The sequence below is a fragment of the Bacteroides sp. OM08-11 genome (assembly GCF_003438665.1).
Lineage (GTDB): Bacteria > Bacteroidota > Bacteroidia > Bacteroidales > Bacteroidaceae > Bacteroides > Bacteroides cutis.
The window spans coordinates 634,816-750,158 of record NZ_QSTJ01000001.1 but is presented as its reverse complement, the minus strand read 5'-3'; the positions used below and the strand labels follow the sequence as shown (position 1 = coordinate 750,158).

Below are 115,343 nucleotides of genomic sequence, written 5' to 3'. Positions count from 1 at the left end.
AATGTCATTTTAGAACATTATCACACTATCGCATTAACACAATTATTAATATGAGTAGAATTGTAGTATTAGGAGCAGGTGAAAGCGGCGCAGGTGCTGCTGTACTCGCCAAAGTGAAAGGTTTCGACACGTTCGTCTCCGACATGTCTGCCATTAAAGACAAATACAAGGAACTGCTGAACAAGTATGACATTACTTGGGAAGAAGGGAAACACACCGAAGAGATGATACTCAATGCCGATGAAGTGGTGAAAAGTCCCGGTATCCCCAACGATGCTCCACTTATTCTTAAACTGAAAGAAAAAGGTACACCTATTATCTCCGAAATAGAGTTTGCCGGACGCTATACAGATGCCAAGATGATTTGTATAACGGGATCGAACGGTAAGACCACTACTACCTCGCTCATTTACCACATCTTTAAGAGTGCGGGACTGAACGTAGGCTTGGCAGGAAATATCGGGAACAGTCTTGCCCTGCAAGTGGCAATAGAGAAACACGATTACTATGTCATCGAGCTGAGTTCCTTCCAACTCGACAATATGTATAATTTCCGTGCCAATATCGCCGTATTGATGAACATCACTCCCGACCATCTGGACCGTTACGACCACTGCATGCAAAAATATGTGGATGCCAAGTTCCGTATCACACAAAATCAGACGTCTGAAGATGCCTTCATCTATTGGAACGACGACCCCATCATCCGCCGGGAGCTTGCCAAACATGGCTTGAAAGCGCACCCCTATCCTTTCTCTGCCGTAAAAGAAGATGGTGTTATAGCCTACGTGGAAGACGGAGAAGTGGAAATCAACGAACCGATTGCTTTTAACATGGAACAAGAGGAGTTGGCGTTGCATGGCACACACAACTTATATAACTCTCTGGCCGCTGGAATATCCGCCAACCTTGCCGGTATCCGTAAAGAAGATATCCGCAAGGCCTTGTCAGATTTCAAAGGCGTGGAGCATCGTCTTGAAAAGGTTGCTACCGTACGTGGCATTCACTTCATCAACGACTCTAAAGCAACAAATGTAAACTCTTGCTGGTATGCCTTACAAAGCATGACTACCCGAACAGTGCTTATCCTCGGCGGTAAAGACAAAGGTAACGATTATACCGAAATAGAAGATCTTGTACGCGAAAAGTGTTCTGCTTTGGTGTACTTGGGATTACACAATGAAAAGCTGCACGAGTTCTTCGACCGCATGGATCTGCCCGTAGCAGATGTGCGGACAGGAATGAAAGATGCAGTAGACGCAGCCTATAAGTTGGCAAAAAAAGGAGAGACAGTATTACTCAGCCCTTGTTGCGCCAGTTTCGACCTTTTCAAAAGCTATGAAGACAGAGGTGACCAGTTCAAGAAATATGTAAGAGAGTTATAAAAGTGATAAAGTGATAAAATAATAAAATGATAGAGTAATATCACATCACCACATTATTTATGGATTTATTAAAGAGCATATTCAAAGGGGACAAAGTAATCTGGATTATCTTTCTTGTCCTTTGTCTCATCTCCATAACGGAGGTGTTCAGTGCTGCCAGTACGCTTACTTATAAGAGTGGTGACCACTGGGGACCGATTACACAACACAGCATCATCCTAATGGTGGGTGCCGTAGTTGTAGTCCTAATGCACAACATACCTTACAAATGGTTCCAGGTATTTCCCGTTTTCTTGCTACCGGCATCAGTAATACTGTTGGCACTTGTTATGATGATGGAGCGCATAAACGGTGCTGCCCGTTGGATGACGTTCATGGGCATACAGTTTCAACCGTCGGAGGTGGCAAAAATGGCGGTCATCATCGTCACGGCATTTATTCTCTCCAAAGGACAGGACGAAAACGGCGCCAGTCCCAAAGCTTTCAAACGTATCATGATAATCACCGGTATCATATGTCTACTCATTGCGCCCGAAAACTTATCTACTGCCGCTCTACTGTTCGGAGTCGTCTTTCTGATGATGTTCATCGGTCGTGTGGCTATAAAAAAACTCCTGATACTGGCAGGCAGTCTGGCGGGAGTAGCCATTATTGCCGTAGCCTTTCTGGTGGTAACCAAGAACAGCGATCTGCCTTTCCTACACCGTTTTGATACCTGGCGTGCCCGTATTGAGAAATTTACCAGCAATGAAGAAGTGCCTGCCGCCAAATTCGATATAGATAAAGATGCACAAATAGCTCATGCCCGTATTGCCGTTGCTACCAGCAATGTAGTAGGCAAAGGTCCCGGGAACTCCGTTCAACGTGACTTCCTGAGCCAGGCTTTCTCCGATTTCATCTTTGCCATTATCGTCGAGGAACTCGGATTGGTTGGCGGAATTGTCGTGGTTTTCCTCTATATCTGCCTGTTGATACGTGTAGGGCGTATTGCCAAAAAGTGCGACCGCACCTTTCCCGCTTTCCTCATCATAGGTATCGCCTTGTTGTTGGTGTCACAGGCCATTTTCAACATGATGGTAGCCGTAGGCCTTGCCCCCGTAACGGGACAACCACTTCCGCTCATCAGCAAGGGAGGTACATCTACGTTAATAAACTGTGCCTATATTGGTATGATACTAAGCGTGAGCCGATATACAGCCAAACTGGAAGAGCAAAGAGCACATGACGCCCAAATCACCATGCAGATAGAAACCGGCAATACAGATGAAACCGCCAACAGTGATGCGCAAACTGCCGCCGAACCTACTGCCAAAGTGCTGAACAGTGATGCCGAGTTCGAATAAGCGGAGTTTGGAATAACAGATAGACGAATATATGGATATAATGTATTGAATATTGATAGAGTATGCCAAGTATTCATACGAATTCTAATAAAACAAGATATGGAAACAATTAATAATAAGCCACGCATCATCGTCAGTGGAGGAGGTACGGGAGGACATATCTTCCCTGCTGTATCCATTGCCAACGCCATAAAAGAGTTGTGCCCCGACGCGGAAATTCTTTTCGTAGGAGCAGAAGGGCGTATGGAAATGCAGCGTGTCCCCGATGCCGGATATAAAATTATCGGATTGCCTGTAGCCGGTTTCGACCGTAAACGACTGTGGAAGAACTTCGCCGTATTGATAAAGTTGGTACGTAGTCAATGGAAAGCCCGCAAAATAATCAAGGAATTCCGCCCACAGGTAGCCGTAGGTGTAGGTGGTTATGCCAGCGGTCCCACCTTGAAAACAGCAGGCATGATGGGCGTTCCTACCCTGATACAAGAGCAAAACTCCTACGCAGGCGTCACCAATAAGTTACTTGCTAAGAAAGCCTGTAAGATATGTGTAGCTTACGAGGGCATGGAAAAGTTCTTCCCTGTGGAGAAAATCATCATGACCGGTAACCCGGTGCGCCAAAACCTGTTGGAACATTCCATTTCTCATAAAAAAGCTGCAGACTATTTCGGTTTAAATCCCGCTAAGAAAACCATTCTCATACTGGGTGGCAGTCTTGGTGCACGTACCATCAATCAAACATTGACGGAAGGATTGGAAATCATCCGTAACAATCCTGACATACAATTCATCTGGCAAACCGGAAAGATATACATCGAACAGGTGAGAGACGCTATCACCACAGTAACGGGAGAAACCGTACATCATCCTCATATCAACGCCATTCCCAACCTATACGTGACAGATTTCATCAAAGACATGGCAAGTGCATACTCCGTAGCCGACCTTGTCATTTCACGTGCCGGTGCAGGTTCCATCTCGGAATTCTGCCTGTTACGCAAACCGGTCATTTTGGTACCCTCGCCCAATGTGGCAGAAGACCATCAGACCAAGAATGCCCTGGCGCTCGTCAATAAGGATGCAGCCATCTACGTGAAAGATTCCGAAGCCAAAAACAGATTGCTACCCGTAGCGCTGGAAACCATAGCCAATGCTGAGAAGCTGGAAAGCCTGAGCGATCATATCGCCAAATTGGCATTGCCCGACTCAGCGATTATTATAGCGAAAGAGGTACTGAAACTCATAAAATAAACAATAGCATTGAAAGCAACTTAATAAAACAATGAAAGATATAGATATAATCAAATCCGTTTATTTCGTCGGTGCCGGTGGCATTGGCATGAGTGCCCTGATACGCTACTTCCTCTCCAAAGGTAAGTTTGTTGCAGGTTACGACCGTACTCCGAGCGAGCTGACCGGACACCTGATAGCCGAAGGCGCCCAGATACATTATAAAGAAGACGCCAGCCTCATCCCCGAAAGCTGCAAAGATCCGGTAACGACTTTAGTAGTCTATACCCCCGCCGTACCGCAAGAGCATGCCGAACTGGCCTATTTCCGCGAGAACGGTTTCGAGATACTGAAACGCTCTCAAGTATTGGGTATCATTACCCGCAGTAGCAAAGGACTTTGTGTAGCCGGTACGCATGGAAAGACCACTACCAGTACAATGGCCGCCCATCTGTTACATCAGTCCCACGTAGGCTGTACCGCCTTCCTTGGTGGTATCTCCAAGAATTACGGTACTAATCTTCTGCTGTCACAAACCAGTCCCTATACTGTCATCGAAGCTGATGAGTTCGACCGTTCTTTCCATTGGCTTTCCCCCTATATGAGTGTTATCACCGCTACCGATCCCGATCATCTGGATATCTATGGAACAGCAGAAGCCTATCTCGAAAGCTTCCGCCACTACACTACCCTTATCCAACCGGGAGGTGCCCTGATTCTTCACAAAGGCCTGACCGTTAAACCAGAGGTACAACCGAGTGTCAAGACCTATACCTATTCCCGTAACGAAGGCGATTTTCATGCCGAGAACATCCGTATCGGAAATGGTGAAATATTCATTGATTTTGTTGCCCCGGACACCCGTATCAATGATATCCAATTAGGTGTACCCGTCAGTATCAACATCGAAAATGGTGTAGCCGCCATGGCACTTGCTCACCTGAATGGAGTTACCGACGAAGAAATAAAACAAGGTATGGCCAACTTCCATGGTGTAGATCGCCGTTTCGACTTCAAATTGAAGAACAATCAAATCGTATTCCTCAGTGACTATGCCCACCACCCTGCCGAAATAGCTCAAAGCGTGAAGTCCATCCGTGAGTTGTATCAAGACAAGAAGATAACCGCCATCTTCCAACCCCATCTCTATACCCGCACCCGCGATTTCTACAAAGACTTTGCCGACAGCTTGTCTTTGTTGGATGAGGTAATCCTGACGGAAATTTATCCGGCACGCGAACAACCCATCCCCGGTGTCACCAGCCGTCTGATATACGACAATCTGCGCCCGGGCATCGAGAAATGTATTTGCAAGAAAGAAGAAGTACTGAACCTGCTATCTCAGAAACCTATCGAGGTATTGATAGTACTGGGAGCAGGTGATCTTGATAATTATGTACCCGAAATAGCCGAACTGCTCAAGCAGAGAATGAAGATATGATAAAACGGATTTTACTTTCTATCGTCCTGTTGCTTGTCATTGCCTATCTGGTAGTGGCTATCACCGCTTTCAACCGAAAACCTGCCGGTCTGGTGTGCCGTGATGTAGAGCTGGTTGTCAAAGACTCGGTGTATGCCGGCTTCATCACGAAAAAGGAAGTAGCCGCCATACTGGAAAAGAAAGGTATCAGCCCCATCGGTAAAGACCTGGACCGCATCCGCACCAAGACTTTGGAACAGATATTATCCAAACATCCGCTTATCGACCGCGTGGAATGTTACAAGACTCCCAGTGGCAAGCTCTGTATCGAAGTAACCCAGCGTATTCCCATTTTGAGGATCATGAGTTCCAACGGCGAAAATTACTATCTGGACAACAAAGGTACCGTGATGCCACCCGATGCAAAGTGTGTGGCGCACCTCGCAGTTGTAACCGGAAATGTAGAAAAGTCGTTTGCCATGAGGGATTTATATAAGTTTGGTGTATTTTTGCAAAGGAATTTGTTTTGGGATGCACAGATTGAACAAATTCACGTACTGCCGGGTAGAAATATCGAATTGGTGCCGCGTGTCGGTGATCACATCATCTACCTCGGTAAGCTGGACGGCTTTGAACAGAAATTGAAGCGGGTCAAGGCTTTTTACGAAAAAGGATTAAACCAGGTGGGCTGGAACAAATACTCCCGTATCAGCGTTGAGTTTGGTAACCAGATTATCTGCACAAAAAGAAAATAAGAGGATTGGCTATTTACGATTTAATAGTCTAAATTTTTGATAGTTGAATAACTCCTTCTTGAGTAATGCAGTAAATAGTAAATAGTAAATAGTAAATCGTTAAACAGTAAATAAATAGATATGGCAACAACAGATTTTATCGCCGCTATTGAGTTGAGTTCTTCCAAGATTTCCGGCATCGCCGGAAAGAAGAACAGTGACGGAAGTATCCAGGTGTTGGCTTATGCTCGTGAAGATGCCTCTTCGTTTATACGCAAAGGTATCATCTACAACATCGATAAAACCGCACAAGCCCTGACTTCCATCATCAACAAACTGGAAAGCCAGTTAAACAACTCTATCGCTAAAGTATATGTAGGCATCGGCGGGCAGTCACTGCGCACAATCAAAAATGCGGTAAGCCGTACACTGGAAGAAGAAGGCATCATCTCGCAGGAACTGGTGGACTCCATCTGTGATGAAAATCTTGAAGTTCCTCTGGCAGACATGAGTGTACTGGATGTAGCCCCTCAGGAATATAAGATAGACAACAACCTGCAAGTAGATCCGGTAGGGGTAGCAGGTCAACATATCACCGGTCAGTTCCTCAATATTGTTGCCCGTGCTTCGCTCAGAAAAAACCTGGAATACAGCTTTGAGTCGGCCAAAGTGGAGATTGCGGATTTACTCATTGCCCCCACCGCCTTAGCTAATGCCGTATTGACGGAAAATGAAATGCGGTCGGGTTGTGCTTTGGTAGATTTCGGTGCCGATACCACTACCATCTCCGTATATAAAAATAACATCCTCCGCTACCTGAGTGTATTGCCGCTGGGTGGAAACAATATCACCCGTGACATCACCTCCCTTCAAATGGAAGAAGAAGATGCCGAAAAGCTGAAACTGCAGTACGGCAACGCTCTTTACGAAGAAGAGGAAGAAACGGAAACACCCGTTGTATGCACGCTGGAAGACGGACGTACCATCGAACTGGCTATTCTGAATAGTATCGTAGAAGCCCGCACGGAAGAAATCCTCGCCAATGTGTGGAACCAGTTACAGTTGTCCGGTTACGAAGACAAGCTGTTTTCCGGCGTAATCTTTACCGGTGGCAGCGCCAACCTTAAAAACACCGAAGAAGCGTTCCGCAAACTGAGCAAGATAGACAAGGTCAAAACCGTGAAGTTTGTGCATAACACCATCCACGGTTATAGCGACGTGCTTCGCAAAGACGGTATGCAGAATACGCTGCTGGGACTCCTTGCCGCCGGTAACGAAAACTGCTGCATGCAAGAGACCAAGTCCGCACAATCGAGCAGCAACGTACCCCCCAAACCTGTTGACATGTTTGGTGATGATGAAACCCTGAAAGAACAGGAAGCCGCTGCCCGCGCAGCCAAAGCACAACGTGAGAAGGAAGAGAAAGAACGCAGAGAGAAAGAACGTAAAGAGCGCGAGAAAAAGGAGAAAGAGAAGAAGAAAGGTCCAAGCTGGTTTGAAAAGACTTTCAACAAACTCTCCAACGAGATTTTCTCAGACGAGGACATGAAGTAATAAAGTGGATTAGAAAATTAAATTATTATGGACGATATAGTACAATTCGATTTCCCGACTGACTCACCGAAAATCATCAAAGTCATTGGTGTGGGTGGAGGTGGCGGCAATGCCGTAAACCACATGTACCGGGAAGGTATACATGATGTGACGTTCGTGCTGTGTAACACAGATAACCAGGCATTGAAGGACTCCCCTGTACCGGTCAAGTTACAACTGGGTAAGGAAGGACTGGGTGCCGGCAATCGTCCCGCACGTGCCCGCAAGGCTGCGGAAGAAAGTATCGAAGACATTAAAAACATGCTGAACGACGGTACTAAAATGGTATTCATCACTGCCGGTATGGGCGGTGGTACGGGTACAGGTGCCGCCCCCATCATCGCGCAGACTGCCAAGGAAATGGATATACTGACCATCGGTATCGTCACCATCCCGTTCCGTTGGGAAGGCGACAAGAAGATAGACCAGGCACTGGACGGTGTAGAGGAAATCAGTAAGCACGTAGATGCATTGCTGGTTATCAACAACGAAAAGCTGAGCGAAATATACAGTGAACTCTCCGTAGACGATGCCTTCGACAAGGCAGACGATACGCTCTCGGTAGCCGCCAAAAGCATTGCTGAGATCATCACCCTGCACGGAAAGGTCAATCTCGACTTCAACGACGTCAAGACCGTACTGAAAGACGGCGGTGTAGCCATCATGAGTACCGGATATGGTGAAGGAGACAACCGTGTAAGCATGGCTATCCAGAACGCCCAACATTCTCCATTGCTGAACAACAATGATATTTTCAACTCCAAGAAGGTATTGCTCAATATCTCCTACAGTTCACAACATAAACTGATGATGAGTGAAATGGACGAGGTTAAAGAATTCATGAACCGATTCAGCCGCGACTTCGAGACCAAATTCGGTATGGCTATCGATGACAAACTGGAACAAAAAGTGAAGATTACCTTGCTTGCCACCGGTTTCGGTATCCAGGATATCCACATGAAGGAAATGGACGACCGCATCACACAGCGTACCGCCGAAGAACAAAAGCGCCTTGCCGAACTGGAGGAGGAAGAAGAACAGAAACGTAGCCGCCGCGAAGTGTATTACGGCAAGGATGCCAACATCAAATACCAACGTACCCGACGTCGCCACATCTATCTCTTCAATCCCGAAGACTTGGATAATGCCGACATCATCAGCATGGTAGAAAATTCCCCCACTTATACACGCGACAAGAGTACACTCGCCGCCATCAAGACCAAAGCCGAAGAAGAGGGGCAACTTGCTACTAAAGAGGCACAAGAGACGGAAGCAGGAACCGGTGAAGGGGGAATTATCACTTTCTAAATGATAACTATAAAACAACTTTAAAACAATATATCTTATGGACTTATTTGAGAAAGTCAGCGAAGACATTAAAACCGCAATGAAAGCCAAAGACAAAGTAGCTCTCGACGCCTTGAGAAATGTAAAGAAAGTGTTCCTTGAAGCTAAAACCGCTCCGGGAGCAAACGATACTCTTAGCGATGCAGATGCTTTGAAGATTATCCAAAAACTAGTAAAGCAAGGTAAAGACTCCGCCGGAATGTATATAGAACAAGGCCGTACGGATTTGGCAGATGCCGAGATGGCGCAAGTAAAAGTGATGGAAGCCTATCTGCCCAAGCAAATGACCCCTGAAGAACTGGAAATTGCCTTGAAAGAAATCATTGCCGAAACAGGTGCCACAAGTGGCAAAGACATGGGTAAAGTAATGGGCGTAGCCAGCAAAAAGCTCGCCGGACTTGCCGAAGGTCGTGCCATCTCAGCCAAAGTAAAGGAACTGCTGGGATAAAAAAAACGCTGAAACAAAAGTCGTTTATACCATAACTTGCCGCCATCCTTTTGCGATAAATTCCTAAAAATTATCGTTAAGGATGGCGGCAAGTTTTTTCTGCCTCCTCTTCCCCAAAACTTATCCTTATCCTGCGTGAGGGCTGCCATTACTCTATATTAAGCTCATTTATCCACTAAATCCTCTCGCTTTTCTCACTCCAAACACTACACCTATTGCACTGGTAAAGAATGCCATGAAGTTTCCTGCCCATAGGGAACGAGCGTTTCCTTTCATGGGAACAAGAATTTCCGTTAATGGAAACGACAGTTTCCTACAATGGGAACCGCAGTTTCCTACAATGGGAACGGGCGTTTCTCTTTATAGAAACGGAAGTAACCCTTCATGGGAACGGGAATAGATGAACACAGACTAATCGAATAACTCCTTCAGTACTTCCAAAGACTTCAATATGGGGAAATCCGGCAGATGCAAACGGTAATACTCATTCATTATCATCAGACAACGCGCACGCTCTGTACGGTTCATCGTGAAAAGGTGCATGGTTTCATAATTCATGCGCATCAGCATCGTCAGGCGGGAAGATTCTTCGGGACCGATATAGTGAGAATGAAGTTGCGGACGCAATGAAGTGAAGCACGCATTCTGCAAATCAAAATAATCGCCGTTGGAATAATTTTCCAGATTGGGGTACAAACCGAGAAACCGGGACAAACGCATCAGAAAGACCAAATGAAAATTGGTAAATCCCGCACGGCATTCGTCCAACCAGATGATGGAATGTTGCAGATAAGCAAAGAGGGGACGGTTCTCCGTCTCCTCACGAACAGCCCGGTACAGAAATTCCGAGAGAAAAAGGGCAATGGCAGATTTATAAGGATCGTAAGGGAGCGTGGAAAACGGATAAAAAGACTTTGCCTCCTTTATCTTATATATAGAGGTATTGGAACGGAAATCGGCTTCCAACTCCACTAAAGCCAATGGCTGGAAAAGTACCGGCCTCACTGCCGCCTTGCGCGAACGGGGTACAGACACCATAAAAGACGCCCTTCCGACTACCTCCGTATATATATCTACAATCATAGAGGTATCTTTGTATTTAAGGGTATGCAACACAATACCCAGCGTTTTCTGTAACATTTCCGGTTTCTTATCTGATTTCAATCCGATAACAAAGCTATAAAAAAAGAACGAAACAATGCAGAAGAAACAGGAAGAAATAAAAAAACGATAGGAAAAGGATAAAAAAATGAAAGCACATATCGCACTGATAATCAAATAATAAAACGAAGAAAACACAAAAATAGAGAAGAATAGTATTATTTTTTCTTAGGAATGTTTTGGTAATTCAAAAATAGTTTCTACCTTTGCAACCGCAAACGAAAGAAATGCCGGATGCAAGAGCGGAAACGCTCACTACAGGATGGCCCGTTCGTCTATCGGTTAGGACGCAAGATTTTCATTCTTGAAAGGGGGGTTCGATTCCCCCACGGGCTACAATTAAAAAAATAAACGAATTAAAAAAGATTAGTCGAGATGGCAAATCACAAATCATCACTGAAGAGAATCAGACAAGAAGAAACCAGAAGACTTCACAACAGATATTATGGCAAAACCATGAGAAATGCTGTTCGTAAGCTTCGTGCGACTACAGATAAAGCTGAAGCTACAGCTATGTTTCCCGCACTTACAAAAATGTTGGATAAATTGGCAAAGACTAATGTTATTCACAAAAACAAAGCAAACAACTTAAAATCTAAGTTGGCGCTTTACATCAATAAGTTGGGTTAAGCAAACCGATTACACAAAAGATATAAGAAGCTGGACTTTTCAGTCCGGCTTTCTTTGCGTTCTAACCATCCATCCGGCATATCCCCCTACCATTTTCCACGGTGCAAAAAAGCCGTAAACGACCCAAATTTCTCTATTCGTTTAGCATCCTATCTCAAGAAATTTCACTATATTTGCTCTGTTATTACATTAAGTAAAATTAGATTATGACTGAAGAAGAAAAGATAAACGGCGAAAACAATTATTCGGCCAGCAACATCCAAGTATTGGAAGGTTTAGAGGCTGTACGTAAACGTCCCGCCATGTATATCGGCGACATCAGCGAAAACGGCTTGCACCATCTGGTGTATGAAGTAGTAGATAACTCCATTGACGAAGCAATGGCTGGTTACTGCGACCACATTGAGGTCACCATCAACGAAGACAACTCCATCACCGTACAAGACAACGGGCGCGGTATTCCCGTAGACTTCCACGAAAAAGAACAAAAATCCGCATTAGAAGTTGTAATGACCGTACTACATGCCGGTGGTAAATTCGACAAAGGTTCCTATAAGGTTTCCGGCGGTCTTCACGGTGTGGGTGTATCGTGCGTAAACGCGCTTTCCAAACACATGACTACCCAGGTGTTCCGTAACGGCAAGATTTACCAGCAAGAATACGAATTCGGCAAGCCGTTGTATTCCGTTAAGGAAGTAGGGACTTGCGATCTATCTCTCACAGGTACCAAGCAGGTCTTTTGGCCGGATGATAGTATCTTCACTGTTACCGAATACAAATACAGCACTCTTCAGTCACGCCTACGCGAACTTGCTTATCTGAACAAGGGTATCAGCATTACGCTGACCGACCTCCGTACAAAAGATGAAGAAGGCAATCCGCAAACCGAACTATTCCATTCCGAAGAAGGTGTGAAAGAATTTGTGCGTTACCTGAACAGTAATAACACACCACTCTTTGATGATGTAATTTATCTGAATACAGAAAAAGCAGGTGTACCCATCGAGTGTGCCATCATGTACAATACTGGTTACCGCGAAAATCTGCACTCTTACGTTAACAACATCAATACCAAAGAAGGCGGTACGCACGAAGGCGGTTTCCGTGCCGCACTGACACGTGTATTGAAGAAATATGGCGAAGACACCTGCGCTAAACAATTGGAGAAAGCCAAAGTGGAAATATCAGGTGAAGACTTCCGTGAAGGTCTGATAGCCGTTATCTCCGTAAAAGTAGCTGAACCCCAATTTGAAGGGCAGACCAAAACGAAGCTGGGTAACAGCGAAGTAAGTGGTGCTGTCAATCAAGCAGTGGGTGAGGCCTTGAATTATTATCTGGAGGAACATCCTAAAGAAGCCAAACTGATTGTAGAAAAAGTAATTCTTGCCGCCACCGCCCGTGTTGCTGCCCGTAAAGCCCGCGAATCGGTACAACGCAAGTCACCGATGTCAGGCGGTGGTATGCCGGGTAAGTTGGCCGACTGTTCCAGCAAGGATCCGGATGAATGTGAATTGTTCTTGGTCGAGGGTGACTCGGCAGGCGGTTCTGCCAAGCAAGGACGTAACCGCACGTTCCAAGCCATTCTGCCGCTTCGCGGTAAAATCCTGAATGTAGAGAAAGCCATGTGGCATAAAGCATTCGAAAGCGACGAAGTAAATAACATCATCCAAGCATTGGGTATACGTTTCGGTGTAGACAGCGAAGACAGCAAAGAGGCGAATATAGATAAGTTGCGCTACAAAAAAGTGATTATTATGACCGATGCCGATGTCGATGGTTCTCACATCGACACGTTGATTATGACGCTTTTCTTCCGTTACTTCCCACAAGTTATCCAACAAGGGTATCTGTATATTGCTACTCCTCCGCTCTATCTTTGCACAAAGGGCAAGGTAAAAGAATATTGTTGGACAGACCAACAGCGTCAGAAGTTTATCGACACTTACGGTGGCGGTTCGGAAAATGCAATTCATACCCAACGTTACAAAGGTTTGGGTGAGATGAATCCGGAACAGTTATGGGAAACAACCATGAATCCGGAAAACCGTATGCTGAAGCAGGTACATCTTGAAAGTGCCGCCGAAGCAGATTATGTCTTCTCCATGCTGATGGGTGAAGATGTTAGCCCGCGCCGCGATTTCATTGAAGCTAATGCAACCTATGCAAATATAGACGCTTAACAAGGGGAAATGCCGGAAGGCAAATTCCTAAATACGTTTTTATTAACTAACCTCACATCTTACAACGAAGAAGCTCCGGACGGACAGGAAATCCCTGTTGACCGGAGCTTTTCTTTATTGTGATAAAAGGGAATCCAAAAAGATACCGCGGGAAATCATCATTTATCACAATATATTCTGTTTCTTCATTTCTTCTGCTACCAACTCCAGTTCCGCATACCAATCTTCACCGAACTTACGTATCAACGGTTCTTTCAAAAACTTAAAAACGGGCAGGTCTTCTTTTTTACCCAACAATACAGCCGCTTTGCAAACATCCCACCGATTGTAGTTCACAGCCTTATAAGAACCATAATCTCCTACCCTGATAGGATATAAATGACAGGAAACGGGTTTATAGAAATCCGTCTTTCCCGCTCTATACGCCTTTTCTATGGCACAATAACAACAACCTTTATCATCATAGCAAGTAAACACACAGTCTTTACCATTTACAATGGAGGTAACCAGGTCTCCTTCCTGATCAGTATAAACTACCCCTTGCTTCTCTATTATAGCACGTGCTTCGGGAGCAAGTTCTTCCCAAATCACCGGTAATATCTCTTCCAACTTTTCTACTTCTTCCAACTCAACGGGCGCTCCGGCATCACCTTCTATGCAACAGGCACCTTTACATGCATCTAAATTGCAAAGAAACTTTTCACGCAGCACATCGAAAGAGACTACAACATCGCCTATTTGTATCATAAGTCCAGATATTTCCAAAATTGACTGCAAAAGTACAATAACCTATCATTACCCACAAACAAAACAGATATAACCTTCTTTCTTTTCTCGAATTTTTACTTATCTCCGGCAAAAAACAAACTACTAATATCATGAAAGCAATCCATCCATCACTATCAACATCTCTTTTTGCAATTATGCTGTATGTATCCTCATGCCCCATGAAACTTCCTTGCCTGACACTCTGTCCCAAAAGAACAAGAAGGAACGCAAAAGAACAATCCCCACAGGAACAAAAGTAAAAGTACTGGCTATAAGCTTTGATCGTAAATTCGACTTGTCTCACGAAGAATGGTTCACAGCCAGTGTGCCGTGCGTCATCGAATTAGCAGACAGTACCCGCCTTTTGTGCCCTCTCCCGGAAATTATCATCAGTAGACGTTTAGCATTGAAGGACAACAAAAAGGACAGTGTAACGATTGAGAAAATAGGGGTTAAAGGAAAAGAAAAAAAGTTAGTACTATATGGCAGGACTTCACAAAACGAACTTAAGGAATATTCCTACAAAGAACTGGATATGAAAATCTTACCTAAGTTGCCAATGACCGAAACCTTCGCAGGAAGATATCTTTCGTTGAACTATCTTAAGAAAGAACTTACAGGAAAGAGTTTTCAGGAAGTAGAACAAATTTTGAAGCCAGCACAGAGCGTAATCAAAACAGGCAATGACCGGATTGCCTGCTATCAGCATATAGGTACGACCAGCTCTCATGAGAGTTCATTTTATCGCCATATCCAAATGGAAGCCATTCATGATTACTGCCGGGAACGACTATTACATCTTCCCACGCTTCAGCTTCTTCAATCTATATCAATTGGGGGGTAGGCAGGTAAGAGAAATCGTAAGCGGCATTCTTCTCATACTATTCTTCGGCTTCCTCGCATTCCTGCCGTCATGGATCAATCGGTGGGTATTCTTCTACATAAAGCCGTTACCTAACTTTATTGTCAGCTGGATCGGCAAACTCATGGTTATATTTACATTTTACGTCATGACCATCGGGCTCTGTTACGATGAAGACTGGATTATCGTTATCCTCCAAACAGCCTTTTTCGCCGGATTCATGATAGGAGGTTTCATTTTTGTAACCAGCGGGGTGGAAAGTAGCCGTTGCCCTCGATGTCATAGTGTCCGTTCATTAATAGACCGCGGCAATAGCCACCAAAACAGTACCATCTTTCAGTCGGACACTCAGACACGCGATAAGTATAGCCATTCCGAACAATCGGGAAACACAAGAACCGACTATTATAATCGTGAAAAATACAAAACACGTAGCCACGTTACCAACTGGAAAGAGAACTACACCTGTAAGAAGTGTGGCTATGAATTTTATTATAAAAAATCAAGAAGGAATACTTACGAAGTAGATGCATCCAGATAGCCGGGATACAAAAAGAGGGTGCACTTCAACGAGATACACCCTCCTATTTCATAACTCTGATAATATTATTTTATCAAGTCTTTTCCTGTCATCTCCGTCGGTTGCTTCATTCCCAAAATATGAAGAATAGATGGAGCAACATCAGCCAATACACCGTTTTCTACTTTAGCATCCTTATTGGCTGTTACGTAAACAAACGGTACGGGATTCAAGGAGTGAGCGGTGTTCGGAGTACCGTCTTCGTTCAACGCATGGTCGGCGTTACCGTGGTCGGCAATGATGATAACTTCGTAATCATTAGCTTTAGCAGCTTCTACGGTATCTTTCACACATTCGTCGATAGCCTTTACAGCTTTCTCGATAGCTTCGTAAATACCGGTATGACCTACCATATCACCGTTCGCATAGTTTACAACGATGAAATCGAATTTCTTGGTATTGATAGCCTCAACCAGTTTGTCTTTCACTTCGTAAGCGCTCATTTCCGGTTTCAAGTCATAAGTAGCAACTTTCGGGGAAGGAACGAGGATACGTTCTTCGGCTTCATACGGAGTTTCACGACCACCATTGAAGAAGAATGTCACGTGAGCGTATTTCTCTGTTTCGGCAATGTGAAGCTGAGTCTTACCATTGGCCGCCAAATACTCACCAAGTGTATTCTGAACATTTTCCTTATCGAAAAGGATGTGAACACCCTTGAACGATGCATCATAGGGAGTCATACAGTAGTACTGTAATCCCGGAATGGTATGCATACCCTGTTCCGGCATATCTTGTTGAGTCAAGACAATGGTCAGCTCCTTAGCGCGGTCGTTACGGTAGTTGAAGAAGATCACAACATCGCCTTCCTTGATTGTTCCGTCCACATTGGCATTGACAATCGGTTTGATGAATTCATCAGTCACACCTTCATCATACGATTCCTGCATGGCTTGAACCATATCGGAAGCGACCTTTCCTTCACCGTTTACCAGCAAGTCGTATGCTACTTTTACACGTTCCCAACGTTTATCACGATCCATTGCATAGAAACGGCCTACGATAGAAGCAATCTTACCGGCTGACTTTTCGCAATGCGCAGTAAGTTGCTCAATGAAACCTTTACCACTCTTCGGGTCAGTATCACGGCCATCCATAAAGCAATGGATGAAAGTATTTTCGATGCCATATTCTTTCGATATATCACAGAGTTTGAACAGATGGTCAAAAGAGCTGTGTACACCACCATTGGAAGTCAATCCCATGAAGTGGATATTTTTACCATTTTCTTTGGCATAAGAGAAAGCAGAAACGATTTCCGAATTCTTCATAATGCTGTTGTCGGTACAAGCTCGGTTGATTTTCACCAAATCCTGATAAACAATACGTCCGGCACCGATATTGAGATGACCTACTTCCGAGTTGCCCATCTGTCCGTCGGGCAAACCTACATTCTCACCACTAGCCTGCAACTGTGAGTGCGGATAAGTAGCTAAAAGAGAATCCCAATAGGGAGTAGGTGTGTTGAAAATCACATCATCTTTACCTTGATCGCCTACACCCCAGCCATCAAGAATCATTAAAAGGGCTTTCTTACTCATACTATTTTTGTTTAAATTATCATTCTGTTTTCCGGTTGCAAAGGTACAAAAAAAGATGATTACTTAAACGTTTATAGAGCCTGTTAAAAAAATGGTTGGAACAAAAAATAAGGAATCATAAAAAGAACATTCGCATGAATAGAGCAAATTTCAATACTTATTCATAAATTTACTCAAAATTCAAAAATACCATTTTGCTTTATGAAACATCTGAAAAACATCATTTTGGTTTGTGCCCTTTTTGTGGCAGGCAGCCTATCCGCCCAGCAACCGGAATATAAACTGGTATGGCAAGAGAACTTTCGAGGGAAACAGATCAACGAGGACTATTGGAGCAAAATTCCCCGGGGTAACTCCGATTGGAACAGGAAAATGTCTTCTCACCCCAGTTTGTATAAGGTTAAAAAAGGGAAAATGATTCTTTACGGAAGGGAAAACAAAGGTATTATTCCCGAAGATCCTTCCTCATATATCACAGGTGGTATATATACCAAAGACAAAAAAACAATCACATACGGGAAAGTAGCAGTCAAAGCACGCCTCCAAGGAGCCAAAGGCGCATGGCCGGCTATCTGGATGTTACCCAACCAAGGCAAATGGCCCGATGGAGGGGAAATAGATATCATGGAACGATTGAATCACGATTCCATTGCCTATCAAACGGTGCACTCTTACTATACCTATGTACTGAAGGAAATAACGAATCCCAAACAAGGGGCGACAGGACCGATCGATCCGGATAAATTCAATGTATATGCCGTAGAAATACTCCCCGACAGCCTGATATTCTCCATCAATGACCGGCAAACATTCACATACCCACGCATAGAAACCAACAAAAAAGGACAGTATCCGTTCGGAACCCCCTTCTACCTTTTGATAGATATGCAAATCGAAGGGACATGGGTCGGGAAAGCCGATCCCAAAGAATATCCGGTAAAAATGGAAATAGATTGGGTCAAAATGTATGAATTAAACTGATATCTAATCTATGTAAAGATATAAGAGACATTGTTCTCTCCTTGTAGAAACACAATAAAAACATATAAAACCTATAATATTATGAGAATCATAACACTGTGCATCTTGTTTATGCTATCCGGCATGCTTGCCGCACAAACCATCGACAATCCAACATTCAAAGCCCGCTCTGGCAGTATCCGTAACATCAGCCGCATTGAACGTACCCCCGAAAGCACACGCGTATATATACATGTCATCTTTCGCCCCCACTGGTGGATTATGGTGCAAGAGAGCTCTTACCTGGAAGATGCCGATACCGGGGAAAAGTATAAATTCAAAGGTACGGAAGGCATTGAAACTAATAAAAAAGTTTATATGCCCGAATCGGGGGAAATGGATTATGTTATCCTATACGAACCATTACCCAAAGAAACCCGGACAATCCATCTTCTGGATCCGGACGGAATAGAAAGCAATACGTATGACATTTCACTCGTACCACAAAAAGTAGGAAAAGTAAATCCCCTGGAAAGCATCAAAGGCAATTGGTTCAGTACAGAACAACCCAATAAATGGGAATTTGGCATTTACGACTCCATATCCATCATGCAGAACCGGATATATAGAAACGAAAACATCCGTAAAAAGGGGAAACGTATTGAACTGACCATGAAAGATAAACAGGACGGAACTATAGTCTCTCTCCTGTTTACTCCCCAGAAAAACGGAGACTGTAAAATATCAGTCAATCATGCTGCCAAAGCTGTATATACACAAAAAAGGAGTTTAACCTCTCTCGTTACGGCAGATAAGGGTTATCAAGACTTTTTCCATACAGACAGTGCACTTCTGCAAGGTTATATCAACAACTACGACCCCCGTTTGGGATTTGAGACAGGCATGATTTATCTATCCGATGAAATGACACGCAATGACTACCCTACCGTTATACAAATTAACCCTGACGGTAGTTTCCATTGTAAATTCTTCATAAAACACCCTGTCTGCCAATTCGCAACAATCGGTAACAGTTGGATTCCATTCTACATTGAACCGGGAGAAACTCTCACCATGTGCATTCACTGGGAAGACATACTTGCACAAAGACGTGCACGTGACTCTAATTTCCCCCTTAAAAACACAGCTTACATGGGAAAATGCGCTTCATTATCCTATTTGGCCAATAATCTCAAAAAGCTGATTACATACAACTATAATGATTTATCAAAGTCTCAAAAGACATTGACCCCTAACCAGTTTAAAGAACATTTCCGGCCTTTTACTATTCAATGGAAACAAATCGGTGATTCATTGGAGCATATCTATGGAGTTTCAGAAAAAGCCACAAGTCTTATCCGAAATACCATATCACAAGAAATTGGAGAAACAATGCTCAATTTCCTTATGAGCAGACCTTATTACGCCCGACAAGACTCTACAAACAAAGTTTTGAAAGTACAGGAAGATAATTCCTACTATGACTTCTTAAAAGAAATACCGGCCAATGACAAAACAATGCTCGTCGGTCCCAATGTGAATATATTCATTAACAGATTTGAATATATGAACCCGTTAACAAAAGCCTACCAGCTGATAAGAATGCAGAATATAAACAACATTAGTACACAAACTGAAATTGACAAGTACACGGCAGACCTGAATAAAAGCATGAGACTTTGTAAAGACTCTATTATTAATGTGTTGTGCGATAAAGCCAATCCCTTGCTCTGGCAGATATCCAAAGTGCGCAAACTTAAATACGAACTGCAGAGTATAAAGACAGACAAAGTGGCCCGCGAGTACGTTGAAGGTCTTAAGAAAGAAATGACTGAACCGGTTTTAATAACAGCAGCCGAAGAATTACTAAGGGAGTCACATCCCGAAGAAGGGAAAATGTCCTATCAGTTACCAGAGGGCAAAGCTACCGATATTTTCCGTAATATCATCCGGAATCATCCGGGTAAAGTGTTGTTTGTGGACTTCTGGGCTACCACCTGTGCACCATGTCGTGGAGGCATAGAAGCAACGGCAGAGTTACGAAAAAAATACAAAAATCACCCGGAATTTCAATTTATCTATATCAGTGGAGAAAAAGAGTCTCCTAAAACTGCTTACGATCAGTATGTAGAAAAGCATTTAAAGGGAGAGGCTTGCTACTATGTCACGGGAACTGAATTTAATTACTTACGGCAATTGTTCCAATTCAATGGTATCCCTCATTATGAATTAGTGGAAAAAGACGGAAGTATTTCCAAAGAGAATTTAGATTCTTATAATATAAAACAATATCTAGAGAAACGATTCAATAACACGAAATAAAAAAAGTGAAACTCTGTTTATATACAATTTAGCGGCATCATTCAAAGAAATCCTAAAAAAAGCGCCGTAAAAGCACGTATACTAATCTGATTTGCGTACTTTTACGGCGCTTTTAATAAAATTATAGAAAAACATGGACGATTCAAACCCACGAACGTACAATAGTGTTACTAATTAAAGCGGACGGAGACGTTGATCGCAATGCCTCTGTTCGGATCTAAAGAAAGGAGGCAATAACGATGAGAAAGTATCTCTATAGTGAAAACGGCTTTGTAGAAAAAGCCGAATGGAAACCAAACTGCTGGGTAAATGTAGAATGCCCGGATGACAATGATTTCCAATTTCTTACCCAAGAACTGAAAGTTCCCGAATCATTTCTGGAAGACATAGCCGATACGGATGAGCGCCCGCGTACGGAGAAAGAAGGTAACTGGCTGTTGACTATCTTACGTATACCGATGCAAAGTAATCAACATGGTATCCCGTTTATTACCGTGCCTATCGGCATTATTACAAATGAAGGAACGATTGTTTCCGTTTGCTATCATCACACCGAACTGATACCGGATTTTATCCAACATACCCAACGAAAAGCGATTATTGTAAGGAATAAACTGGATTTAATCTTGCGGTTAATCTACTCTTCCGCCGTCTGGTATCTGAAATATCTGAAACAAATAAACAACGATGTAGCTACCGCAGAAAAAGAACTGGAAAAAAGTATCCGTAACGAAGACCTCCTGCAACTGATGAAGTTACAAAAGACGCTGGTCTACTTCAATACTTCTATCCGTGGTAATGAAGTAATGATAGGCCGACTGAAGAATATATTCCAAGATACGAATTTTCTGGATCTGGAATTACTGGAGGATGTAGTTATTGAACTGAAACAGGCCTATAATACAGTGAATATTTATAGTGATATCCTTACAGGTACAATGGATGCTTTTGCCTCCATTATCTCCAACAATGTAAATGCCATCATGAAACGTATGACCAGCCTTTCCATCACACTGATGATTCCCACGTTGATAGCCAGTTTCTATGGGATGAACGTCAATATCCATCTGGAAAACTTTCCACATGCCTTCATGCTTATCATCCTACTGTCGGCGGTACTGTCAGCCCTGACATTTATATGGTTCAGAAAAATAAAATGGTTTTGATTGAATGAATTTATTATTAGATATCAGGTGTAAGTTCCTGATATCTAATAATCACTTAATATTTCAGCACTTTAGCCGCCACTGTTTTAAACTGAGGCATCGTCATTCCGATGGAAGCTCCTATATACGTAGGATCGCAAACAATGTATTTCTGTCCTCCTACCATGACATAATCGCCACCTACATTCCCTTTGAAACGAACTGCAGTGGCTATGTGGTCAGGATAGTCTAAAAGTACAACATCAAGCCCCAACAGTTTTCTTACCAAGTAAGAGTATAGCATGGCACGATCTTCACAATCAGAATACGGATAATAGAAAAGTTCCTCTACAAAAAAAGGCTTCTCATAGCCAAATTGCTGTTCATCTCTCTGATACTGAAAGGCAGTCTGGACAAAGTTTATCAAAATATTGGCGGCATCAGCTTCATTCTTCCCTTGTACCAAAGGAGCCAAAGAGGAGAGGATTGTCTTTTCCATGCCTTTATTGACGGCCGCATTGAAGTAAACTTTATAATCACATTGAGGATAATTCTTGTAAAAATCCATCAAAGGTTTGGGTACATCCACCGTCACTTTTGCAACACTTCCTTTCGCTTGATGAGTAGAGGTTGAAACAGCACCCGGAAAGTTGGGAGCAGATTGCAGAAGCATACCGACCCTATTCTTCGCTTTGGGAGAGTCTTTCTGACACATATAGAATTGACATTGTTCATTAACCCCATTCAGATTATAATAGTTTTGTCCGTTCAACGTGATATAAGGACGTGCATAAATCATACAATCCGTAGCAACAAACAACATCATTTTATTACCGGTTGCTTTTCTTGCCATACGAGCTTTGTAACCCATCTCGTTCAGCATGAACTGCTGCATCACAATACTTTCGTTCTCCGTACTACAATAAGTATCGGATATTTGTTTGATAAGGGTAAAGACTCCCCAATCATTCAATTGCAGATCTTTCTTTATCTGCGCACAATCTTCTAATAAAGATTTATAATCGGCACTGCATAAAGCCTCATAAGCATCTGCTATCGCATTTTCGTTTAATGTACCCAATTTACATTTACCTGCTAAAGCATTACTTAAATAAAAAGATTGTCCGGCATAGATTATCTTGTTACGATTACTTCCACCTTCATACAACGGTGTAGTCTTGACAGGAGTAGCCACCGGTTTCTCAGGTTTTACCACCGGTACTACAACCGGTACAACCTCAACGGCAGGTTTTTCTTCAACTACTTCTATAACAGGTTTCTTTTTGGGTTTAACAACCGGCTTGTCCACTACCTTTTCTTCGACCACAATTACCGTCGGTTCCTTTTTCTTCTTAACAATTACTTCAGGTTTATCAAAGGTGATCTTATCAACCTCCTCAACCTGTATCACAGGTTTCTGCTTACCGGCTTCAGTCGTCATATCAAGTATTTCTTCTATACTCAAGCAAACCGGCTTATCATGTTTAGGCGCAGTCTTCTTATCATAAATCACGGGTTTCTCGGGTTCTGGTTTTACCCTTTTTATCACAGGCTTTTCCGACTCAAACTCTTTCCAAGGTTCGCGCATGAAGTTGATGAAGTCTTTATTGGCATCATCTATAAATTTGTCGAAGTCTTTCATCTCTTCCTTCATAAAGTTGGAAAAGTCATCTTTATTTTCCTGAGCCATCCCCATAAAAGAGAAAAAAAGCCCTACAACAAAACATACTGTCTTCTTCATGATCGCATATATTTTAATAATAAAAAAGAGGTTGATACCTGTAACCTTAGCCACAAGACACAACCTCTATCCATATATTCAGATTACTCCATAAGTTCTACCGGTTCGCCTATAAATTCTTCTACCTGCTGAGACAACTCGCCCAATGCGGCCTTCTTTCTGGCTTCACGGGCAGCATCTTCACGAGCTTTCTTGGCTTTAGCCTCATCAATAGACATGTAAACATTGAATTCTTTGTTTCCGTCTCCAGTTTCTTTCACCAAAACGAGATGTTGTTTGACAAGACCGGCAATTTTCGTATTTACACCTGATTCATAAGCAGCACCAAACTTATCGATTTCTTCTTCCGAAGTATCAGATGCAGAAGATGACATCAACGATTTCATTTTGCCAATAACTTGTGCCTTCGCTCTGGAAGCATAGCTGGTGATACCGTTCATTATAGCATTTTCCCTACCAATCTTCACATTCTTTCCGATAGCGATACCTACCAGTTCAATACGGTTCTCAGGATCTTCTTCCAAATAAGTACGATACTTTGTGAAAGCATATTCCAAAGTAGAAGAACTAGCCAAAGGCTTCCAACCTTCCTTATTCAGTTCTTTCACTCTTTTTTTGACATCTTTTTTTAATGCCTTAGACTGTGCACCGGCAGTTGCCACTCCACCGAACAAAACGGCAAAGATAAGCATGAAATACATAAAACTCTTTTTCATAATCATTTCAATTTAACAATTAATATTATACCTTTTTTATTCCCAGTTAGTTACATAAGGTAAAGAAAGCCTTGCGCGTTCTACTGCTCCCGTCACCGGATTGACAAAAGTAATAGAACCCTGCACAAACGAGAATGCGGAAGCTTTCTTTTCCTTAGCAGTGAACTCTCCTTCGGCTAACGCCTTAATCTGTACAATTCCTTTTGTCTTGTATACACCGTCTATATCGTCAAAGATGATAGGAGTGGAAATCTCCGGCACATGAAGTTCCAATGCTTTCAGTCCGAAGGGTGTACCTCCACGATTATTTAGCGTCAAACGGATATTGATATTAAACAATTTTCTATTTACAGCAACTACAGAATCAGCCATCAATATAATCTTTCCTTCGGGAACCACGGAAAAAGAACCACTACCTACCCCACCACCCGCTTCACTCAAGAAAGCTTGATGTTGGTAACGTTTTCCGTTGATGATAAAGGTAATATCCAATAAATTCTCTTCTTCGGGCAGGCAGTCTTGGGCATTATAAGAAATAATGAACATACCGTCTTGAGGACGGGTACTGATTTGACTCGCACAGTTGGATTTCACTTTCGGGGTAGAAGATACCTTTACCGGATTACCTTCCAGCAATACCTGGCATTGGTACTTACCGCCTTCAATGAAAGTACCCGTCACTGAAATAGACTTATATAAATCATTGTACTGTCCTATCAATCCTTTCACCTGACTCAAACGTACTTCATCAAAGAAATACTCAGAGAGTGTGTTCAGTTCGGCAATGGCCTGCTTAATCTCATCCACCGATTCTATCTCGTGCAACTTTTGCTCTAAAGTTTCGTATTTCGCGACTTTCTCCGCATCCAACGTTTCAAACTCAGCAATCAACTTCCGCTGTTCAGCACTTGAAAACGGATATTTCACATTATAATTATAATGTTCCTTCTTGGTAGCCTTGTCCTGTACCTTTTCCCAATAAATTTCTTCCACATTAGAAAGGGAAATGCCTTTCAAAAAAGGCAGATTAGCAGATTTCATTTTAGAAACCTGTATAAAGGCATCCGATGACTCAATATTCCCGTTCGTGTTCACTTCGGACATCACATTCTTTTTAGAGACAGACACATTGTTTGCCACTGCCTGGATAATCCGTTCCGTTATTTCATTCAGCGCTTTTGATTGTCCGTCTGCCAGCGAATTGGCAGTAACAGAAACTATCAGATAATCGTCCACAGCCGTGTTCAACCATCCCGGAACTTTTTTGGCACTCTTTTCTATGACTTTAGTCTGAGCGTTTGCACCTACTGTCAGCAATAAAGCGCAAACTATCCACATCAATCGTTTCATACTCATACTTTTTATTGCCATTGAATAGGCAAGTTACGGATATATACGTTTGTATCTGCAATTCTCAACTCCATATAAGAGAAACTGGAGAATTTGTCGAACACTTTAGTTACATAAAACTCACGGCGAAGCGCTATACGTGGTGGCATCTTCATCCATTGACCATTCTGTATCTCGAAGTTTTTACACTCTAATCCACCATCGGTCACAGCTGAGATCATCTTCAAAAACTCTTCTCCATTACGATTGGTGTCCAAATTGGTGATTTCCGCCAAAACAGTGACACGTTGCTGTGAAGGGTTTCCGATGCACTTCAATATCTTAAATTGCAAACGAGTTGTGGAATACGTAATCTCACAGTTTATTTCCGGGGTTTCTTGAACTACCGGTTTCTCTATGACCTTTTCTACAATCACCGGCTTCTCAACCACTTTTTCCACAACAACCGGCTTTTCCACGATCTTTTCCACTTCTACGATTTTCTCTACTTCAACCGGTTTTTCCACTACTTTCTCCACCACTTTCTGTATAATCACCGTATCGGGACCGGCGGGCATGTAGTCCGAAAGTTCTTTGAGTAATACAGAAGCCTGTTCATAACAAGGAATAGCATCAGACACGGCAGAAAGGTAACTTGCCGCTTCCTGATATTTCTTTTGGTCATACAAGCTCTGTGCACGTTGAAGGATAGTAGCGCAATTGGCAGCATAATAGTCCTCTATCTTTTGACGGGCAATGCGGATGAAACGGGTAAACACTGGATCGGTGGTACGGATATTGGTAATCATCGCCTTGTAAGGGTCCGCTTTCTCAGTGACCTGGCCAGATATATTTAGCACCATACTATGATACAAACTACCGTCCACTTTATTCTTGGCAACCAGTGTCAATTCACCTTTCACAAGAGTCACATTGTTCATCAGTCCCGATGTGGCCTGCTTATCTACCACCACGATTTCCGGTTCAATGATAAAAACATTATATTCATTGGATGCACCCGCACTATTACGAGTGATAATCTGTTTCAGTTTATTCTGAAGCATGTCTCTAGACGCTTCCGTCAATTCGCCCCCGTCCGGCAAAGGCAAGACAGAGAAATTAATGGTCTGTGCCCAAAGCTGAACCGTACAAAAGCCGGCAATCAATAAAAACAGAAATTTCTTCATATATCTCGTTATTAAAAATCAAATGTCCGGTTATGCGCTGTTACTTCAACACATATACCGGACATCAAACTCTTGTATTATTCTTCCTTCGCGTTTTGAATTAAAAGCTGTATATATTGTCCTGAAGCAGCCTTCTCACTGGCCGTATAACCTTTGCCTTTCAATAAACCGGAGATGAACCGTCTCAACTTACCGGTTTCAGATTTGATGGATCGTGGTCTGCCTGTATCAGGATCATATACAGGGACACGCATATAGACATTCAAGCCATTACCCCCCCCACGTACTTCACCATTACCTTTGAAAGCGTTGGCCAATACCCATTCGTCCAGTTCTTCACTCAACATCATGTCATTGGTACCTACTACATCATTTTCCATATCGAAATCGCAATTGCTGTCTACATTGACCGTGATGTTCACCTCACGTCCATTGTTCACCATATCGCGGAATGCCTGCTTCAACTGATTAAAGAAATTCTCTGAAATTCCTTCCAAAGCATATTCAGTCAATTCTTTCTTGGATGCACGAAAACGATCGCTCACAATACTCGCATTCGCCAAAGAAAATCCGGTCTCCCTCTCCTTAGCTTCTAATAACAGCGTAACACTGGACGCTCCTGATGAAAAATCCTCTTTCGAGATTTTCACCGTCACATAAATATCAGCTCTCGCTCCATCTACATAAGATTGCAGTCCGGTATTCTTCGCGTTCAGAGTCGATGCCGCATAAGCACGGTTCTGAACCCGTTGAAACTCCGTCATGAAATCAATGGTTTTGAAGTTACGCAAGTTAAACTGCTCTTTAATCTTGGACAGAGCCAACGGCACAGCCTCATCGTTAAGCACCGCATCTTTGATTTTGTCGTTCTCATCAGGACCCGGATCTACAAACGGAACCACTATCACGTTGGGTTGCCTTGCCTGCCCGGCACCTTGTGCCCAAACATAAACAGGCAATAATATACCTAACAAAAGAAATAGCTTCTTCATCATATTCAATCTATATTAGTGCATTAAAATCCAAAAGAGTCAAAGTTCATATTCCCTATTTTATTCTTCAGGACATAATAGTTCACTGTGATGTCAAAAGGTTTTTTCTTCACCTTTTCACCTTTCACTTTGTCTAATTTGCCCATTGGTTTCACAGAACTGATACAGTCCTTATATTCCTTATTTTCAAAGAAAGCAAGTAACTTACCTTCACTCTTCGCCTCCGCTTCTGTTTCACTCATGGAAATTACAGCGGGGAAATCCTTAGAAAAACCAGAATACAACAAAGCTCTTATCACGCGTATCTCAGCGTCTTCTTGAGCCAAAGCATCGTTTTTGCCATATCCTAGTGTACGAAGTACTACTACAGCATCACTACCACGCCCTTTCACTTCCATCAGATTCACCGAACCTCCATAATTCACCGGTTTCACTTTCTGAGCGTAAGATACCGTCGTAAAAAATAAAGAACAAAATAAAGAGAATACTAATACTTTTTTCATATCACATATACATTAATAAGATTTCAAGAGTAACAACCTACACTGCAGGAAACTGTTGGCATCCAATGTCGGTATCAGTTCAATAATACGGTCTTTACCTTCGGAATAAGATACGGCAGAAGTTGAAGCACGCAAATCCTGCACTTTAACAATACCCACTACTTCACTATGGCGTTCACTACCATTATATTTCACCAATGAAACCTGGAACTGATCTCCCTTTCTGATACGAAGATTAGCACCGCAAGTAACGATATATTCATCATTCTCATATCCCAGAAGACCATATACAGGAATATTATTCAAAAAGAAATCAGTCAGAGGTTCCGTCAAGGTAGCCAATGCTTCCTGACAAGCAGCGTCACGACTGGGACGAATAGCGGTCTTCTTGATATCACTCATAAACTCACGTGAGATAAGCGCTACGCCTTGAGGATCGCGCGCATCATTAATACTCACCTTTAAGCGTAATACACAGGAATAACCTGCTCCCCCAGCCTTACGAGTGAATTGACAACTGTTGATGTCACAAGACAACGCATAGTCGTTTTGTTTGGCGGATACATATTCTATCTTCTCTGCTTTAGACATCTTCATGAACAACTGTGCTTCCGCATCGCGTGAAAGGGCATCCAGCGTTGTAGCGTCCGATATCTCAAAACGTCCACTCGCTTTCGCCACTTCGTCCAGTTTCGCACGGACATTATTCTCATAGATTTCTATCATCTGGGCAGGCTTATCATTTCCTTTGGCCGACTGCTCCTTAGCAATATTTACCAAAGTACCGTCTGTCACTTTTATGTCTACCAGACGCAAAGTCATAGCATTTTTACCTTTACTTTGAGCAACAACATCCAGCGCCAGAACAACAAGTGCGAGTAATATAAATATCTTCTTCATGATAATCTTCATATCTATTCCGATTAATTATTCCTTGGTTTCCTGACCCTCGTTGGCTTTTTTATACTTCAACTTCTCAGTATTCTCCTTGATGTTACGTTGGATAAGAGGAATTACGCTGACAGACATTTTGATGGCTTTTGTAGCCTGCTTCACCTTCTTGCCGATAGAAAGCGCTTTCAGTGGGTCGGAAGTCAGAGACAATAAAGCAGAAGCACTCTCAGCTGTAAGTGAAACGCCACGGGCGGCGGCTTCTGTCAGGTTCAATCCGGCAATAGTATAAACTTTCAAAGCATCATTCTTGGCAATAGGTTCACCTGTTTTGGCATTCTTGGCATTCCAAATGGTATCAGTAACTCCCATTTCCTCATCCAAATAAGGTTCGGGTACCATTTCAATGAAACCCGTATTTTCTTCGACCGTAGCCAACAAAGCAAACAATTCATTGGTATGTACAAAAAAAGTATCTACTTCAGCGATACCTACATTGGCTTCAATAGGTTCCCATTCTTTCAGAAACTCAGTATACTCCACGCGCAAATCGGCTATTTTAGCATCTTTTTTGGCAGCTTTTTTCAGTTTAGCTTCTTTTTTGGCGTTTTCCTTGGCTTGTTTGGCAGCTTCTTTTTCTTGTTTAGCTTTTTCTTTCGCAGTCAGTTCTTGTGCACAAACCGTAGTAGTACTTAAAAGAAATGCACCCAACATCATAAATAATAACTTTTTCATAATAGTGTAAATTGTTAATGTGAAGCAGGATTTTTATCCCATTCCGCTTGTTTGTAATTATTAAAAATAAATTCTCGTTCTATTTTCTATTAACTTCTTTTCGTATGATATCGCATCACATTAACTGGTCTGATATGAGTGTTTTTCTTTGTTGACAAAGATAAGTGTGTTTTAACATTGATTATATACACCTTTTTTGTTATATTTGTCCAATAAACAGATAGTACTACCCAAAAACATACGACATGGGAAGCAATTTAAAGAAAGTTGTAGGCCAACAGCTTCAACTGTTACGTTTAGAAAAGAATTTAACTCAAGAACAGATGGGTGAAAAACTAAATCTATCCACCAGCGCTTATTGTAAAATAGAATATGGGGAAACAGATTTAACATTGACTCGTCTGAGCAAAATAGCGGAAATATTGGGTATTCCGGAAGTGGAACTATTCCATAAAATAAAAGGAAAGAAAAACATCGACAAAACAACACAATTATCAAATGATGATAACCTCCGTGAACTTGTCAAAGCCAACAGCCGCTTGATAGATATATTATACAAGAAAGTTGAAGAGCTGGAAAACAAACTCTAAATGGATCAACCCGAAAATCCGGTTGATATTTCAATTCATTTTGATGTGAGAACGGGCACAGTGATATTCCGACAATTTATCGTCATTTATCAACAATATATCAATAATGTATAACTTGCTGGACATCAGCTTTGACGTAACTCATCCTTTGTTTTACAAATAACAAATCAATGCAGATTAAAAATCCAATGAAAGTTGCCTGTGGCTTAGTAAGTTGAATGTCATACGGTGATAAGGAGTAGTGCCCCGTTCAGCAATAGCCATACGATGTTTCTTGGTAGGATAACCTTTATTCTTATTCCAATCATAATAAGGAAATTCCTCGTGTAAGCGGTTCATATAATCGTCACGATAGGTTTTGGCAAGAATGGAAGCGGCAGCAATAGAAAGATATTTGCCATCTCCTTTTATAATGGTGGTATGTGGCAAATCTTGATATTTCTTGAAGCGATTACCGTCGATCAACAAATGTTGCGGACGGAATTGAAGGCTGTCCACGGCACGGTGCATAGCTAGAAAAGAGGCATTCAAGATATTTATCTTATCTATTTCTTCCGGAGAAACAATACCTACAGCCCATGCAAGAGCTTCCTTCTCAACAATTTCACGCAAGGCATAACGTTGCTTTTCGGTCAATTGTTTGGAGTCGTTCAGCAGTTCGTTCTTGAAATCTTTGGGCAAAATAACAGCAGCAGCATAAACAGCACCTGCTAAACAACCACGTCCCGCTTCATCACATCCGGCTTCAATCAGATTTTCATTTAAGTAAGGCAGCAACATACAGTTCACTCATTTGTTGTGTACAAAGATAAGCTTTTTATTCGTATCTTTGCACTCAAAAACAAGATAGAAATGTTCATTGTTATCGGACTCATGTTCACTGGTGGACTGTTGGGCTATGCTTTACGGCAAAGGGCTCGTTTCAAAAAGATGCATCAAACCATTACAATACTCATTTGGTTGTTACTCTTCATCCTCGGAGTAGAGGTGGGAGGTAACAAGGAAATCATCAACGGACTCCATACTATCGGTTTGGAAGCAATCGTACTCACATTGGGCGGAACTTTGGGAAGTGTCATTGCCGCCTGGGCTTTATGGAAAGTATTGTATAAAAAGAAAGGGGAATGTGTATGAAGGGGAGTCTCATCATAGTTACATTCTTCATATTAGGAACAATTTTTGGCATTTACGATCTGGTACCTTTCGACATCGTAAACTCTAAAATCGGGTTCTACGCACTTTGCGCATTGATGTTCTGTGTAGGAATAAGTGTGGGTAACAACCCACAAACTTTAAAGAATTTCCGTATGCTCAATCCACGGTTGATCTTTCTGCCCGTCATGACTATATTAGGCACATTGGCGGGTTCAGCAGTCATCAGCCTGTTATTACCTCATCGTTCTGTGACAGATTGCCTGGCAATCGGTTCCGGTTTCGGATATTATTCACTGTCCAGTATTTTCATTACTGAATATAAAGGTGCCGAACTGGGAACAATCGCCCTACTGGCAAACATCAGTCGTGAAATCCTGACTTTATTGGCTGCCCCCCTACTGGTACGCTGGTTTGGTAATCTCGCTCCCATCTCGGCAGGCGGTGCTACCACAATGGACACCACTTTACCTATTATTACGCAAACTGCCGGACAACAATTTGTCGTAGTATCCATTTTTCATGGTTTCGTAATAGATTTCAGCGTGCCTTTTTTAGTCACATTGTTTTGTTCGTTGTAACTGTGTATAGTAAAAAACACAGATTGGCGCTAATTAGCGCAAAGATTAATCTACATAAAAATCTGCGCTAATTTGCGTCAATCCACATTTCCTTTTTAGAATAAGCTCCAGGCAACAGTCAATCCCGCCATTACAATGGCAACCATACTCATCAGCTTAATGAGAATATTCAAACTCGGACCAGAAGTGTCTTTAAACGGATCGCCTACCGTATCGCCTACTACCGTTGCCTTATGAACTTCGCTACCCTTTCCACCGAAATTACCTTCTTCTACATACTTCTTCGCATTATCCCATGCACCGCCAGCATTTGCCATAAAGATGGCAAGTACAAAACCGCTACTTAAACCGCCAATCAACAATCCCAATACGCCGGGAACGCCAAAAACCAGACCTGTAATGATCGGAGCTACAATTGCAATTAGGGACGGAAGTACCATTTCTCGTTGCGCTCCTTTCGTGGAAATGGCGACGCAACGCTCATAATCGGGTTCCGCCTGTCCGGTAAGGATACCTTTGATTTCACGGAACTGGCGACGTACTTCATCTACCATATGGGCAGCAGCACGACCTACTGCATTCATTGTCAATCCACAGAACAAGAAAGCCATCATACTGCCAAGAAACATTCCGGAAAGAACTTTAGGGTTCATTAAAGTTACATCATAGTGGTGCATGAAGTCAAAGAAAGTGGCATCCTGCACAGAAATAGTTTCACCGCCTACAAAGAGGTCAGTAGTGCCCAAACGGGTAAGCCCGATACGGATTTCTTCAATATAGGAAGCAAGTAAAGCAAGACCAGTCAGTGCAGCCGAGCCGATGGCAAACCCCTTACCGGTAGCAGCTGTAGTATTTCCCAAAGAATCGAGGGCATCGGTACGTTTGCGTACTTCCTCACCCAAAGCAGACATTTCGGCGTTGCCACCGGCATTGTCGGCAATAGGCCCATAAGCATCCGTAGCAAGCGTAATACCCAAAGTAGAAAGCATACCCACAGCGGCAATACCAATACCGTAAAGCCCCAGACCTACATTAGAGAAATCGAAACCGGAAGCAAAAAGATAGGAAGCTATGATACCCACTACTACGGCAATCACCGGAATTGCAGTAGAAAGCATACCCAGGCCAATACCGGAAATAATAACGGTAGCCGGTCCGGTCTTTCCGCTTTCACTCAGTTTCCGCGTAGGACGATAGGACTGAGAAGTATAGTATTCGGTAGAACGACCTATAATGATACCCACGATCAATCCTACTACTACGGAACAGGATATCCACATCCAATTATCCAGTCTCAACAGCCAAAGAATAAAGAAAGTAGCGGCAACAATCAAAACCGAACTCAGATTGGTTCCGAATGCAAGTGAACCTAGTAAGTCTTTCATTGTCGCATTTTCCTTGGTACGAACAGAAAATATACCGATGATAGAAAGAATAATTCCAACTGCCGCAATCAGCATCGGCGCAATAACAGCCTTGAATTGCATCATGGTATCTCCCGAATGAATAAAAGCGGCAGCCCCCAAAGCAGCCGTAGCCAGAATAGAGCCGCAATAGCTTTCGTACAAGTCAGCTCCCATACCGGCAACATCACCTACATTATCTCCTACATTATCAGCAATAGTTGCAGGATTTCGCGGATCATCTTCGGGAATACCTGCTTCTACCTTACCTACAAGATCAGCGCCGACATCTGCAGCTTTGGTATAGATACCTCCACCCACACGGGCAAACAGTGCTTGTGTACTGGCTCCCATTCCAAAAGTCAGCATGGTAGTAGTTATGATACAGAGTTTATGAGTAGGTGTCATCACGTCTACGGGAATTACCGCATTCAGTAACAGATACCAAAAAGAAATATCAAGTAATCCCAGACCTACAACTACCAATCCCATCACTGCACCACTACGGAAAGCGATACGCAAACCGGCATTCAGTGAGTTACGTGCAGCATTCGCCGTACGCGCCGATGCGTATGTTGCCGTCTTCATACCCAAAAAACCGGCAAGTCCGGAAAAGAAGCCACCCGTCAAGAAAGCGATAGGTACCCAGGAGTTCTGAACTCCAAAACCATAGGCCATGACAGAGAAAAGAATTACCAATCCCAGAAATACCCAGCCCACAATCTTATATTGTTGCTTGAGGTAAGACATAGCACCCTTGCGCACCGCAGCAGCAATTTTAATCATTTGAGGAGTCCCCTCACTCTCTTTCATCATTTGACGGTGGAAATACCAGGCAAAACAGAGTGCCAAAACAGAAGCGGCTGGAACCAGCCAGAAAAGCATTTGGTCCATAGCATTTTCTTATTAAAGGTTGAATGAAAATTTAAAAATATTGATTTGAAATGAAATAAGCAAATGATTGGCAGATTTTTATATCGAAAGAAATGAAGATGTATCTTTCTTAAATAAAATGGGGGGTACTGATTAAACTATTCCGGCTATCAATCATCATATATAGAACACTTAATGATAAAACACACAAACTTATGAAAAGATATGCCTGGTTTCTTCTCATTTTCTTCATTTACTCCGGTACAGTATTTGCCCAGAATAATGAAGAGGTCGACTCCGTCTCCTTACGTTTTTTGGAACAATTAAGCCTCTTCCCGCAAGAAAAAATTTATGTACATACCGACAAACCGAACTATATGGTAGGAGATACTATCTGGCTTCGTGCACATCTTGTAGATGCAGCGACACATATTCCTTCTCCCGTCAGCCGTTATGTATACGTGGAACTGGCAAACAGTTCGGACTCGGTTTTCAGTCGGATCAAAATAAGAGTGAATGACTCCATTTATCGGGGATATATACCACTGGACTATCTGATACCCCAAGGTTACTATACCCTGAGAGCTTATACCGGATTTATGAAAAACTTACCTGAAGACTACCTGTTCAAGAGTACACTTTCCATCATAAACCCGGTATCAGGATCTCGGGAAAGCGAAGAACCAGAAAAGGGAAAGAAGAAAGGAAAAGAGAAAGAAAAAGAGGAAAAGTTGCCACAGGAAGCAGAGCCATTTGATGTCAAGTTCTTCCCTGAGGGAGGATACCTACCAGCAGGCATTCCATGGCGCGTAGCGTTCAAGGCCATCGGAAAGGATGGATGGCATGAAGAGATACATGGTGCGATTAAAGACAAAGATAATGGAGAAGTGGTAGCTACTTTACCTGCTACTTATTTGGGGATGGGGTTTGTTACTTTCGTACCGGAAGCAGGAAGACAATATGTGGCGGAGTGTACTAATTCACAAAACCGTTTTCTAGAATTTGAGTTACCGCAGGTAACGCCGCAAGCACAGGTTATTACTACTACTTGGCGTAAAAACATGTTGATGATAGCCTTGTCACAGCCTGTCACCACTCCGCTCCGTTTAGTAGCGCAAAGCAGAGGAATTGTTTTTTATTCCGAGTTGTGGCAACCGAAACAGAAGATATTGACATTCAACGCCCGAGAACTACCCGCAGGAGTAATCCAGATATTGCTGCTCGATGAAAAAGGCCATCCCCTCAGCGAAAGATTAGTATTCAACAAATATTTTGAGGAGATATCAATGAACTTCACTACAGACAAGCCATCTTACGGAATTCGGGAAGCGGTAAAAGCAGAAGTCACTTTGACAGACAGTGAAGGAAAACCATTGGAAGGAGACTTTTCTGTATCGGTCACGGACGATACATCCGTCAATACCCATAATTGTTCTTCCATTCTCTCCTACCTGTTACTGGCTTCAGAGTTAAAAGGGACCATTGAGTTTCCTGAAGCCTATTTCGACGTTTCCCGCAAAGAAGCCGACCGGGAATTGGATGTATTGATGATGACACAAGGATGGAGAAGATACAATATCCCCAATCTCCTCAAAGGACAGTACGAGCGCCCGTCCATATTCTTGGAAAGATGCCAGGAGATTTCGGGCAAAGTACTCAATGAATTCAATTCAAAGCCACGAGCTAACGCTCCAATATCAATATTAGCCTTAGAACATCTTTTTTCTGACGAAACGATATCGGACTCTACCGGAGTTTTCCGGTTTACCCACTTTGAATTTCCGGATAGTACCAATTTCATCGTCAAAGGAGTGAATAAAAGAGGAGGTGCCTACAATGTAATGTTGGAGCTGGACCAGGAAAAGTTCTACCCTTTCGGCAAGCAATTGTCCATAGAGGATTTATACAATAAAAGATCTGTCATTGAAGAATATGATATAGACACACTGGACAATAGTGGCATTCAAACAATCCGCCTGGACGAAGTAGTCATTAAAGCCAAGCCGAAAGAAAAGCAAGGTAAATCTATGTATCATTCCATCAACGGTTCGGTCTATGACACGGAAAAATTGATGTACCCTCGTCCCAATACGATGGCAGATATGTTGTCGCGCCTGCCGGGTATCTTGGCAAGGGGTAATTCAATCACCTTACGAGGTAACACACCATTGATATTGGTGGACGATGTAGAAATGGAATATGAACTAGTCATGGATATGCAACCCGACGATATAGCTGAAATAGAACTGATGAAAGATGCATCTGCTGCCATATTCGGTTCAAGGGGAGCAGGTGGAGCAATTCTGATCACCACCAAAACGGGAGATGGGAACTTTAAAATACCCAGAAAGCTCAACGTCACTTCTATCCGGCCGTTGGGATATCAGATCCCTGTAGAGTTTTATTCTCCTAAATATTCCCCTACACAAGGTTCTTTGCCCACCAACCAAGATAACCGGAAAACACTCTACTGGAGTCCGTGTATCAAGCTTTCGGATACGGGAAAAGGGCAATTTGAATTCTGCACAGCCGATAAACGTACAAGTTACACGGTCATCATGCAGGGAGTCACTCATGATGGGAAAATCATATTCAAGAAAGAACAGATTAATAAAAATTGAGGATGTGTCAAAACAGTAAACGAATTTTTGTTTTGACACACCCTCAGAAGAGTTCAAAAAACTTGTTCTTATTCTATCGTCACTGCCGTACCACAGGCAGTAACCATCAGCATACTACCGCTACTGCCCACAGTCTCGTAATCAAGGTCGACACCAATCACGGCATTGGCACCCAGAAGACGGGCCTGTTCTTGCATTTCACGCAATGCCGTATCTTTAGCTTCACGCAACACTTCCTCGTATGAGCCACTACGTCCACCCACCACATCGCGGATACTGGCAAAGAAATCACGGAATACATTGGCACCGATAATTGTTTCACCGGATACGATACCATAATAACGGGTGATACGGCCACCCTCAATCACAGAAGTTGTTGTTACTAACATAATTCTATTTCTTTAAGTTATTACCAACTATTGGACGCATCTATACATCACAAAGTCACATCAGGAAGTTAAAACATTTTGCTGACCCGTTCAATACCTGCCACCAAAACGTCTATTTCTTCCTTGGTATTATACAAACCGAATGAGGCACGTACCGTCCCTTCTATGCCGAGACGTTGCATCAACGGTTGCGCACAATGATGTCCTGTGCGGACGGCGATACCGAGGCGGTCGAGCAAAGTTCCCATATCAAAATGATGGATGTCACCCACCAAAAAAGAAATAACGCTTCCTTTCCCTTTTGCTTCGCCAAAGATACGCATACCGGGAATTTCACCCAAACGGGCCATACCGTACTTAGTAAGCTCGTGCTCATGGGCGGCAATATTCTCCATACCGATGGCTGAAACATAGTCCAAAGCTTTGGCAAGCCCTGTGGTACCGATATAATCGGGCGTTCCCGCTTCAAACTTAAATGGCAGTTCGTTGAAAGTAGTACGCTCAAAAGAGACATGTTGTATCATTTCGCCGCCACCTTGATAAGGGGGGATTTTGTCAAGCCATTCTTCTTTACCATAGAGCACACCTATACCGGTAGGACCGTATACCTTATGTCCGGAAAAAACATAAAAATCCGCATCCAAATCCTGTACGTCTACCGGCATGTGAGGAATGGACTGGGCACCGTCTACAAGTACTGGTACTCCCTGTTCGTGGGCAAACTGAATCATCTCCTTTACAGGATTTACTGTACCCAACACATTGGAGACATGGGCTACGCTGATAATCTTCGTACGTTCCGAAAACAATCGCTTATATTCGTCTATCAGAAGTTCGCCCCTGTCGTTCATCGGAATAACCTTAATGGCAATACCTCTTTTGGCAGCCAACAATTGCCAGGGAACGATATTACTGTGATGTTCCATAACGGAGAGGATCACTTCGTCACCTTCCTGCATAAACTCTTCACCAAAACAGGATACAAGCAGATTGATACTCTCCGTCGTTCCACGGGTGAAGATAATTTCGTTCGTACTGGCGGCATTGATAAACTTCCGCACTGTTTCACGGGAAGCTTCATGCAATTCCGTAGCCTGCTGCGAAAGAAAATGTACACCACGATGCACGTTGGCGTTGACCGAATAATATTCATCTGTAATGGAATCTACTACACAACGGGGTTTCTGGGTAGTGGCCCCATTATCCAGATAAACCAAAGGCTTGCCATATACCTCACGGGAAAGTATCGGGAAATCAGCTCTTATCTTTTGAAGATTATACATATACTATATATTTTATTCAATGCCTCAACTTCTTATTTACAGATCGTACATCCCTGGCACTTATTAAGCTCACCACGAAAACGCTTTTCAACCAACAGATGCAAACGATCTTTCAAAGCATCCAAACGAATAGTATCGATTACTTCGTTGACAAAGGCAAACATCAATAGCAAACGGGCTTCACGTGCGGAAATACCACGCTGCTGCATATAGAACAGAGCATTTTCATTGAGTTGTCCCACTGTAGCACCATGGCTACATTTCACATCATCGGCATAAATCTCTAGTTGTGGCTGTGTATACATATGCGCCTCACGTGTGGCGCAGAGGTTACGATTAGTTTGTTGAGAATTGGTATGTTGCGCATCGGGACGTACCAATACTAATCCTGCGAAAGCACCGACCGACTGGTCATCCAGAACATATTTAAAAAGTTCATTACTGGTACAGTTGGGGACAGCATGGTCGATCGTCGTATTATTATCGACATGTTGATTTTTATCTTCAACAGCCATACCACAAAGGTTTAGTTCGGCACCTTCACCGGCAAGCAGGACTTCTGTTGTATTACGGGTAGTACCGTTATACAACGTCATTCCGTTCAACAAAACATTACTGTTGGCTTCTTGCTTGACGTACAAATTACTGATACGCACCGTACTGGTGTGTGTTTCCTCGAGCTCATAGAAGTCAAAGGTAGCATTCTCGCCTACAAACACCTCTATCACCTGTGTAGCCAGAAAGTTTACCGCATCCATAGCATGGTCACACGCCAGAAAACGGGCTTGCGCTCCCTCTTCCAACACAATCAGTACCCGCCGGTTTACCATAAAATTAACGTCACCACGCAGGATATTCACCAACTGGATTGTCTTCTCTACTACTACATTTTTAGGTACATACAGCAACACACCATCCTGTACAAAAGCAGTATTGAATGCCGTTATCCCATCCTTGGAAGTGTCTGCCAACTTACCATAATATTTCTTCACCAACTCCGGATATTGTTCCGCTATCTCTTTCAGACTGCCGAAGATAACACCTTCCGGCAGATGCGATTTCGGCAGTGCTTTGCCATAGAAAGCATCGTTCACCACGAAATAAAGAGCGGTACTCATATTAGGCACATCGCACTTAAAGACTTCGTAAGGATTTACAGGAATTTCCAACCGGTTCAAGTTCAACCCATAATCCGGTTCAAAGAACTTGCCGACATCAGTATATTTGTATTTCTCCTGCTTACGTGTAGGGAAACCAAGCCGCTCAAAATCGGCAAATGCAGCTACACGGGGAGCATTCAGTGCCTCGGCGCTATGGCGGCATATCATTGCTTCCGTCTGGGAGAAAAGGTCTATGTATTGTTGTTCTGGTTTCATAATATTTTTCTTTTTTAGGCACGGATTATGCTCTCACAAATAAATCCGCGCCTAACTTTAATATCTCACAAATATCATTCTCCCGTTTCTTTCTTTATCCAATCAAAGCCACGAGCTTCAATCTCCTTCGCCAGTTCAGGACCACCCGTCTTTACGATACGACCGCCAAGTAATACATGAACAGTATCGGGTTTCAGATAATCCAACAGACGTTGATAGTGGGTGATGACCATTGCACTGGTTTGAAGGGTCTTTAGTTTATTGAAGCCATCAGCTACAATACGCAAAGCATCTACGTCAAGACCAGAGTCTGTTTCATCCAGAATGGCAAAACTGGGTTCGAGCATAGCCATCTGGAAGATTTCATTACGTTTTTTCTCACCACCGCTAAAACCTTCGTTCACACTACGGTTGGCAAGTTTATTATCCAATTCCACGATGGCACGTTTTTCACGCATCAGCTTCAGGAACTCGCTGGCAGACAAAGCGGGAAGATGGCGATACTTACGTTGCTCATTCACTGCAGCACGCATAAAATTCACCATTGAAACACCCGGAATTTCCACCGGTGCCTGGAATGAAAGGAAAATTCCCTCGTGGGCACGGTCCTCGGGACTCATGGCAAGCAAGTCCTTGCCATTAAAAGTAACCGTACCACGCGTCACTTCGTATGCAGGATGTCCCACCAAGACATTACTTAATGTACTCTTTCCGGCACCATTCTGTCCCATCAATGCATGTACCTCGCCATCGCGAATAGTCAGATCGATACCTTTTAATATTTCTTTACCATTGATACTGGCATGCAAGTCTTTTATCTCTAACATCTTTCTATTTACTATTTGACTATTAACAATTCACTATTTAATACTACTTCTCATATTACTATCCGCCGACCTTTTACCTATCTACTATTTATCTGTGACTGCGCTACTAAATAGTAGATAGCAAATTGTCAAATAGTAAATCACCCCACGCTTCCTTCCAGCGAAATAGCCAGCAGTTTCTGCGCCTCAACGGCAAACTCCATCGGAAGTTTGTTCAACACTTCCTTTGCATAACCATTGACAATCAAACCTACAGCATCTTCCGTAGAAATGCCACGCTGATTACAATAGAATATCTGGTCTTCACTAATCTTACTGGTAGTAGCTTCATGTTCCACAATAGCTGTTTCGTTACGAATATCCATATAGGGGAAAGTATGTGCACCACACTTATCACCCAACAACAAGGAGTCACACTGGCTATAATTACGGGCATTATCCGCTTTCTGGGCTACACGTACCAAACCGCGATATGAGTTTTCACTTCTTCCTGCCGAAATACCTTTACTTACAATGGTACTACGGGTATTCTTACCAAGATGTATCATCTTCGTACCAGTATCAGCCTGCTGATAATTGTTGGTTACCGCTACACTATAGAACTCTGCCGTCGAATTGTCACCGGTAAGGATACAAGACGGATATTTCCAAGTGATAGCAGAACCGGTTTCCACCTGTGTCCAAGAGAGTTTACTGTCCACACCTTTGCAATGACCGCGTTTCGTCACAAAGTTATAAACGCCTCCCTTCCCCTCGGCATCACCCGGATACCAATTCTGAACGGTACTGTACTTCACTTCGGCACGATCATGTACCACAATCTCTACAATAGCGGCATGTAACTGGTTTTCATCACGCATCGGAGCCGTACATCCCTCCAGATAAGAAACGTACGAATCATCATCCGCTACAATCAACGTTCTTTCAAACTGTCCCGTATTACGGGCATTGATACGGAAATAAGTGGACAACTCCATCGGACAACGTACCCCCTTCGGGATATAAACAAAAGAGCCATCAGAGAATACGGCCGAGTTCAGTGCAGCAAAGAAATTATCACGATAACCTACCACCGAACCGAGATATTTCTGTATCAGATCAGGATGTTCACGTACAGCTTCGCTGAATGAACAGAAAATAATTCCCTTCTCCATCAATGTCTCCTTGAAAGTTGTCTTCACCGACACAGAGTCCATAACCGCATCCACAGCCATACCGCTCAACGCCATCTGTTCTTCCAAAGGAATACCCAGCTTATTGAAAGTTTTCACCAACTCCGGATCCACCTCATCCATACTCTTCGGTCCGTCTTTCTTCTTCGTTGGGTCAGCATAATAGGATATCGCCTGATAATCAATCTCAGGAATACGAAGATGTGCCCATGTAGGCATTTCCAGCGTCAGCCAATGACGATACGCTTTCAGGCGGAACTCCAGCAACCATTCCGGTTCATTCTTCTTCTCAGAAATAAGCCGTATCACATCTTCATTCAGCCCACGCTCAATGATATCAGTGTGTACATCGGTGGTAAAGCCGTACTTGTACTTCTCCTGAGTAAGTTCCTTTACATATTTATTGGGTTCTTCTTGTTGCATTATTTTTATAATTACAAATTATACGAGTTACGAATTCAATCCACATTTCCATTTACAATCTGTTCCGTAACAGCCTTCGCCGCAGGAAAGAATATCCCGGCAAATGATTTCATAGGATAATATAACACTGACTCCTTCTTTTTTGTTTCACTAATCATCTTGTTGTCGGAGTCAACAAACTCAATGACACCTATCAGCAGACTTACTAACAAAAGGTATTTCAACGTTCCGAGTCCTGCCCCCAACATACGGTTCAACCAACCCAGAGAGATTGCCTCCATTGCTTTCGTCAACAGTGCAGCTACTAACGCAAACGTAAGCGGCACAGCTATCCAAATAGCGATAAATGCCAGTATCTGTGCCAGTGTCATAGAATCCGTGATCTTAGAAAACACCTTCTCAGCAACAGATGCATACAATGCCTTTGCTGCCAACAAGCCGACAATCAGCCCCAACAAGGAAGCCAACTGCTTAACAAAGCCTTTCATAAAGCCAAACACTGCCCCTACACCGATTGCAACAAATATGATGAGATCTATGATTGCCATAATGATTAATGCGCTAATGTACAAATATGCCAATGTGCCAATTGCCCTGCGGCATCTTTTGTATGCGCAGCCAATTGGCACATTGGCACATTGACACATTAATTAATTATAATGTTTGTTTCACTTCCACTTCTTCGTAAGACTCGATGATATCGCCTACCTTGATGTCGTTGCAGTTTGTCAAGCTGATACCACACTCAAAATTGGTACCCACTTCCTTGACGTCATCTTTGAAACGTTTCAAAGCATTGATATTACCGGTAAAGATTACAATACCGTCGCGAATCAAACGGGCCTTGTCGCTGCGTTTTACCTTTCCAGTCTTCACCATGGCACCCGCCACAAGACCAACTTTAGTAATATTGAATACCTCACGCACTTCGATAGTAGCTGTTACCTGTTCCTTCAAAGTCGGTGCCAACATACCTTCCATAGCAGCCTTCACCTCTTCTATAGCATCATAGATAACGGAGTACTTGCGAATATCCACACCTTCCTGTTCCGCCAACTTGGCAGCAGCACCCGAAGGACGAACCTGGAAACCTACGATAATCGCATCCGAAGCGGCAGCCAAAGATACATCCGATTCAGAAATAGCTCCCACACCCTTGTGAATAACATTCACCTGTACCTGCTCGGTGGACAACTTAATCAACGAGTCGCTCAACGCTTCCACAGAACCGTCTACGTCACCCTTCACGATGATGTTCAATTCATGGAAATCACCCAATGCCAGGCGGCGGCCTACTTCGTCAAGCGTCAACATCTTCTGCGTACGCAAACCTTGTTCACGTTGCAACTGCTCGCGCTTATTGGCAATTTCACGAGCTTCCTGTTCGGTCTCGATAACGTGGAACGTATCACCGGCAGCCGGAGCACCGTTCAAGCCCAAGATCAAAGCCGGTTCTGAAGGACCCGCCTCTTTCATGCGCTGATTACGTTCGTTGAACATGGCCTTTACCTTACCGTAACTGGTACCTGCCAGTACAATATCACCCATCTTCAATGTACCGTTGGACACCAATACCGTAGCTACATAACCACGACCCTTGTCCAAAGAAGACTCGATGACGGAACCGGTTGCACGACGATTAGGATTTGCCTTCAAATCCAACATTTCAGCTTCCAGCAATACTTTCTCCATCAAGTCGCCTACGCCAATACCTTTCTTGGCAGAAATATCCTGAGACTGGTACTTGCCACCCCATTCCTCAACGAGGAAATTCATGGCAGCCAATTCTTCTTTAATCTTATCCGGATTAGCAGTCGGTTTATCAATCTTATTGATGGCAAACACAATAGGAACACCGGCAGCCATAGCATGGTTGATAGCTTCCTTGGTTTGCGGCATCACATTGTCATCAGCAGCTACAATGATGATAGCAATATCCGTTGCTTTCGCGCCACGGGCACGCATAGCAGTAAACGCCTCATGCCCCGGAGTATCGAGGAACGTAATCTTACGTCCGTCTTCCAAAGTCACGTGATAAGCACCGATGTGCTGCGTGATACCACCGGCCTCACCGGCAATCACATTCGCCTTACGGATATAATCAAGCAAAGAAGTCTTACCGTGGTCTACGTGACCCATCACCGTTACAATCGGAGCACGATGTTGCAAATCTTCTTCAGCATCCTCTTCTTCAACGATAGCCTGGGCAACTTCCGCACTCACATATTCCGTCTTGAAACCGAACTCTTCAGCTACCAGATTGATAGTTTCAGCATCCAGACGCTGATTGATAGAGACCATCATACCGATGCTCATACAAGTCGCGATTACCTGCGTAACGGAGATATCCATCATACTTGCCAATTCGTTGGCAGTCACAAATTCCGTAAGTTTCAATACCTTACTTTCTGCCATCTCCTGGTCTTCCAACTCCTGCATGCGGCTTGAAGCCAGATCACGCTTGTCCTTACGATACTTGGCACCTTTGTTCTTACCCTTGGAAGTGAGACGTGCAAGGGTTTCTTTTACCTGCTTTGCTACATCTTCCTCACTTACCTCCTGCTTGATGACGGGTTTCTTAAAGCGATCTTTATTTCTGTTATTGTTCTTACCGCCACCTTGCTGGCTATTATTACCACCACCTTGTTGGTTACCGCCATTGCTATTTTTCGGACGGTCGTTACCACCACGCTGGAAGTTTGAAACATTGTTGATATCCACCTTCTCTTTATTGATACGTACACGTTTCTTCTTGGCGTTAGGGTCATTGCCTTCCTTGGTGTCTTTCGACTTACTGTCATCGCGACGAATTTCTTTAATAATAGCTTCCTTCATCAGTTTCTTCTGATCCTGACGCTGTTTTTCCTTCTCTTCGCGTTCTTTCCGTTTCTCTTCTTTCGATTTTTTCTTGGGACGTGTAGACTGGTTCAGTGCAGCGAGATCTATTTGTCCGATGACATTGATCTTCGAAACAAACTCAGGCTGATGTATCTTGAATATTTCATCACCTTCTTTCACTTCTTTTTCTGTTTCTACCTGGGCTTTTACGGTTTCTGCCGGAGCAGACCCTTTCTCTTCCGCCTCTTCCTCTTTCTCAGCAAATACAGGAACGACCGGTTCTTCCTTAATAACCGGTTCTGCCGATACAGGCACGGGAGTCGGTTCCGGCTGAGGTTCAGATACAGGTGCAGACATTGCTTCAGCCTGCAAAACAGGCTCAGGTTGTTGAACAGGTTCCGGTTTCAGAGCCTCAACAACTACCGGTGCAGGTTCTTCCACCTTCTTTTCTTCTACCACCACTTTTTCCGGTTCAGTATCTTTCTCCTTCTCTACAGAAGGCTTGCGATTTAGCTTATCCAAATCAATCTTGCCGACAGGCTTAAACTTCGGACGTACATCCTCGGGAATAACCACCTTCACAACCTCCTCGGTTTTCGGTTTCTCCTGTGTTTCCTTATAACCGTCAATAGACACGGACGCTTTATTACGATCCTTACTCTGACGTTCTTGAATAAAGCGCTCTGTCTTCAACTTCAAGTCTTTATCCGTACTGAACTCCTTCACAAGTAGTTCATACTGTTCATCGGTAATTTTCGTATTGGGGTTTGCCTCTACAACAAAGCCCTTCTTCTGCAAGAACTCGACTACCGTCGTGATTCCCACATTCAAATCTCTCGTAATTTTATTTAACCTTATCGACATACTTTAATTTTAATGAATAATAGAGAAAGAAGCGGAAAAGAATGTTTAATGATTAATGTTGGCCATTAATCATTAGCTTCGTTCTCTTCTTCAAACTCCGATTTCAAAATGCGTAATACTTCGTCCACCGTCTCTTCTTCCAGGTCCGTTTTCTCAATCAACATCTCACGGGGAGCATTTAACACAGCCTTAGCAGTATCGATACCGATAGCTTTGATCGCGTCGATTACCCAACCGTCTATTTCATCACGGAATTCATCGAGGTAGATATCTTCGTCTTCTACCGCTTGATCCAATTCACGGAACACATCAATGGTGTACTCAGTCAACATACTGGCAAGTTTGATATTCAAACCTCCTTTACCGATAGCCAACGATACCTCTTCCGGTTTCAGGAAAACTTCAGCCTTGTGTTCTTCTTCGTTGAGACGAATAGAAGATATCTTGGCCGGACTGAGGGCGCGCTGTATAAACAACTGGATATTCGACGTGTAATTGATAACGTCTATATTCTCGTTGCGAAGCTCGCGGACAATACCATGAATACGGCTACCCTTTACACCGACACAGGCGCCTACCGGATCGATACGGTCATCGTAAGACTCTACGGCAATCTTGGCACGTTCACCGGGGATACGGGCAATTTTCTTGATGGTAATCAATCCGTCATTGATTTCGGGTACTTCCATTTCGAACAGCCGCTGCAAGAACACGGGTGACGTACGGCTCAGAATAATCTTCGGATTATTGTTCTTGTTATCCACGCGAGCCACTACGGCACGGGCAGTCTCCCCTTTACGGTAGAAATCACTCGGAATCTGTTCGGTCTTGGGCAACAATAGTTCATTACCTTCGTCATCAAGCAGCAGCATTTCCTTTTTCCAAATCTGGTAAACTTCCGCATTGATGATAGTACCCACCTTATCAATATACTTATTATAAATACTATCTTTCTCCAGTTCCAAAATCTTAGAAGCCAACGTCTGGCGCAAGTTTAAAATGGCGCGACGACCAAAGTTTGCGAAGATTACCTCATCCGTCACTTCTTCACCAACTTCATACGAAGCGTCAATCTTCTGTGCTTCAGACAATGCAATCTGCAAATTCGGGTTTTCCAAATCCGCATCCTCTACTACTTCACGGTTACGCCATATCTCGAAATCACCCTTGTCCGGGTTCACGATGACGTCGTAATTCTCATCGGTGCCAAACATCTTCGCAATCACACTACGGAATGACTCTTCGAGCACACTCACCATAGTGGTTCTATCGATATTCTTCAGTTCTTTAAATTCCGAAAAGGTATCTATCAGGCTGATAGTTTCTTCTTTCTTGGCCATAGTCTTATTTAAAACTGATTAAGTATTTAGTATATTTTATATTTTCATAAGTAAATTCCAGATCCTCGTCCACCAATTTAGGACGCTTGGCACCTTCTTCTTTCACTTTTTTCTGAATAGTAACCACAAAGCGTCGCTCATCGGCTTCTTTCAGCACTCCTGCAAGTTTACGTCCGTCTTTCGTCAGCACTTCCACTTCCTTACCCACATGATTAATGTATTGTTGCAAGACCTTGAACGGCTGTCCAATACCGGCAGACCCCACTTCCAGTTCATAATCTTCATCCTCACGACTCAACTTGGACTCGACGAAGCGGCTCAGTTCCACGCAATCCTCAATCCAAACGCCGTCTTTGTGATCTATTTCAACCACGATTTTGTCATCCGGGCTGATTGCCACCTCCACCAGGAAGTAGTCTTTACCTTCCAGCCACTCGTCTACAATTTGACAAACTGTTTTCTTTTCTATCATAGAATAACTATTAAGAACAAAAAAGAGGAGCTTAATCGCCCCTCCTCCTTCATCCGTTTCCGTTTGCAAAGATATAAATAATCTGTTCGACTACAAAATATTAGAAGAAAAACTTACTGAAAAAGGGTATTCCCTACAAGTTTCAAAGCTTTTTGTTCTTTCTGAGATGATCTTCAGGGACTTTAATAAAGAGTTTCATTTTAAGTATCCCCAATTTCGGTCTCTACGATACTAAGGCTTATTTCTCCATATCTTAAGACTCAACAGAATATTTCCTAAGACTTAGCACCTATTACACCCGGATGTTTTACCCTATTACATCCGGATGTTTTAAGGTATAACATCCGGGTGTTTTCCCCTAAAAGATGGGGATGTTTTGACCCTTCAACAAATAACTCAAAGCAGATAGATATAAGCTCCAAATACGACAAGTATTCTACTTAAACATTTGGGGAATATAGTTCCCATATTACAAAAAATCTTGTTTAAACAAAAAGAGCCATTATCTGAAAGCTTTTTCAACCTTTACTATCTTTCATCCTAAAGTTTTTCATACATTTGCAAGCATCACCTATCCCAATATAATGAAAAACTTCCTATATACCTATATAATATGTATTACAACTGTACTATACACCAACTGTAACGGTAACAACAATAACAGTGAAACTTTAAAACAAGCCGTTTCAATCTTGCAAAGCCATCCCGACAGCGCCTTGAAGATGGATTTATACGCTACTGGTCCAACGGAAAGAATTACACCCATACATATAACAGCTTCTTTTATAACCTGCAAATGATGCTTAATTATAAAAAGTTTGCCCTGTTGGGACAGTTCACCAAGAACAAGCATACGTTATTTGGCGAAACGATTACCAAGGGCGAAAACATAACGGCTATCCTCGTGAATTATACCCACAAACGTTTTCAGTTGGACGCCGGTATGATGTTCCCGTTTACCAACAATTACAAAACCGGCAAAGAACGGGTGAACAAGGTTGCTCCCTACTCTTCCTGGACATATAGCAAGGAGACAGGGCAGATGGCAATCATCAAATTAAGCTATGACTTCGAGTTCGGCAAAAAGTATAATGCAGCCAAGAGACGCACAAACAATGGCGACCGAGAGTCGGGTATATTGAATGTGGACAAATAGATTATTTGATGAATGATTGAAAAAAGAGGATGTACCCAAATACTATTAAGAAATCTGGTACACCCTCTTCTACATGCAAGAGGTTCGGAAAACTTTTATTTATTCGGAGTCGCCCACTTCTTGGTATCAATACAAACCACATTCAAGGTCTGGTCGCCCGTCTGGATACGGAAATCACCTTGCTCCAATATCCATTTGCCGTCATAACCCACGAAGGCAAGGTCGGAACCTTTCACTTTCAGGGTAACAGTCTTCGTTTCACCGGGCTTTAGTTCCACCTTCTCGAAAGCACGCAAGCGGCGGGTATCGGGAGTGAGGGAAGCCACAAGGTCACTACTGAACAACAGAACGCTCTCTTTGCCTACACGGTTGCCGATGTTCTTCACATCGACGGTGAAAGTCAGCACATCATCGGCAGTAAAGTCCGGTTTATCGACTTTGAAGTTGCTGTATGCAAAAGTGGTATAGCTCAAGCCATAGCCGAAAGCCCATTGTACGGAAACCTGCGCGTCGTAGTTGTAAGCGCCTTCCATCTGCTTGCCGATATGTTCGCAAGGTTTGTAGTCATAGGTAATCAAAGAGTTAATTTCTTTGGGATAGGTGTAAGGCATCTTACCACTGAAATTAGTATCGCCTGCCATGAGGTTTGCCAAAGCGTCGCCACCATAGTTACCGGGGAGCATAATGTTGACAACGGCTTTTGCCAACGGCTCGATATCGGCTATCAGGCGGGGACGGCCTTCATTCAAAATCAAAATGACGGGCTTGCCGGTTTTGGCAAGGGCTTTCACTAAATCGAGTTGGTTTTGAGAAAGAAAGAGGTTTGTCAGATTACCCGGAGTTTCACAGTAGGAGTTCTCACCAATGCAAGCTACAATATAATCGGCATGGGCTGCGGCAGCTACTGCTTTCTCTATTTGAGGAACATTTTCTTCCTGCCAATTGCCTTTATCATTGTAAGTGACACCGGGTTCATAAATGATAGCACCGGTACCGAATTTGTTGGTAAAGGCTTCAAGAATGGTGTTGTAAGCCTCAGCGCATGCTTCCGCTTTACTGCCTTGCCAGGTATAAGACCAACCGCCGTTCAAGCAGCGCATGGAGTTAGCGTTCGGCCCTGTCAACAAGATTTTCTTGCCTTTTGCCAAGGGTAAGATACCATCTGTGTTTTTCAGCAACACCAAAGACTCTTCGGCAGCACGAAGGGCGGCAGCGGCATGTTCCTTACCTCCGAACAAAGGATAGTCTTTCCAATCATAATAGGGTTTATCAAACAAGTTCAGTCGATACTTCAGGCGCAATACACGACGAACGGCATCGTCAATGCGGCTCATAGGCACTTCACCCTCCTGTACCAGTTCCTTCAACAGTGTACAGAACTTCCAGTCATACGGGTCCATAGACATATCTATACCCGCATTGATGGCGAGTTTGATGGCTTCTTTCTTATCTTTGGCAATATGGTCGCGTTTCCAAAGATTATCTATATCTGCCCAGTCCGTCACAATCATACCATCCCAGTTGAGGTCTTCCTTCAACCATTGAGTCAATAGCTCATAATTGGCATGGAAAGGCAGTCCGTTGTTCATCGCGGAGTTTACCATGACAGAGAGCGCACCGTTTCTCACCATTTCAAGATAGGGAGCAAAATGCTTCTCGCGCATATCCTGCTCGGTGATGGAAGAAGGGGTACGGTCTTTACCGGAAACGGGAACACCATAACCCATATAGTGCTTCATGCAAGCGGCTACATTATTCACTCCGATGTGATTGGGATCATCACCCTGAAAACCGAGAACGGCCTCGCGTCCCATTTCGGCATTGACATAGCAATCTTCACCATAATTTTCCCACATGCGGGGCCAGCGGGGATCACGTCCAAGGTCGGTTACCGGAGCATACGTCCAAGGGATGCTTCCCGCTTTGGTTTCATATGCGGAGATTTCAGCACCACGACGGGTCAGTTCACGATTGAACGTAGCTCCCATGTTGATACCTTGCGGAAAGAACGTACCGTCCAACGTATAGGTAGTACCGTGAATTTGGTCTACACCGTAAACACATGGAATACCGATTTCTTTCATGGATTTTTCTTGAATACGTTTGATGATTTCCTGCCATTTTTCAATACTTTGAGCTATCCCATTAGGAACATTGAGAATGGAACCGACTTTATATTTTCCGATTACACTGTCGAGCATTGCCTCACTCAACTGAAAACCTTTGGCAGGATCGGCTTTCCGGTCTTGCAGCAAGTCAATGGTGAGTTCACACATCTGACCGACTTTCTCGTCAAGCGTCATCTTCTTCAGTAAGGTTTCAATCTTTCTTTCTATTTTCTCGTCTCTTGGAATAGCAGGGGTAATTGCAGTCTGTGCCGTAACAACCGATACCAACCCAAACAGGGTTAATGATAGGATAATTTTTTTATTCATGATTTTATTTTGGGGTTATTTAAATAATAAAGGTACAAATTCTGTCAGGTATATACGCCAGTTCTTCCAGATATGGCCATCATCTGTTTCATAATAAGTATATTTATATCCCTTCTCATCCAGCAGTTTACGATAATCTTCATTCGCTTTATATAGAAAATCCTTGTTCCCGATTCCTATCCAATAAAGTGCCGGTTTCTTGGAAAACTGGACTTTCAATTTTCCTTCAAGGTCATCATAAATAGGGGATTTGACCTCTTTATCCGGCAGAATGGCAGCTGAAAAGAGACCTATATAATTGAACATATCAGGGAACTGTTTGGAAATATGCAAAGAATGAAAACCACCCATTGATAATCCTGCAATGGCTCGACCAGGTTTACTTTTTATAGTACGATAGTTCTTATCGACAAACTTCACAACATCTGGAAATGCCATTTCAAAAGAACCTTCCATTGTTTTAGGTAGCTGCATGGTAGGAGAAACCCATCCTAAAGAAGATTCACCGGGAGCCGCCTCTTGAGATGCATTTCCATTAGTCATCACTACAATCATCGGCTTTGCTTTACCTTGGGCAATAAGATTATCCAGTATTTGCGCCGTACGTCCAAGAGCTATCCACGCTTCCTCGTCACCACCCATACCATGGAGTAAATAAAATACGGGGTAAGACTTATTACTGGTTTCATAACCCGCTGGAGTATAAACGGTAAGCCGACGATTCATCCCCAAAGTAGGACTATCATACCATACACGGGAAACGGTTCCGTGAGGTACTTTATTTACTTTGTATAAATCAGCACGCCCGCCATCAATCATAAACACATTGGTTACGGTAGCTACATCGCGTATCATATAAACATTACCCGGATCCATCATCTTTAAATCGTCTACAATGAACGAGTAACTATAAAGTTCGGGTTTCAGGGGTTCGGAAGTAGTATATTCCCATATACCGTCTTTCCCTTCTTTCAATTCGACTACACCCGATCTGTCAAATTCTCCGTATGGCGTCTTGATTTTCTGTGTTGGCAGGAAGTCTCCTGTTACTTGCACTTTCACTGCTTTTGGAGCTTTCAGACGGAAAGTAACGGTGTTGTTGTCATGAATTTCCGGTGAAACGACCGGAGTACCTCCCCAAAGCGCCTGTTGTGCAAAAGTAAAAATACACATCAATAAAGCTACAGCAAAACTTGATATTCTTTTCATAATACGATGTTTTAAGGCAAAAATATCTATATCTATTTTAAATACAAAGAAAACAAGATTTTAAATACAAGTATTTGTTGAAAAGTTTGTCAGCCAGTTCAAATATAATTGTTAAATTTGCAGGGTTCTTTAAATTTTTAACCATCATGACACACCGTCTAAATACCAACAAACAGTTTATGATAGGTAATGGTATTCTTGCCTTTGCCATTATCTTTGTAGTCGTAATCTTTGTATACATGAGTATGAGACTACAGCAGAAAAAGGACGGAGAGCGTTATTTTACCGAAACCTACACCATCATGCTAAACAAGGGATTTGCGGGAGATTCAGTGTCTATACTGATTAATGATAGCCTACTGATAAACAAAAAGATTACAGAGGAGCCTTTTTCTTTTGAGGTGAAGCGTTTTGCAGAACAAAGTGCCCTGATGATAGTAAACAATGACACCGAGAAACTCTCACTATTTGAACTGAGCGAAAGAGGAGGTGACTATCGGTTTGAAAAAGAAGGCGAAGAAGTGAAATTGTTGGCACAATAATACCTGCGTTTTATTTAATTACCGGATCGTTTTAAAATTCCGTACGATATTGCTTCAATTCATTGCGCAACGCCAACGCTTTACCATCTGTAAACCGGTCTAATAAAACCCAGAAACGTTCACCATGATTCATTTCACGGGTATGCGCCAATTCGTGAAGTAACACATAATCTATCAGATGCTGAGGTAACAATACCAAATAATAGGAAAGATTGATGTTTCCCCGTGCAGAGCAACTCCCCCATCGTCCACTGCTGGAATTTATTTTTACACTTTTATAAGTAAGTCCATGCTGAAGTGAAAGAGCATAAAGTCGAGGAGGAAGAAGTATTTTAGCATTACGCCGCAAAGCCTCTTCTATCACTTTACGTAACCATTCTTGTAATTTATGATCGGAAAAATCGGCATCAGGTGGACAGATGATCTGCATTTCTCCCAATTCCGAACGAGACAGAAACCTTTCCCGCCGTCCACTGACAAGACTCAGTTTAAAGAATTCCGTATCGATACGATAATTCAAATCAATCAAAGGACGGATATATTTTTGACGTGCCGACCTTAAACGAGGTCGTAATTGTTCTATTGCATTCTTAATTTCAGACAAAACAGTACCTGGAGGGACAGTTACATGGATGGCATCTTCACGGGTACGAAAAGTCAGACGCCGTGCACGCATGTTAACCCTAACAAGTAGCTTTCCCAATTCGTCATCATCTAAAATATGCTCTGTCATCATCTGCTTATCCTTATTAAACAGACAAAAGAACAAAGAATTACCCTAAAAAACGAAAGTTTTCAAAAAAAAGGCACTATACCATGCAACTTTTTAGGAGCATGTTACGTCTAATGATTAAACGATTAACTCAAATAAGATGAATATGAGAACACTAACAGTAATTATTGCACTAACAGTTTTGGCATTCAGCACCATAGCTTGTTCACAAAAATCTAATTACAATACTTCCGGTTTTTTCAATGGGAAAACCGTTAAAGCCAGTAAGAATTATGTTACTAAAGACATTAGAGTAGATAATTTCACTAAAATAAATCTTGCCGGAAGTCCCGATGTCATATACACTCAAAAAAACGGTAAACCTCAGGTAAAGATCTATACCTCGGATAATATCATAAATCTACTGGATGTGAATGTAAAAAACGGTGTACTCAATATCGGTTTTAAGAAAGGAACGAGTGTCTCCTATAATAAACTTGAAATACGTATTTCTTCAGAAACACTAAATGGAGTTTCTATTGCAGGCTCAGGAGATATCGCCCTGACAAATGGTTTAAAAACTGATTTTTTTAAAATGGCCATTGCAGGTTCGGGAGATATAAAAGCAAATAACATTTCCTGTACAAATAATCTTGAAATTTCTGTAGCAGGGTCAGGAGACATTCTTTGTAGTGATATCGCTTGTACTAATCTTAAAGCGTCTGTGGCAGGTTCGGGAGATATAAAATTGAAAAATATTGTTGCAATTAATACTCAGGCATCTGTGGCAGGTTCGGGTACAGCCGAATTAACCGGTACCACTCAAGAAGCGACCTACAGTGTAGCAGGTTCAGGTGACTTGTATGCATCCGATTTTCAAGCAAAACGTGCTTCTGCCAACGTGACGGGATCAGGTGATATCAAATGTCATGTAACCGATTTCCTGAAAGTACGTACTAGTGGTAGTGGAAGTGTAGGCTATAAAGGTAATCCTGAGCTAGATTATCCAAAGAAAGGACTGTATAAACTCTAATGTAAGTTGCATAATCTATAAGATTGATGGCAAACCGAAACAAAATTCTCTCTTTAAAAGCAAATCTATAAATTTTCTAACGTAATTATGAAAGGCTTCCGCGAGGAAGCCTTTTGTTTTCTATACCGATTTAAACAAGAATAACACCCTATGATCAAACGACACTATCACAATTGGAAAAATAAAAGGGACACTGCATCACGCGGCGTCCCATCTATCTTAGTTAGTTTTTTATAAGATTTTGAGAGAATTGAAACTTCACAGCCTCAGTTTGTTTTAATAAAGCACACTAACTATATTTATGTTTAAAGCAAATGAAAATGTTATTTTAAAAAGTAAATGAAAACATCTATTTTTTGATTCCTTTCTCCTTTTCTACACGTTTTAGACTATCCATTATCTGCTTTTCGTGCGTCACGTTGATATCTCCCGAAAGGGCAACCGACGGAGCAGAAATCTGTTTACCGATAGTATCAACTGCAGCGACCTCTTTCACATCCGAAAAAAATGAATGTTGCATCACATTTCCCAATGAAAGTACTACTGCCACTACTGCAGCAGCTTTGAACAATGGCATGAAACGTGCAATCAATGTCATACGTCTTGCCTTGACTACCGGTACCTCAATCTCAGCAAGTACCCGTGCATCAAAATCTTCACTCAATTGTTCTTCTTGCTGAAGTTGTTGATATACAAACAAATCTTTGTAACGAAGCAAATGCTCAGGCACATCGTTTTCCTTAAAAAAAGCACGCAACTGCGCTTCCTCCTCCAAAGAGGTTTCACACTGCCAATAGCGCTCCAAAAGTTGTTCTATATATTTAAAGTCCATAACTTTCTATATTAATAAACTGTTGCTTTACTTTTTGCCGTGCCCTAAAAAGATTCACCTTTACTTGTTCCTCTGTCAAATTCAGGACTACTGCAATCTCTTTATAACTCTTACCTTCAATATCCCGGAGATGAATTACCAACCTTTGTTTCTCAGGAAGTCCATTTATCAACCGATGTATCAATGTCATCCGTTCTTTAGTTACCAACCGTTCGTAAGGGCTCGATGCATCAGCAGCTTGTTCCATATCAGGTGTCAACTCTACGTTCTGGGCATCTTTCTTTTCGCTACGGTCTATCGCCAAATTTCTTGTCACTGTCAAGCAATAGGCTTCTACAGAACCGAACTGCGACCACTCATCACGCTTATTCCACACCCTGACCAACGTTTCTTGTACAACGTCTTCCGCTTCTGCCCTATCAAATGTAATTCTTAGGGCTAACCGAAAGAGTTTATCCTTCAGTGGGAGAATGTCATTACGAAAGCTGATTTCTTGCATCTCTAATTAGTTGACGGTTATGTATACAGAAAGTTACAGGCAAATGCCATTTTTTTAAATTATTTTTAGGAAAGAAATAAAGGGGAAATGATAAAAAAGAGAAATGATGAACGAAGAATTTAGTTACGTTATGCAAACATACCGCAAGGTAATTCTTCATTCTTAGTCCTTCATTAAATTGTCATTTATCACACTATATGCGTTCCTCCTTCTTGTCCGATGGCTGAAGCTAAAGTTATTACGACCTCAGACACTCCGGCATTTATTGCTTCAAATGAGTTTTCCAATTTTGGGATCATCCCGCCTTGGATTACTCCCTCCGCCACATATCGTTTGAACTCCTCGGATGTAATGTGAGGAATAACACTATCATCATCATTTTCATCACGCAGCACACCCTTCTTTTCAAAGCAAAACACCAACGTAACGTCAAATAGTCCGGCCAACGCTTTAGCGGTTTCTCCTGCAATAGTGTCAGCATTCGTATTCAGCATATTTCCATGACCGTCATGTGTCAATGGAGCCATCACAGGCACAATTCCTTTATGTATAAGATCACCCAGAAAAGCACCATTCACTTCTTTGACGTCTCCGACAAAACCATAATCTACTTCTTTGACAGGACGCTTCATCGAACGAATGACATTCATATCGGCACCAGTCAGTCCAAGGGCATTGACCCCCCGTGCCTGTAAACCTGCCACAATATTTTTATTTACTAACCCGCCATATACCATCGTCACCACTTTCAATGTTTCGGCATCGGTGATACGACGGCCATTTACCATTTTACTTTCAATACCCAACTGAGTAGCCAACTTTGTTGCTGAACGTCCCCCACCGTGTACCAAGACTTTATAACCGTCAATAGTGGCAAAATCATCCAGTAACTTAAGCAGGGTTACTTCTTCTTCTACAATTTTACCCCCTACTTTTATTACAGTAAGTTTCTCTCTCATTATCAATTGCCTATTAAATAAATTATTCCAAATAAGTGTATCCGTACAACCCTGAGCGGTAATTAGATAAAAATTCCTTTCCTTCTTCCAATGAAATACGTCCTTCTTTTACAGACTGTGTCACCCAAGTTTCCAATGTCCGCACAAGTTTTTTAGGACTATATTGTACATAATCAAGTACCTCAGCTACCGTTTCGCCATCAATCACCTGCTCAATGGCATATCCTTTTTCACTCACTGACACGTGTACGGCATTCGTATCACCAAACAGATTATGCATATCGCCCAAGATTTCCTGATATGCACCGACTAAAAATACACCTACATAGTAAGGCTCTTTACTCTTCAAGGAATGTACCGGCAAATAATGCGATACATTCTTAGTTGATATGAAATTAGCAATCTTACCATCCGAATCGCAAGTAATATCCTGCAAAGTAGCTGTCCTTTCAGGTTTCTCATCCAGACGTTGAATAGGCAGAATTGGGAATATTTGGTCTATCGCCCAAGAATCAGGCAAAGACTGAAAAAGTGAAAAGTTACAAAAGTATTTATCTGCCAACAGTTTTGGAAGACCACGAAACTCATCCGGCGCATGTTTCAATCCACCGGCTATCTGGTTCACTTCACGCATAATGGACCAATACAGCCGTTCAATCTTTGCCCGCGTCTGTAAATCCACAATACCATGACTGAAAAGATCAAGTGCCTCTTCACGGATTTGCTGTGCATCATGCCAAGCTTCTAACATTCTATTCTGATTCAACGTATCCCAAATGCCATACAACTCTTGCAAAAGTTCATGGTCGTTTTTCGTCACTTCTTCATCATCGTCCCATTCGGGCAAAGTCGCCGTTTCCAGTACCTCAAAAATTAATACAGAGTGATGTGCCGTCAACGCACGTCCACTTTCCGTAATGATATTTGGATGAGGAATACCGTTTTTATCACTAGCATCGACTAAAGTAGAAATGGAATCATTGACATATTCCTGAATAGAGTAATTCACACTGCCTTCGCTATTGGAAGAACGGGTTCCATCATAATCTACACCTAGACCACCCCCGATATCTACAAATTCCACTTTAAATCCCATGGCATGCAACTGCACATAGAATTGTGAAGCTTCACGCAACGCCGTCTTGATACGACGTATCTTCGTCACCTGACTTCCGATATGGAAATGTATCAGTTTCAGACAATCTTGCATACCTTTATCTGCCAGAAAATCGAGTGCTTCGAGTAACTCACTGGAAGACAAGCCAAATTTACTTGCATCACCTCCAGAGTCCTCCCATTTACCACTTCCTGATGAGGCCAACTTAATGCGAATGCCAATATTAGGTTTTACATTTAATTGCTTCGCCATTTTGGCTATCAACTTCAACTCGTTCAATTTTTCTACTACGAGAAAAATACGTTTACCCATTTTCTGGGCAAGCAAAGCAAGTTCTATATAACTTTCATCCTTATATCCATTACAGATAATCAATGAATCAGAATCCATGTTGATGGCAATCACTGCATGTAACTCAGGTTTAGAACCAGCCTCCAATCCGAGATTAAATTTCTTTCCGTGGCTGATAATTTCTTCGACCACAGGACGCATCTGGTTTACTTTAATAGGATAGATTATAAAATTCTCCGCTTTATAACCATACTCTTCGGCAGCCTGCTTGAAACAACAGGAAATTTTCTCAATCCGGTTATCGAGGATATCAGGAAAACGTATCAACATGGGAGCAGTTACATCACGCAATTGTAACTCGTCTACCAATTCTTTTAAATCGACGGCAACTCCATCCTTACGAGGTGTCACCACTACATGACCTTTGTCATTGATACCAAAGTACGAAGTGCCCCAACCTGTTATGTTGTACAGCTCTTCTGAATCTTCAATACGCCATTTTCTCATTTTTCGTTACTCTGCTATTTAGTAGTTTCTATTATAAAAGGGGATAAAAATACATATAAATCTAATATATCATGCTTTTTTTATTGAAAAACGCACATCTACAATGGATTAAAGGCATAATAATGTACGCAACCGTTGTACGGATTCTTCTATCTGCCGATGACTTTCCAGACGTCCGGCATCAAAACGATAATGGGCTTGCGAATAAAAAGGAGAGCGCTTCTCCAAAGCCTCTACAATGAATATACGTAATTCTTCATCTGTCTTTCCTCGCAGGATAGGACGTTGTTGAGTCCCCACTCGCAAACGGTTGAACAACACATCGGGATGTACATCCAGAAAAACCGTATATCCATGCTTATTCATGAATTCCATATTATCAAAGAAACAGGGAGTCCCCCCCCCTGTAGAAATAATAACATCTTCAAATTCTGCCACCTCATGCAGCATATTTCGCTCCAATTCACGGAAAGAGGCCTCTCCCCGCTCAATGAACAATTCACGAATAGATTTGTGAAAACGTTCCTCGATGTACCAGTCCAGATCAATGAATGACACATTCAGTTCGCGGGCAAAAGCCTTTCCTAAAGTTGTTTTACCGGCACCCATATAACCGGTCAAAAAAATACGTATCATAATTGCTTACCGTTTGCAGCCAATTTCATTTTGAGGGCAAAGATAGGCAATTCTATGCTGAGAACACTATCCGATCAGAGGAAAATTTTTATACGTTTACTCAAGTCCTGAAATTCTTTTTCATCTGGTTCGGCCGTTGGTGTACCAAATGGCATTTCAGCAATCAACATCCAACTGTTCGGTAAATTCCACGTACGACGTACCTCCTCGTCAATCAGAGGATTATAATGCTGCAAAGAAGCACCTAAACCGGCATCTTCGAGCATAGTCCAAATGGCAAACTGGTGCATGGCAGAAGTGTGTTGTGACCATGTGGGGAAATTAGTGCTATATGTAGGAAATACATCCTGCAATTTCTTAACTACATCTGTATCCTCAAAATACAGAATAGTACCGTGCCCACAAGCAAAGCAACCATTAATTTTCTCTTCCGTCTTTACAAATGCCTCAGGAGAAATACGTTTCTTCAGAGTCTCTTTCACAATATCCCACATTTTTTTGTGTTCATCTCCCAATAATAATACTATTCGCGTGGATTGTGAATTGAAAGCAGACGGTACAAATTTGACAGCCGTACGAATAATATGTACTACTTCTTCATCCAATACTGGAGAATCACTGCCAATAGAATAATAACTGCGCCGATGTTGCAACGCTTCTGCAAATGTTCTTCTCATATATTCTTCTTTCTATTTCATTATCATAAACTTATCTTTATATAGGAACAAACATACCGGCAGAATTGTTCTTCTCCTCCCAATGTTTAGATAAAAGGACAAAATTCAACGTTCTTATTCCTGAAGTTCTTATAAACAATTAAACTATCTAATAACCCTATAAAATGCTATAACAGGATTGTCAGTAGCAGTATTATATTTACGGAATAATTCAGGATAATCTTTAGGTTCTTTACATAAGGCGTAGTCAATCGTTTCCGGAGTTATAATTCCCCAAAATTTCCCTTTATAAACTCCGTCAATTAATCGGAAAAGCGGGACTGATTTACCTGCTTTATCCGTCAATCTTTTACCACAATATATTTGTTTCTTCTGAACCAAATCATACAATACAGATTGTAGAAAACCACTTTTAGAAAATTGGAAATAAAGAAGACTATCACACTGATATATACATCCCAACCCTATAGAATAATTAGACTTTACCAATTCCCACTAAATTAGAATTCTGTCTCAGTAGCAAGTGTACAAACACAGCCATAAAACAAACTGTAACTCCAATAATAATTTTCTTTTTCACGACACAATTTTTAAATAAAATATTTAGATTGTAGAATCTGATAATATTCAATAGTAAATTGGGAAATTTCTTGTTAGTAATAACATTGGTTCATCATATATAAAAAAGATTCCAATTCATACCGCTAACCAATTAAACCCAATGATACAAAATAAACGAATAATCAATCTTTAACCAAAACTTAAGGCTGACAAAGTCTGACAATGGATATTTTCCAACCTTCAACAAATCTTTTTATTACAGTAAATTCATACCTTTTTCCGATGAAATGGGGTAAAATCAAACAAGACGAAAAGTTGTTCTGTTTTGCAAAATTTATTTGTAACTTTGAGGCTAATTATGAAGAAAGAGAAATATTACGTCGTTTGGGCAGGCTTTTCACCCGGTATTTATGATACTTGGACCGCATGCCAACTGCAAACCAAAGGGTACAATGGTGCGAAATACAAATCATTTGACACTCTTGAGGAAGCACAAAACGCATTTGTCTGTTCTCCTTATGCATATTTAGGGAAAAACACCACCTCAAGCACCAAAGCATCCAGTTCCAATGGAACAAGAATTTCTTCCGTCAATGTCGTAGAAAATAGCTTGGCGGTAGACGCCGCTTGTAGCGGAAATCCGGGAGCGATGGAATATCAGGGCGTACACGTAGCAAGTCGTCAACAGATTTTCCATTTTGGTCCTATGTATGGCACCAATAATATCGGTGAATTCTTAGCCATCGTACACGGTCTTGCCTTGTTAAAGCAGAAAGGATTTGATATGCCCATATACAGTGACAGCGTGAACGCCATCAATTGGGTTAAACAGAAAAAGTGCAAAACCAAACTGCCACGTGATGCCAAAACCGAAGCACTTTTTCAGTTGATAGAACGTGCTGAAAAGTGGTTACGAGAAAACTCCTACAGCACACCTGTCTTAAAATGGGAAACCAAACAATGGGGTGAAATTCCAGCTGACTTCGGACGAAAATAAATCCGATGAGGACATCCTTTTCTCCCGACTTACCTTCATCAACCCAACGATTGCATATCATTCAATCTTTTGTAATAGCCATTCTTCTCCAAGAGTTCTTCATGTTTGCCACGCTCCACAATTTTACCCTCATACAACACACATATTTCATCAGCATTCTTGATCGTAGAAAGACGATGGGCAATAGCAATCGTGGTACGCGTTCTCATCAAACGTTCCAAAGCCTCCTGTACCAAGCGTTCCGATTCCGTATCGAGTGCCGATGTAGCCTCATCCAGAATTAATATCGGCGGATTTTTCAAGATGGCCCGTGCAATACTGACCCGTTGACGCTGACCTCCGGACAACTTACCACCACGGTCACCGATTGTCGTGTCATAACCTTGTTCCGTCTCCATAATAAAATCATGCGCATTAGCAATCTTAGCCGCTTCAATCACCTGTTCCATGGTAGCATTCTCCACACCGAAAGCTATGTTATTGAAGAATGAATCGTTAAACAGGATAGCCTCCTGATTGACATTACCAATCAAGCCACGCAAATCGGATACCTTCACATCCTTAATGTTGATGCCGTCAATCGTAATAGCACCCTGTTGTACATCGTGATAGCGCGGCAACAAATCTACCAACGTCGATTTTCCCGACCCAGACTGTCCCACCAATGCTATAGTTTTTCCTTTCGGCACCGTCAGATTTACATGGTGAAGTACCTCACGTGTACCGTAACTGAAAGAAATATCCTTGAATTCGATCTTATCTTTCATTATCTTTAAAGGTACAGGATTGGTAGACTCTTTAATCGGATTTTCAGCCTTCAAGATCTTATCCACACGCTCCATGGAAGCCAAACCTTTCGGAATATTATATCCAGCCTTTGCAAAATCTTTCAGAGGATTGATGATACTATACAAGATAACCATATAAAATATAAATGTCGGCGCTTCAATCGAAGAATTCTCTCCCAAAATCAGCATACCTCCAAACCATAGCACCAATACGATCAGTAATGTCCCCAGGAACTCACTCATCGGATGTGCCAACGCCTGACGCATAGCCACCCTATTATTAGCATCCCGCACTTCATTACTACACTTCACAAAACGGTTAATCATTTTATCTTCTGCAATGAATGCCTTGATGATACGCAATCCACCTAAAGTCTCTTCCAGCTGAGACATGGTATCACTCCACTTGCTCTGAGCATCCAACGATTGGCGTTTCAGTTTCTTTCCAACCTTTCCCATCAACCATCCCATGCCCGGAAGTACTAAAAGAGTAAACAATGTCAATTGCCAACTCGTAATAAGCAATGTCGCAAAATAAAGGATAATCAAAATCGGATTCTTCATCAACATATCCAGCGAACTTGTGATAGAATTCTCAATCTCACCCACATCACCACTCATACGGGCTATAATATCACCTTTTCTCTCTTCCGAGAAGAAGCCTAGCGGTAAGCGCAGCACCTTGGAATACACCATGATACGAATATCACGCACAACTCCTGTACGCAAAGGAATCATCACCGCCGAAGAAGCAAAGTAACAACCGGTCTTCAGCATAGTCATAAAAGCCAAGAATAATCCCATAAACAACAAGGTCGTAGCCGGACCATAAATCTCAATCAACTGAGTGACATAATAGTAGAAATTATTCACAGCTACATCTTTCAAACTGGCACTTCCCCACTCCATATAATGATATACCGCATCATTTGCTCCCGTTTTAAAAAGGATATTCAAAATAGGAATTAATAAAGTAAACGAGAAGACATTGAATACAGCGGATAAAATATTAAGCAAAACAGCCCAACCTATGTATTTTTTATAGGGCGACACAAAACGCCGCATCAATTGTATGAATTCCTTCATTGCTCGTGATTAAGTGAATTAAGAGTTTGCAAAGATAAAGGAAAACTATTGAATAAGAAAGAGTTCACTACCTAAAAGAAGTTATTATTGATTTTATAAAACATACAGATATACAGTAATACTCAGGAGTGATACATATACACTTCAATCGATAACTATCCATGTTATATTGACACAAGATTATTTCGTTTGGAAAAGTACTTGGTTTAAAACCCATCAAATAAGCAGTAACATTCCTTTTATCACATAATATTTTAATTTAAGAAAACTCAACACAGGAGATTTCTTGTACAGCCGGACAAGTTTAAAGAGCCTTCCGTATAGTTTTTCCGACAATTGCGGATATTTATCTATCGCACAAACAACTCGCCTTACATCTGAAAAAGTCCTCTCAAACCTTTTTCGCCGAATACTAACTTGAGCTGTTTCTATATGCAAAATAGCAAACTTCTCTTCAAATCGGTTCCAATATCCATATTTCTGTACATAATCTTCAATCCAGAGTTGATAAGCTCTATAATCATTATGTCGTTTACAGGCAATTTCCTGACGATAGGATATTGAATAAGGATTAATATTATAATTAACTGTCGTTTTATTTAATGCCACGATCTTAGGATCATGAAATAAAAGTTGTGTCATCCAAATGGCATCTTCACCAAAATTAATACCGGATACAATTTCTACTCCGTAATCATAGAATAATGTCCGCTTTTGAAAATGAGACCACAGGCACCAATATCCTCTACCATCCAATATCTCCCCAAAATAAGATATGCCATTCATCTCATCGAAAGCCAAATAGACAGATCTTTCTTTCTCAGCCTGTGGACGACAAAAATAAAAAGAGGCAACCACGATATCAGCCTGTGATTTTTCCGCACATTCCACCAAATCAGCCAATGCATCGGGCAATAATGTATCATCTCCATCCAGATACTGCACATATTTACCTTTTGCAATATCCAATCCATTTTTACGTGCCCATGCAGCTCCTTGATTTTCTTGTTCAATAATAGTAATATGCGGATAATCATGAAAACATCTGCGTACCACCTCTATAGTTCCATCTGTACTTCCATCATTCACAAGTATAATTTCTTTATTATCATACTCCTGCTCTATCACACTACGCACACATTGTTCTATATAATGTTCAACGTTATAGACAGGAATTATAACTGATACCAGAGGTTTAGAAAAAGCCATAAACTTTATATTATTAATCAGACAAAATTGAAATACAAAATTATATGATTAATTTCATTAAAGACAGTCAAAACAATAAATAATAGTAAAAGCTATCCAATCTCATAAGTTCTTTCTAATTTTGCTCAATCAATAAAATATAATATGTATGAAAATTGGTATACTCTATATCTGTACCGGCAAATATGACATCTTTTGGAAGGATTTTTATTTAAGTTCAGAAAGTCACTTTTTCTCAGACGATCCTAATTGTATACGCGAGTATTATGTATTTACAGATAGCAAACTTTTATTTGGAGAAAAAGAGAACCAACATATACATCGGATTTATCAAAAAAACTTAGGATGGCCCAACAATACGCTGAAAAGATTTCATATTTTCTTGGAAATCAAAGAGCGATTACTCAAAGAGACAGATTATTTGTTTTTTTGCAATGCAAATCTCCTTTTCAAACAAACTGTAGGTCTTGAAATATTACCACCTGCTATCGGCAATGGTTTGGTAGGTACCCTACATCCCGGTTTTTTCAACAAAAATAATAATGAATTTACATACGAACGTTCCCCACATTCTACCGCCTATATAGCCGAAGGAGAGGGAATATATTACTATGCAGGAGGATTTTCGGGAGGCAAGACAAAAGAATATATCAAACTATGTGAAACCATTAAAAGAAGAATAGACCAGGATCTTCAACAAAGGTTCATCGCCGTATGGCACGACGAGTCACATATAAACCGTTATTTTCTGGAAAATCCTCCTACTACATTGTCACCGTCTTACCTTTATCCAGAAGGTAGCATACTACCATTTGAGGAGAAAATCATGATACGAGATAAAAGTAAGAAAGAATATGGTGGCCATAAGTTTCTCAGAAAAAAAGATTCATGGCTACACCGTTTAATCAAGAAACTATAGGAAAACAGTATTTTGTAACAACTCTTTGTAACGATATTCCAGTTTATCATCACAAAGTATCACTACTTTTTCCGGACTATCCTGCAATAACGCACCATATTTACCTAATGTACCTTTACTAGTTATCTGATGCTTACAATGAGCTATCAGAAATAAATCCATATAACCCCTATCGGAACCATTTATGTCCACTACCTTACATTCATCAGTAGAAAGCTTCAAATAGGGTATAAGTTCATCAGCCACCCATTCCGGTTCATCCGAGAAGAAGAAAAAAAATGAATTCTCAAACTTTCTTATAAAATAATCAACCGCTCTTTTATAATATTCTAAAGTAGGAGGCATACCATAATCATATTGTTCCACTTTCAAGTCCCCCCTACGAACATGTACCCCTACAGAGTAAGGTTGGGAATCTATTTCATTACACATCCGCATATTATCTGCATCAAGTACCCCCGAAGTCATTCTGAAAAGAAAATGAAAAGCCGGTAACCACACATCAGCAGGAAGAAGATAATATCCTCCTAAATAAACGGGCGGCACTTTCTCCAAAAACGAAAAATCATCAATTCTTGCCGTCGTATTGTTTCCTATATAATGATATTTCCGTCTATACACCCCTATTTCTGTTGGAGATGCCACATTAAACTCCAAGTAAGGGAAAGCTTTCAACAAATCAAAATTACGTACAAACTTACGGTCTTTGTCTAGTCCTAATTCATCATAAAATGATAAATCATAGACTACTTTGTATCCACATTCCGCATATAATTGCCCTAATAAATACTGGTGCATCTGCGAGCAAACTCCACCATCTATCAGAACCACAATCTTAGGAGCTATCAACCCGCCCTCCAACAATCTTCTATAAATACTTTCTTTCCATTTCCTAAATATCTTCATAACCTACTTTTTTCTTCGATAACTTTTCAGTTTTTGATACCCTAACCAATGTGAAAACCTATATAAAGCTACAAGTCTACGTTCTCTTCTTGTCAACGCCTTAGAGAATTCAGGATAAAGCTTGATATTGGCAATAAGGTTTCTCATCTCCTTATCAACATCTTCTATCTTTCTCCAACCAAATTGTGTTTGAACAGCTTTCAGATGAAAAAAGGCAATTTCTTTCCTTAAGACATCTACCAATCCTTTCGTCCGCATAAAATCGTTAAACCATTTCACGTACCCTTTAAAGTCTTCATATTTAACATCATCAAAATTATCAGAATGAGACATCGATGATGAAGTAAAATTATAATCAACTACCTCTTGATAAATCGGTACTACTTTTCTTGCATAAAAAAGTAATTGAGTGGAAAGAATGACATCTTCACCCAACGAAATATCAGGACGTTCTATAGGGTTTTGATATAGAGAACGTAAATGAAATTTGGACCATACACACCAATGTGCTTTCCACATCATCACGTTTCTTAGATAATCTATACCAGACAATTCATCAAAAATAAAAAACAAGGATTTCTGTAAAGTTCCATCCCCACAATAAAAGAAAGGAGCCACCACTATATCTGCATTTGTCTCTTCCGCTTTTTTCACCAAATGCTCTATTGCCCCTTCACGTAAGATATCATCACTATCCAAATATTGAATGTATTTTCCACTGGCAACTTCCACACCGGCGTACCGTGCCTGTACTAAACCTTCATTAGCCGATTTATCAATCAAAACGATACGAGGATCCCGAATAACATAACCTTCTATAATACTTTTGCTGTCATCACTACTACCATCATTTACAACAATAATCTCTAGATTAGAATAACTCTGGGTGGTGACACTTTTGATACAAGTATCCAGTGTTTTCTCACTATTATAGGCTGGTATCACAACAGATACCAAAGGTGTAACTTCCATTTTGCTATTTCTTTATATATCTATGATAAAGTCTTTTATACCATTTATTTTTACTTCGTTCCCGACGTTCTTTGAACCAACTCAAGTCATGCAAAGCCGTTAAAATTCCTCCATAATAAGAAATATACAGTTCTTGGTGTTTAGAGTACATATAAGCTTCTATCTGAGTTGCCGTCTCTTTTTGTGAAGCCAAAATAGTCATAGAACATTCCTTAGTACGATAATAAAATAGAGGCTGAGGTATTTGATACACTAGACTATGTTCATCTAGGAGACGGATAAAAAACTCCCAATCTTCATATCCCTTTCGCATGTTTTCATCATAACCACCAATTCTCAACCAATCGTTTTTTCTAAAAATTGATGAGCAAAAGAAAGCATTCCTTACAAGAAGGTTTCGGTATCCCCTATACCTTAAATCCCACGGTTCATTTATTTTTCCAAACATAACCCCAAGACAATAAACCACTTTCAACCGTGGATTTTTCTCGAAAGCTTTCATCGCTTCTTCAAGATATTCAGGTTTTATGATATCATCAGAATCCAAAGGCAAGATAAATTCTCCCTGAGCTTGTTCAATTCCCCTATTTCTAGCTGCCGGTAAACCTGCATTTTCCTGATACACATAATGAATTCGAGAATCCATTAACATATATTCCCGGGCAACAACTTCCGTATCATCCAGAGAACCATCATTCACTATTATAATCTCCCAATGTTTGTACGTTTGTGACAGTACAGAGTCCAATGTATCAGGTAAAAATACTGCCTGATTATAACATGGAACTACAATGGAAACAAGTGTATATCCCTTATCCCTCATTTTACTCATGCTAATTTATAAAATCTGTGTCCCTTAACTCCCAATCTAAGTAACAACTTAAAATAGAACTCATCATAATGAGCCAGCATCCTTTCAGGAAAAGAAGGTTTATAAGTCGAAAAAAGAGTAATTTTATTTAAATAGAAAAAGTACTTTAACCGCAAAGGATGTCTGCATGATTTCTCCCAAGGCTTCGGCTTCCATGAATAATGTATAATTACCGGATTGAAAAGAACTTTTTTCATTTCTTTTGAATTCATTTTTCGCCACTTTTTAATGACATAATAATGATAAAAAGCCTCTTCTGTATTCCACTTCCGAGAAACATGTTTACACTTATCATGTAACAACGCATTCAACACATCTTGGTCATGTGTCTTCAGTTTGTCAGAATGTGAAGACATATACTCCAAGAAAGCATTAGTCAGATTATTATCCCGCCAATACTTCAAGTTTACCAATAAGACCCCGGCATTAAAATAGCCATATTTCGCATCATACCCCAATCTCTCAAAAACATCCGGAGCACAACTATTCAGTTCATCTACAGCCGCTAAAGCATAATTGTCTAACAGCATCCCCCAAAATTCCTCCAAAGAACCATCTACAACCAAATCACAATCCAAATATAAAACTCTATCTAAATTATCAGGCAACAATCTAGCCATAAGCAATCTGTGATAAATTGCCATTGTATAATATCCCATATTTTTCATGGAACAAGAGCCAAACTCAGAAGAATCTACTTGATAATAATAGAATATACCTTGATAAGATTCAACCAAATTCCTTATGATATTCTGATTTTCAGGAGCCATCTTTTCTGAAAATAAATGGACTGAATGCTTACCTCTCCTGTTATTATCAAAAAAAGATACCAGCATGCAACAACATTGCTGAACATAATTATTATCTATGGTACATAAAATATCCATAATGTAAGAATTAAAACTTTCAATTATCAATCAAACAACTCATAGACTTTCCGCATCACCTCATCCGCTTTAAAAATTTCAGAATGCAAAATAGCTTTCTTTGCATACTGCTGTCTCAATTGCTTGTCATTTATCAGCTTTTTTAACCCTTGATATATAGAATCATCGTCATACCCAACCAATACACCATATTCACCCCCATCCAATAACTCAACAGCACCAGCCGTAGGAGTGGCTACTACAGGAATACCTAAACACATCGCTTCGCAAATAACCAATGAAAAACCCTCAGACCGAGAAGTGCTGACATATATATCCGATTCTTTCAAATAAGGATATGGATTACTCATAAAACCTAAAAAAGAAACGATATCTTGTACACCCAACTCACAACACTGCTTTTTCAACTGTTTTTCTTCCCCTCCTTCTCCTATTATCTGAAAATGAATGTGATAACCTTCTTCCTGAAAGCGTTTTGCAATACGAATTATACGATCAAAAGCCTTCACCGAATTTAATGTACCTATAGAAGTCACTGTAAAACAAGGATGTTTTATATTTTCCTCTGCCGCTAAACTTTGAATACGAACCGCATCCACAATATTATAAATGCAAGCTGAAAGAACAGATATTTGAAACTTTTCGAAGAAGTTTTTCATTGCCCGTTGAGACACGAACACCACTTTATCCATATGGGCATAACAATCCTTTTCCGATCGGAAATTCGGAAAGGCAGATGTAGTCCAATGATAATTCAACAAATCACAGTGAACCCATGTTACATTAATCTTCCCTTGTCGCCTTATCAAGTTATGCAAAAGCAATGAACGCCCCTCCAGAAAAGAAATTATAACATCATAATACTCTGTGACTTTTCTTTTCAACTGATACTTTAGCATATATGAAAAATGAAACCTTTTATAATATCTAAACGCTTTACGGCAAAGTGAATGATTCTCTTTGTATAGAGCAATCAAAGTTACTTTTTCAGGGATATTATTTAGGTAAATTCCTTCCAGATAGCCCACACAGAGAGAAACATCATAGCGGGTATAATCAAAACGCTCCAGTAGATCTATCAAAGCCTTTTCCGCTCCTCCCCCTCTTAGGTTCTCAATTATAAACAGAATTTTCTTTCTCACAACAATAATATATACGAATTTTGCAAATATAGACTAAAAAAATGAATAGATTGAGTATTGTTTTAAAAATATAGAGTACCTTTGTAATTATCAACCTAAACTGAGCTTTTTGAATGTACTAATGTGTCTTAAAAAACAGAGTATGATAAAGCATGCTTATTTAATCATTGCCCATAATGACTATCCTGTATTGGAAGCTCTTCTATCAATGCTTGATGACGAGCGGAATGACATTTATCTATATATAGATAAGCGTTCCTACTCGTTGCGGAAACAAGCGGAAGCTTTTCAAACAAAAAAAGCCGGCTTTTATATTATTAAAGATCCCATCAAACTGTATTGGGGTGACGTTAGTTTGGTAAAAGCGGAATTTACCCTTATGGAAACAGCGGTAGATAATGGAGATTATGCATATTTTCATCTTTTGTCTGGAGCTGATCTAGCTATCAAAAGTCAAGACTATATCCATTCTTTCTTTCAAAAAAACGCAGGAAAAGAATTCGTCAATTTCTGGCAAGGGCCAGAACAACAAAGAGATTTGGAGCGTAAAATTTTCCGGTATTATATTTTTACTAAAAGTATGAAACGCAGTAACAACAAGTGGCATACCATTACAGCCCCATGTCATAACTTGCTGTTAATTACTCAGAAGCTTATCCATTTCCGCAGAAAATGTGAAGTGGACTTTAAAAAAGGCTCTCAATGGTTCAGTATTACCAAAGATTTCTGCCAATACCTCATTAAACAAAAAGAATTTGTACTCAAACGGTTTAAGTACACTTTATGCCCTGATGAGATATTTGTACAAACCATTTTATGGAATTCTCCCTTCAAAGCCAATATTTACAGCCTCGACGAAGACCATGGAAATATGCGCTTAATAGACTGGAAGAGAGGAGCCCCCTATAATTGGCAGAAAGGAGACTTTGAAGAAATATCCCACTCAGACGAATTGTTTGCCCGTAAGTTCAGTTCCGACCAACAGGAACTGATTAATCGGATAGTAGCAATATATTCAAAGTAAAAAGAAGTATGAAACAATACGATTATCTAATTGTCGGCAGTGGCTTATTTGGAGCTGTATTTGCACACGAAGCGCATAAAACCGGAAAGCGGTGTCTTGTTGTAGAAAAGCGTTTGCACACAGGTGGAAATATTTACTGTGAAGAAATAGATGATATACATGTCCACAAATATGGCGCCCACATATTCCATACTGATAATAAGGAAGTATGGCAGTATGTAAACCATTTTGTCGAGTTTAATCGTTACATTAATTCACCGATAGCTAATTATGAAGGAAAGTTATATAACCTTCCTTTTAATATGAATACCTTTTATCAGCTTTGGGGAGTACGTACTCCTGATGAAGCCAGAGCCAAGATAAAAGAGCAGTGCAAAGAATACGAATACATCACCAATCCCCGGAATCTGGAAGAACAAGCCCTTAAACTTTGTGGAAAAGATATCTATCAACGCTTGATAAAGGGATATACAGAAAAACAATGGGGACGTGCGGCAACAGAACTTCCGGCTTTTATTATTAAACGTATTCCTTTCCGTTTCGTTTTCGACAACAATTATTTCAACGACCCATATCAGGGTATTCCTATCGGAGGGTATAATCGCCTTATTAACGCTTTATTAGAGGGCATTGAAATCCGTATAGGGGTAGATTATATAAAACACCGTCAAGAATTGGATGCTTTAGCCGAAAAGGTTCTTTACACAGGTTGTATAGATGAGTACTTTAGTTACGTTTGTGGATCTTTGGAATATCGCAGCCTGCGCTTTGAGCATAAGCGCTTAAAAGATACCGATGATTTCCAAGGAAATGCAGTTGTAAATTATACAGCACGCGAAATTCCTTATACCCGTATCATTGAGCACAAGCATTTTGAATTTGGCAAGCAACCCTCAACAGTCATCACCTATGAATATCCTGATGACTTTGAAAAGGGGAAAGAGCCCTATTATCCTGTAAATGACGAAACCAATACTAAAATATTCAAAAAGTATCAAGAACTTGCACAAAAAGAGAAAAACGTATTATTCGGAGGGAGATTGGCCCAATATACATACGCCGATATGGATGATACGATAACGGAGGCATTGAAATTATGGACAACTGAACTATATCAGTAAAATCATTCTCGCACGAAAGAATTTAGAAAACAATTTCTTCATAAGGAGCATTATTAATTTTTGCTGCTCTTTTAGCAAAACCACTACGATACATGTCCCCTGTCTGAAGAAGGTATATTTTCTCTGCTTTCGACAACATAAGTAAATCTATAAAAGACTTCATATAGACTTCATATTCGGCTTCTGAAGTATAATCCATGTGAACTACTTTTCCCGGGATGATTGAGACATAATTTTTCTGTTTCTTTATAGTCTCCAAGAAAGTAATACTATCAGAAGTAACTAATATCTTTTGTCCAGAATGATATAAGACATAAAGTTCTTCCACTTTATTTATACATTTCTCAATTAATTCTTTTTGTTTTCGTACAGATAAAATTTGATAACCATCTTCTTTAAAATCTCCTAACAGTTGTTGAAACCTAAAAACCATCGCGATATATGGTTCACTAATATGAGTGACTTGAACAGAAAGAGCCTCTTGTAATCGGAATGTAGGTCTAAACAAATCTGAGAAGTTTTGTGAAAACCGACTATCTGCAAAAAGAGCATTTGAGTAAATATGCAGTTGTCGTTCAGGATACTTAGAAATCAAATGGTTCAAATACAAACGATGTAATTTGTTCGGTAAGAGTTTCACCTGAAGTAATACCGGTAATGCCTCTTCAGGATGGTATGAAATTTGTTTGTCCGTAATTCGCCAATCATATCGGTTAGGTTCAAAATAGTCTTCCAATTTAAACGGATAAACATAATGCAGATAAAAAGGTATACCCTTTTCCTTACAATAATCATAAACCGTTACAATTCCCCTGATGCGATCTGCGAGCCCCCCATGCACGCATCTCCCATCTACCATCATCACAATCTGCAATGCCTCAATACCTATTTTTTTTATACTCGTATAATGCAAGTCCAACATTTTTCTTTCTTCTTCATGAAAACCTCCGGACAATCTGTAGACTCTAATCACTCCCTCTACAAACTTTATAATTTTACGAATATTCATTACTTAATTAACCTTTAAGTGTTTTTTAAACGTTCGTTTAAAAAACATACTTTTCCTTTACCTCCCGAGATGTATAATCGTCTATATTTATAACCATCAGAGATTAGTCTACAATAAGAATAAATACCGTTTTACCATAAATACCGAAAAAAGGCTGTAAGTTTTTTTTGGATATAAAAATAACTTATATCTTTGCGTCTATTAAACGAACGTTTAAAAAACGCCATAACACATGTGTAAAACAGCCCTTTTAATCATATACAACCACCGATACGACCAGAATATAGGTCGTCTTGAAAACATATACAGAAACCGCTTTTCACACATATTCCATATTGTCCCGTTTTATGACGGCAATCTGCCGAATGTAATTCCTGTTTACGAGTCCTCCTATTACTTTTCGGGATACCTGAGCCAAGCATATACGCATCTCAAGCCAATGGGATTTACACATTTCTTTGTAGTTGCCGACGATATGATTATCAATCCCATTCTAAATGAAAGAAATCTATTGAGTGAAATGGGACTGGCAGAAGACGAATGTTACATAGATTATATCATAAAAATGCAGGAACTGGACCATCCATGGCGGCAAACCGAAGCGATGAAATACGTTGTGAAACAACGTGGCGTAGAAGTCTGCAACATCCTGCCTGCCATAGATGAAGCCAAAGCACAATTTGATAAATACAATATACCTTATTCTCCCATCCCGCTAAGGCCTTTGATAGAAAGGCACTTTAAATATATCTTCAAGTACATGCGACACTTCCACAGAAGATGTTTGGCTTACCCCCTTGTAGGTGGATATGCGGATATATTGGTACTCACGAGTGATATGATGGACAAATTTACGCTTTATTGCGGTGCCTTTGCCGCTACAAGCTTATTCGTAGAATTTGCAATCCCTACAGCTCTGGTACTCTCCACAGACAAGCTAAAATTTACAACAGACCTGAAAATGAAATCAGGAGTCATGTGGCCTCCCCAGGATAAAATCTTTGCAGAAAAGTATAATTATAGCTTGTCCAAACTGGTAGAGAATTACCCCCAAGACACCTTATACTTCCATCCTGTAAAACTTTCAAAATGGAAATAATATGAAAATAGCTGTCATAGGTGCCGGTGTATCCGGTCTGTCCATCGCCCAAATGCTCAAAGACAATCATGATACCGTTATTTTTGAAGCCGATTCACGGGCGGGAGGAATAATAAAATGCGACTCCATCAATGGGAACCTTTTTCATCGTACCGGCGGGCACGTGTTCAACACCAAACGCCAAGATGTATCAGACTGGTTTTGGAAACACTTTGATAAAGAAAAGGAATTTACAAAAGCACAACGCAACTCCGCCGTCAGCATGGATGACGAAACTATCATTCCATACCCAATCGAAAACCATGCCTATAAGTTGGGGGAGAACAAGCTAAAAGCAATCATAAACGATTGGCTTACAATCGCCAAACGCCAAGATAAAGAACCTGCCAATTTCGAGGAGTTCCTCCGTTACCGCTTTGGAGAAACCTTATATGAACTATATTTCAAGCCTTATAACTATAAAGTCTGGCGAAGAAGCCTGACACAAATACCTCTTTCATGGTTAGAAGGTAAACTGCCCATGCCTACTGTGCAAGAAATGATATACAACAACATCAACCACATCAAAGAACAGTCTTTCGTACACAGTTCCTTTTATTATCCGTTAAAAGGAGGTTCACAATTTCTTGCCGATCGACTGGCCGAAGGGCTATCAATCCGATACAACACTCCGGCAAGCCACATAGAACGCACCGGCAAACAATGGAGAATTGATGAAGAAGCTTTTGATAAAGTTATATTCTGCGGAAACATCAAGAAATTACCTTCAATACTCAAAGGACAAGTCAATATCCACACATACGAGAAATTCATTGACGGATTAGAGTCTCACGGCACCACCAGTGTTTTCTGTGAAATATCTCCCAATAACTATAGTTGGATTTATCTGCCAAGTAATAAACACGAATCTCACCGTATCATTTGTAGCGGTAATTTCTCTCCCAACAATAACGTTCAGGGAGTAGTTACCGCCAGCATTGAATTTACCGATTTTATATCTAAGGAAGACATATTGGATAACCTTCGCCGTATTCCATATCACCCGAAATACCTGACTCACCATTATGAAAAATACACCTATCCTATCCAAAGCAATACTACCCGTGAAATGATAAACACATTGAAAAAAAATCTTCAAAAAGAGAATTTCTATCTATTAGGACGTTTTGCCGAATGGGAATATTATAATATGGATGTTGCCATAGGCGCTGCTCTGGACTTAAAAAAAATACTATAAAGAGGATTAATACTTATATAAAATCATCATGACAAAAGAAGAAACATTGCAGCTAAAAGGAATTGCCATTCTGATGATGTTATTTCTTCATCTTTTCAACACAACTGCAAATGTAGAACAATGCCATACTTTCATAAACTTCTGGAATGGGAAACCACTCGTATTAGCATTAAGCCGGGTGGCAGCGTTTTGTGTTCCGATATACATATTTCTCAGCGGATACGGACTTGCCATAACTTATAAAAAGAACCGAGGAATAATGCACTCATGGAATAGGATATTCAATCTCTACGTGAATTACTGGATTGTTTTTTTACTGTTCATTCCATTGGCATGCCTCATAAAACCTAAAAGTTATCCCGGAAGTTTAATGGAATTTATCGGTAATTTCGTTGCATTGGATTGCAGCTACAATAGAGAATGGTGGTTTTTCCTCCCTTATGTCCTACTTGTCATTAGCTCAAAATACATTTTCAGATTTCTGCATAAACTAGATATCAAAGCTACTATTATAACTATTACGATAGTATGTATTTTATATTTCACAGCCAATACTGCCGGAAAACAGTTCCGTCCCTATATTCTACAATATCAGCCATTGCAAATTATATTATGGTACATCACTCTTTCATTCACGTTTATCTGCGGAGCCTTATTTGCCCGTTACAATATATTTGAATATTACCGCTCTTATTTTTCCCGATATTACCCTTTAAAAAGAAATCTTTTATTGACCGGCAGCTTATTAACCCTTTGCATACTCAGGATGATGTTAGGACCCAGTATTCTGAATCCACTTTTTGTGATACCTTTTTTAATATGTTATATCTGCATGAAACGAAGCAGGCGCATATGCGGTATATTAGAATTTTGGGGAAGCCACTCTACCAACCTATGGTTAATTCACACCTTCTTTGCTTACTATTTATTTCACGATTTCATCTATGGATTTCGTTATCCCATATTAATATATCCGGTACTGCTTATCGTCTCATTAGGAAGTTCATATATTGTCCGGTTTATACACAATCCTATAAAATCCATAATAAAAAGCAAGCAACCAGAATTAACAAGAACAAGAAACTAACAGAGCTTTTTGAAGAACTCCGGTATCGTAGTATCCGTATAGATAAATCCGTCCGCTACAAGACGGTCGAAAACCGGTGTTCCGATGACACGACCGTATTCTTCCTCCAGTTTTCCTTCCTTGTACAACTCGTAGAAGTAGCGCCAATGCCGTCCGCCGTGTTTGCTGCTGTGTTGCTCCAGTTGCTTGCCGCCATTAATCATTTTCTCCATGAAATGCCGTTTGCCACGTATGTTATAGTGATAAACACGCACATTGCCAAACTCCGAGCGCTTGGGAAACATCGTGACCTTATGATTACCCATAGAAATCTGGAGGTAACAGGTGGTGCGGTGAATTACTTTCTTATTCTGGCGTTCAAACAAAGAATAAAGCGACAGGTCATAAAGTTCCTGGTTATAAACAGGCTTTACCATCTTGTCCCACTGCCAGAAAGGTTTTCCTTCTTCCGGATATACACTTCTCACTTCACAATTCAGCACATTGGCATGCGTGGCAGATAATTCTGTTTTAAGATTACCCGAAGGGGAATACCACAGTTCGTCGGCATCGGCATTAATGACCCAATCCGCCTTATACACAGTTTTAGCTTTCCAAACCATGCGGTCCACCCACTGCTTCTGCTCATAATTGGTGGCCGTCTCTTCAATCAGTTCTTTCACCCACCCCTTCTCTTGATATTTACGGATAATCTCCAAAGTACGGTCTGTGGAATTATTGTCGGTTATAATGAAGCCATCCACTCCCATAGCTTTATGAAAGAGCAGATTTTCCTCCAAAACATCCTCTTCATTCTTCACCAGCAAGGTCATTATCAACCGCGGAGAAGGCGTCAACCGGAAAGCTTTGAAACTTTCGATAAGGGCGAAGCCTGCTTTTTTCAGGAAACATGTACTCATGATGTTCTATGTATTAGTCTATTGCTACTTTTACCCATCCCGCAGGATAGATATTCGGAGTCTCGGAATGTTGGAACCAACGGCAAGGTACAATCACCGTTTTGTCTTCACGGGGATTTAACCAGGCTCCCCACCAACTGAATGTACTGTTACAGATGATGTGATGCTTGCAATGGCTCATCAGCATCATGTCTTGCCAACTATCTTCACCTTTATTCCAGTCAATATACACCGCATTCGGCAACGATAGATTTTCCTTTACCCAGGCAATATCATCCGAAAAGACATAATAAGACGGGGCGGAAACCCTCTTGTTCATTTCCGCTATGGCGTTCCGGTAATAAGGCAATTGGCATACACTTCCGGTAGTAGCCCAGTGTTGCGGTTGCAGATAGTCTCCACGACGAATATGCAGAGATACCGCATTTTCATCTTTGTCCAACCTATCCAGCATATCAAGGCTTTGCTTGTTGGCATTACTTTTGTCAAAGGTAAAAGCCTCCCGCACCTCGTCCCTAATATCCGCAAAAAATCGTTCTGACTGATAAAACCCTTTAAAGTAAAGCAAAGGCCAACAATACTTCTTCTCAAAAGCCTGCAAACTATTAGGGTCTTGCTTCCGTTCATATATTTTTTTGAAGAAAAGAAACTCGATAACTTTCTTCAGAGGCTGGTTAATGCAAAACTCCGTGCGGGGCAGGTTAAATACACGATGCATTTCATATCCGTAATGCACTTTATAATGCATCATATCCGAAAGGTCTATGCGTACTTTAGGATAGCGCTTCTTCATCCGCAGATAAAAAGCGTAAATAAACATCTGATTTCCTAAACCGCCTGTTACTTTTATAAGCCTCATAATAAGACCGTTTATATTTAAAATAGTTTTATTTCATAATTCCCAACCGCTCGTTCACCCCGTCACGATAGGCTTTCCAGAGTTTGGAGATATCGCTCCACCGGTAAGCATCCGTAAAGGGGCAGGTAACCAGAGCCGTCAGGATATATCCCCCCACCCCGATAAAGCCTCTGAGATATTTCACCGCCCAGTTTCGCCCGTAATGATGGCTGAGGTACGTGGAGTTCCTCACTTGGTAGAAACGCTTCCACTTTTTCTTTTTGTTCCGTTCGCTCCAACTGTCATCCGAGAAGAATTTCTCCTTATCCATCAAGGCCGAAGGCACATATATTATCTTGTAGCCTGCCTGCACCGTACGAAGGCAATAATCGGTATCATCACAGAAAATAAACAAATCTTTATTGGGATAACCAATTTTTCCAACCACTTCACGGCGAATAAACGGCCCTTCAAAGGCAGCACCTTGAATTTCCGTAGGAGCGGTAACTTGCTGTTTCGACAGTTTACCCGTATACATGGATGCAAACGGATTTGTCAAGTTATACCCCTGAAACTCATGAGTGAATAACTTACCTTCTTGCAAGCGGCGTGGGGCAAGTATCCCCACATCTTCCCTGTTGGCGCACGTCAACAACTGTTCCAGACAATCGGCGCGCGGAAACACATCGTCATCCATGCACCATATCCAGTCTGCCCCTGCCTGATAGGCATATTGCATACCGGCAAAGAAGCCACCCGAACCACCGACGTTAGCTTGGCTGATAACCACCAATTCCGGTTGAGCCTCCAACCAATCGGCAGTGCCATCCGTACTTCCATTGTTAACTACCACGATAGAAGACACTGGTTTGTTTTGTTGCAGGCACCCGACGGTTCTTTTCAAAAGTTCCAGCCGGTTATAAGTTACGACTACAGCTATAATCTTCATAGTATCCTCAATATATATCTCCCTCGCTCGTCTGGGTACTTCTATAAGCCACCATCAAGTCCAAGCATTCCTTAACATCGAAACCTCGAACCTTGGCATATTCCTCTGCTATCCAACGGTGCATCTGCGGAGTTGCCGGCAAGCGCATAAAGTTCTTACATCCCGCTTTGATGCCGATAGAACCGATATACATCCGGTTCAGGTCTACTATTTCGAGCTTAACGCCTTCGGGTGTCTTACAGAACAGAATATTTTCGCGTCCATAATCCTTATGCGCATATCCATGTTCATGAAGAATGCCGGTAGTTCGTCCCACTGCCCGCGACACCTCTTCCTCACAATCAAACTTCTCATAAAATAAATCAGCGTAAACATGCGTACACTCCGATTGACAGCTCACATAGTAGCTTTCATCGAACAAGCCCCCCCTACGAATATTCAAATACCCCACCGGCTGGGGAGTCCCCACACCCATCGCCAAAAATCTTTCGGCATACTCATAGGAGCGTTGAGCCTTTGATGCGCGAAAAATGCCATACACCAATCGGTTAAGAAAGTTAGGACGCTGAAAAGACTTGACTACAAATTGCCTGCCTTTATACTCCATCCTCCGCAGTTCATTACGTTTTTTATGGATGACGACCCCTTCTTCTCTCTGGAAACGTTCGGGAAGTGAAACTACAAACTCCCTCATGTCTTCAAAGTCAGGATGAAGCATCAAAGCATGGGGATGGGAGATAATATTCTTTCTTTTCTTTACACTACTCATAACCGGTCAGATTTTATCTAATCCCTTCGTATATTTCAACCAATAGTATTTCAACGGATTTTTATACTTCAACTGTTTCCAGGGACGGCTGCCATGCGGGCGATGCCACACCGGCAAGGTAGTAAACAGATAATTCTTGAAACCCTCTTTCAATGATTGATGGGAGATAGTAACATCATGCCAGTTCTTTTCCGGGTCCAGTTGGTGAAAGTCAAACGTTTTCAGGAAGTTCAAAGCTAGCAGAGAACAGCAAAAGCTACAATGCTTCTTCTCCGGGAATACCTGGTTTTCGCGACCTTTGGCAAACAGATAGGGATAATTGATATCTCCCTTCTCGTCCACAGTGACGGCAGCGGCAATACCGCAATCTTCTCTTTGGAGTGCTCCGTCGAACAAAGACTGCAAGGTGTTTTTCTTCACTATCACATCCGATTCAACGATAATCAGTCCTGCCTCTTCCCGGATGGCACGTTGCTGGGCCATCTGCAACACAAGCAGATAATTAGGGGAAGGATGGTCGGTGATATCCGAAAGATTTACCAGTTCAAATCCCAATTTCGCAGAAGCCTCCTGCAACCGGGCAGTACTTTCTTCCGTACTGAAATCATTATAAATAGTATATACAAAAGGAACGTTTAGGTCAGATGCCATAATGGCTTCCGCAGCCTGCAATGTCAACTCTATAGAGTCCTTCACGGGGGTGATGATATGAACACACTTCATACTGTTTGGGGCGTTTTATCCTCGTTTAATAAACTGTATCATTACTATAAGTTGACAAAACTATGCAATATTTCGCACACAACCAAACAGTTCGCTATTTTATTCCTTTTCAGCTTTCCGTTTCACGGTATATTTTTATTTAGAATAGTTATCTACCGTCTCAAATAAACAACTATATTTGTAATGAATATCAGAATTAATCAACATTGATTTTATGTCATAGATAAATCATTCTAATTATCACTATATGTTAAACTTTAAATGACAAGACAAGATGAAATCCATTTTTAAAAAATTAATTTTAGCAACTTTTTTGCTAGCCGCTATTTGCATTCAGAATGCGAAAGCACAAAGTACCGTCTATTTCTTTATAGACTTTCGTTTTTGGCATTCCGAATACGTGTTCAATGTAAACGGAGAGAAAGGTTTTACCCTTAATCCGGAAGGCAAACCAACCTATAAGGGGGCAGAAACGAAGCTGTATAACATGTGCGCCCGTAAGATAACCTTCGAGCATCCTGACAGCTATGTCATATCTGTAGATTGTCCCAGCAAAGGCGGTGTGTACCACGCAGAACTGAACCTTAACTTGGAAGACGGCGAAACCTATTATGTATTGTGCAACGCCAACCTCAAGAAGCCGTTCTTCATGGAGAATATCGCAGAAAAGGAAGGGCTAAAATTACTTAAGAAGGCACAAAAAAGTGACAAATACACTATCAATGAAGACTTTGTTTATAAAGGAAAGTAGAGCCGTACTTCTGGCACTCTTCCTATCCGTCGTCTGTATTCCGGTCAGTGCCCAAGACATTGCAACCATACTTTTCGGCGAGGGCAACAAGACCGACTACATCGGGCAATATAACTATAACGGCAAACGTAAAAATGGATTTGGCATAGAACGCCAAAAAAGCGGAGCCGTATATGTAGGCGATTTCTCAGAAGACAAGATAAGTGGCCGGGGCATGCTCATCGCTAATGTAAAAGGTATCCCTAATGTATCCGGTGCAGTTGTGTATGTTGGCAATTGGCGCGACGGGAAAAAAAGCGGCAAAGGCTCTTGTTACAGTTCTGACGGAAGTTTGGTTTATGAAGGGCGTTTTGAGAACGATAAGCCTGCCAGTGAAACTATTTCATCATCAGCATCATCCTCGCAACGCTTTTGCATGACAGAATTCGATAACAATCTCTATTTAGGAGAGACCACCGGAGGTACTCCTGATGGTTTCGGTCTGACCGTGGAAGACGATGGCGACATTATCTATGGTATCATGCGAAACGGTATCCGCCAAGGTATTGGCATGATATTCCATGCGCTTGATGTGTGGGAAGTAGGTAAATGGACTGATGGACAGTTTCGCTCTTTCAACAGCTCACAAGTCGCCAGTTCCAACCTTGAAGCATTCCGGGCTGACAACAAGGCATGGAAAAAGGAAGTACGCGGCATGTTGACTGAAGCCGCATTCAACTTTGCACAAGCCGGGGTAACAGCAGCGACGATAGCACACGATGCAAGCCAAAAAGATGCCCCGGAAAACATTGGAGGTAAAGTTGATGAAGACAATATCGCCTCCGGCAAGAGTTTGAGCTATTATCAGACATTGTATAACAAATGGGAATTGAAAGCCAAAAATACTTTTGAAGATCGGGTTCGTCACAAAGTCACCGCAAATACCGCAGGTGATGGACGTGTAGCTAATTCTGATGCCAAATTACTTCGTCAATACCAGAAAAGCATGAGAAGCGTTCGCCTCGCCGCACAAAAAGAAGGATTTAGCATACCGCAATCAAAATATGAAATAGCTTCATTTTGATAATAAAGAAGTTATAGGCCGATAGTCTTGAAAAAAACAACATTCAAAACTATCGGCTTAACTCCATAGCTTATTCCTTTTCTGCTTTCCGTTTCACGGTATGTTTTACCTTCAGCAGGGCAAGATTTAACTCTATAGCCGTTTCCGAATCTGTTGCCTGAAGATTGTTATCCAATAAATCAGAAAACAATTCACCACTCTTTTGCAATAAAGATTTTTGTTGCTCCTCAGAAGCATCCGGCAAGCTATTCATAACACGAGATAACTATCGCAATTTAGCAAAGGTCTCAATAATGGCAAATGTAGCTTCTGTGGCACGAGGGCTCTTTAAGATAGTGGCAATCATATAAAGTCCTTTTTCGGTAAACGCTTTCGGCAATACTCTTGACTTAGAGAGATTAGTGGTGGAATTTTTCCACCGCAAACCTTTTAACTCACTATCGTTCAGCTCCATAATATACCCCTTAGGAAATTTATTCGGGTTATTTTTAACTGACTTATTAATATCACGTGTTTCTACCCCATACAAAGCAGCCACATCCCTATCCTAAAGAACTTTTTGCCCACGAAGCACAATTATTTTATCTTCCACTTCTTCAAAGCCCATAAGTACATTTTTCATAATATCTTAATTTATGTAACGAACCATCTACAATGATATACATTATTGTACCGGCATCCCCTATTCTCATAATTTATTTTTAACTTTGCCTACAATTAACGGTAAATGAAATGAAAGTCATTGTCGACAACAAAATACCTTTTATAAAGGAAGCTATCGAGCAGATAACAGATGAAGTGGTTTATCTACCCGGAGGTGATTTCACTCCCGCATTGGTAAAAGATGCGGATGTACTTATAATCCGCACCCGCACTCATTGTAACCGCGAACTGCTGGAAGGCAGCAAAGTAAAGTTCATTGCTACTGCTACCATCGGTTTCGATCATATCGATACGGAATATTGCCGGGAAGCCGGAATTACCTGGAAGAATGCTCCCGGATGTAATTCCGCATCGGTAGCCCAATACCTGCAATCTTCCCTGATACTGTTGCAGCAACTGAAAGGAGTAAAACTTTCCGAAGCCACCATCGGAATTATCGGAGTAGGAAATGTAGGCAGTAAAATTGCTAAAGTCGCCCAAGAATTCGGCATGCGCGTATTGCTGAATGACCTTCCCCGCGAAGATAAAGAAGGAGGAAAAGACTTCTCCTCCCTCCAAACGCTTGCCGAAGTATGCGATATACTGACTTTCCACGTACCTTTATATAAGGAAGAAAAATACAAAACGTTCCATTTGGCAGATAATGCCTTCTTCCAATCATTGAGACGAAAGCCAGTCATTATCAATACCTCCCGTGGAGAAGTCATAGAAACAAATGCACTATTGGAAGCTTTGGCTACAGGAATTATCTCGGATGCCATCATTGACGTCTGGGAAAACGAGCCAAACATCAACCTCACCTTATTAAATAAGGTATTCCTTGGAACCCCGCATATTGCAGGATACTCAGCAGACGGCAAGGCAAACGCTACACGAATGTCTCTCGATGCACTTTGCCGTCATTTCAATCTGCAAGCCGATTACCGCATCATACCACCAGAACCCGAACAAGCACAGCTCACAACATCCTCTATGGAGGAAGCCTATTTAAAAATGTACGACCCTCGCCGGGACAGTGAAGCCCTGAAGGCCCATCCTGAATTATTTGAAAAGTTACGGGGAGATTATCCCCTGAGAAGGGAGAAAAACGCTTACACTATTTTGTGCCCCTAAACTTTGTTTTCTCACTATATCAGTTCTGCAATGACTTGCGGATAATATTCATACTCCAGCGCATGTACTTTTTCCGCTACCTGTTCTGCTGTTTCACCCGGCCAAATAGGACATTTATACTGCCTGATAATCTTTCCTTCATCAAAATGTTCATTTATATAATGTATAGTAATACCACTTTCTTTCTCACCGGCAGCTACCACCGCCTCGTGTACACGATTACCATACATTCCCTTTCCGCCAAACTTAGGCAGTAAAGAAGGATGAATATTTATAATTTTATTGGGATAAGCATGCAAGATACAATCCGGTACACGTGCCAGAAAACCTGCCAACACTATAAAATCAATCTTTCTATCTCTTAGAAGAGCCAACACAGACATACCTTCTTTCCACTCCTCTTTAGGTATATAAACCGACGGAACATTCAGACAACGTGCACGTTCCATCACAAAAGCGGTTTCCCGGTTAGTTAAAACCAGTCCTATATGAACCGATTCGCTATCTTGAAAGTAGCGAATGATATTTTCGGCATTCGTGCCATTACCGGAAGCTAAAACAGCAATGTTCTTACTCATAAACCCTCCAATCTCTGCACAAAACCGTGAAAAATGTGCAAAAAGGTACATTTAATTCATCAAATATTTGCGAGGAACGATAAATATTTATTCCTTTGCACCGCAAATTTAAAGAAATAAAACTAATTATTAATTAAAAACTTAAAGTTATGTCTGAAATTGCATCAAGAGTGAAAGCGATTATTGTCGACAAATTAGGCGTTGAAGAATCAGAAGTTACTGAAACAGCTAGCTTCACTAACGATTTAGGAGCTGATTCTCTTGACACTGTAGAACTTATCATGGAATTCGAAAAAGAATTCGGCATTTCTATTCCTGATGATCAAGCTGAAAAGATTGGTACTGTACAGGATGCTGTATCTTACATCGAAGAACACGCTAAGTAATCTTAATCCATTCATTTCTTAGTATGGAATTAAAAAGAGTTGTAGTAACAGGTCTTGGCGCTATTACTCCCATTGGCAACACAGTACCCGAATTTTGGGAAAATCTCGTGAATGGGGTTAGTGGAGCAGGGCCTATTACTCATTTCGACGCATCACTTTTCAAGACCCAGTTTGCATGCGAAGTGAAAGGCTTCGATGCTAATCAATATATAGACCGTAAAGAGGCTCGTAAGATGGATTTATACACTCAGTATGCCATCGGTGTAGCCAAGCAAGCGGTAGAAGATTCTGGTCTTGATGTCGAAAATGAGGATTTGAACAAGATTGGTGTCATTTTTGGCGCCGGTATTGGTGGAATTCGTACATTTGAAGAAGAAGCAGGTAACTATGCCCTCAATAAAGAAAATGGTCCTAAGTTCAATCCGTTCTTCATCCCCAAAATGATTTCGGATATTGCAGCCGGACAAATTTCAATCTTGTACGGTTTTCATGGTCCTAACTATGCGACTTGTTCTGCATGTGCCACATCTACAAATGCTATTGCCGATGCATTTAACCTCATCCGTCTGGGTAAGGCCAATGCCATTGTAAGCGGTGGTTCAGAAGCAGCTATTGCTGCCTGTGGTGTAGGTGGTTTCAATGCTATGCACGCTTTATCTACTCGTAATGAATCTCCAGAAACTGCATCCCGTCCGTTTAGCGCAAGCCGTGATGGATTTATCATGGGTGAGGGTGGTGGTTGTTTAGTTCTCGAAGAATTGGAGCATGCCAAAGCTCGCGGTGCAAAGATTTATGCAGAACTTGCTGGCGTAGGTATGTCTGCTGATGCTTATCATCTGACAGCTTCTCATCCTGAAGGTTTGGGAGCTAAGTTAGTAATGGAAAATGCATTGGAAGATGCAGAAATGAAACCCGAAGAAATTGATTATATCAATGTTCACGGTACATCTACTCCGGTTGGTGATATTTCTGAAGCAAAAGCGATCAAGGAAGTATTTGGAGAGCATGCATATAAATTGAATATCAGTTCAACGAAATCGATGACAGGCCATTTGCTGGGCGCTGCCGGTGCAGTAGAAGCCATTGCAAGTATACTTGCCATCAAGAACGGTATTGTTCCTCCAACCATCAATCACGCAGAAGGAGATAATGACGAAAACATCGACTATGACCTGAACTTTACGTTCAACAAAGCGCAAAAACGTGAAGTAAACGCAGCCCTTTCCAACACTTTCGGATTCGGTGGTCATAATGCATGTGTTATTTTCAAGAAATACGAAGAATAATACGGTCGTGTTACGTAACCAAATAGACAAGATAAGACTCTTATTCCGTAAGGATAGAGAGTCTTATCTTTGTTTTTATAAGATACTTGGTTTTTTCCCTCGCAATATTCGTTTTTACCATCAGGCTTTATTACACAAATCAACTTCTCTCCGCTCCGACCAAGGACGTCCGATAAACAATGAACGCTTAGAGTTTTTAGGTGATGCCATTCTCGACGCTATCGTGGGAGATATTGTCTACCGTCATTTTGAGGGCCGTCGTGAAGGTTTTCTTACCAACACCCGTTCCAAAATTGTACAACGGGAAACATTGAACAAGCTGGCGGTAGAAATTGGATTGGACAAACTGGTGAAATACTCCAGTCGCTCCTCCTCGCACAATAGCTATATGTATGGCAACGCTTTCGAGGCATTCATCGGCGCTATTTATCTGGACCAAGGTTACGACCGTTGTAAGCAGTTCATGGAGGAAAAGATTTTCAAGCATTACATCGACCTCGACAAGATGTCGCGCAAAGAGGTCAACTTCAAGTCCAAGCTCATCGAATGGAGCCAGAAGAACAAGATGGAGGTATCCTTTGAATTGATTGAGCAATTTCTTGACGAAGATTACAATCCGATGTTCCACACCGAAATCCGTATAGAAGGCATCTCCGCCGGTACAGGAAGAGGATACTCCAAGAAAGAGTCACAACAAAACGCCGCCCAAATGGCATTGAAGAAGATTAAAAGTGATGCTACTTTCAAAGAAAATATTGAAGCGGCTAAAATACAAAATCATACAGAAATTACAGAAAAAGAGACTCCTACTACAGAAGACATGATCATCATAGAAGAAACTTCTTGCGGCTCAGGACAAGGTATAACTTTATCCGAAACAAATTCCCATCCTGCGCCCCTGAACGACTAAATCGTGTTCTTCGGTCACTAATTTCAGCTTTCCGGCAATTTCCTCCAGAGGAGCAGAAGATATATCATCCCCCTTCAGCGTCACCATACGTCCGAATTGTCCGGTTGCTATCAGTTCCGTAGCATGACCGCCCATACGGGTAGAAAGATTTCTATCAAAAGGTGTAGGCGAACCACCACGCTGAATATACCCAAGTACGGTTTCACGGGTTTCAATGCCCGTTTCATACTCTATCTCCTGTGCAATATATTCGGCGGCACGTTTCCGGCCATCTGTCAGAATACCTTCGGCAACTACCACAATAGAGTATGGTTTACCCTTCTTCAAGCGGTTCAGAATAGTATCACCAATATTATGAACATTATAAGGAAGTTCAGGGATTAAAATCACATCACCACCGCCTGCCATACCTGAATAAAGAGCAATCCATCCCGCTTTATGTCCCATCACCTCAATCACCATCACACGCTTGTGCGAACTGGCAGTAGAATGCAGACGGTCAATAGCATCTGTGGCAATACTGACAGCCGAATCAAAGCCGAAAGAAAAATCCGTACCCCAAATATCATTATCTATCGTCTTGGGTACAGATACAATGTTCAACCCCATAGCGGCCAACTTAGCAGCAGTCTTCTGCGTACCATTGCCACCGATACAGACAACACAATCCAAACCCAACTCTTTTACATTCTGCTCTATCAAAGCCGGTTTGTTGACATCCGACATCACACCGTTCTTTTTAAACGGTTTCTCACGCGAAGTCCCTAGCATAGTTCCACCCAAATTCAACAATCCTGATAAAGATTTATCGGTAAACGACTCTACATCTTTTGTCAATAGCCCTTGAAAACCACTATGGATGCCGATTACCTCCATTCCATAATGATTAATAGCAGTCTTGCATACCCCACGAATAGTAGCATTGATACCGGGACAATCTCCCCCTGAAGTCAAAATACCGATTCTCATAAATTTAATGTGCTAATGTGATTAATATGTTAATGTGCTAATAGGCTGCGCAATGAATCCGTTTCGTCATTGGCACATTGGCATATCGCTACATTAGCACACTATCTCCCCGTAAAGATAGAAAAAAAAGAGAAAAAAGATAGAGAAGCCGATAAATAAGATTAATTTTGCGATTTAAAATAAGATTTCAATAAGAACGATGAATATAACAAAGTTTCTGAATAAAGTATACTTCGCTCCTCGCCTGAAAGAAATCGAACAGTATACCGACCATGCAGGAGAATTACAAGAAGGTGTATTGCGACGTCTAATCCGTATGGCTAGCAACACTGAATGGGGAAAGAAATACGACTATGCTTCTATCCGCACTTATGAAGATTTAAAAAATCGTCTCCCTATACAAACTTACGAGGAAATAAAGCCATATGTAACCCGTCTGCGTGCAGGCGAGCAAAATTTACTTTGGCCCTCAACTATACGCTGGTTTGCAAAATCTTCGGGAACCACCAATGATAAAAGTAAATTCCTGCCCGTAAGCAAAGAGTCATTGCAAGACACGCACTATCAGGGTGGAAAAGATGCTGTCGCCATCTATCTGGGGCAAAACCCTGAAAGCCGGTTTTTCTCAGGGAAAGGTCTCATTTTGGGAGGTAGCCACAGCCCTAATCTTAACTCCAACCATAGTCTCGTAGGAGATCTGTCGGCAATTCTGATAGAGAACATCAACCCGCTGGTAAATTTCATACGGGTACCGAGTAAACAGATTGCCCTCATGGATAAATTTGAACCCAAGATAGAAGCTATTGCCAATAATACCTTGCATGCCAATGTCACCAACCTCTCCGGTGTACCGTCATGGATGTTGGTACTCATCAAGCATATACTCAAGAAGAACGGGAAACAGACATTGGAAGAAATATGGCCTAATCTTGAAGTATTTTTCCACGGTGGTGTAGCTTTCACTCCCTATCGTGAGCAATACAAGCAAATCATCAAAAGTTCCAAGATGCATTATGTAGAAACATACAACGCATCCGAAGGTTATTTCGGTACCCAAAGCGACCCAAACGACCTCTCCATGCTGTTGATGATTGATTATGGTATCTTCTATGAATTTATCCCATTGGAAGATGTAGGTAAAGAAAATCCCCGTATCTGCCGTCTCGAAGAGGTTGAGTTGAATAAAAATTATGCGATGGTTATATCCACCTCTGCCGGCCTATGGAGATATATGATTGGAGATACCGTAAAATTCACAAATAATCATCCTTACAAATTCGTTATTACAGGACGTACCAAACATTTCATTAATGCCTTCGGTGAAGAATTGATCGTAGATAATGCAGAGAAAGGTTTGGCTAAGGCATGTACCGCCACCGGAGCACAGATTGTAGACTACTCCGCCGCTCCTGTCTTTATGGACGAACATGCCAAGTGTCGCCACCAATGGTTAATAGAGTTCGCACAGATGCCGGACAACCTGGATAAATTTGCCGAGATATTAGACGATACTCTAAAAGAAGTCAATTCTGACTACGAAGCCAAACGCCAGAATAATCTTGCTCTGCAACCACTGGAAATAGTTGTGGCACGCAAAAACTTATTCCATGATTGGTTGAATAATAAAGGAAAGCTCGGTGGGCAACACAAAATTCCACGTCTTAGCAATACCCGTGAATATATCGAGGAAATGTTGAAGCTGAATAAAGTAAATTAGTCATTCTGATATAATAACGGAAAAAGGTGTATCTCGTAATAAGACACACCTTTTTCATTGATCAGACTAACTTGTTAGGTTTATACTTAATTGAGTTAGAGTCTAGAAACACACATGAATGAGTTATTTATCTTTCTTCATTTCAAATTTAACGAGAGACACCGGAAATTTATCAAAAGGTTCATCATCCACCGTTACCTCATCGGCCTTTATTTCAAACTTATAGTTCTTTGACGACAGTTCATAACTTCCCTTTTGCGTTGCAGATACTTTAACCTTCACTGCAATAGCAGCATCTTCACTGAGCGGCACTGTAAGTTCCATTGGTTTAGGATCGTATGTCATATAAATACTATCTTTCGCTTCACTCAGCATAGCTTCGTAACCTATTTTATATTTTACTTCACCAATAGCTTCTACAATATCATCAACCTGATCTTCAGGCACCAATGTGGCAACCAAATCCCTGATGGGAAAGTTATTAAAGTATACCGTATCATTTTTTACAGTAGCAGCAACACTGGTAGCTTCAGGTATTTCATCTGCCAAAACCTGTTCAGGTTCAAGAGAAAAAATTTGCATTGTACCCGTAAATTCTCCCCAAGCATTTTTAGTATTAGGCTCAATAGGAATGTTGTTGTCATCATCGTCACAAGAAACAAAGCCGAAGGAACATCCAAGTACCATTAGTGATACAAATAGTTGGTTTAGTTTAAAATTCTTTTCCATTTTAGTTTTTTCGTTTAGTTAAGTTAGTCTTCTTTTAAGAAATAGTCATTAAAGAGATATACTGCTTCAACAACTGTTAATAAGCATAAATCGAAAAGAATATACCCTACATCAAATTATGATGCCACCCCCCAATAACAAACCATTTTCATCGTAAAAAGCAGCTGCCTGTCCGGGAGCTATTGCTTCTAAAGCTTCTAATAATGTGACCAATAAATATCCGTCAGAAGTCAATGTAACCCTACAATGATTGGCCTGCTTGCGATAACGTATCTTCACTATGATTTTTTCTGAGTTGAAAACTTTTTCCTCATCCACCAAATTCCAATCTTTTAACCACATCTCATTTCTATACAAAGAAGCGAGTGGGGCAAGTACTACCTCATTTTCCTTCCTCCTGATTTCTTTTACAAATACGGCACTGTTCAGTTGAAGCCCCAAGCCACGCCGTTGCCCTACTGTATAGAAAGGATACCCTTCGTGCCAACCTAAAAAATTACCCTTCTCATCTACAAATCTCCCTCGTCCCCTCAATTGGAGAGCAGGCACTTCGCGCCTCAGAAAAGAACGATAATCGAGCGGACAGAAGCACACACCTATACTGTCTTTCTTTGTTGCCACCCGTTCAAAGCCCCGTACAGCAGCATAAGTACGCGCATCACCCTTAGTAAGTTCTCCCATGGGCAAAAGCATACGTTGCAGAATATCCTGTTTCAGCCCCCACAGAAAAAAACTCTGATCTTTATCCTTATCTATCGCCGGAGCAATATAATACTTGCCTTCCAACAAAACCTTACGTACATAGTGTCCCGTAGAAATCCAAAAAATTCCCTTTTCATCGGCAAGTTTCATCAAAAGCGGCCATTTCAACTCATTATTACAAAGAGTACAGGGAACAGGAGTATGCCCCATCATATACTCATCCACAAAATAACGGATGACACATGAACGAAAAACATCCCGGGCATCGTATATAATGTGTTCTATCCCCAACTTTACAGCCAAAGTACGTGCATCCTCCAAATACTCCGTGCCACCAGTTTCATAAAAACGGAAAGTTACACCAGTCACTTCATAACCTGCCTCCTGCAACTTCATAGCAGCCACAGAACTATCTGTACCACCACTCATACCTAATAATACACGATTGTTAGAGTTCATGGGTACAAAAATAACAAAGGAAGAAGCAATCCACAAGCTTTAAAGCATATAACCTTTTTTATCAGAATAAATAAGCACATATAATGAATATTTTAAACGGTTTATCTTTTTTTTACAAGGATTTGATATAAAAGTTAAAGTCATTATAATATTATTTAAAGGATTTGATATGGAAGTTAAAGTTCTCATCCATATTATCCATTAGCTTTACCTCCGGATTATTTTTCGAAAAATATCATAATTTAAATGTTTAACTATTTATCTTAAAAGAGTATGAAAAACGACACATCATTTTCGTTACGTCACCAAGTGAATCGACAATTATGTCGAGGGGTGATGGTAACGATTTTGTCCATTGCATCATCTCCGCTGTTAGCTAATAGCTTCCCGAGTACAGGTATACAGGAAGTTGCAGTTAACCATGCGGTAACACAACAAAAAGTTAAAATAACGGGGAAAGTCATTGATACCGTAGGAGAACCGTTGCCAGGTGCAGCCGTTGTCATCCAAGGTACTCCACAGGGGGTTACTACTGATATCGACGGAAATTTCTCTATAGAAGTAAATCCCAATGCCATTTTAGAGATTTCTTATTTAGGAATGGAAACAAAAGCCGTTTCCGCAAGTGTAATACGTCGTGATAAGGTCATACAGCTCAAAGAACAAGCAGATGAACTGGAAGAAGTAACTGTCGTTGCATTTGCCAAACAAAAGAAAGAGAGTGTTCTTGCTTCCGTATCAGCAGTAAAACCCGCAGAATTAAAGGCTCCTACATCCAATCTCACCACAGCTTTAGCCGGACGCGTAGCAGGCTTAATTTCTTATCAACGTAGTGGTGAACCCGGTATGGATAATGCTGATTTCTTCATCCGTGGCGTTACAACTTTTGGTTATGCAAAAGGTCCGCTTATATTAATGGATGGTCTGGAAATTACTTCCTCCGATTTATCTCGCTTACAACCGGATGATATTGCAAGCTTTTCTATCATGAAAGATGCTACAGCTACGGCTTTATATGGTGCCCGCGGAGCAAACGGGGTCATTTTAGTTACTACCAAAGAAGGTAAGGAAGGTAGGGCCAAAATAGAATTTCGCATTGAAAACTCTATCTCATCTCCAACAAGTAAAGTAGATTTAGCCGATCCTATTACCTATATGGAACTCCGTAACGAAGCTTTCCGTACACGTAATCCATTGGGAGGTGTTCCTTATTCTCAAGAAAAAATAGCCAATACCATTGCCGGAACCAATCCTTATATGTATCCGGCAACAGATTGGTATAGCATGATGATGAAAGACGTTGTAGCCAATCAACGCTATAATCTGAACCTAAGTGGTGGTGGATCGGTAGCACGTTATTATGTGGCTGCTACTTTTAATCAAGATCATGGTTTGATGAAAGTAGATAAAAGAAATAATTTCAATAACAATATTAACGTAAAACGCTATTCCATTCGTTCGAATGTAAATATCAACGTAACTAAAACTACTAAAATGGTAGTACGTCTCTACACAACCATTGAGGATCAAACTGGTCCCATTGATGGTGGTACAACTTTATACAATAAAATCATGCAAACTTCCCCGGTGGAATTCCCGGCCTACTATCCGCAGACCCAATCTACGGCGCATGTTCAACATATAATGTTCGGTAATACCTATGCAGAAGGTACTTCGCTTTATATTAATCCTTATGCCGACATGGTAAAAGGATATAAAGATAAAAGTGCTTCAAAAATCCTGGCACAATTCGAACTAAGCCAAGACTTAAAATTCATCACCAAAGGACTGAAAGCCAGAGCATTGTTTAGTACTACCCGTGATGCTTCTTTCGATGTATCACGTTATTACGAACCTTTCTACTATATGGCAGGAAACTATAATCCGGTAGATGACTCATATGTCTTATCCGAGCTGAATCCTGATAAAGGAACCGAATACCTGGGATATAATGAAGGCGGGAAAAATATTACGACTAATACATATATGGAAGCCGCCGTAAACTACGATCGTACTTTCAATGAGAAACATGCAGTAAGTGGAATGTTAATCTTCACCCTGCAAAACAGATTGAATGCAAATGCCTCTTCTCTGCAATTATCACTGCCCTACCGCAATATGGGACTTTCCGGACGTTTCACCTATGCCTACGACAGCCGCTATTTCCTGGAAGCCAACTTCGGTTATAACGGTTCCGAACGCTTTGCTGATAACGAACGTTTTGGTTTCTTCCCGTCTGTCGGTCTAGGTTACGTCATGTCCAATGAGAAATTCTATAATGGATGGATTAAAAAATTGCTCCCCAACCTGAAGTGGAAAGCTACCTATGGTCTGGTCGGAAATGATGCTATCGGTAGCAATGATGACCGCTTCTTCTATTTGTCTGAAGTAGGAATGAACGAAAGTGGTTACGGATATACTTTCGGTACGGAGTTCAATACTTCCAAAAACGGTATTGCCATTAAACGTTATGCCAATCCCTACATCACATGGGAAATTGCCAAGAAACTGAATGTAGGAGCCGAATTCAACCTTTTGAATGCAGTAGACATACAAATGGATTATTTCCATGAGAAACGTACCAACATCCTGCAAACCCGTTCCGGTGTTCCTTCAACCATGGGACTTCAAGCCGATGTACGTGCCAATGTTGGTGAGGCCGAAAGTTCCGGTTTCGATATGTCGGCCGACTACAATTACTCTTTCAACAAGGATTTCTGGATGCAAGGACGCTTCAATTTCACCTATGCCACCAGCAAAGTAATCAAATATGAAGAGAATGATTATTCCAAAACCCCGTGGCGTTCAAGAGTAGGACATTCTATCAGCCAGAGATGGGGATATGTAGCAGAACGTTTGTTTGTTGACGAGCAAGACATCGCTAACTCACCTGCTCAGTTCGGTGATTATATGGCTGGTGATATCAAATATAAGGATATCAACAACGACGGCATCATCTCAGACGCTGACCAAGTACCAATAGGCTTCCCTACCGATCCGGAAATAGTATATGGTTTCGGACTCTCGGCTGGATACAAAGGACTGGATGTCTCTTGTTTCTTCCAAGGTCTGGCCCGTGAATCCTTTTGGCTGAATGTAGGTAACAAGAAAGGAACAACCCATCCATTTATCGACGACACCGACTTAAGCGGTCTGGGACAAAATCAATTGTTACAAGCATACGCTGACAACCACTGGAGTGAGAATAACCGGAACCTGTATGCGCTGTGGCCACGTTTAAGCAACACTGTCATTTCAAACAACAACCGTACCAGCACCTGGTTCATGCAAGACGGTTCATTCCTACGCCTGAAGTCCGTAGAAGTAGGATACTCATTTCCACAAAAGTTAATAAAGAAAATGTTCATGTCCAAGCTGAGAATTTATTATAGTGGAAGTAACCTTTTATCCTTCAGCAAATTTGACTTATGGGATCCGGAAATGGCAGGTAACGGTTTAGGATATCCTATACAAAGAGTTCATAATATCGGTATCCAAGTAGGATTTTAAAAACAATTAGATTATCATGAAAAAAAGAAACTATATCATTGCCTTGATGTTGGCTGCAACCTCACTCAATTCATGTGATTATCTGGACGTAGTACCTGATAACGTAGCAACCATCGAATATGCTTTCCGTAACAGAATAGAAGCGGAGAAATATCTGTATACATGCTATTCTTTCTTACCCAACTGGGTAAATGTCGACAACAATCCGGGATTAAATCTTGGTGAGGAGGTCTGGAATGCATATGAGATATTACGGGAAAGCAGATATTATGCCACGAATGTGGGAAACAATATTTCCTCACCTAATTATAATTATTGGGATGGAGCCAATGGAGGAAAGAAACTGTTCGATGCCCTTCGTTGTTGTAACATATTCCTCGAAAACCTGGATTTGGTGAAAGACATCGATACCGGTCTGCGGTCACAATGGGCTGCTGAGGTAAAGTTCCTGAAAGCCTATTATCATTGGTATCTGGCCGAGTTATACGGTCCCATTCCTCTGATAAAGGAAAACTTGCCTATCGATGCTTCGGAAAAAGAAATGCAGATATATCGCGAACCTTTTGAAGATGTAGTGGATTACATCGTCCAGTTAATCGATGAAGCCAAAGATGAACTACCTCCGAGAACTGAAAATCCCATTTCCGATGCCGGACGCATCAATGGTGCGATAGCTTATGCCATGAAAGCCAAGATTTTGGTAACCGCTGCCAGTCCGTTGTTCAACGGTAATGCCGACTATACCAACTTTAAAGACAACAGGGGCGTACAACTGATTAATCCTGAATACGACCCACAAAAATGGGAAAGAGCACGCCAAGCTTGTAAAGAAGCTGTGGAATTCTGTGACATCACATTGAATGGTCCCGGTGAAAGATCACTTTATACCATCAATGACTATGCAGCTCCATCCGCCATGTCTTTCGAAACCCGCCAGATGAATGCTTTGAACAAAGTAATGACCGCCAAATGGAACAATGAGTTGATCTGGGGTGACAGCCGCAATGACAATAATAGTCTTGTACGTAATATTTTGATAACCATCAATCAAGGTTACTTCCGTACAGCCGGGGCCAATTCACAACACGGACCGACACTTCGTACGGTAGAAAACTATTATACTAAAAACGGTTTGCCTATTGATGAGGATGAAACTTGGGACTATAACAACCGTTATGATATCACCACCATTCCCCAAAGCCACTACCGCTATGCCGTAGTCGGTGAACGTACCGCCAAGTTACACCTAGATCGTGAACCGCGTTTTTATGCCAATGTAGGTTTCAACCGGGGCTTGTTCTATCTGTCCGGTATAGACGGACTGACTTCTGACGAAATGAAACAGCACAAGATATTCAGTTATGCAGGCGAAGATGCCGGTAAAAACGGTATCATCAACTATTCGGGAACAGGATATTTCGACAAGAAATTCATTTCCATCGATTGTAGCGTTACTACCTCCGGTTCTTGGAAGAACGACCGTTTCCCCTTCCCTATCATACGTCTGGGCGACCTTTATCTGCTCTATGCCGAAGCCATCAACGAATGCCTGCCTAATGATAACGCGACTTCTGATGACCTTTCTATCGAGTATGTAGATAAAATTCGTAAACGTGCCGGTCTCAAAGGAATCAAAGAAACCTGGGATACTTATGCCCGTCCTCAATACAAAAGCAAATACAAAACCAAAGGAGGCATGCGTGAAATTATTCGCAGGGAACGTCTGATAGAATTAGCGTTTGAAGGAAAATCATATTATGACAAACGCCGTTGGAAGCTATTGACGACTTTCATGAACGAACCTGTCAAAGGTTGGAACACAGAAGGCGTGACAGCCGAAGAATACTACATCGTAACAACCATGTTCAAACCGAAATTCGGTTCTAAGGATTATCTGTTCCCCATTCAGGAATCGACACTCTTGGCCAACCCGAACCTGGTACAAAATCCGGGATGGTAATAAATGTTATACGTAAACAAAAACATATATATATCATGAAACATATATTGAAACTAGGAAGCCTGTTACCCATTTTTCTGATGATAGTTGCTTGTACTGAGGTTGAAAAAGGGCAATATGCAATAGATACCGTAGCACCGGGAACAATCAGTAATTACAGCGTAACCAATAAAGAGGGAAAATCCGTAATTACCTATGACTTGCCGGACGACGAGGACTTACTTTATGTAAAAGCATCCTATAAATTGAATAATGGCAAGGATATGGAGGTAAAGGCATCAGCCTATGTAAACGAATTGGAAGTGCTTGGATTTGGCAAGGCAGCCGAACATGACATCAAAGTGACCACTGTAGACAGAAGCGGCAATGAATCCGAACCGGTGATTGTGAAAGTCACCCCATTGGACAACCCCATATACAAGATCTTTGATGAAATGCAAGTAGCCAGTGACTTTGGTGGTTTAAGTCTGAAATGGGAAAATGAGACGGAAGAAGAAATCATCATTTCCGTAACCACCCCCAACGAATATGGAGAGATGGTAAGCGCACAGAATTTCTATACCAAAGCAGCACAAGGTGCCGGTTTCGTACGCGGCTACTCCACGGAAACTTCAGAGACGGAAGGAAGACGTTTTGCCATCACCATTACCGACCACTGGGGAAACCAGACCGATGTGAAAGACGAGATATTCTATCCCATCTATGAAATCCAAATTCCTTCGGACAGATTTGCTAAATATGTGGTACCGGGATATGGCGACCCGGGAGTATACAACAGTTCCAAGACTCCGTATACAAAATTATGGAATAACAGTTGGGGAACCAATGATGACCATTATCACTCAAAAGTAGGTCAGAAATGGCCTTTCAACTTCGGTATGAATTTAGGACGTTTGGTGAAACTGAGCCGTTTCAAATATTACCAACGTACCGGTGGAAGCAAATGGAAATATCTTTTTGCACATGGTAATCCTAAACGTTTCAAGGTATATGGAGTGCCAGCCACAAGCGGTGGTGTGATACTGGATGTCACCGAACCTAATAACGACTGGATTTTATTGACCGAATTCACCTCCACGAAACCTTCCGGACTTCCTCTCGAGCAAACCAACTCCGATGACCAGGCAGTAGGTAACAACGGAGAAGACGTACTGATCCCCATTGAGGCACCTGCCGTACAGTGGATCCGTATTGAAGTGGAAGAGACATGGGGAGGCGTAAAAGACTTCATCCACATGGCAGAGTTAACTTTTTATGGCAGTTTAGTAGAAAACTAAAAATATAGATTATGAAAAACAAATTGTATATATCACTAATAGGATTGGCAGGATTGACTACATTTTTCTCATGTACGGACATCAATCATCTGCACGAACCTTATTTGGACCGGGGAGAACAAATCTATTTGGGTAAACCGGATTCCATACACATGTTTTCCGGCAAGAACCGTGTCTTGGCAGATGTCTGGTTTTCGGATGTCAAAGCTAAGAATTTGGTTGTGAAATACAACGGAGATATAGACTCCATCTGTATTCCCTTAGTACGCGATCCGGAACATCCACTACGTTCTGATCCGGTTTCCATAGAGATACCCGATGTAAACGAGGGTATAGCCACCACTTTCAAGTTCATCATCTATGATGCAAATATGAAATACAAGTCTCTTACCGTGGAAGCTTTAGGAAGTGCATATGGTAACGATTATCAGGAGTCCATCCAAAATCGTATTCTTACAAATACGACCTATAAAAACGGACAACTGAAAATTGTTTGGCTGAGTACAGGATCCACGCAGATACAATATACCGAAATCAAGTATATTTCGGAGAATGGTGAGGAAATGACCCATAAGTTGATGCCTACCGAAACTGAATGCAGTTTTGGCGTACAAGCCGGCAGCAAGGTACGTTATCGCAGTGTTTTCCTTCCGGAAGAGACTACGGTCGACCTCTTCTATACAGATTATAAAGAGTTTGTTGTAGAATAATAAATTCACATCATAAAAACAAATATTCAATTCATGAGGGTTTGTCAAAACTCCGATACAGCTGTCATATAGTCTGTCATTCAGTTTTGGCACACCTCTCATGTTTTGTTTTATAACAATCCTTATCTCCTGTCCGGCATTTTACATCCATGAAGCGTAACGAAGGATGAATTAATTCACTACATTTGCTTTCTAAAAACAAAACGAAAACAAAATCACCATGAAAGACGATTTCGACTATCGGTTAGTTCCTTCCAATTACATCCATTGCTTCAACCAAGCCTGCCCCTTCAGTGGCAACTGCCTGCGCCATCTGGCTGCGCTTCAGGCCCCGAAGACAAATCCTTACGTCGTTACGGTAAATCCGGCTGCCTATCCCGAAGATGCCGCGCGTTGCCCCCACTTCAAAAGCTCTGCAAAAATCCGCTTTGCCTGGGGACTGACTACTACTTTTGACAATATCCCCTATAAGACGGCTTTACTGCTGAAAAGAAAAATCCGCAATCTCTATTCCAAAACGACTTACTACCGCATTCTGAACCAGGAACGTTCCCTTTCACCGGCAGAACAATCCGAGATTACCCACATTTTCGAGCAACATGGCATCACCTCAGCTCCCGTATACGATAGCTATACCGAAGAATACGACTGGGGAAACCGTGAAAACAGATAGACAGGGCTTCTTTATTACTCACTTATTAGCAACGAAGTACATGTCCCACCAAGTTTCAATAAAGTGGGACTTTATTCTCATTTTATTGAGAACGTATTCCCTATCAATAGAGAACGCGTTCTCACTTTATTGGGAACAGGTTCCCTCTTTAGTGGGAACGCAAGACTTTCACTAAAGCCGAAGACTCCTAATACCCAAAGCATATCCTTTCGTACAGGTATTGCCAAGAGGAAGCCTATTTCACAAAATAACTAAAGAAAACCGGATTGCTTTCTTCTGATATTTGTTCTAACAAACAAGACAGATTATCATTAGGATGTTTCCCATCTGCCTGCACTGACATTTTAAGTACGTCTGAAGGGTAAACAAAAAAGATACGCCCGCCGCCACCTTCAACCGGAATAAAATTAGGCATGACGAGTTGGTAATCCGTATTCATGACAAGATGATAATTCTTTACTTCTTTCTTTTCTTTAGACAAGACACAAAGCCCGGGTTGGTTGGTTCGGAAGAGCAGATATCCCGGCATATCACACAAATCGGTCATTGTATAAACGTATTTGTTCTCCCGACATATCTCGTTCAACTCTTCACACGTATAGGTTCGTTTTCCGGAAGTATCAGGAAACGCCTTATCACCCCATCCTATAATATAACCTTCTTCTATCAGACCGTCTTTTGTTGCATATATTGTATTATCAAACTTGCGGGTAAGATACACCGGGTCATTTCCAGTCATTGACATAGTACCAAACGTACAGAAAGGTGCAATTTCAGGCAATGGTTTCCACAAAGAATGGCGGTGCCCGATTTCTTTTTCTATAGCCAATAGAGAGTAATCGGACAAATGATTGTTTGCATAAGTTTCCTTCCGCAAATAAATATACTGATCCGTAACAGCCAAAGACTTATAAATAGCCTCTAAACGTTCGGTACGTTCATAAACCCCGTCGAAGGTATAATACTGGATAGCCGGAGGATAAGTAAGCAACAACAACCTCTTTGCTTGCCTATCTATCGCCATATCAAAAAGATTTACATATTCACCGGGACCACCACCGACTGCATGTATCGTAAACAAATGTTTACCTGATTTAGCATAGCCAAGCACTTGTTTCATTTCCATATCCAGAATCAGAAAGCGGTCTTCATTCTCTATAATCCTATCTGCTCCATGAATCAAGGCATTCTGCTTTGTCTCGGGTATAAAAAGAGACGCACTATCTAAAAAGCTGGTGTCATTCACCAATCCATCAATCTCCACAACGGGAATCACCTCAGCGAAACCATCCACATTTTTCTTCGTACAACCAGAAATAAGTAATAGAAAAATGCCGGTTATAAACAATATTTTTAATTCCATAATCATTTAACCGGTACCCATTCACTTTCTGTACCCGGTTCACAGTCAACCACTCCTATTCCAAAACAGTCAGTTACTGTTGTTACTAAATATGCATATTGTTCTTCCCCTCTTATAGTGACTAAATATGGGCCTGCCTGTTTAGTCTTCGACTCCTTACTTTCGCTTTTCCCTCCTCCTTCATCAGAAGCTAAAGCCTCAATATCAGCTAACAGTATTTTACTCATTTTCCCTTTTTTAGTCTCACTTTCTAATAAAAATACTACAGATAAAAAACCAACGAAACAAAAGACAATAAATAAGTTCTTTTTAATAATTGTTTGTTTTTAAAGTTATTATTTATCAAAGAAAGTAATAATAACCCCAATAGACAACTTTTAAGCAAGAATTTTCGTATAAGATATGCTATCCACCAATCATTTTTCACAGATTTATTATACCTTTGTGTTCCAAAAGAAACAGAGTCACAACATTATGGAACAACAACTGACCATTTACAACACCTTAGATAGAAAAAAGGAGTTATTCGTGCCTTTGCATGCCCCACATGTAGGCATGTATGTTTGCGGACCGACCGTTTACGGTGACCCGCACTTGGGACACGCACGTCCTGCCATTACTTTCGACTTGCTCTTCCGCTACCTTACACATATCGGTTACAAGGTGCGTTATGTCCGCAACATCACCGACGTGGGACACCTGGAACACGATGCGGACGAAGGTGAAGACAAGATTGCCAAGAAAGCGCGTCTGGAGCAGTTGGAGCCGATGGAAGTGGCGCAATACTACATCAATCGCTATCATCAGGCGATGGATGCGCTGAATGTGCTTTCTCCAAGTATCGAACCTCATGCCAGTGGACATATCATCGAACAGATAGAACTGGTCAAGGAGATATTGAAGAACGGATATGCTTACGAAAGCGAAGGTTCCGTTTACTTCGACGTGGCCAAATATAATAAAGACCACCATTATGGCAAACTCTCTGGACGTAACCTGGACGATGTGTTGAACACGACCCGCGAACTGGACGGCCAGAGCGAGAAGCATAACCCTGCCGACTTTGCCTTGTGGAAGTGTGCGCAGCCGGAACACATCATGCGCTGGCCCAGCCCGTGGAGCAACGGTTTCCCCGGATGGCATGCCGAATGTACCGCTATGGGAAAGAAATATCTCGGAGAAAACTTCGATATCCACGGGGGCGGAATGGATCTTATCTTCCCGCACCATGAATGCGAGATTGCACAATCGGTAGCTTCGCAAGGACATGACATGGTACGTTACTGGATGCATAATAACATGCTGACTGTAAACGGGCAGAAAATGGGAAAATCATATGGTAATTTCATCACACTGGAAGAGTTGTTCAAGGGTACGCATCCCATGCTAGAACAGGCTTATACACCGATGACCATCCGTTTCTTCACTCTGCAAGCACACTACCGCAGCACGGTGGACTTCAGCAACGAAGCGCTGCAAGCTGCCGAAAAAGGATTGGCACGATTAATGGACGCCGTCCATGCGCTGGACAAAATTACTCCCGCAGCCACCTCTACCGTAGACGTGAAGGCCTTAAGAACTAAATGCTACGAGGCAATGAATGATGACTTGAACTCGCCGATTGTCATTGCACATCTTTTTGACGGTGCCCGGACGGTGAACAATATCCTTGCAGGAAATGATACCATCACAGCAGAAGATCTGAAAGATTTGAAAGATACTTTCCACCTCTTCTGTTTTGATATTTTGGGACTGAAAGAGGATAATGCTTCCAATGAGGAACGTGAAGCGGCTTTCGGCAAGGTAGTGGACATGTTGCTGGAAGAACGCATGAAGGCAAAAGCCAATAAGGACTGGGCTACTTCTGATAAAATTCGTAACGAACTGACCGCACTTGGGTTTGAGATTAAAGACGGTAAGGACGGATGCGAATGGAAACTGAATAAGTAGTTTTATATTCAAACAATACAAAATCAAGAAGCTGCCCCAACAAATGGGCGGCTTTTTGTATAGATAAACAATAAAAATCAGATCTTATCTCTTGCTTATCAAACATATAGGGAGATATCACACGTAACATTCTGAAGAGTATATCTGCCCAAAAACATTGACTTCGGGAGATTGATTTCATAAGCATCGACTTCAGAACACAAAGCCGAATCCGGCATACCACCCTACTTTCTTAGTCTGGTTAGACCAATTGAGCTGTACCTCCACGGGACCCAAAAAACTATTATACATATAGCCAATGCCTGTACCTATCAAGTCGTATGAATGTTGAGACTCAAAAAGTTCATGCAGTTTATCAGAAGTACGTCCGTAGTTGCCCGTTACCAATACATATTGATTTTTAAATAAACGTTGGCGAAATTTCAAACCGGCCACTATCAGTGTACCCGAAGCCAGTTCAGCACGATTGATACCGACAAAGGGTATCTGTTGGGGCATGTATCTACCGGCAATGCTACCACCGAGAAGATTAGTGACGGCAAAGGCATTGTCACTGTCACCCGCCAATAATCGTCCGTTGACGGAGGGAATGACGGTGAAGTTCCTTGATGGTGTAAAACAACCCATCCAATGAGCCGATAAGGCGGAAATGGGATTGTTATCTTTATACTGGAACAAGTTGTCAGTATATAAATTATAATTCACCGACCAAGACATACCTTTGGTGGGAATACTTCTTCCATTCAGGCTGTTATACAACAATCCGACAAAATAACTGAACAGAGATTCATTTCTAAACATCACGGCATCAACCGGCTCAAGCGATAATAAGTCGTGATAATTATAGTGTTGGAAAGAGATACCCGCACCCACTTGTACCTTATTCCAGTCTTTTGCCGCACCTGCTTGGAATTGTTGATGGGTAAACGTGAGGTCAAGGGTACGCTTTCCTTCATTATAAATATTGATGTCTTTATAGTTGAACTGGTAATTCAGTCCCGCCTGCCAACCTGTACCCCATTGATAGTTATATCCGACACGTGCCATAGTACGCTTCCCTAAACGTGCCGTAAGGTCAATCTGTGATTTTTTCTGTTTACCCAGATAAAAATCTGTATTTACCTGCAATGCCGCCAATTCTTCGGTATCAAAACGGAAACCGATATTCAATTTATTCTCTCTTGAAGCGGAAACGGCTATCTGCGGGTCGACAGGAATGTTTTTCTGTTCAGTAATATCAGAAACAGGTAAAGGTCCCGGACGATGAGGCCGATAATCTGTAGAAAGCCCCATCTGCTTTTTCAGAGCAATCAGTTTATCCCAATCGGACTGGGCGGCACGTTCTCCACGTACTATCAGGGTATCAATAGCTTCCTTAGTAAAACTTGCCGCAGAATAACCGGCAACATCTACCTTTATATGTACATTAGTCTTACGTAAATTCTCCTGATATTTCTTTTCTCCTTGCAGGTTGATGATCTGTCCGAAGATGTCTTTCACAGATTTCAACTCCACGGCATCCAGCAACGGACTTTGTACATCGACACCGATAATGAAATCGGCACCCATACCGAGAGCTACATCTACCGGATAATTATTGACCATACCACCATCTACCAGTACCATACCATCAAGATAAACGGGAGCAAAAACTCCGGGTATCGACATACTGGAACGCATGGCAGTAGCCAATATACCTTGATGAAAGATAACTTCGGTACCATTCACCAAATTCTCGGAAACACAAGCAAAAGGAATAGGCAAACGACTGAAATCGGTGAAATCCTGATAACCCTCCGTCAATGTGGAAAACAGTTTTGCCAGGTTCTTACCTTTGATAATTCCGGCATCCGTAACATCGGTAGATTTAAAAGAAAAAGGGATAGAAAGTACGTAGCGTTCGGAACGTAAACGGTCGTCCAATAAGACCTCTTTCGGATTGGGTGCATCCGACAGCAGGAATTTCCAATTTTGGGCATTTACCATGCTATCCAGTTGCCCGGGTGTGTAACCGATGGCATAGAGTCCGCCTACAATGGCTCCCATACTGGTACCCACCACATAATCGATAGGGATACCCGCTTTCTCTATCACTTTTAATGCACCGATATGTGCGGTTCCTTTGGCACCGCCACCACTCAATACAACGGCCACCTTCGGGCGGTCTTGTGCCCAAAGTATCAGTGGAAAGAATAATAGCCAAAACAATAATTTACGTTTCATCTTTCTCGTTTGGATTTTAATAGGGATGTGAGAAAGATAGAACAATTAACTTTATCTGTTAGTTCACTGTTAATTAGGAACTGAGGTTAGAGAAACAAAAAGGACACTTCTTTACAAAAGTGTCCTTTCCAATTTATTAATCCAGTATGAGAACTGAGTATACCGCAATTACCCGTTTATTTTTCATAAGGTATCATATCAGCCAGAATACCTTCTTTATACCAAGGATCATCAATCTCCTTGAGAACTTTTCCCATCTCAGTACACAGTTCCTGCACTACCTCCCTGTTTTGCTCCAAAGGAAGATTATTCATCTGATACGGGTCTTTTTCGTCATCAAACAACAGGCTTCTTACAAGCTTATGGTCTTTACGATCAATGTAGAGTGCCAATGTATAGCGAGCCGACTTGAAACCACGAGATGAGGGGAAATAAGAATGAATTTTGCCATCAGCTTCTCTTTCTCCATCCAAGTTCTGAATATAAAGGGCACCGGTCGGGCGCACAATTTCTGCCTTTTCATCGAAGAAAAGTGGTGCATAGTTACGTCCTTGTACTTCCGAAGGAATAGAATCGGATAAGCCTGCCAAACCTAACAAAGTAGGCATAATGTCCGGTGAAGACATCATAAGATTATCTACACGAGGTTTCAGCTTATCAGGATAACGTACCAGGAAAGGAGTATTCATGGACTCGGAGTACGGTGAATTCTTCGGATCATTCGTACGCTGGCTACACATGGTTTCTCCATGGTCGGATGCAAAGACTACAATTGTATTCTTATCCAGCCCAAGTTCTTTCAAAGCATCAAGTATTTTACCGAAAGCACGATCGACTCCCGTAACAGAAGCGAAATAGTAGCGTACACTTTCTGCTTTCTCCATTTTGGGATCGGCATTCGGACGAACGAGCAAACTATCCAAAGGCTGGTCTTTGTACAAATTAAAATCTTCCTCCATACAGTCATCCAAAGAACGATAAGGACTATGAGGAGGATTCATTCCTACCATAATAAAAAATGGTTTCTTCGGATCACGCACATTATCTTCGTTCTTTAAATAAGAAACCACCTTACCGGCTTCCCACAACGGAGACCATTCATGCGGATCATGTCGATTACCATCCGTATCCCAATAATGGGGATTTTTATGTTCATCGAACGTCCCGTAAGAATACCAGTAATTAAATCCATGACGGCGTTCCTTCGGTGTATAGGCATCCCATGCAGGAATACGGTCTTCTACGTATTGTCCCGGACGTTGAGGGTCGTTGGGAGTCGGAAAGTCAGCATGTAGTTTACCAAAGTAGGCACAATCATATCCGGCTTTACTGAAAACGTCACCCACACACTCAACATCTTCACGTAAAGAACTGATAGGACGGTCTGAATTACAGTTCAATGGAACACCACTCTTGTTAGGATACATTCCGGTGAGCAAAGAACCACGGTGAGGGCTACTCAATGGACAGTTGCTCATCACAGAGGTCAAGACAACAGATTCTCTGGCAAAGTCGTTCAGACGGGGAGTGTGTACCGGATCATTGCGAAAGTTCACCTTATCCCTAAATCCTTCCTGTCCCCAAAACTCCATAGCCTGGTTACGGAACTGATCCGGAAAGACATATATCACATTCGGTTGTTGCGCCTGTTCTGCCTGAGGGGCTTTACACCCCTGCAAGGCGAACAAACCTAAACCACTTAACAAAAGATTAAACTGATTTCTCATTTTTTCTCCAAGTCTCTTTTACGCTTCAAACCTTCCAGGAAGTAATAATCCGCATAATTCAAAGGAACATCAATTTCGGCATTGTGGGGAATGCTACCTACGGAATGCATCAGGATAAAGTTGCCATTAGTACCCACTTCAGCACGGTATGCAGGCGTTGCAAGACTTTCCATGATTTTATCGGCAGTCTCCTTATAACCTTTACCCGGAATATAAGTACTCAACTCATAAAGAGCAGATGCGGTACATGCTGCCGAAGACGCATCACGAGGTTCATTCGGAATGTTGGGAGCATCATAATCCCAATATGGAACGAGATCTTCAGGAAGATTTTTATTATTGAAGATAAAATTGTATACTTTTTCTGCCTGATCCAAATATTTTTGATCATGAGTATAGCGATAACACATAGTATAACCATATAAAGCCCATGCTTGCCCACGAGCCCATGCAGATTCGTCAGCATACCCTTGCGCTGTTTGTTTTTTACGAACCTCACCGGTTTCGGGATCATAGTCCACTACATGATAACAACTGTTGTCAGCACGGAAGTGGTTTGCCATAGTAGTATCAGCATGTTTCGTTGCTATATTATAAAAGGTGGAGTCACCGGAAAGTCTGGTTGCTTCGAACAACAACTCAAGATTCATCATATTATCAATGATAACGGGACACTTCCAACCACGTGTACCTTGCCAACCTTTATCAGCGTCCCAAGATTGAATGACACCTGCTCCGGGACGGAAACGAGTAGACAGTGATTTAGCTGTCTGTATGATAACCGGTTTGTATACTTCTTTATTAGCAAAACGATATCCATTCAAATAACTACAACCAATCATGAAACCTACATCGTGATGCCAAGTTAAATACTGCACAGAATCCAAAGCTTCTGTATACTTTTCAGCCAATGGCAACCATTTCTTGTCACCTGTCAGTTCGTACATGTACCACATGCTTCCAGGGTAGAAACCAGAGCACCAGTCTTCGATAGATATATAATGAATACTACCATCCGCATTGATTGTTCGCGGATTAAGAACTTTGCCGGATTTTTCAATAATGTCTGTCTGAATTGTGTTCTGAGCCACTGCATTATCAATGTTTTCCTGGATAAAATTATTTTCGGTTTGCTTTTGTCCTGCGCAACCCGCAAAAATAAGAAGGGAGACTCCCAACGTAGTGAGAACTGTTTTCATAATAAAGGATTTATTTATTAAATATTTTATGATTTTTCACGGGCAAATGTAACGCTCTTAAACTAAAAAGACCCTCATAAATCATCCAATTAAAAGCTAAAATATTACATTTGCGTTCAAAAACAGCTATTTTAGTCTTCTATCACCGATCATTAAACATTAATTATCAAATATCATGACCCCACAAGAGTTTTTCAAAAAAGATCTTTTTGCCGATAAAGTCGGTGTAGAATTACTGGAAATAAAAGAAGGATATAGCAAAGCATCCCTTCTTATTAAAGAAGAACATCTCAATGCAGGACACCGTACTCAAGGAGGAGCACTCTTCACTCTAGCAGATCTTGCACTGGCAGCAGCCGCTAATTCACATGGAGCACTGGCCTTCTCACTTTCCTCCAATATCACTTTTCTACGTAGTAGTGGACCAGGTGACATACTGTATGCCGAAGCACGCGAGCGTTATACTGGGCGCAGTACCGGATATTATCAGATAGACATCACCAATCAAAAAGGAGAGCTAATCGCTACATTCGAGTCCAGCGTATTTAGAAAAGGAGACACTCTTCCATTTACTTTGTAACAATAGAGGCCATCGGATAGCGATTACCTCTTACACTTTTCAAGAAAGCTTTCGCCGAACCGAAATTTAGATACATATCCAATCGTATGGGAAGGTGGTTTTTGTCATCGGATATATAGAATGTGATGACTTCTTTCTCCTTCCCCTTTTTGTATTCCACAAAAGAGAATACCAAACAACGATAAATCGTATCATTATTAGCTTTTATCTCTTCCTTCCCACGATAAATAAGAGTCTGTTCTTCTACTCTACGACCTGTTGCCATCGGAAAAAGAATACGATCTCCCACTTTATAATCATTGGGGTTGTAAGAACGCGCCTGGGCAAGGATACTCAACATATCAAAAATACAACGGGTGTCGCTATATTCCATTTCCTGAATAGTTCCATCACGCCAAGTTCGTTTCTGTTTCACAATCGATTTACCATCGTTATAGGAAAACCAAGCCTCATCCACCGTATAGCGTTTACCTTCTTCAGCAGCTTTCCTGAAATAAAGAGGTTCGAGTTTATCACTGACATAGCATGTCAAAGTATCCCTCATTCTAAAAAAGAAATCAGTCTTCTTACTACCCACGGAAAGGAGATTAAAGCGATAGGCAGGTTTGGAATGGTAGGTAGTGGCATTTGTTGTCAAACTGGCAAGTCCCACCTTCTTCCAAATAAACTTCCAGTTGAAATATAAGTCATACATGACATGTTCACCCGACTTAAAGGCTGTATTCTCTGCCGTACACTGTGCTTGGGCAGAAGAAGGACTAGCCAGAGTAATAAACCCCACCAGTAAACATAGAGCGAATATTCTTTTTTGTTTAATAGCTATAACCTCTGCCACTATTGCGACTACTGCTGTTATTATTCCTATTGTTGCTATTCTTGTTCTTTTTCTTGTCTTCATCTGGTTTTTGTTTTTTTAGTTCATCCGGTTTTTGTTTATCAAGCGGCTTGGCTTTCACATCCCAATCTTGCACTAAATCAAAATTAGCCTTAAACTCCAACACCTGCGGATAATAATAAACCATTTCCGGCTGGCGTTTGTTGACGTAATCACCAGTATCCCATACACCATTCCCATTTGTGTCATTAACCAAGCGAGCTCCGTACTTACCCGGATTTAAAAAGTAGAAATCCGCTTTCCCATCGACAACAGGAACCGTCCGTACCACTTTGTCCTGAGGATCCAATAAATCGACGAAAGCCACAGAGTCCGCTCCCGTTATATTAAAGAAGATCTGTCCGTATTCTTCCAAGTTCTTCACCTTAAACTCTTTCTTTACCTTATCGGTAAACATACCATATAACCCATGAAAAGCCATAGAGTCTACCTCAAAAGCATAACTTTCACCGGGTTTCCAGTCGGCATATAGATTATAGCGTTTCAAATCCAGCGAATCCCGTACAAAATCAAACGGTATATCTTGCCATAAAGAATCCACTTTCTGCCGCACATGTAAAGCCGTATCGTTATAATGAGCAATAGGCTCAGTAAAAGTCAATGTTATATAATCATATACATCCATAGCAGAAGGTGCATACACATCCATGGCAAGGAAAGGAGGTTGCTCCGGTTCCTCGGCATCTCTCTTCTTTTTCTTCTTTTTCTGCTCCTTCAACTTCTTCTCCAATTCTTCTTGTTCCTTTTCCTTCAGTTTCTTATAACTTACTTTTGAAACGAACTTCAGAGTATCGGTACGCGGAGATAATTGCTTCAAACTATCTGTATATAAATAAGTAAGGTTTACTTTCAATGTATCCTGTTGATAAAGCAAAGAATCTTTTATCCAATAGTGTATAGTGTCATTCCGTCCTGTGGTTTGTTCCACAACAAAGGCATCCTTTTCATCAAAATTCAACCCTTTTAATAAAGGCAGACTATCTGCCGGAGCCGAAAAATAGATAGAAAACTTTTGAGGGGTAAGACGCTCGGTTTTCAACAAACGCTGAGAGAATATCTGTTCCTTGAAACAACGCAACATCACATTATCGGGAAGGAAGTACGTGTACTTACGTTCCATGATAGTATCTATAGTTAAAGAATCTTTCCAGAGCGTGTCTTGCCTTACGCGTTCTTCCATAGAAGGAATGATAAGAGAATCATTGAAAGCGATAACTTCAGTCGGTTGTGAAAAATAAAAATTCTGATCCGCATCCTTCAATGCATAAATACGATATTTACCGGGAGCCACACCACGTATAGAGAACTGACCACGGCTATCCGTCCGTCCTACACGATCAAAAGGCAGTGTGGTAAATGCTGAATCTGCTAGATTGGCATGTAATCCTACCAACATTCCTTTTACCGGTTCCAAATTAGACGCTTCGAGTAATGTACCGGCTATAGCCATCGAATCAAGTTCCGCACCGGTAGAAAAGGTATATGTAAAAGCTTCCAACGGATTTCCCTCGTTATTATCCTGAATAGCATCCGCGAAATCTACAGTATAAGTAGTATTCGTCTTCAGAGTATCCTGTAAAGTGATAACCACTTTCTTACCATTAGACTTTATCTCAGGCTGCTGCACCTGAGGAGGGGAAATAACCACCTTTTCATTAGCTTTATCCAACTTGATAAACTCATCAAACTCGATTACTATTTTCTTCTTTTTATTATGAAGTGCGCCGGGCAACGGGGAACCCGCAACAAAACGGGGAGGTGTCTCGTCAATAGGTCCTCCTTCCAAACGACCTATACTGGCACAGGAATACAAAACAGCTACTATGGCAACTGCTCCCAATAACCGGTGAAAAAGCGGTTTCATCTTATTATGATGTTTACAATGTAACATGTTGCAAAAATAAAGGTTATCCGACAATTAGCGGTATGCTTTACAGTATTTTTGGAAAAAAACAACAATTTAGTCCGAAGTATATATAAAACATAGTTAAAAAACAGGTATGTTCATACCTTATATACCGAGAAAAGAATAATTTTGCGGTCGAAAACTAAAAGTTCCTATTTAGTTTTCGACCGCTATCCTTTTTTCTACTATGTTTGACATATAAGCCCTCAAATCAACAAGAATAAAATATACAGAGAATAAAAAAAGAGTATGAAGAGTAGATTAGTATTATTGGCATGTTGCCTGGCACTGCTCAGCAGTTGTGGACAAGGTGACAAAAGCATGGGTAAAGCACCCGAATTTGCAGTGATTGCAGTAGAGACTACCACTGCTAACTTGACAAACAGTTATCCGGCTACTATTAAGGGTAAACAAGACGTAGAAATCCGCCCGATGGTAAGTGGTTTTATCACTAAATTACATGTAGACGAAGGATCTGTAGTACGTAAAGGACAAATTTTGTTCAGTATTGATCCTGTACAGTATCAAGCTGCCGTAAATTCAGCTAAAGCTGCTGTGGAAACAGCCAAAGCTGCTGTAAATACACAGGAACTCACCGTGAATAACAAACGTACACTGAACCAAAAAAACATTATCAGTGACTATGATTTGCAGATGGCGGAAAACCAACTGGCACAGACAAAAGCGCAACTGGCTCAAGCAGAAGCCCAATTGGTAAATGCTAAAAATAATTTATCATATACAAGTGTCACCAGTCCCAGCGATGGTGTAGTAGGTACTATCCCCTACCGCGTAGGTAGCTTGGTTAGCCCGTCTACAGCAACTCCGTTGACTACGGTTGCCGATATTTCTGAAATGTTCGCTTATTTCTCCATGACTGAAAGACAACTGTTGGCACAAATTCGTGAAGGAGGCAACATCAAGCAAATTCTGGAAAAGATGCCGGATGTACAGTTACAACTCATCGACGGAACCATGTATGCCGATAGTGGTCGCGTGGAAACCATTAGCGGAGTTATCGACCAGGCTACCGGTTCGGTAACCATGCGTGCCCTCTTCCCCAACAAGCATAATGTGCTGCGTAGCGGAAGCACAGGTAATGTGGTATTCCCTAACCCGCTACATGATATAATCATGATCCCTCAATCAGCCACTACGGAAATCCAGGACAAGAAGTTCGTATTTGTTCTGCAACCCGACAATACACTGAAAAATACAGAAATCAAGGTATTCAGTCTGAACGACGGTAAATATTACTATGTAACAGATGGTCTGAAAGCAGGTGAAAAGATCGTTATCGAAGGTGTACAAAACCTAAAAGACGGACAGAGTATTACGCCCATTACTCCTGCAGAAAAAGAGGCAGAGTACCAAAAAGCTCTGAAAGACCAGAAAGAAGGTAATATTCAAACGGCGTTCCAATAAAAGAATGAAAAATGAAAGAATGAAAAGCTGTCTAAAACAGACACAGTATTGATTCTTGATCCATTTTAATTCTTTAATTTTTAATTCTTTAATCTTTCATGAAATGAAATTAGATAGATTTATTAACCGTCCGGTACTATCAACGGTAATCTCCATCCTGATAGTAATCTTAGGAGTTATTGGTCTGGCTACATTGCCTATCACCCAATATCCGGACATTGCACCTCCCACCGTATCGGTAAGTGCCACCTACCAAGGTGCCAACGCCCAAACGGTACTTAACTCCGTTATCGCCCCACTGGAGGATCAGATCAACGGTGTAGAAAACATGATGTATATGAGCTCAAGTGCCACTAACAGCGGCGCAGGTGACATCTCCATCTACTTCAAGCAAGGTACCGACCCCGATATGGCAGCGGTAAACGTGCAGAACCGTGTCTCCATGGCACAAGGTTTGTTGCCTGCCGAAGTTACCAAAGTCGGTGTAACCACCCGTAAGCGCCAGACCTCCATGTTGATGGTATTCTCCATCTATGACGAAAAAGACCAGTATAATATTGAGTTCCTGGAAAACTACGCCAACATCAACCTTATCCCTGAAGTAAAACGTGTCAACGGTGTAGGTGACGCCATGGTGCTGGGACAAGACTATTCCATGCGCATCTGGCTGAAGCCTGATGTAATGGCTCAATACAAACTGATCCCCAACGATGTGGTTGCCGCCTTGAATGAACAGAACATTGAAGCGGCTCCCGGCCAGTTGGGTGAGCGCGGTAACCAAACCTACCAATATACCCTTCGTTACAAGGGGCGTTTGCAACAGACTACGGAATTCGAGAACATTGTCATCAAAGCTTTGGAAAACGGTGAAATACTCCGCCTGAAGGATGTAGCGAGTGTGGAGCTGGGTCGTCTGTCATACGGTTTCAACAATATGGTAAACGGACATAAGGCCGTGAGTTGCATCATTTTCCAGA

At 41.5% G+C, this 115,343-nt stretch carries 101 protein-coding genes, 1 tRNA gene and 1 pseudogene (1 of these 103 running past the window's edge); 47 read left to right on the top strand and 56 right to left on the bottom strand.

Going from position 1 to position 115,343, the window contains the following annotated elements; genetic code table 11:
• The first annotated feature begins 50 nt into the window (after positions 1 to 50).
• The 9 genes from murD (at position 51) to DXC10_RS16615 (ending at position 9,897) form a co-directional block, all read left to right on the top strand.
• Positions 51 to 1,385: a UDP-N-acetylmuramoyl-L-alanine--D-glutamate ligase gene (gene murD / locus DXC10_RS02870; RefSeq protein WP_101542222.1), complete on the top strand. Its 1,335-nt coding sequence runs from the start codon at positions 51 to 53 to the stop codon at positions 1,383 to 1,385.
• Between the two features lie 59 nt (positions 1,386 to 1,444).
• Complete coding sequence (locus DXC10_RS02865; protein WP_101542221.1) at positions 1,445 to 2,728, top strand: FtsW/RodA/SpoVE family cell cycle protein; 1,284 nt, start codon at positions 1,445 to 1,447, stop codon at positions 2,726 to 2,728.
• 99 nt (positions 2,729 to 2,827) lie between these two features.
• Positions 2,828 to 3,976 (top strand): undecaprenyldiphospho-muramoylpentapeptide beta-N-acetylglucosaminyltransferase, encoded by a 1,149-nt coding sequence (gene murG / locus DXC10_RS02860; protein ID WP_101542220.1) that lies wholly within the window; start codon positions 2,828 to 2,830, stop codon positions 3,974 to 3,976.
• 31 nt (positions 3,977 to 4,007) lie between these two features.
• Positions 4,008 to 5,396 (top strand): UDP-N-acetylmuramate--L-alanine ligase, encoded by a 1,389-nt coding sequence (murC, locus tag DXC10_RS02855; protein ID WP_101542219.1) that lies wholly within the window; start codon positions 4,008 to 4,010, stop codon positions 5,394 to 5,396.
• Entirely contained in the window at positions 5,393 to 6,130 is a 738-nt protein-coding gene (locus DXC10_RS02850) for a cell division protein FtsQ/DivIB (RefSeq protein WP_101542218.1), read from the top strand. Before murC ends, DXC10_RS02850 begins: the two co-directional genes overlap by 4 nt.
• A 120-nt stretch (positions 6,131 to 6,250) precedes the next feature.
• Positions 6,251 to 7,663 (top strand): cell division protein FtsA, encoded by a 1,413-nt coding sequence (gene ftsA, locus DXC10_RS02845; RefSeq protein WP_101542217.1) that lies wholly within the window; start codon positions 6,251 to 6,253, stop codon positions 7,661 to 7,663.
• Between the two features lie 27 nt (positions 7,664 to 7,690).
• Positions 7,691 to 9,010, top strand: coding sequence for a cell division protein FtsZ (ftsZ, locus tag DXC10_RS02840; RefSeq protein WP_101542216.1), 1,320 nt, complete (start codon positions 7,691 to 7,693; stop codon positions 9,008 to 9,010).
• A 37-nt stretch (positions 9,011 to 9,047) separates the two neighbouring features.
• Entirely contained in the window at positions 9,048 to 9,497 is a 450-nt protein-coding gene (locus tag DXC10_RS02835; protein WP_101542215.1) for a GatB/YqeY domain-containing protein, read from the top strand.
• Between the two features lie 274 nt (positions 9,498 to 9,771).
• Positions 9,772 to 9,897, top strand: coding sequence for a hypothetical protein (locus tag DXC10_RS16615; protein WP_255419769.1), 126 nt, complete (start codon positions 9,772 to 9,774; stop codon positions 9,895 to 9,897).
• A gap of 11 nt (positions 9,898 to 9,908) precedes the next feature.
• On the opposite strand, the gene recO is transcribed toward DXC10_RS16615, so the two are convergent.
• Positions 9,909 to 10,637, bottom strand: a complete 729-nt coding sequence (recO, locus tag DXC10_RS02830) for a DNA repair protein RecO (RefSeq protein WP_117737292.1) — start codon at positions 10,635 to 10,637, stop codon at positions 9,909 to 9,911.
• A gap of 285 nt (positions 10,638 to 10,922) precedes the next feature.
• On the opposite strand from recO, the gene DXC10_RS02825 reads away from it, so the two are divergent.
• The 3 genes from DXC10_RS02825 to gyrB all read left to right on the top strand — a co-directional run bounded on the left by DXC10_RS02825 (position 10,923) and on the right by gyrB (position 13,468).
• Positions 10,923 to 10,994 (top strand) — tRNA-Glu (locus DXC10_RS02825).
• Positions 10,995 to 11,033: 39 nt separating this feature from the next.
• The gene (gene rpsT, locus DXC10_RS02820; protein WP_101542213.1) at positions 11,034 to 11,288 is read left to right on the top strand and encodes a 30S ribosomal protein S20; all 255 of its coding nucleotides are present in this window, start codon (positions 11,034 to 11,036) and stop codon (positions 11,286 to 11,288) included.
• 206 nt (positions 11,289 to 11,494) lie between these two features.
• Entirely contained in the window at positions 11,495 to 13,468 is a 1,974-nt protein-coding gene (gene gyrB, locus DXC10_RS02815; RefSeq protein WP_101542212.1) for a DNA topoisomerase (ATP-hydrolyzing) subunit B, read from the top strand.
• A gap of 165 nt (positions 13,469 to 13,633) precedes the next feature.
• On the opposite strand, the gene DXC10_RS02810 is transcribed toward gyrB, so the two are convergent.
• Positions 13,634 to 14,215, bottom strand: a complete 582-nt coding sequence (locus DXC10_RS02810) for a DUF3109 family protein (protein ID WP_101542211.1) — start codon at positions 14,213 to 14,215, stop codon at positions 13,634 to 13,636.
• A 193-nt stretch (positions 14,216 to 14,408) separates the two neighbouring features.
• Here DXC10_RS02810 and DXC10_RS02805 point away from each other — a divergent pair, with 193 nt between their 5' ends.
• Complete coding sequence (locus DXC10_RS02805) at positions 14,409 to 15,080, top strand: hypothetical protein (RefSeq protein WP_101542210.1); 672 nt, start codon at positions 14,409 to 14,411, stop codon at positions 15,078 to 15,080.
• Complete coding sequence (locus DXC10_RS16215; RefSeq protein WP_158557809.1) at positions 14,965 to 15,639, top strand: hypothetical protein; 675 nt, start codon at positions 14,965 to 14,967, stop codon at positions 15,637 to 15,639. The genes DXC10_RS02805 and DXC10_RS16215 overlap by 116 nt, the downstream gene beginning before the upstream one ends.
• Before the next feature lie 65 nt (positions 15,640 to 15,704).
• Here the strand turns inward: DXC10_RS16215 and gpmI are convergent, their stop codons facing one another.
• Positions 15,705 to 17,219, bottom strand: coding sequence for a 2,3-bisphosphoglycerate-independent phosphoglycerate mutase (gene gpmI / locus DXC10_RS02795; protein WP_101542208.1), 1,515 nt, complete (start codon positions 17,217 to 17,219; stop codon positions 15,705 to 15,707).
• 201 nt (positions 17,220 to 17,420) lie between these two features.
• Here gpmI and DXC10_RS02790 point away from each other — a divergent pair, with 201 nt between their 5' ends.
• The 3 genes from DXC10_RS02790 to DXC10_RS02780 all read left to right on the top strand — a co-directional run bounded on the left by DXC10_RS02790 (position 17,421) and on the right by DXC10_RS02780 (position 21,667).
• Positions 17,421 to 18,200, top strand: a complete 780-nt coding sequence (locus tag DXC10_RS02790; RefSeq protein WP_101542207.1) for a glycoside hydrolase family 16 protein — start codon at positions 17,421 to 17,423, stop codon at positions 18,198 to 18,200.
• Positions 18,201 to 18,281: 81 nt separating this feature from the next.
• Positions 18,282 to 20,501, top strand: coding sequence for a thioredoxin-like domain-containing protein (locus tag DXC10_RS02785; RefSeq protein ID WP_101542206.1), 2,220 nt, complete (start codon positions 18,282 to 18,284; stop codon positions 20,499 to 20,501).
• A gap of 239 nt (positions 20,502 to 20,740) precedes the next feature.
• Positions 20,741 to 21,667 carry a magnesium transporter CorA family protein gene (locus DXC10_RS02780; protein ID WP_101542205.1) on the top strand — a complete coding sequence of 309 codons (927 nt, stop codon included), beginning with the start codon at positions 20,741 to 20,743 and terminating at the stop codon, positions 21,665 to 21,667.
• Positions 21,668 to 21,722: 55 nt separating this feature from the next.
• Here the strand turns inward: DXC10_RS02780 and DXC10_RS02775 are convergent, their stop codons facing one another.
• The 8 genes from DXC10_RS02775 to DXC10_RS02740 form a co-directional block, all read right to left on the bottom strand.
• Positions 21,723 to 23,387 carry a hypothetical protein gene (locus DXC10_RS02775; protein WP_101542204.1) on the bottom strand — a complete coding sequence of 555 codons (1,665 nt, stop codon included), beginning with the start codon at positions 23,385 to 23,387 and terminating at the stop codon, positions 21,723 to 21,725.
• Between the two features lie 83 nt (positions 23,388 to 23,470).
• The gene (locus tag DXC10_RS02770; protein ID WP_101542442.1) at positions 23,471 to 24,103 is read right to left on the bottom strand and encodes a hypothetical protein; all 633 of its coding nucleotides are present in this window, start codon (positions 24,101 to 24,103) and stop codon (positions 23,471 to 23,473) included.
• Positions 24,104 to 24,139: 36 nt separating this feature from the next.
• On the bottom strand, positions 24,140 to 25,459 hold the full coding sequence (locus DXC10_RS02765) for a plethodontid receptivity factor PRF (RefSeq protein WP_233519853.1): 1,320 nt from the start codon (positions 25,457 to 25,459) through the stop codon (positions 24,140 to 24,142).
• Positions 25,460 to 25,464: 5 nt separating this feature from the next.
• Positions 25,465 to 26,619, bottom strand: coding sequence for a hypothetical protein (locus DXC10_RS02760; RefSeq protein ID WP_101542203.1), 1,155 nt, complete (start codon positions 26,617 to 26,619; stop codon positions 25,465 to 25,467).
• A gap of 77 nt (positions 26,620 to 26,696) precedes the next feature.
• Positions 26,697 to 27,614 carry a DUF6175 family protein gene (locus tag DXC10_RS02755; RefSeq protein WP_233519852.1) on the bottom strand — a complete coding sequence of 306 codons (918 nt, stop codon included), beginning with the start codon at positions 27,612 to 27,614 and terminating at the stop codon, positions 26,697 to 26,699.
• A gap of 20 nt (positions 27,615 to 27,634) precedes the next feature.
• On the bottom strand, positions 27,635 to 28,114 hold the full coding sequence (locus DXC10_RS02750) for a hypothetical protein (protein ID WP_101542202.1): 480 nt from the start codon (positions 28,112 to 28,114) through the stop codon (positions 27,635 to 27,637).
• Positions 28,115 to 28,126: 12 nt separating this feature from the next.
• The gene (locus DXC10_RS02745; protein WP_101542439.1) at positions 28,127 to 29,014 is read right to left on the bottom strand and encodes a hypothetical protein; all 888 of its coding nucleotides are present in this window, start codon (positions 29,012 to 29,014) and stop codon (positions 28,127 to 28,129) included.
• A 27-nt stretch (positions 29,015 to 29,041) separates the two neighbouring features.
• Positions 29,042 to 29,740 carry a hypothetical protein gene (locus DXC10_RS02740; RefSeq protein WP_101542201.1) on the bottom strand — a complete coding sequence of 233 codons (699 nt, stop codon included), beginning with the start codon at positions 29,738 to 29,740 and terminating at the stop codon, positions 29,042 to 29,044.
• Positions 29,741 to 29,985: 245 nt separating this feature from the next.
• Here DXC10_RS02740 and DXC10_RS02735 point away from each other — a divergent pair, with 245 nt between their 5' ends.
• Positions 29,986 to 30,330: a helix-turn-helix domain-containing protein gene (locus DXC10_RS02735; protein ID WP_101542200.1), complete on the top strand. Its 345-nt coding sequence runs from the start codon at positions 29,986 to 29,988 to the stop codon at positions 30,328 to 30,330.
• Between the two features lie 177 nt (positions 30,331 to 30,507).
• On the opposite strand, the gene DXC10_RS02730 is transcribed toward DXC10_RS02735, so the two are convergent.
• Positions 30,508 to 31,110, bottom strand: a complete 603-nt coding sequence (locus DXC10_RS02730; protein ID WP_101542199.1) for a ribonuclease HII — start codon at positions 31,108 to 31,110, stop codon at positions 30,508 to 30,510.
• Between the two features lie 72 nt (positions 31,111 to 31,182).
• On the opposite strand from DXC10_RS02730, the gene DXC10_RS02725 reads away from it, so the two are divergent.
• Together DXC10_RS02725 and DXC10_RS02720 are read left to right on the top strand one after the other, a co-directional pair.
• Positions 31,183 to 31,464, top strand: a complete 282-nt coding sequence (locus DXC10_RS02725; protein ID WP_101542438.1) for a LysO family transporter — start codon at positions 31,183 to 31,185, stop codon at positions 31,462 to 31,464.
• On the top strand, positions 31,461 to 32,063 hold the full coding sequence (locus DXC10_RS02720) for a lysine exporter LysO family protein (protein WP_101542437.1): 603 nt from the start codon (positions 31,461 to 31,463) through the stop codon (positions 32,061 to 32,063). The genes DXC10_RS02725 and DXC10_RS02720 overlap by 4 nt, the downstream gene beginning before the upstream one ends.
• A 95-nt stretch (positions 32,064 to 32,158) precedes the next feature.
• On the opposite strand, the gene DXC10_RS02715 is transcribed toward DXC10_RS02720, so the two are convergent.
• The gene (locus DXC10_RS02715; protein WP_101542198.1) at positions 32,159 to 34,360 is read right to left on the bottom strand and encodes a sodium-translocating pyrophosphatase; all 2,202 of its coding nucleotides are present in this window, start codon (positions 34,358 to 34,360) and stop codon (positions 32,159 to 32,161) included.
• A 194-nt stretch (positions 34,361 to 34,554) separates the two neighbouring features.
• On the opposite strand from DXC10_RS02715, the gene DXC10_RS02710 reads away from it, so the two are divergent.
• Complete coding sequence (locus DXC10_RS02710) at positions 34,555 to 36,960, top strand: TonB-dependent receptor plug domain-containing protein (RefSeq protein WP_101542197.1); 2,406 nt, start codon at positions 34,555 to 34,557, stop codon at positions 36,958 to 36,960.
• A gap of 68 nt (positions 36,961 to 37,028) precedes the next feature.
• On the opposite strand, the gene DXC10_RS02705 is transcribed toward DXC10_RS02710, so the two are convergent.
• The 9 genes from DXC10_RS02705 to rimP all read right to left on the bottom strand — a co-directional run bounded on the left by DXC10_RS02705 (position 37,029) and on the right by rimP (position 47,944).
• The gene (locus DXC10_RS02705; protein ID WP_101542196.1) at positions 37,029 to 37,349 is read right to left on the bottom strand and encodes a heavy metal-binding domain-containing protein; all 321 of its coding nucleotides are present in this window, start codon (positions 37,347 to 37,349) and stop codon (positions 37,029 to 37,031) included.
• Between the two features lie 68 nt (positions 37,350 to 37,417).
• Positions 37,418 to 38,632 carry a cysteine desulfurase gene (locus DXC10_RS02700; RefSeq protein WP_117737291.1) on the bottom strand — a complete coding sequence of 405 codons (1,215 nt, stop codon included), beginning with the start codon at positions 38,630 to 38,632 and terminating at the stop codon, positions 37,418 to 37,420.
• Between the two features lie 32 nt (positions 38,633 to 38,664).
• Positions 38,665 to 40,008, bottom strand: coding sequence for a Fe-S cluster assembly protein SufD (gene sufD, locus DXC10_RS02695; RefSeq protein WP_101542194.1), 1,344 nt, complete (start codon positions 40,006 to 40,008; stop codon positions 38,665 to 38,667).
• Between the two features lie 74 nt (positions 40,009 to 40,082).
• Entirely contained in the window at positions 40,083 to 40,835 is a 753-nt protein-coding gene (gene sufC / locus DXC10_RS02690; RefSeq protein WP_101542193.1) for a Fe-S cluster assembly ATPase SufC, read from the bottom strand.
• Positions 40,836 to 40,975: 140 nt separating this feature from the next.
• Complete coding sequence (gene sufB, locus DXC10_RS02685) at positions 40,976 to 42,430, bottom strand: Fe-S cluster assembly protein SufB (protein ID WP_101542192.1); 1,455 nt, start codon at positions 42,428 to 42,430, stop codon at positions 40,976 to 40,978.
• 35 nt (positions 42,431 to 42,465) lie between these two features.
• On the bottom strand, positions 42,466 to 42,978 hold the full coding sequence (locus tag DXC10_RS02680) for a CvpA family protein (RefSeq protein WP_101542191.1): 513 nt from the start codon (positions 42,976 to 42,978) through the stop codon (positions 42,466 to 42,468).
• 106 nt (positions 42,979 to 43,084) lie between these two features.
• Complete coding sequence (gene infB, locus DXC10_RS02675) at positions 43,085 to 46,132, bottom strand: translation initiation factor IF-2 (protein WP_101542190.1); 3,048 nt, start codon at positions 46,130 to 46,132, stop codon at positions 43,085 to 43,087.
• 65 nt (positions 46,133 to 46,197) lie between these two features.
• Positions 46,198 to 47,472: a transcription termination factor NusA gene (gene nusA, locus DXC10_RS02670; RefSeq protein ID WP_101542189.1), complete on the bottom strand. Its 1,275-nt coding sequence runs from the start codon at positions 47,470 to 47,472 to the stop codon at positions 46,198 to 46,200.
• A 4-nt stretch (positions 47,473 to 47,476) separates the two neighbouring features.
• Positions 47,477 to 47,944 carry a ribosome assembly cofactor RimP gene (gene rimP / locus DXC10_RS02665; protein WP_101542436.1) on the bottom strand — a complete coding sequence of 156 codons (468 nt, stop codon included), beginning with the start codon at positions 47,942 to 47,944 and terminating at the stop codon, positions 47,477 to 47,479.
• 796 nt (positions 47,945 to 48,740) lie between these two features.
• Between rimP and DXC10_RS02655 the strand changes: the two genes are divergently transcribed.
• Positions 48,741 to 49,100 carry a hypothetical protein gene (locus DXC10_RS02655; protein WP_233519851.1) on the top strand — a complete coding sequence of 120 codons (360 nt, stop codon included), beginning with the start codon at positions 48,741 to 48,743 and terminating at the stop codon, positions 49,098 to 49,100.
• 95 nt (positions 49,101 to 49,195) lie between these two features.
• Here DXC10_RS02655 and DXC10_RS02650 read toward each other — a convergent pair whose 3' ends face one another.
• Together DXC10_RS02650 and DXC10_RS02645 are read right to left on the bottom strand one after the other, a co-directional pair.
• Complete coding sequence (locus DXC10_RS02650; RefSeq protein ID WP_101542188.1) at positions 49,196 to 51,535, bottom strand: glycoside hydrolase family 3 N-terminal domain-containing protein; 2,340 nt, start codon at positions 51,533 to 51,535, stop codon at positions 49,196 to 49,198.
• A gap of 15 nt (positions 51,536 to 51,550) precedes the next feature.
• Entirely contained in the window at positions 51,551 to 52,744 is a 1,194-nt protein-coding gene (locus DXC10_RS02645; protein WP_101542187.1) for an esterase, read from the bottom strand.
• Positions 52,745 to 52,890: 146 nt separating this feature from the next.
• Between DXC10_RS02645 and DXC10_RS02640 the strand changes: the two genes are divergently transcribed.
• Positions 52,891 to 53,286 carry a hypothetical protein gene (locus DXC10_RS02640; protein WP_101542186.1) on the top strand — a complete coding sequence of 132 codons (396 nt, stop codon included), beginning with the start codon at positions 52,891 to 52,893 and terminating at the stop codon, positions 53,284 to 53,286.
• Between the two features lie 31 nt (positions 53,287 to 53,317).
• On the opposite strand, the gene DXC10_RS02635 is transcribed toward DXC10_RS02640, so the two are convergent.
• Entirely contained in the window at positions 53,318 to 54,022 is a 705-nt protein-coding gene (locus DXC10_RS02635; protein WP_101542185.1) for a SprT family zinc-dependent metalloprotease, read from the bottom strand.
• Positions 54,023 to 54,164: 142 nt separating this feature from the next.
• Here DXC10_RS02635 and DXC10_RS02630 point away from each other — a divergent pair, with 142 nt between their 5' ends.
• On the top strand, positions 54,165 to 55,031 hold the full coding sequence (locus tag DXC10_RS02630) for a head GIN domain-containing protein (RefSeq protein WP_101542435.1): 867 nt from the start codon (positions 54,165 to 54,167) through the stop codon (positions 55,029 to 55,031).
• 349 nt (positions 55,032 to 55,380) lie between these two features.
• On the opposite strand, the gene DXC10_RS02625 is transcribed toward DXC10_RS02630, so the two are convergent.
• From DXC10_RS02625 to DXC10_RS02600, 6 genes are all read right to left on the bottom strand, one after another.
• Entirely contained in the window at positions 55,381 to 55,863 is a 483-nt protein-coding gene (locus tag DXC10_RS02625; protein ID WP_101542184.1) for a hypothetical protein, read from the bottom strand.
• The gene (locus DXC10_RS02620) at positions 55,853 to 56,362 is read right to left on the bottom strand and encodes an RNA polymerase sigma factor (protein ID WP_101542183.1); all 510 of its coding nucleotides are present in this window, start codon (positions 56,360 to 56,362) and stop codon (positions 55,853 to 55,855) included. Before DXC10_RS02620 ends, DXC10_RS02625 begins: the two co-directional genes overlap by 11 nt.
• 188 nt (positions 56,363 to 56,550) lie before the next feature.
• Positions 56,551 to 57,321, bottom strand: a complete 771-nt coding sequence (gene argB, locus DXC10_RS02615) for an acetylglutamate kinase (RefSeq protein WP_101542182.1) — start codon at positions 57,319 to 57,321, stop codon at positions 56,551 to 56,553.
• Between the two features lie 22 nt (positions 57,322 to 57,343).
• A complete protein-coding gene (gene speA, locus DXC10_RS02610; RefSeq protein ID WP_101542181.1) occupies positions 57,344 to 59,236 on the bottom strand; it encodes a biosynthetic arginine decarboxylase in 1,893 nt (630 codons plus the stop codon).
• 108 nt (positions 59,237 to 59,344) lie between these two features.
• Positions 59,345 to 59,872: a shikimate kinase gene (locus DXC10_RS02605; RefSeq protein WP_101542180.1), complete on the bottom strand. Its 528-nt coding sequence runs from the start codon at positions 59,870 to 59,872 to the stop codon at positions 59,345 to 59,347.
• A 74-nt stretch (positions 59,873 to 59,946) separates the two neighbouring features.
• Positions 59,947 to 60,549, bottom strand: coding sequence for a nitroreductase family protein (locus tag DXC10_RS02600; protein WP_101542179.1), 603 nt, complete (start codon positions 60,547 to 60,549; stop codon positions 59,947 to 59,949).
• Between the two features lie 919 nt (positions 60,550 to 61,468).
• On the opposite strand from DXC10_RS02600, the gene DXC10_RS02590 reads away from it, so the two are divergent.
• Positions 61,469 to 62,107, top strand: coding sequence for a viroplasmin family protein (locus DXC10_RS02590; protein ID WP_101542177.1), 639 nt, complete (start codon positions 61,469 to 61,471; stop codon positions 62,105 to 62,107).
• 38 nt (positions 62,108 to 62,145) lie between these two features.
• Here DXC10_RS02590 and DXC10_RS02585 read toward each other — a convergent pair whose 3' ends face one another.
• Both DXC10_RS02585 and DXC10_RS02580 read right to left on the bottom strand, forming a co-directional pair.
• Positions 62,146 to 63,981, bottom strand: a complete 1,836-nt coding sequence (locus DXC10_RS02585) for an ABC transporter ATP-binding protein (RefSeq protein ID WP_101542176.1) — start codon at positions 63,979 to 63,981, stop codon at positions 62,146 to 62,148.
• Between the two features lie 216 nt (positions 63,982 to 64,197).
• Positions 64,198 to 65,190, bottom strand: a complete 993-nt coding sequence (locus DXC10_RS02580; protein ID WP_101542175.1) for a glycosyltransferase family 2 protein — start codon at positions 65,188 to 65,190, stop codon at positions 64,198 to 64,200.
• Between the two features lie 148 nt (positions 65,191 to 65,338).
• On the opposite strand from DXC10_RS02580, the gene DXC10_RS02575 reads away from it, so the two are divergent.
• A complete protein-coding gene (locus DXC10_RS02575; RefSeq protein ID WP_101542174.1) occupies positions 65,339 to 66,109 on the top strand; it encodes a family 6 glucosyltransferase in 771 nt (256 codons plus the stop codon).
• On the opposite strand, the gene DXC10_RS02570 is transcribed toward DXC10_RS02575, so the two are convergent.
• From DXC10_RS02570 to DXC10_RS02550, 5 genes are read right to left on the bottom strand one after another with little or no spacing between them, the layout of a single operon-like run.
• On the bottom strand, positions 66,104 to 67,015 hold the full coding sequence (locus DXC10_RS02570; RefSeq protein WP_117737289.1) for an alpha-1,2-fucosyltransferase: 912 nt from the start codon (positions 67,013 to 67,015) through the stop codon (positions 66,104 to 66,106). The two genes, DXC10_RS02575 and DXC10_RS02570, sit on opposite strands and share 6 nt — an antisense overlap.
• 3 nt (positions 67,016 to 67,018) lie before the next feature.
• A complete protein-coding gene (locus DXC10_RS02565) occupies positions 67,019 to 67,987 on the bottom strand; it encodes a glycosyltransferase family 2 protein (protein WP_117737288.1) in 969 nt (322 codons plus the stop codon).
• A 4-nt stretch (positions 67,988 to 67,991) separates the two neighbouring features.
• Positions 67,992 to 68,819 carry a glycosyltransferase family A protein gene (locus tag DXC10_RS02560; protein WP_101542171.1) on the bottom strand — a complete coding sequence of 276 codons (828 nt, stop codon included), beginning with the start codon at positions 68,817 to 68,819 and terminating at the stop codon, positions 67,992 to 67,994.
• On the bottom strand, positions 68,816 to 69,745 hold the full coding sequence (locus tag DXC10_RS02555; RefSeq protein WP_101542170.1) for a glycosyltransferase family 8 protein: 930 nt from the start codon (positions 69,743 to 69,745) through the stop codon (positions 68,816 to 68,818). The genes DXC10_RS02560 and DXC10_RS02555 overlap by 4 nt, the downstream gene beginning before the upstream one ends.
• 26 nt (positions 69,746 to 69,771) lie before the next feature.
• Complete coding sequence (locus DXC10_RS02550; protein WP_117737287.1) at positions 69,772 to 70,887, bottom strand: glycosyltransferase; 1,116 nt, start codon at positions 70,885 to 70,887, stop codon at positions 69,772 to 69,774.
• 145 nt (positions 70,888 to 71,032) lie between these two features.
• On the opposite strand from DXC10_RS02550, the gene DXC10_RS02545 reads away from it, so the two are divergent.
• Both DXC10_RS02545 and glf read left to right on the top strand, forming a co-directional pair.
• Entirely contained in the window at positions 71,033 to 71,911 is an 879-nt protein-coding gene (locus DXC10_RS02545) for a beta-1,6-N-acetylglucosaminyltransferase (RefSeq protein WP_101542434.1), read from the top strand.
• An 8-nt stretch (positions 71,912 to 71,919) separates the two neighbouring features.
• Positions 71,920 to 73,032 carry a UDP-galactopyranose mutase gene (glf, locus tag DXC10_RS02540; RefSeq protein WP_101542168.1) on the top strand — a complete coding sequence of 371 codons (1,113 nt, stop codon included), beginning with the start codon at positions 71,920 to 71,922 and terminating at the stop codon, positions 73,030 to 73,032.
• 22 nt (positions 73,033 to 73,054) lie between these two features.
• On the opposite strand, the gene DXC10_RS02535 is transcribed toward glf, so the two are convergent.
• Positions 73,055 to 74,041: a hypothetical protein gene (locus DXC10_RS02535; protein WP_101542167.1), complete on the bottom strand. Its 987-nt coding sequence runs from the start codon at positions 74,039 to 74,041 to the stop codon at positions 73,055 to 73,057.
• Between the two features lie 232 nt (positions 74,042 to 74,273).
• On the opposite strand from DXC10_RS02535, the gene DXC10_RS02530 reads away from it, so the two are divergent.
• From DXC10_RS02530 to DXC10_RS16675, 3 genes are read left to right on the top strand one after another with little or no spacing between them, the layout of a single operon-like run.
• Positions 74,274 to 75,140, top strand: a complete 867-nt coding sequence (locus tag DXC10_RS02530) for a hypothetical protein (RefSeq protein ID WP_147331290.1) — start codon at positions 74,274 to 74,276, stop codon at positions 75,138 to 75,140.
• A 1-nt stretch (position 75,141) separates the two neighbouring features.
• Positions 75,142 to 76,377, top strand: coding sequence for an NAD(P)/FAD-dependent oxidoreductase (locus DXC10_RS02525; protein ID WP_117737285.1), 1,236 nt, complete (start codon positions 75,142 to 75,144; stop codon positions 76,375 to 76,377).
• A 28-nt stretch (positions 76,378 to 76,405) separates the two neighbouring features.
• On the top strand, positions 76,406 to 77,464 hold the full coding sequence (locus DXC10_RS16675) for an acyltransferase (RefSeq protein WP_101542164.1): 1,059 nt from the start codon (positions 76,406 to 76,408) through the stop codon (positions 77,462 to 77,464).
• Here the strand turns inward: DXC10_RS16675 and DXC10_RS02515 are convergent.
• Genes DXC10_RS02515 through DXC10_RS02495 form a run of 5 tightly spaced genes read right to left on the bottom strand, consistent with a single transcriptional unit; the run spans position 77,461 to position 81,642 of the window.
• Positions 77,461 to 78,363: a glycosyltransferase family 2 protein gene (locus tag DXC10_RS02515; RefSeq protein WP_370448196.1), complete on the bottom strand. Its 903-nt coding sequence runs from the start codon at positions 78,361 to 78,363 to the stop codon at positions 77,461 to 77,463. The genes DXC10_RS16675 and DXC10_RS02515 overlap by 4 nt on opposite strands.
• Before the next feature lie 13 nt (positions 78,364 to 78,376).
• A complete protein-coding gene (locus tag DXC10_RS02510; protein WP_101542163.1) occupies positions 78,377 to 79,222 on the bottom strand; it encodes an alpha-1,2-fucosyltransferase in 846 nt (281 codons plus the stop codon).
• 28 nt (positions 79,223 to 79,250) lie between these two features.
• On the bottom strand, positions 79,251 to 80,150 hold the full coding sequence (locus tag DXC10_RS02505) for a glycosyltransferase family 2 protein (RefSeq protein ID WP_117737284.1): 900 nt from the start codon (positions 80,148 to 80,150) through the stop codon (positions 79,251 to 79,253).
• A gap of 7 nt (positions 80,151 to 80,157) precedes the next feature.
• Entirely contained in the window at positions 80,158 to 80,919 is a 762-nt protein-coding gene (locus DXC10_RS02500; RefSeq protein WP_117737283.1) for a lipopolysaccharide kinase InaA family protein, read from the bottom strand.
• Between the two features lie 6 nt (positions 80,920 to 80,925).
• On the bottom strand, positions 80,926 to 81,642 hold the full coding sequence (locus tag DXC10_RS02495) for a family 2 glycosyl transferase (protein WP_101542160.1): 717 nt from the start codon (positions 81,640 to 81,642) through the stop codon (positions 80,926 to 80,928).
• Between the two features lie 274 nt (positions 81,643 to 81,916).
• Between DXC10_RS02495 and DXC10_RS02490 the strand changes: the two genes are divergently transcribed.
• Positions 81,917 to 82,393 (top strand): hypothetical protein, encoded by a 477-nt coding sequence (locus DXC10_RS02490; RefSeq protein WP_101542159.1) that lies wholly within the window; start codon positions 81,917 to 81,919, stop codon positions 82,391 to 82,393.
• A complete protein-coding gene (locus DXC10_RS02485) occupies positions 82,365 to 83,456 on the top strand; it encodes a hypothetical protein (protein WP_101542158.1) in 1,092 nt (363 codons plus the stop codon). The genes DXC10_RS02490 and DXC10_RS02485 overlap by 29 nt, the downstream gene beginning before the upstream one ends.
• A 70-nt stretch (positions 83,457 to 83,526) precedes the next feature.
• On the opposite strand, the pseudogene DXC10_RS02480 reads toward DXC10_RS02485, so the two are convergent.
• A pseudogene (locus DXC10_RS02480) lies at positions 83,527 to 84,078 on the bottom strand (ORF6N domain-containing protein).
• A gap of 110 nt (positions 84,079 to 84,188) precedes the next feature.
• On the opposite strand from DXC10_RS02480, the gene pdxB reads away from it, so the two are divergent.
• Positions 84,189 to 85,232: a 4-phosphoerythronate dehydrogenase PdxB gene (gene pdxB / locus DXC10_RS02475; RefSeq protein WP_117737282.1), complete on the top strand. Its 1,044-nt coding sequence runs from the start codon at positions 84,189 to 84,191 to the stop codon at positions 85,230 to 85,232.
• 14 nt (positions 85,233 to 85,246) lie between these two features.
• Here pdxB and DXC10_RS02470 read toward each other — a convergent pair whose 3' ends face one another.
• Positions 85,247 to 85,861: a phosphoribosylglycinamide formyltransferase gene (locus DXC10_RS02470; RefSeq protein WP_101542156.1), complete on the bottom strand. Its 615-nt coding sequence runs from the start codon at positions 85,859 to 85,861 to the stop codon at positions 85,247 to 85,249.
• 98 nt (positions 85,862 to 85,959) lie between these two features.
• On the opposite strand from DXC10_RS02470, the gene DXC10_RS02465 reads away from it, so the two are divergent.
• The 3 genes from DXC10_RS02465 to rnc are packed head-to-tail and all read left to right on the top strand — an operon-like array spanning position 85,960 to position 88,392.
• Complete coding sequence (locus DXC10_RS02465; RefSeq protein WP_101542155.1) at positions 85,960 to 86,196, top strand: acyl carrier protein; 237 nt, start codon at positions 85,960 to 85,962, stop codon at positions 86,194 to 86,196.
• 23 nt (positions 86,197 to 86,219) lie between these two features.
• Complete coding sequence (gene fabF / locus DXC10_RS02460; protein WP_101542154.1) at positions 86,220 to 87,482, top strand: beta-ketoacyl-ACP synthase II; 1,263 nt, start codon at positions 86,220 to 86,222, stop codon at positions 87,480 to 87,482.
• 7 nt (positions 87,483 to 87,489) lie between these two features.
• Positions 87,490 to 88,392: a ribonuclease III gene (gene rnc / locus DXC10_RS02455; RefSeq protein ID WP_101542432.1), complete on the top strand. Its 903-nt coding sequence runs from the start codon at positions 87,490 to 87,492 to the stop codon at positions 88,390 to 88,392.
• On the opposite strand, the gene DXC10_RS02450 is transcribed toward rnc, so the two are convergent.
• The gene (locus DXC10_RS02450; protein ID WP_101542153.1) at positions 88,351 to 89,361 is read right to left on the bottom strand and encodes an ATP-dependent 6-phosphofructokinase; all 1,011 of its coding nucleotides are present in this window, start codon (positions 89,359 to 89,361) and stop codon (positions 88,351 to 88,353) included. The genes rnc and DXC10_RS02450 overlap by 42 nt on opposite strands.
• A 199-nt stretch (positions 89,362 to 89,560) precedes the next feature.
• Between DXC10_RS02450 and DXC10_RS02440 the strand changes: the two genes are divergently transcribed.
• A complete protein-coding gene (locus tag DXC10_RS02440) occupies positions 89,561 to 91,078 on the top strand; it encodes a GH3 auxin-responsive promoter family protein (RefSeq protein WP_117737281.1) in 1,518 nt (505 codons plus the stop codon).
• Positions 91,079 to 91,201: 123 nt separating this feature from the next.
• Here the strand turns inward: DXC10_RS02440 and DXC10_RS02435 are convergent, their stop codons facing one another.
• Together DXC10_RS02435 and mnmA are read right to left on the bottom strand one after the other, a co-directional pair.
• Positions 91,202 to 91,807, bottom strand: a complete 606-nt coding sequence (locus DXC10_RS02435; protein WP_101542151.1) for a DUF4840 domain-containing protein — start codon at positions 91,805 to 91,807, stop codon at positions 91,202 to 91,204.
• A 111-nt stretch (positions 91,808 to 91,918) separates the two neighbouring features.
• Entirely contained in the window at positions 91,919 to 92,968 is a 1,050-nt protein-coding gene (gene mnmA, locus DXC10_RS02430; protein WP_101542150.1) for a tRNA 2-thiouridine(34) synthase MnmA, read from the bottom strand.
• 336 nt (positions 92,969 to 93,304) lie between these two features.
• Here mnmA and DXC10_RS02425 point away from each other — a divergent pair, with 336 nt between their 5' ends.
• The 5 genes from DXC10_RS02425 to DXC10_RS02405 all read left to right on the top strand — a co-directional run bounded on the left by DXC10_RS02425 (position 93,305) and on the right by DXC10_RS02405 (position 101,098).
• The gene (locus DXC10_RS02425) at positions 93,305 to 96,478 is read left to right on the top strand and encodes a TonB-dependent receptor (protein ID WP_101542149.1); all 3,174 of its coding nucleotides are present in this window, start codon (positions 93,305 to 93,307) and stop codon (positions 96,476 to 96,478) included.
• Positions 96,479 to 96,494: 16 nt separating this feature from the next.
• Positions 96,495 to 98,438, top strand: a complete 1,944-nt coding sequence (locus tag DXC10_RS02420) for a RagB/SusD family nutrient uptake outer membrane protein (RefSeq protein ID WP_101542148.1) — start codon at positions 96,495 to 96,497, stop codon at positions 98,436 to 98,438.
• 35 nt (positions 98,439 to 98,473) lie between these two features.
• The gene (locus DXC10_RS02415; protein ID WP_158557807.1) at positions 98,474 to 99,715 is read left to right on the top strand and encodes a DUF4959 domain-containing protein; all 1,242 of its coding nucleotides are present in this window, start codon (positions 98,474 to 98,476) and stop codon (positions 99,713 to 99,715) included.
• A gap of 11 nt (positions 99,716 to 99,726) precedes the next feature.
• Positions 99,727 to 100,425: a DUF4998 domain-containing protein gene (locus tag DXC10_RS02410; protein ID WP_101542146.1), complete on the top strand. Its 699-nt coding sequence runs from the start codon at positions 99,727 to 99,729 to the stop codon at positions 100,423 to 100,425.
• A 220-nt stretch (positions 100,426 to 100,645) separates the two neighbouring features.
• The gene (locus tag DXC10_RS02405; protein ID WP_101542145.1) at positions 100,646 to 101,098 is read left to right on the top strand and encodes a DUF6078 family protein; all 453 of its coding nucleotides are present in this window, start codon (positions 100,646 to 100,648) and stop codon (positions 101,096 to 101,098) included.
• Between the two features lie 235 nt (positions 101,099 to 101,333).
• On the opposite strand, the gene DXC10_RS02400 is transcribed toward DXC10_RS02405, so the two are convergent.
• The gene (locus DXC10_RS02400) at positions 101,334 to 102,461 is read right to left on the bottom strand and encodes a 6-bladed beta-propeller (RefSeq protein ID WP_117737361.1); all 1,128 of its coding nucleotides are present in this window, start codon (positions 102,459 to 102,461) and stop codon (positions 101,334 to 101,336) included.
• 2 nt (positions 102,462 to 102,463) lie between these two features.
• Positions 102,464 to 102,688: a hypothetical protein gene (locus DXC10_RS02395; protein ID WP_101542144.1), complete on the bottom strand. Its 225-nt coding sequence runs from the start codon at positions 102,686 to 102,688 to the stop codon at positions 102,464 to 102,466.
• Positions 102,689 to 102,935: 247 nt separating this feature from the next.
• On the opposite strand from DXC10_RS02395, the gene cysS reads away from it, so the two are divergent.
• Positions 102,936 to 104,411: a cysteine--tRNA ligase gene (cysS, locus tag DXC10_RS02390; RefSeq protein ID WP_101542143.1), complete on the top strand. Its 1,476-nt coding sequence runs from the start codon at positions 102,936 to 102,938 to the stop codon at positions 104,409 to 104,411.
• 192 nt (positions 104,412 to 104,603) lie between these two features.
• Here the strand turns inward: cysS and DXC10_RS02385 are convergent, their stop codons facing one another.
• The 3 genes from DXC10_RS02385 to DXC10_RS02375 all read right to left on the bottom strand — a co-directional run bounded on the left by DXC10_RS02385 (position 104,604) and on the right by DXC10_RS02375 (position 109,560).
• Positions 104,604 to 106,634, bottom strand: coding sequence for a patatin-like phospholipase family protein (locus DXC10_RS02385; RefSeq protein WP_117737279.1), 2,031 nt, complete (start codon positions 106,632 to 106,634; stop codon positions 104,604 to 104,606).
• A 176-nt stretch (positions 106,635 to 106,810) separates the two neighbouring features.
• Positions 106,811 to 108,361: a sulfatase gene (locus DXC10_RS02380; RefSeq protein WP_101542141.1), complete on the bottom strand. Its 1,551-nt coding sequence runs from the start codon at positions 108,359 to 108,361 to the stop codon at positions 106,811 to 106,813.
• Positions 108,358 to 109,560: a glycoside hydrolase family 88 protein gene (locus tag DXC10_RS02375; protein ID WP_101542140.1), complete on the bottom strand. Its 1,203-nt coding sequence runs from the start codon at positions 109,558 to 109,560 to the stop codon at positions 108,358 to 108,360. Before DXC10_RS02375 ends, DXC10_RS02380 begins: the two co-directional genes overlap by 4 nt.
• A 175-nt stretch (positions 109,561 to 109,735) precedes the next feature.
• On the opposite strand from DXC10_RS02375, the gene DXC10_RS02370 reads away from it, so the two are divergent.
• Positions 109,736 to 110,140: a hotdog fold thioesterase gene (locus tag DXC10_RS02370; RefSeq protein ID WP_117737278.1), complete on the top strand. Its 405-nt coding sequence runs from the start codon at positions 109,736 to 109,738 to the stop codon at positions 110,138 to 110,140.
• Here the strand turns inward: DXC10_RS02370 and DXC10_RS02365 are convergent.
• On the bottom strand, positions 110,130 to 111,038 hold the full coding sequence (locus DXC10_RS02365; protein ID WP_101542138.1) for a DUF3108 domain-containing protein: 909 nt from the start codon (positions 111,036 to 111,038) through the stop codon (positions 110,130 to 110,132). The genes DXC10_RS02370 and DXC10_RS02365 overlap by 11 nt on opposite strands.
• Entirely contained in the window at positions 110,953 to 112,926 is a 1,974-nt protein-coding gene (locus DXC10_RS02360) for an Ig-like domain-containing domain (protein WP_117737277.1), read from the bottom strand. Before DXC10_RS02360 ends, DXC10_RS02365 begins: the two co-directional genes overlap by 86 nt.
• A 264-nt stretch (positions 112,927 to 113,190) precedes the next feature.
• Between DXC10_RS02360 and DXC10_RS02355 the strand changes: the two genes are divergently transcribed.
• Both DXC10_RS02355 and DXC10_RS02350 read left to right on the top strand, forming a co-directional pair.
• Positions 113,191 to 114,366 (top strand): efflux RND transporter periplasmic adaptor subunit, encoded by a 1,176-nt coding sequence (locus DXC10_RS02355; protein ID WP_117737276.1) that lies wholly within the window; start codon positions 113,191 to 113,193, stop codon positions 114,364 to 114,366.
• Between the two features lie 103 nt (positions 114,367 to 114,469).
• Positions 114,470 to 115,343 carry the 5' end (the start) of an efflux RND transporter permease subunit gene (locus tag DXC10_RS02350; RefSeq protein ID WP_101542135.1) on the top strand. Its footprint extends 2,546 nt past the window's final position, so the window shows 874 of its 3,420 coding nt (coding positions 1–874); it begins with the start codon at positions 114,470 to 114,472; its stop codon lies beyond the right edge, outside the window.

Bases quoted from the DNA above. Each gene is read 5' to 3' on its own strand.
- DXC10_RS02605 (WP_101542180.1), bottom strand. From the start codon at position 59,872: ATGATACGTATTTTTTTGACCGGTTATATGGGTGCCGGTAAAACAACT.
- DXC10_RS02585 (WP_101542176.1), bottom strand. From the start codon at position 63,981: ATGAAGGAATTCATACAATTGATGCGGCGTTTTGTGTCGCCCTATAAA.
- DXC10_RS02755 (WP_233519852.1), bottom strand. From the start codon at position 27,614: ATGATGAAGAAGCTATTTCTTTTGTTAGGTATATTATTGCCTGTTTAT.
- DXC10_RS02735 (WP_101542200.1), top strand. From the start codon at position 29,986: ATGGGAAGCAATTTAAAGAAAGTTGTAGGCCAACAGCTTCAACTGTTA.
- DXC10_RS02395 (WP_101542144.1), bottom strand. From the start codon at position 102,688: ATGAGTAAAATACTGTTAGCTGATATTGAGGCTTTAGCTTCTGATGAA.
- murD (WP_101542222.1), top strand. From the start codon at position 51: ATGAGTAGAATTGTAGTATTAGGAGCAGGTGAAAGCGGCGCAGGTGCT.
- DXC10_RS02645 (WP_101542187.1), bottom strand. From the start codon at position 52,744: ATGAAAAGAATATCAAGTTTTGCTGTAGCTTTATTGATGTGTATTTTT.
- DXC10_RS02560 (WP_101542171.1), bottom strand. From the start codon at position 68,819: ATGAGTAAAATGAGGGATAAGGGATATACACTTGTTTCCATTGTAGTT.
- DXC10_RS02625 (WP_101542184.1), bottom strand. From the start codon at position 55,863: ATGGACTTTAAATATATAGAACAACTTTTGGAGCGCTATTGGCAGTGT.
- DXC10_RS02565 (WP_117737288.1), bottom strand. From the start codon at position 67,987: ATGGAAGTTACACCTTTGGTATCTGTTGTGATACCAGCCTATAATAGT.
- gpmI (WP_101542208.1), bottom strand. From the start codon at position 17,219: ATGAGTAAGAAAGCCCTTTTAATGATTCTTGATGGCTGGGGTGTAGGC.
- DXC10_RS02750 (WP_101542202.1), bottom strand. From the start codon at position 28,114: ATGAAAAAAGTATTAGTATTCTCTTTATTTTGTTCTTTATTTTTTACG.
- DXC10_RS02575 (WP_101542174.1), top strand. From the start codon at position 65,339: ATGAAAATTGGTATACTCTATATCTGTACCGGCAAATATGACATCTTT.
- DXC10_RS02705 (WP_101542196.1), bottom strand. From the start codon at position 37,349: ATGTTAGTAACAACAACTTCTGTGATTGAGGGTGGCCGTATCACCCGT.
- gyrB (WP_101542212.1), top strand. From the start codon at position 11,495: ATGACTGAAGAAGAAAAGATAAACGGCGAAAACAATTATTCGGCCAGC.
- DXC10_RS02715 (WP_101542198.1), bottom strand. From the start codon at position 34,360: ATGGACCAAATGCTTTTCTGGCTGGTTCCAGCCGCTTCTGTTTTGGCA.
- DXC10_RS02515 (WP_370448196.1), bottom strand. From the start codon at position 78,363: ATGAGTACATGTTTCCTGAAAAAAGCAGGCTTCGCCCTTATCGAAAGT.
- sufB (WP_101542192.1), bottom strand. From the start codon at position 42,430: ATGCAACAAGAAGAACCCAATAAATATGTAAAGGAACTTACTCAGGAG.
- DXC10_RS02425 (WP_101542149.1), top strand. From the start codon at position 93,305: ATGGTAACGATTTTGTCCATTGCATCATCTCCGCTGTTAGCTAATAGC.
- DXC10_RS02650 (WP_101542188.1), bottom strand. From the start codon at position 51,535: ATGAATAAAAAAATTATCCTATCATTAACCCTGTTTGGGTTGGTATCG.
- DXC10_RS02525 (WP_117737285.1), top strand. From the start codon at position 75,142: ATGAAAATAGCTGTCATAGGTGCCGGTGTATCCGGTCTGTCCATCGCC.
- pdxB (WP_117737282.1), top strand. From the start codon at position 84,189: ATGAAAGTCATTGTCGACAACAAAATACCTTTTATAAAGGAAGCTATC.
- glf (WP_101542168.1), top strand. From the start codon at position 71,920: ATGAAACAATACGATTATCTAATTGTCGGCAGTGGCTTATTTGGAGCT.
- DXC10_RS02535 (WP_101542167.1), bottom strand. From the start codon at position 74,041: ATGAATATTCGTAAAATTATAAAGTTTGTAGAGGGAGTGATTAGAGTC.
- rimP (WP_101542436.1), bottom strand. From the start codon at position 47,944: ATGATAGAAAAGAAAACAGTTTGTCAAATTGTAGACGAGTGGCTGGAA.
- DXC10_RS02640 (WP_101542186.1), top strand. From the start codon at position 52,891: ATGACACACCGTCTAAATACCAACAAACAGTTTATGATAGGTAATGGT.
- DXC10_RS02510 (WP_101542163.1), bottom strand. From the start codon at position 79,222: ATGAGGCTTATAAAAGTAACAGGCGGTTTAGGAAATCAGATGTTTATT.
- DXC10_RS02530 (WP_147331290.1), top strand. From the start codon at position 74,274: ATGTGTAAAACAGCCCTTTTAATCATATACAACCACCGATACGACCAG.
- DXC10_RS02620 (WP_101542183.1), bottom strand. From the start codon at position 56,362: ATGCAAGAAATCAGCTTTCGTAATGACATTCTCCCACTGAAGGATAAA.
- DXC10_RS02505 (WP_117737284.1), bottom strand. From the start codon at position 80,150: ATGAAGATTATAGCTGTAGTCGTAACTTATAACCGGCTGGAACTTTTG.
- DXC10_RS16675 (WP_101542164.1), top strand. From the start codon at position 76,406: ATGACAAAAGAAGAAACATTGCAGCTAAAAGGAATTGCCATTCTGATG.
- DXC10_RS02435 (WP_101542151.1), bottom strand. From the start codon at position 91,807: ATGGAAAAGAATTTTAAACTAAACCAACTATTTGTATCACTAATGGTA.
- DXC10_RS02375 (WP_101542140.1), bottom strand. From the start codon at position 109,560: ATGAAAACAGTTCTCACTACGTTGGGAGTCTCCCTTCTTATTTTTGCG.
- DXC10_RS16215 (WP_158557809.1), top strand. From the start codon at position 14,965: ATGAGAGTTCATTTTATCGCCATATCCAAATGGAAGCCATTCATGATT.
- DXC10_RS02385 (WP_117737279.1), bottom strand. From the start codon at position 106,634: ATGAAACGTAAATTATTGTTTTGGCTATTATTCTTTCCACTGATACTT.
- DXC10_RS02635 (WP_101542185.1), bottom strand. From the start codon at position 54,022: ATGATGACAGAGCATATTTTAGATGATGACGAATTGGGAAAGCTACTT.
- DXC10_RS02555 (WP_101542170.1), bottom strand. From the start codon at position 69,745: ATGGATATTTTATGTACCATAGATAATAATTATGTTCAGCAATGTTGT.
- argB (WP_101542182.1), bottom strand. From the start codon at position 57,321: ATGAGAGAGAAACTTACTGTAATAAAAGTAGGGGGTAAAATTGTAGAA.
- speA (WP_101542181.1), bottom strand. From the start codon at position 59,236: ATGAGAAAATGGCGTATTGAAGATTCAGAAGAGCTGTACAACATAACA.
- DXC10_RS02465 (WP_101542155.1), top strand. From the start codon at position 85,960: ATGTCTGAAATTGCATCAAGAGTGAAAGCGATTATTGTCGACAAATTA.
- DXC10_RS02805 (WP_101542210.1), top strand. From the start codon at position 14,409: ATGCCCCATGAAACTTCCTTGCCTGACACTCTGTCCCAAAAGAACAAG.
- DXC10_RS02495 (WP_101542160.1), bottom strand. From the start codon at position 81,642: ATGAAGTGTGTTCATATCATCACCCCCGTGAAGGACTCTATAGAGTTG.
- DXC10_RS02370 (WP_117737278.1), top strand. From the start codon at position 109,736: ATGACCCCACAAGAGTTTTTCAAAAAAGATCTTTTTGCCGATAAAGTC.
- DXC10_RS02680 (WP_101542191.1), bottom strand. From the start codon at position 42,978: ATGGCAATCATAGATCTCATCATATTTGTTGCAATCGGTGTAGGGGCA.
- DXC10_RS02590 (WP_101542177.1), top strand. From the start codon at position 61,469: ATGAAGAAAGAGAAATATTACGTCGTTTGGGCAGGCTTTTCACCCGGT.
- DXC10_RS02470 (WP_101542156.1), bottom strand. From the start codon at position 85,861: ATGTACCTTTTTGCACATTTTTCACGGTTTTGTGCAGAGATTGGAGGG.
- DXC10_RS02765 (WP_233519853.1), bottom strand. From the start codon at position 25,459: ATGAGTATGAAACGATTGATGTGGATAGTTTGCGCTTTATTGCTGACA.
- DXC10_RS02835 (WP_101542215.1), top strand. From the start codon at position 9,048: ATGGACTTATTTGAGAAAGTCAGCGAAGACATTAAAACCGCAATGAAA.
- DXC10_RS02655 (WP_233519851.1), top strand. From the start codon at position 48,741: ATGATGCTTAATTATAAAAAGTTTGCCCTGTTGGGACAGTTCACCAAG.
- DXC10_RS02420 (WP_101542148.1), top strand. From the start codon at position 96,495: ATGAAAAAAAGAAACTATATCATTGCCTTGATGTTGGCTGCAACCTCA.
- DXC10_RS02380 (WP_101542141.1), bottom strand. From the start codon at position 108,361: ATGAGAAATCAGTTTAATCTTTTGTTAAGTGGTTTAGGTTTGTTCGCC.
- DXC10_RS02850 (WP_101542218.1), top strand. From the start codon at position 5,393: ATGATAAAACGGATTTTACTTTCTATCGTCCTGTTGCTTGTCATTGCC.
- murC (WP_101542219.1), top strand. From the start codon at position 4,008: ATGAAAGATATAGATATAATCAAATCCGTTTATTTCGTCGGTGCCGGT.
- murG (WP_101542220.1), top strand. From the start codon at position 2,828: ATGGAAACAATTAATAATAAGCCACGCATCATCGTCAGTGGAGGAGGT.
- mnmA (WP_101542150.1), bottom strand. From the start codon at position 92,968: ATGAACTCTAACAATCGTGTATTATTAGGTATGAGTGGTGGTACAGAT.
- infB (WP_101542190.1), bottom strand. From the start codon at position 46,132: ATGTCGATAAGGTTAAATAAAATTACGAGAGATTTGAATGTGGGAATC.
- DXC10_RS02410 (WP_101542146.1), top strand. From the start codon at position 99,727: ATGAAAAACAAATTGTATATATCACTAATAGGATTGGCAGGATTGACT.
- fabF (WP_101542154.1), top strand. From the start codon at position 86,220: ATGGAATTAAAAAGAGTTGTAGTAACAGGTCTTGGCGCTATTACTCCC.
- DXC10_RS02450 (WP_101542153.1), bottom strand. From the start codon at position 89,361: ATGAGAATCGGTATTTTGACTTCAGGGGGAGATTGTCCCGGTATCAAT.
- DXC10_RS02770 (WP_101542442.1), bottom strand. From the start codon at position 24,103: ATGAAAAAGAGTTTTATGTATTTCATGCTTATCTTTGCCGTTTTGTTC.
- DXC10_RS16615 (WP_255419769.1), top strand. From the start codon at position 9,772: ATGGGAACAAGAATTTCCGTTAATGGAAACGACAGTTTCCTACAATGG.
- ftsA (WP_101542217.1), top strand. From the start codon at position 6,251: ATGGCAACAACAGATTTTATCGCCGCTATTGAGTTGAGTTCTTCCAAG.
- DXC10_RS02415 (WP_158557807.1), top strand. From the start codon at position 98,474: ATGAAACATATATTGAAACTAGGAAGCCTGTTACCCATTTTTCTGATG.
- DXC10_RS02865 (WP_101542221.1), top strand. From the start codon at position 1,445: ATGGATTTATTAAAGAGCATATTCAAAGGGGACAAAGTAATCTGGATT.
- DXC10_RS02405 (WP_101542145.1), top strand. From the start codon at position 100,646: ATGAAAGACGATTTCGACTATCGGTTAGTTCCTTCCAATTACATCCAT.
- DXC10_RS02485 (WP_101542158.1), top strand. From the start codon at position 82,365: ATGAAGACTTTGTTTATAAAGGAAAGTAGAGCCGTACTTCTGGCACTC.
- DXC10_RS02400 (WP_117737361.1), bottom strand. From the start codon at position 102,461: ATGGAATTAAAAATATTGTTTATAACCGGCATTTTTCTATTACTTATT.
- DXC10_RS02360 (WP_117737277.1), bottom strand. From the start codon at position 112,926: ATGTTACATTGTAAACATCATAATAAGATGAAACCGCTTTTTCACCGG.
- nusA (WP_101542189.1), bottom strand. From the start codon at position 47,472: ATGGCCAAGAAAGAAGAAACTATCAGCCTGATAGATACCTTTTCGGAA.
- DXC10_RS02725 (WP_101542438.1), top strand. From the start codon at position 31,183: ATGTTCATTGTTATCGGACTCATGTTCACTGGTGGACTGTTGGGCTAT.
- sufD (WP_101542194.1), bottom strand. From the start codon at position 40,008: ATGAAACCAGAACAACAATACATAGACCTTTTCTCCCAGACGGAAGCA.
- DXC10_RS02760 (WP_101542203.1), bottom strand. From the start codon at position 26,619: ATGAAGAAATTTCTGTTTTTATTGATTGCCGGCTTTTGTACGGTTCAG.
- DXC10_RS02745 (WP_101542439.1), bottom strand. From the start codon at position 29,014: ATGAAGAAGATATTTATATTACTCGCACTTGTTGTTCTGGCGCTGGAT.
- DXC10_RS02600 (WP_101542179.1), bottom strand. From the start codon at position 60,549: ATGAGAAGAACATTTGCAGAAGCGTTGCAACATCGGCGCAGTTATTAT.
- DXC10_RS02780 (WP_101542205.1), top strand. From the start codon at position 20,741: ATGAGAAAGTATCTCTATAGTGAAAACGGCTTTGTAGAAAAAGCCGAA.
- ftsZ (WP_101542216.1), top strand. From the start codon at position 7,691: ATGGACGATATAGTACAATTCGATTTCCCGACTGACTCACCGAAAATC.
- DXC10_RS02775 (WP_101542204.1), bottom strand. From the start codon at position 23,387: ATGAAGAAGACAGTATGTTTTGTTGTAGGGCTTTTTTTCTCTTTTATG.
- DXC10_RS02810 (WP_101542211.1), bottom strand. From the start codon at position 14,215: ATGATACAAATAGGCGATGTTGTAGTCTCTTTCGATGTGCTGCGTGAA.
- cysS (WP_101542143.1), top strand. From the start codon at position 102,936: ATGGAACAACAACTGACCATTTACAACACCTTAGATAGAAAAAAGGAG.
- rpsT (WP_101542213.1), top strand. From the start codon at position 11,034: ATGGCAAATCACAAATCATCACTGAAGAGAATCAGACAAGAAGAAACC.
- DXC10_RS02700 (WP_117737291.1), bottom strand. From the start codon at position 38,632: ATGTATAATCTTCAAAAGATAAGAGCTGATTTCCCGATACTTTCCCGT.
- DXC10_RS02630 (WP_101542435.1), top strand. From the start codon at position 54,165: ATGAGAACACTAACAGTAATTATTGCACTAACAGTTTTGGCATTCAGC.
- DXC10_RS02365 (WP_101542138.1), bottom strand. From the start codon at position 111,038: ATGAAGACAAGAAAAAGAACAAGAATAGCAACAATAGGAATAATAACA.
- DXC10_RS02570 (WP_117737289.1), bottom strand. From the start codon at position 67,015: ATGAAGATATTTAGGAAATGGAAAGAAAGTATTTATAGAAGATTGTTG.
- DXC10_RS02500 (WP_117737283.1), bottom strand. From the start codon at position 80,919: ATGAGTAGTGTAAAGAAAAGAAAGAATATTATCTCCCATCCCCATGCT.
- DXC10_RS02490 (WP_101542159.1), top strand. From the start codon at position 81,917: ATGAAATCCATTTTTAAAAAATTAATTTTAGCAACTTTTTTGCTAGCC.
- DXC10_RS02440 (WP_117737281.1), top strand. From the start codon at position 89,561: ATGAATATAACAAAGTTTCTGAATAAAGTATACTTCGCTCCTCGCCTG.
- DXC10_RS02720 (WP_101542437.1), top strand. From the start codon at position 31,461: ATGAAGGGGAGTCTCATCATAGTTACATTCTTCATATTAGGAACAATT.
- DXC10_RS02730 (WP_101542199.1), bottom strand. From the start codon at position 31,110: ATGTTGCTGCCTTACTTAAATGAAAATCTGATTGAAGCCGGATGTGAT.
- DXC10_RS02785 (WP_101542206.1), top strand. From the start codon at position 18,282: ATGAGAATCATAACACTGTGCATCTTGTTTATGCTATCCGGCATGCTT.
- DXC10_RS02710 (WP_101542197.1), top strand. From the start codon at position 34,555: ATGAAAAGATATGCCTGGTTTCTTCTCATTTTCTTCATTTACTCCGGT.
- DXC10_RS02580 (WP_101542175.1), bottom strand. From the start codon at position 65,190: ATGGCTTTTTCTAAACCTCTGGTATCAGTTATAATTCCTGTCTATAAC.
- DXC10_RS02740 (WP_101542201.1), bottom strand. From the start codon at position 29,740: ATGAAAAAGTTATTATTTATGATGTTGGGTGCATTTCTTTTAAGTACT.
- DXC10_RS02790 (WP_101542207.1), top strand. From the start codon at position 17,421: ATGAAACATCTGAAAAACATCATTTTGGTTTGTGCCCTTTTTGTGGCA.
- recO (WP_117737292.1), bottom strand. From the start codon at position 10,637: ATGTTACAGAAAACGCTGGGTATTGTGTTGCATACCCTTAAATACAAA.
- sufC (WP_101542193.1), bottom strand. From the start codon at position 40,835: ATGTTAGAGATAAAAGACTTGCATGCCAGTATCAATGGTAAAGAAATA.
- DXC10_RS02355 (WP_117737276.1), top strand. From the start codon at position 113,191: ATGAAGAGTAGATTAGTATTATTGGCATGTTGCCTGGCACTGCTCAGC.